Source organism: Rhizobium altiplani (genome assembly GCF_001542405.1).
GTDB lineage: Bacteria > Pseudomonadota > Alphaproteobacteria > Rhizobiales > Rhizobiaceae > Rhizobium > Rhizobium altiplani.
In genome coordinates, this window is record NZ_LNCD01000124.1 from 1 (window position 1) to 115,091 (window position 115,091).

A 115,091-nucleotide genomic window follows, 5' to 3' on the forward strand; every position below is an offset into this window, starting at 1 on the left:
GCGGGGTGGAGCAGCCCGGTAGCTCGTCAGGCTCATAACCTGAAGGCCGCAGGTTCAAATCCTGCCCCCGCAACCAACAAAACCTGAATATTTGCCATTCAAGTCGCCTCACAGAAAGCTCCTCCGCATAGGCGGACGGCCTTCACGTGTAAATTCGGTAGCTCAAGCAGGTGCAGCCGGGAGGGGCGGTCGGGCAGGGCTATGCAAACATGTTGGGGCCGATCTCCCCGCCAACTTCAATGATCACATCCGCGGGGACATTGTTCCTCCTTGCCGCGGCGCGAATGGCTTCAGGATTTGGCGCTTCGTAAAGGCAGTATGTCTTTTTCCTGTCGGCGCTGAGGAACGAAAAAATCCACTTCACCCCTTCCTCGTCGTTGATCAGGTTGATTTCCTCGACTCCCTCTTTCGACAGTTGGAGTTGTTCGGCAAAGTTTCTTTCGATGATATAGCGTGGCATGATGAGACCCTCTTCTCACCCAAAGCGGCGAACCTCTGATCCTAATGAATGGTCTGCTTCAGTCGCTGTTGCAGCCTGACCATTCCCAGTTCGGCCGCAGTTGACCGGGCATGCTCGGATAAGGACATTGCTCTCTTTATCGCGGCTCTGCTACCTATTTTCATTAGCAAATCAGAATATTCGGCCTGCGTGTGCGCGAGCCACGGTCGCGAGCCGATCGCCGAGTTCATCTCGAGCGCATGCTCATAGTGCTTTGACGCCCGCTCGAATTCACCCAGCGCGGCGGATAACATGCCCAGATAGCGGCTTGCGGCACCGAAGCAGACAGTCGCCATGCCTATCGTGACGGTCATCTCCTTGTAGTCGAGCATAAGCTTATAGAGTGTCCTGGCCGCTTCCATGTCCCCCAGGCCGGCGGCGACTTCCGTCAGGAACGAGAGGGATGCGCTTCGTTTTCCGTCAAGCGGCAGGGTGAAGCGTGTGCTGGAAAGCTCTTCCAATCTCCGCTGGGCCGCTTCCCGATAACCGAGGTCAAAGGCGACCAACGCGAAGCCCGGTAGCCAGGTGATTTCGTCCGGGTTTTCCTCGATCAGCAATTTCATGACCGGCGCGACCTCCGAGAGACGGCTTTGCTCCCGGCGGATCGCAAACATTTGCATGCCGTAGACACCTTCGGGTGCCACGCCAAGGGTGTGCTTGCCCAGCTTCAGCGCTTCTTCGGCAAGCTCCTCGGCGGCCGTGAACCTTCCATCGAGGATGGCCATCATCGCTCTTGCGATCCGAGCGTAGAACTGGACGTTGAGATGCTGCCGCTTGGTGCCGAGTTCCTCCAGGGCGTCGACCGCCCGATCGGCCCGTGCGCGATCGCCCAGTTCAGTTGAGACATAGGTGTCAATGGAAAGCGCCCTGGTTAGCACATCGTCATCATCGATCTCGCTTGCGAGGCGTCGTATTTCATCTACGCGGGCGATCCGGTCGTTTTTTTCCGTGACGGATTTGACCGGCGAGGCTGTCAGGAGTGGGAGAACGGAGAGCTCCACAAGGGAGGTCTTGTCGCCAACCTCCCGGGCAAGTTCTATTCCAACGCCATGGCATTGTGCGGCTTTCTCGCTGTCATTCAGGTAGGCGTAAGCCCGCGCAAGGTGGCTGAGAATCTGGCACCGCGACTTCTTGTCCGCTGGTTCAAGCATCGCCATGGCCTCCTCGAGAAGCGGCAGGGTTTCGGCAAGCGAGTTCGAGGAGAGAAATTGGGAACCGTCAAGGCCGACCACTGCGCGAACGAAGCCCTGAGTGTCTGCCGCTTTGCGTGCCAATGGGACGGCCAGCCTGTATTTCGCCAGCGAATCCGTCATGCGGCCGGCAGCGTACAGGGCGTCGGCTAGTTTCAGGACTGCTGCGAGAAGGTCTGTTTGGTGGCCGGGCACGTTGAGCAACTGTTCCGCGATCGACAGTGCGTTCTGGAAATGATCGACTGCCTCGTAGTTGGCGGATCGTGCAAGGGCGCGTTCTCCGGCCTTCATCCAGTAGGGAAGCGCGAGTTCGACCCGTTGCGCTTTCTCGTAGTGTTGGGCGATGAGTTCGGGCTGCGTGGCAGCGACATCGGCATACTGGTCGACGAGAACCTTGGCGATTTCCTCGTGGAAATGTCGCCGCCGCCGGTTGAGGAGGGAGTGGTAGGCGGCATCCTGAATGAGCGCATGACGGAAAACGAGGGTATCATTCAAGACACCGCCTCCGACGACGATCTGGCTGGAAACAAGCTGGTGCAGTGCTTTCTCGAGGATCCGATCATCGAGACCTGCAATCTTCGACAGAAGGCCACGATCGAACTCCCTGCCAATAACGGCAGCAATCTGGGCGACCTCTTTGGCTGTTGCCGCTAGATGATCGAGACGAGCCATCAAAGAACCCTGCAGGCTGTCCGGGATCTCTACGTTGAGCGACGGTGACGTTCCGCTCTCGATGATCGTGCGGGTCAACTCCTCGATGAATAGCGGCACGCCGTCCGCTCGCTCTAAGATCATTTCGGCAAGCTGTTCGGAAATGTCGGAGTCCATCGATCCGATGAGCTCGCGCATCTGTTGCCTAGTCAGACGTCCAATGGAGAGTGTTGTCGACTGCGCCAATCCGCTGGCCCAGTCCGCGCTCCATTCGGGTCTATGGGTGACGACGACGAGGGCGGCCGTGCCGTGAAGCCGGCCGACGAGTTCTTCTAGCAATTCGATGGTGGACGGATCCATCCAGTGTGCGTCTTCTACGACCATGAGCACCGGTGCGATTCTGGTCGCAAGAAGCAATCGGTTCGCGAGAGTGCGGACGAGAAGTTCCTTACGCTGGTGGGCGGAGAGATTTAGCGGCTTGAACTCGTCACCGCCATCGAGCGAAAGCAGCTCCGCATAGATCGCACCAACTTCCGAGGGCCTTTCGCCGTAGCGGCTGACAAGGGTGCGAAACTTCTCGACTCGCGTGTTTCGGTCGTCTGCCGGCGTAAACATCGCGACCCGGCTCAGTCGCTCGACGATCGGGTAAAAGGCCGATGTGGCGTGATAGGGCGAGCACTGCAATCGGATGAGTTCATGCTCTGTCTCGCGCAGGTGTTCTTCGAAGGCTTCGACAAGACGGGATTTTCCGATGCCCGCCTCCCCCGACAAAAAGACCATCTGTCCTTGGCCGGCCTTCGCCAGCTCCCACCGTTCGAGCAGTAGCCCGATCTCGCTGGCACGTCCGACAAAATTCGAGAGCTTTCTGGAATGCGCGGCTTCGAAACGGCTGTCCACCTCTCGCTCGCCGCGGACTTCGAACAGCGCAGTGGGCGAGGTGAAGCCTCTCAGCGTCCGCTCGCCGAGGCTGGCGATTTCGAACGACCGCCCGGCGAGGCGGCGGGTGCTGTTCGAGACCACGATCTGGCCTGGGGCGGCCGCTCCCTGCAGACGTGCCGCCAAGTTTGGGGTGTCGCCGGCGATCGATCCACGCTCCTTCGCGCTGCCGTCGGTGTCGCCAACGACCACGTGCCCGGATGCGATGCCGATCCGAGCCTTCAGTCCCTGCTGGTTGGGCGACTGCAGCGCATCGACGGCTGTTATCGCCTCGAGACCGGCGCGGATCGCGCGCTCGGCGTGGTCCTCATAAGCCATGGGCCACCCAAAATAGGCAAGCACGCCATCTCCGAGATACTTGGCGACATAGCCTCCGAACCGCGTGACTGCGCCCGCGACGCTATCCTGATAACGGCGGATCAGCTCGTGCATGTCTTCCGGGTCGAGTTGCTCCGACAACGCAGTCGATCCTACGAGGTCGCAGAAGAGCACGCTGAGCAGCCGTCGGTCAGCCGCAGCGTCCGTCGCGACGGGAGCGGGCTGCTGTTCGTCCGGAGGTTGCTGCGCAAGTCCGTTTATCGCGGCTAGAATAATCTTCCGGTGACCAAGCGAGACGCCGAGTTCACGGAGGTCGGATTCTGCGACATGAGGGAGCGCTCGCAGATCGACGTCATTCTCGATGAAGGCCGCGGCGTACTTGCCGAGACCGAGTTGGGCTAGCCAATCCTCAATCGTCTGCATCGACTTTCAATCCGCTCAACCGTTCCCGAAAAATACCACGAACGTCGGCATCCTGCCACGCAGTTACCGGGAGCCGCTCGCGTTGAACAGGCCGAGCAATCGATGGCGAATTTGCGAACGCAGCCCTCGCAGATCATGCGGCATTTCAGCGCCAACTAAGGACGATTATAGACTATCCGCATCTTGCAGCGCATTCTTCGAAGTCGCAATCGACCGCTGTGGGGAGCGAATTCAGTCGTCAGCGCATCATCCTTCAAACGCCTCTCGTCAGTATTCGATTCGACGTCATGAGCTCGGAGGCTCGGCTTCAGGAGGGTGTTATGATCAGCGAAAATATCGGGAAGCTCACACAGATTCTTCGCGGTGCTCTTATCGGGCGCGACCATGCCGACTACGAGGACGCCCGCAGGCTCTACAATGCCATGATCGACAAGCGGCCGCTGTTGATCGCAAAGTGCACGGATGCAGCGGACGTGATTGCCGCCGTAAACTTCGGCCGCGACAACGAACTTCCGATCGCCGTCCGGGGCGGCGGCCACAACGGGGCTGGGTTTGCAAGCGTTGACGACGGCATCGTCATCGACCTGTCGCCGATGCGGGGCGTGCGCGTCGATCCCGTCACGCGGACTGTTCGTGTAGGGGCCGGGTGCACGACTGGCGAAGTCGATCATGCCACCCACGCCTTCGGGCTTGCAATCCCCTTCGGTGTCGTCTCGACCACAGGTGTGGCGGGCCTGACGCTGAACGGCGGCCACGGATACCTCACCCGCCAATATGGGCTTGCCATCGACAATCTGATCGAGGCCGACGTCGTGCTCGCGGACGGCACGCTTGTCACCGCCAGCAAGGACGAGCGCCCGGATCTGTTCTGGGGGCTGCGCGGCGGCGGTGGCAACTTTGGCGTCGTCACCAGTTTTCTGTTCGAGGCGCACCCTGCGGACACCGTTTATGCCGGTCCGATCTTCTGGGAGTTGAAGGATGCTGCGACGGTGATGCGCTGGTACCGCGAGTTTTTGGCGACTGCGCCGGACGAGTTCTACGTCTTCCTTGGGCTGCAGACGGTTCCCTCCGCCGATCCGTTCCCGGTGGAGCATCGTGGCAAGAAGATCTGCGTGCTTCTCGTTTCCTACAATGGAGCGGTCGCCGACGGGGAGAAGGCAGTTAACGCCGTCCGCAGGGCGCTTCCGCAGCCGATTGTCGATTTTGCCGGTCCGATCCCGTACCCGACACTTCAAGGCATGTTCGACGGGCTCTATCCGAAGGGCCTTCAATGGTACTGGAAGGGTGATTTTGTGATGACACTTCCCGACGCGGCGATCGAAGCACACATCGAACAGGTGGCCAAGGCACCCAGCGAACCCTCGTGCATGCACCTCTATCCGATCGATGCCGCCGTCCATCGCAAGGCAAGAGATGAAACGGCGTGGAATTGCCGGGATGCCACATGGTCGATGGTTATTGCCGGCGTTGACGCCGATCCGCGCCAGGCGGCGACGCTGAAAAAATGGGCGACCGACTACTGGCAGGCGGTCCACCCGTTCAACCTCGACGGCGCTTACCCGAACTTCATGATGGACGACGAAGGCGATGTGCGCCTGAAGGCCACGTATGGCGACAACTACGAGGGTCTTGTCCACCTGAAAAAGAAGTACGACGGGAGCAACCTGTTCCGGATGAACCACAATATTCGCCCTGCCGCCTGACGCCGAGAGGGGCGTCACTGAAAAGGCGCTTCCTCGATCCTGGCGGCCACTGCGATGGTGGCTGCCAATGTACGCCTTTGGCGTAATGGCGTCACCCGCCAAGGCCGCTTGCAGCCCTTTGCTGCCGTTCGAGATCGATCCGAGGAACGTGCGGTATGTGCTAGAATGCGGCCCGAAGGCGGAATGCGACAGACGCACGGCGAGGGGCGGTGTGATCGAACCGGAATTCGCGCGACCGAGCCGACGTTGTGCTCTTGGAAGGAGAGACGAGGACGATGCCGACACCACAGCAACCCAGTCTAATAGTTCGACAGAAATCCCCACAGAACATCGAGTTTCCGTTTGCGTCGCTCTCCGATTGGCGGATCCCAACGGACCTGTTCTTCGTGCGAAACCATTTTCCGTCACCGGACCTCAATGCGCGAGACTGGAGATTGCGCGTTGACGGGGCGGTGGAGCGGCCGATCGAACTTGACCTCGACAGCATCAAGGCGATGCAGAGCATGACTTTCACCGCCGTCGTCGAGTGCGCAGGGAATGGGCGCGTCTACTATGTGCCGGCGAAGGAGGGGTTGCAGTGGCAGAACGGGGCCGTCGGCAACGCCGCGTGGACGGGTGTTTTTCTGCGCGAGATTTTGGAAATGGCGGGCGTTAGGCGAACCGCACGTGAGGTTCTTCTCGTAGGCGCCGACAGCGGCGTCGTCGACGCGAACAAGAAAACGGCTTCTCCAGGCCCCATCGCTTTTGCCCGCAGTTTACCGCTGGAGAAGGCCGTCGCTGACAGCACGATCCTTGCCTATTCGATGAACGACGAACCGTTGACGCGCGATCACGGCTACCCGCTACGCGCGGTGGTGGGTGGCTGGTTCGGCATGGCTTGGGTCAAGTGGATCACGCATATCACGGTTGTGGAGCAACCGTTCCTTGGCTACTGGCAGGCGCGCGACTATTTCCGTTGGGAGCGCAGCCTTGGGGAACCTAGGCTGGTCCCCCTTACGGAGATGGAGGTCAAAGCGCAGATCGCGCGTCCCGTACAGGGGGCGCATCTCATCCTCGGCCAACCGTGCCGGATTTTCGGAGCCGCCTGGAGCGGAGAGGCTGGTATCCGGCGGGTGCAGGTCTGCACCGGAGATGGCAGGGGCTGGCGCGAGGGAAGGCTTCTCGAAACAGAATGTCCCTTCGCATGGCGCTTGTGGGAGTACATGTGGACCCCTGAAAAAGTGGGGCGATATATACTGCGATGTCGCGCGATCGATGGGGCGGGGTGCGTGCAGCCCGACCTCCCGCGATCCGACTGCGAGAGCTACGCGGCCAATTGGATTATTCCGGTGGATGTTACGGTCGTTCCCGAGCCACAGACGTACGCGGAGGAATTCGTGATCTAATCACCCGCGTGGGCGGAATGGCGGCTTTTGGCAGTGGGTTCAATTGATCGCCGCAACACATTCTGGCTATGCACGGACAGGTCAGTGGCGCGCGGTAGGTATTGGCGCAGCAATCGATTGGTGTTCTCATTTGAACCGCGCTGCCAGGGTGATCTGGGATCGCAGAAGTAAATCTCAACGTCAGCGGCTATTGCCAGTCGTTGATGGTCAGCCAACTCCTTGCCCCGATCCCAGGTCAATGATTTGTAGAGTTCGCCCGGCAGTTTCTGTGACTGCTTTATCAGCGCAGAAACTACGCTTTCGGTATCCTTATTGGCGACCTTGATCAGCATGACGTAGCGCGAGTGACGCTCGACCAGCGTCGCGATGGTAACTGTTCTTCGACCCACCGATAAGATCGCCCTCCCAGTGACCGGGGACTGCACGGTCGTCAGCGGACGCAGGCCTCTCGCTTAGATGAACCTCAATCTCGACGACCGGTTGGCTACCAATGCAGTCGAGTTGTTGGTCGGCACGGCCTGCGCCTCCTCCGCAGTGCTGGTCGGAGGCGAATAGCTGGTATGCTTTGACAACTCACATCTTGAAGAGCCTTTCAAAGCCCCGATTCTGACCGCATCCGAATACGAGCCGGACTGGCCCCCGAAGCCGCGTGATCGCCTTAGACTCGGATCGGGCACCGCGGAACGTGGCCCGGCAACGCTCTGGAATTCCAAGGCAACCGGGAAGTATTATCCGAGCTACTTTGCCGATGGTTCCATCATCAAGTCGATCGGCGATGCGTTGTTCTGGAACATGTTTCCAGCAAAGGAACCTGAGAAGCATTCGCCTGCCGACTTTGATCGCGAAGTATTTCTCGTCACCCTCGGACCAGGCCGAGTTTCGCGCCAATGAAGACGCTGAGCTTTTGAAGCGCTACGGGGTTTCCAACCTGTCGTTTGCTGACCGCATCCTTGGTGGCGAAGTGTCAGACGTGCCGAGCTCAGCCCGCCAGTTGAGGGTTTGACGAGCCGGGGTCTGCGGGAACCCAAAGAGCCCAGACAATAACCGGGCGCGAATCTCCTTGATGACAAGACTTCTGACCTGCCTGGGCTCGAGTGCGGAGCGCAGGGTCTGCTTGTGAAAGTGATCGGCCTTGCCGCTGGTCGCCGCGATTTCAAGTACTCGGGAGTGTGTGGTTGTTCCCGACTTGCTATCGCATCTATGGATTCCATATCATTCCAAAATGAAGCCCCAGAGCATTGGGGGTCTACACGACGTTTACCCCGTCGACAGGCAGCTGAGAGTCTTAGGTTCGTCGCGGCACAGTCTGCGAGACAGAGCGGCCGGTCGGGTCGCAAGCCCTATACGTCGCCTTGAGCGCTTGTGAGAGCGATATGTTTACGGGAGGGAGGCATGAGTTCGCAAGGCGATGATCTGTCACTGGAACCCGAAAGGGTTCGTGATCAGCTTGATCGCATCTTGTCGAGCGCCGAGTTCCAGGTTCCGGGGCGTAGTCGGAGATTTCTTGCATATGTCGTCGATGAAGCACTGGCGGGACGATCAGAGAATCTGAAGGCTTACACCATTGCGCAGGCGGTCTTCGGCCGAGATGCTTCCTTTGATGCCCAAAACGATCCGGTCGTTCGTATCGAAACAGGGCGTATTCGCCGCGCCCTGGAGCGATACTACCTCGTGGTCGGGCAAAGCGATCCCATACACATCACCATACCCAAGGGTGGATACGTACCGAGTTTCACCGCAAGCCAGTCAGAGATTGCGTCAGGACGTCATTCGCCGGGAAAAGATGTCGACGTGCAGGAGGCGCCGGTGGCGCAACATAAACGTCCGCTTGCCTATCGGGATTTTATCCTGCCGGTTGGTGTCCTGCTTGTCATCGCCGCCATGGGCATGTTGGTGCTGATGCGGCCGCTCCAAGAACTGGTTGCTTCACTGAACCCTTCGTCGGGCACACCTTTGCCTGCGGGAGATGAGATGCGGCCGCAGATCGTCGTGGAGCCTTTGGTCGGCATAGGTCGGGACAATGGCGACGCCGGCATCGCCAAGAGTCTGACGGATGGCGTCATTGTGGAACTGACGAAGGTAAAATCAATCGCTGTCAGGACGCCTGGGCCGAAGGCGCATATCGCGGCGCCAAACCAACCGTCACTCTCCATCCAGGGCAGCGTGGGCACCGAGGATAAGCGGTTGCATGTCCAAATCCGGCTGGTTGATCGAGCCGACGGAACCGTTGTCTGGACAGGCGCCTATGACAGAAACCTTGACGAAGGACGCATTCTTGACGTGCAGGATGAAATCGCCCGGCTGATCGCGGATGCGATATCTCGGAGGCAGTAGGGTCAGCCTCCTTCCATAGAGAGTGCAGATGCCACAGATGCTGCAGCGTCGAACTTATTTACCGGTGTCCGCGGCGGGTTCGATTGCGACACCTGCGGCTCGTAGACCTTTGAAAAATGCTTCCTGATCTTCCGGGCGCTGCAGACGCAAGGAAACCTCCTTGCGGATGTTCTTCATCAATCCGGATGCATGGGCATTCAGCCATTCCCGTTCCTGCCTGGCGTCAGCCGTTTTCCCGGCCGTGCCAAGAATAGAAAGGAGCACGAGGTGATGCGTGGGATTGTATTCCAGGTCGGACATGCGAGACCACAGTTCCGCGGCCCGGACGTCATTCCTCATCAGGGCACACAATGCCATGCCCACTTCGTAGTATCCCCTCGGGCCCGCATTCTTGTTGACGGCGCTCGAAATCAGCTCGCAGCCTGACTGCCATTTCCCCGACATGGCCAGCCGCAACCCGTATTCCCCCGCGACCTCGGTATCATTGGGGTTCATGGCATAGGCTGCCGCACCCGCCTGAAGGGCTTTGTCGACATCATTTCTGAAAAAGCTCACCTGCATGAGAGCCTCAAGGACACGCGCATCGTTTGGGGCAAGCGAGGCTGCCCGCTCCGCCGCGCTGGCGGCTAATTCCAGCGTCTCGTCCGTTGAGGATGTGCCGAGCTTATAACGAAACCTCATCTCGTCCAGGTAGGTGAGGGACAGAAGCGCCCAGGAGGCAGCGCTTTTCGGAAACAGCTCTGTCGCTCGTTGCAGACAGTCGCGCGCCGTGTTGTGCGTCTGGGCATTCATCGACCTACGGTAGCTATAGTAAGCCAATCTGCAGGCATAGGCGTCCGCATCTCCGCTCTGCGGATGCCGGGCAAGTGCGTCGGTGTCGGCTTGAAAAACCGCACCATATGGTTCCGCGACAGTGCTGGCGATCTCTTCAGCGGCGCCGGTCAGGATCTCGAGCTTGCTTTGCGCGCGAAGGTCCGCGTCGTAATTGTTCGCCCAAATCACTGCACCGTCGGATTGGCGCACGAGCCGGGCGACAAGCCGCAATCTTGGCCCGTCGAGTTGGACATTGCCTTGCAAACCATAAGCATTCGGGCTCGGTTGTTCGGCCTTCGACGCATCCGCGACAACGACGATGTCATCGAACTTTGCTAGCTTGCCGATAATCTCGTCCCTCAGGCCACGCGCGATTTCGGAAGCAGCATTTGCGGAACCCTCATCCTCAAAGGACTCGACAATGACTCTGGGTTCGGCCGCTTCTGTCGGCGAGGCGCCTGAGGGATTTTGGTGCCACCCCGACAATGCCTGTGGAAGGACGATATAAAGCGAAGCTGCCGCGAGCAAAAGGGCGGTGCCGAGCGTCAGCGTGGTCGATAATTGAGGGCGGCCGAAAGATTGGCCGAGGCTGTGAAGCGGCCCGGTGTCACGGTGACGCTCGATCGCTGGCGTGAGATCAAACTGCGGAGCCGCGAGCGACGGTGTCGGAACGTTGTGAGCATATTCGAAGCACGGCCTGTACCCACCCTTGGGGATCGTAATCGTTACCTCGTCCGCTTGGCCGGCGATGAGGTAGTAGCGTTCAAGTGCTCGGCGGACTCGGCCTGCTTCGATCCTGACGACAGGATCGTTCTGGGCGTCGAAATTGACCTGGCGACCAAAGACCTCATTGGCGATTGTGAAGGCCTTCAGGAATTCCGATCGGCCTGCCAAGGCCTCGCTTATGATGAAATGCAGAAACTTGCGGCCCCGCTCCGGCGAATGGAATTCTTCGCTCGCCAGTATCCGTTCAAGTTGGTCGTAGATTTCCTCGGCCGTCGGCTTCGAGGGCTTGGCTATTGCGCTGCTCATGATGACGCCCTAACGAGATCACGCAAATATTTTAGCTGATTATAGTATTAGCTCAGAACTGCCGGTGGCTGCAACCGCTACATACGATGCACCTTCAAATGGTTACCCGCCGGTTGAGCGCGGTGCAGTCCGATTTGGGTCACTGGTTTTGGCCTAGAACAGTCCATCAAACCGATCAATAGGTGCAGTGTTGGATAAAATTCAATCCGTGCCGGTGTTCTCCGCCAACGCCGGGGCAGCCGTAGCCCCGGGCAATGTCTCTGATGGCCAAGCCCAGGCGCGCAGCAGTTCGTAAAAGACACTGAGCACGATTGGCCCCAGAAACAGGCCGAGCAGGCCATGCGAGAGAGTTCCGCCGATGACGCCGATGAGGATTACCGGCATCGGAGTTGAAAGCCCTCGGGACATCAAGATCGGCTTCAGCACGTTGTCCACGACCGTGATCGGGATCGCCACGACAGTGAAGGCAAAGGCCATCGATGCGGGCCAGGAGAACCATGCCCAGATGATGGCCGGGATAAGAACGAGGCCAGGGCCAAGCTGCATCAGGCAAAGCATGAACACGGCAAAAGTCAGGGCTCCGCGCGCCGGAATATCGAAGAAGGCAAAGCACAGGCCGCATAGGAGCGTCTGAAGCAAGGCTACGCCGATGACGCCGCGCGAGACGTTGCGAACCGTTGATCCCGCCAGCCGCGCAAAGCCAACCCCCCTCTCTCCGCCGATGCGGCCCGCCAATACCTGAATCGTTGCTGCAAGGCGGGGGGACATGGTGAGGAAGATGCCGGAGAGAATGACCGACGCGACGAAGCTCAGCACCCCACCGCCGATTGCTGCAAATTTGGCGATGATGACTCCCATGACCTCGCGGAGAGGCGCCTGGAATTTCATGATTGCTGCCGCGAGATTGCCGGCGACCTGGTTCCAGCCGGCGTAAAGGCGCTCGCCGACCACTGGCCAACCACGAATAGCCTCAGGCGCCGCGGGAAAGGTGAAATTGTCGGACTTCAATTGCGCCACGAGAGCCAGGATTGCATCGGCGAAATTGACCGAGACAAGCGCCAATGGCGCGATTATGAGCACAAGGCACGCTATGACAATAATGGTGGCCGAAAGCTTGGGCCGATCTCCTAGAAGTCTGGACAGACCGGTGAACATCGGAAAGAGCGCTACTGCGAGGATCGCGGACCAGATGACGATCAGCGCGAATGGCGCAATCAGCTGCAGGCTCCAATAGGCGAATAGCCCAATGATACCGATCCGCACCAAGTCGCTGACCCGAGCCTCCACCGAAATCTGCGCGGGACCGGCTTCTGCCGCGGTCCCGCTCTTCTGTTGCTGCATCGCGTAGCCTATTCCACGGTTTTCCACAGTGCATGCCTGAACGGATCAGGCGTCATCGAGTCGTCTCCGGCACAACATGCCTGACGCTCTGATCCTCGACATAGTTCGATGGCCGCTTCTGCCGTTTGCCAAGATCCGGCGCGTCGAACTTTACCCGCTCGTAGGGGATCGACTGCAGGATATGGGAGATGCAGTTTATCCGGGCGCGCTCCTTGTCGTCGGAAGGCACGAGCCACCACGGCGCGTGGTTGCTGTCCGTCATCCGCAGCATCTCGTCATAGGCTCGCGTGTAGTCCCACCAGCGCTGGTAGGACTCGACGTCCATGGGGCTGAGTTTCCACTGCCGAACCGGATCGTCGATGCGGCGCTTGAAGCGGCGTTCCTGTTCTTCCTCGCTGACGGTCAGGAAATACTTCAGCAGAATAACGCCGCTTTCGACGATGGCCGCCTCGAAGCGGGGCGCAAGTTCCAGGAAGCGCTGAGCCTTCTTCTCGCTGGCGAAGCCCATGACGCGGTCAACGCCGGCGCGGTTGTACCAACTGCGGTCGAAGATCACGACCTCGCCGGCTGCCGGCAAATGCGCAATATAGCGCTGCATGTAGATCTGGGTTTTCTCGCGATCGGTGGGAGCGGGTAAGGCGACGACGCGGAATACACGCGGGCTGACCTTTTCCGTTATCCGCTTAATCATCCCACCCTTGCCGGCGGCGTCACGGCCTTCGAAGATGACGACAATCCGGGCGCCCGACTTCTTTACCCATGCCTGCAGATTAGCCAGTTCGATCTGCAGTCGCTTGATTTCCTTGTCGTAGTCCCAGGACTTGGCTTTCTTATGCTTGCCCTTGCGTTCCGCTGGAACCTCTTGCTTCGGATCGTATGCTTCGTCCATCGTTCCCTCCATTGTTTAACGCGCATTCCCTGCGACATTGCCCATGAGCGCGCGCAGGGCCTCTTCCCGACCATTGAAAAGATTGTGGGCGCCGATCTTCTTGATGAACCCGGCACGCTCCAGGATGCCGCGACTCTCCTCGCTGACGTCGGCAATGGCAAAGACGATGTCCCGCTTGGCCAAGTCATCGGCCACAGCGTCGAGTGCGAGCGCACCTGTGCTATCCACGTGCGTGATGGCACCGGCGTCGAGAACGAAGCACTTGGTTCCGGGAGCAAGCTCTCTGGCAACCTCCGTCAGTCGCATGCGGACATAGTCGGCGTTGTAGAACAGGATGTTGCCCTGGATGGCGAAGACGGCAGCGCCTTCGACGGGGCGCGCTTCCGGGAAGCGGGCGAGCTCGAAGAAGCCGTGCCGTCCGGCAATGTGACCAAGGAGGCTGTCACGCGGAAACATCGTCTTGCGCAGGAGGTAGACGAAGGTTGCGGCAACGGCAACGACCACGCCGTTGAGGACGCCGAAGCTGATTGCGCCCCACATGGCGATCAGCGCAAAGACGAATTCCATGCGGCTGATGTGCCAGATCTTCTTGAGTTCCTGAATATCGATGAGGCTGATGGCGGCGCTTGCAAGGATGGCTGCGAGCGCGGGGATCGGCAGGATCCGCAGAGCGCTGTGGAGGAATACAAGAGCGGCGATCAGCGTGGCAGCTGAGACCAGTCCCGCCAGCTGGGAGACGCCGCCCGTGGAGAGGTTTATCGCGGTTCTCGAGTCCGACATGCTGATGGGAAAGGAACCGAACAGGCCGGGCGCGATGTTGGCCGCGCCGAGACCGATCAGTTCCTGGTTCGCATTGACGTTTTCACCAGTGCGCGATCCGAAGCTTCGCGCGGTCACGATGCCGGCGCCGAAGCTCACCAGAAAGATCGCGGCCGAACCAAGCACAAGCTTATCGAGTGGCATCTGATGGATTGCCGGCAGGGAAAAGCTCGGGAAGCCGCTTGGGATATTGCCCACGACAGCCATGCCACGTCCCTGGAAGTCGAAAAGCGCCGAGAGAATGACGGAAATAACAACGACGAGCACAGGACCCGGAACCTTGAGGTGGAACGCCTTGACGATCCAAAGCAGCGCAAACATGGAGAGACCGAAGAGAAGCGACGGCCAGTGGATCAAGGCGGTCTTGCCAAGAATTTCGGCGACCGGCGCAAGGAGACCATCCGACTCAATCTTTACACCAGTGAAGCGGCTGATCTGCCCGACGAGGATGGAAAGCGACACGCCGGCAAAGAAGCCCACCAGGATCGGGCGCGACAGGAAGCTCGCGAGGACGCCGAGGCGCAGCAGTTTTGCGGCGATGCAAAAGACGCCGACGCCAAGGGCGAGCGCCGATGCGATGGCAACCCGGTCAATGTTGGCAGCAGTCGGATCGGCCGCGATGATAACGGTCATCGCAGCCGCAAGCACCGTCATCGTTGCGGCATCGGGACCGACGACCAAGAGCCGGGAAGGGCCGAAAAGTGCGTAGGCGATCGGCCCAACGATGCTGGCGTAGATGCCGGTCTCTGGAGGCAGGCCAGCAATCGCCGGATAGGCAATGGCGCTCGGCAAACCCACCGCGGCGATCGACAACCCGGCAGGGATATCGCTACGAAGCCAGTCTTTCTTGAAACCGGCCAGGCCCCGCAACATTGGTAGGCTGCCTTTCAACTCGGGCTCCCTCTGCTCTCTCGTGGTTGATCTCCAAGCTTGTCCGGCCGCCGCATCCAGGCAACGACCGGAAATTGTTGATGCGTTCAGTGTTCGAGGAAGACGTAGTTCATCCAGCTGCTCATGCGTAGCAGGACCTTTCGGAGGAGAGCGACGTGGTGCCAGTAATGTGTGTAGACCGCGACCTCGGCGACCACACCGCCGGGCAGTTGATACCCGTCGGTGCTCTCCAGTATTTCGATATTCGCCAGTGTCTGCCCCGGCGACAGCCGTTCGGGCGATTGCGGGTCGATCAGCGCGCCGCCTGGCTGCAACTGGCCTTGCGCCATCACATCGATGACTTCCCGGACGCGCGCCTTGAAGATCTTGCCGGGGACGGCCTTGAACGCCACCTCGGCCTCGTCGCCAACCCGCACGCGCTGGAGCGAATTCTGAATGAAGGCGGCAGCGAGGTACCGGTCCTCGCTGTTGATGAAGACCATCACCGGCCGCAAGGGCAGGGGATTCGCCATCATGCCGGGACGTAGGAAAACCTGCGTCACGTATCCGTCGCTCGGTGCGCGCACGGTCGTCTGGTCGAGCTCGTATTGCGCGTTCGCCAACTCTGCCTCCAGCCGCGCGACCGTGGGATTCGTTCCGTTGATCTCGGACTCGTAGGCGAGCCTTGCTTGCGCCGCCTGAGCACGGGCTGTATCGACGGCGGCCTCGGCCGTCAGGTAGATGCCGCGCCGGTTCTCGACTTCGAGTTCGGAGTAGACGGCACCTCTGCCGCTGGATTTTGCGTTTTCATTCGATGCCTGGAATTTTTCGAAGGCCTGCAGCGAGCGGTCCCTAGATGCTTCCGCACCTGTTACGGCCGAATTGGCGGCATCGAGAGCAGCCTTCAACTGCAGGACGGTCTGCTTGGCTTCGGCAAGCGACGCCGTTTTCTGATCGACGGCATATTGATAGGGGCGAGGATCGATCCTGAAGAGAACATCGCCCTTCTTCAACGGAGCGTTTGGCGTGACCGGCACCTCTACGACCTGGCCGCCAACGACCGGGATGACCGGAGCCGAGGTAAAATAAATGCGCCCATCGCTGGAATAGGGATGGTTGTAGCTCATGAGCAGCACCAGCCCGGCAATGATGAATATGCCGCCTAGGACAGCCGTCGCAAGCGACCACTGGTTCACTGGAATTCTGAACAGCTTGAAGATCGCGAAGCAAAAAGCCGCGTAGGTCAGCATCAGGAGTAATTCCATCAGACCTTCTCCCTCTCTGCCATTGGAGCCTCGAGTTCCGCGATCCGTGCGTGGAGACGGGCAATTTCAGCGTTGGCTTCGGCTTCTGGGGATAGCTTGCCATCCGTCCGGATGCCCCAACCGCGATCCTCGCGGTAAAGGGTGGCCCAGATGAAAAGGAAGGGCCAGATGACGTGCAGCGTGAACAGGCTCACCCATCCGGCAACGTGGATGGCGTCCTGGTGCGGATGGTTCCTGGCCTTGGCGATCAGGTGTGGGATGTCGTGGATCGCGATCACTGCATAGAACAGAGTGACTACGACGAAGAGCAACACTCCCAGTGCAAAATAGTCGAGAAACACCGTTCCTCCTTTTCGGTTTGGTCTGGCCGCCCCTTCGGCTTGGTCTGGCCGCCCGTTCGCTTGCTGTCGACCTGCGGATACTAGACCCACTTTGGCGCAAAGACCCGTAGCATCACGTATCCTCTATTGGTCCGACGAAAGGTGCAGCTGCTGAAGATGATCTTGGATGGTCGCCGTAGCAGATCGATGGAGGATGGCAGGAGCGACCGACGCATAAGGGGAAACTCCGCCGAACGTAGGATCGCGTAAGTTACGCCGCCATTCCGGGCTGACGCTATATGATGCAACTCTGCTTAACGCATTTGACAGCGGGGCGGGGATGGTTTCGGGAGATAGCAATTCTACACCTTTGTCGGTTCTCGAAAGGGCCGAGGCGCACTTTCCTGGCCAGGCGCAGCTGGTGCAGCGGCTCTTTTACGGGAGCGACGCGTTTCACAGCATGTGCGAGGATCTGGCAATCGCGGTGGAAACCTTGGCACATATCGAGCGCCTTCCCGAAAGCGTGCGCGAAGCGCGGCGGCAAGAATATGCCGCACTGGTTGAAGCCCTTTTGAAGGAAATGGGTGAGGCGCTCGCACAATCGAAAATCGTGATGCTTAGGCGGCCTTCGGACACCAGACCAAAATCTCCGTGAGGCACTTACACAAAATTTGTTTTGATTCAGAGGAGGTCGTTGCGTGGTGAAAGCAAGATATTTGAGATTGCTTGCGGGGCTTTCTGCGCTGGCAATCATTTCGATGCATCCCGGCCCGCCAGCGTATTCACAGACCGCGACCCCCACACAGAAACCCGCCTCGACAGAGACGACAGCGCCGGAGGTCGCTCTGCTTTCCGAGAATGAGCTTGAAGTGCTTGTGGCACGCATCGCCCTCTATCCGGACGAGCTCGTGGCGGCGATCTCGGCGGCTTCACTGTTTCCGGTGCAGGTCATCGAGGCTCAGCGTTTCCTGGAGGCCAAGAAGAAAGACGCCGATCTCAAGCCGAAGGATGATTGGGATGGAAGTGTCATCTCGCTCCTCAACTATCCGGATATCGTCAAGATGATGAGCGACGATCTCGATTGGACTCAATCGCTGGGTGACGCGCTTACAAACCAGCAAAAGGATGTACTGATCGCCATTCAGCAGCTTCGCGACGAAGCGGTGGCGAAGAACGTCATCAAGACCGACGACAAGATCACGGTCGTGACTGAGAACGAGAACGTCGTCATACGACCGACCAATCCCGAGAAGGTCTATATCCCGCAATATCCACCCGAAATGCTCTATGAGCCAGGCTATACGGCCGCTCCGATCTCCTACTATCCCAATTCTTACGACAGCTACTATTATCCGGGTGCCGGGTTCTTTGCCGCCGCGGTGACGGGCGTCGCCTGGGCTGCCATCGTCAATTGGGACGATTGGGGCGTTTGGGGCGGCAATTGGGGCGGCGATGTCGATATCGACTGCAACAACTGCTTTAACGACCGAAATTTCAACGGCAAGGTCAAATGGAACGACGTCGACTGGACCAAGGTCGATCGCAGCAAGCTGAATATCGACAGGGATCAGCTCGCCAACATCGATCGTTCGGCGATCAAATCCAGCCTGCAGTCCGACAACCGCAACCAGCTCAAGAACAAGGTCAGCGACCGGCAGGCGAACCGCGGACAAGGAGCCAGAAATGTCAGCACACGTGCTGACGATATTCGAAAGAGCACTGCGGAGGGCCTGAGGGCAAATCCGAGGGCAGGCGATGCTGTCGCCAACCGGCCGGGTGGGGCGCGTCCGGATGCCCGCCCGGGCGATCTGGGCAATCGCGTGGATGCCCGTCCAGGAAATGCCGCCAATCGACCGGGCAATGCTGCCAACCGTCCATCAAAGCCGGCAGTCAAGAAGCCAAGCGCACCGAAGATGGCGGCGCGGCCCGACAACCGTTCGCGCCAACCGAGCGCCCTCGGCAACGTGCAGTCCGGCCGGCGTGAAGCGGTGGCTTCCCAGCGAGGCGGACAGAGCATGGGAGGCGGGCAACGGGGTGGTCCACGTCCCTCCGCTCAGCGCTCGCGCCCGATACCACACGGCGGCGGCCGTGGCGGCGGGGGGCGTGGAGGTGGCGGTCGCGGCGGCGGTCGGCGATAGGGTGTCCAGCTATTCAGATTTCCGGAGATAAACCATGAGACCACAGTTTAAGTTGATTCCGCTGTTGCTCGGAACGGCTCTCTCCCTGGCGTGGGCTGCCCCGTCGATGTCGCAGATTCAGACGAATCTTCAGGAATTCGTGGCCGGTACGCCGCCGTCATTCGATGACCCATCGGCGGCGCTTGAGCGGTTCAAGACGGTGTTGAGCGCCAATGATATCGATGGCCTCGCGAGCCTTCTCGGTCTGGACGCGGCCAAACTGCGATCCAGCAAGGAGGCGATGCTAAGCTATGAAATGATCCGCGAGGGCGCTTTGCGCCAACTGCAATTGCAGGACCTCCATGATCGCAAGGTGGTTCTGATTGGCGACGTCATGTGGCCGCTGCCCTTTCCTCTGTCGAAGAACAAGGACGGCAAATGGGCATTCGATACCGAGGTCGGTTTGCAGGAGATCGTCAACCGCCGTGTCGGTCAGAGCGAACTGGCGACAATCCAGACGATGCATGACTATGTGAACGCCCAATACGCGTACGCGCAAATCGACGAGGACGAGGACGGACTTTTCGAATTTGCGCAGAAGCTGATCAGCACCCCGGGACAACGCGACGGCCTCTACTGGGAGCCCGGTGCCTTTGATGAAGAAAGCCCGGCGGGGCCCCTGATCGAAACGGCCGCCTTCAGTAAGGCGAAGCGCGGCGAAGGCTACTATGGCTACCGCTATCGCATCCTGACGGCCCAGGGCCCCAACGTGATCGGTGGAAAGCAGAGCTATATCGTCAATGGCAACATGACGGGCGGTTTTGCGTTGATCGCCTGGCCGGTCAAGTATCACGTGACCGGGGCTCAGACCTTCGTCGTCAACGGTTCCAACATCGTCTACCAGCGAGATCTGGGGCCCGAGACCGAGCAGCGCGCCGCGGCGATCAAGGAGTTCAACCCCGACGACAAGTGGACGGTCGTGCGCGACTGAGGTGTGGTTCCGGCAGAACGCTTCAATTTAGCCCTGAAAGGCTCCAGCGTGGTTTCGCCTCAACGGAGCTCGACTGATGCCAAATATGATTAACGATCACCTTTCGCTTCTGTCGACGTCAGCCGGCAGGGCGAGCGCGACACTGCGGCCGCGCCTTTTCCACTACACGACACTTCAAGGGTTTCTCGGTATTGTCAGTTCGAAAGTGATATGCGCGACAAACATCCACTATCTGAATGATTCAGAGGGAGTTCGTATATGGGCTGGGCTACCTGAAGGCGGAAGCAGAAGCGTGCGAAGGCCGCATCGTCAAGACAGCAGGCCATATTGCTTCGGGTAGCCTCTCTCATCGATTTCTTCCAGCAGGGATATGTCTACACGGCGTCCTTTGCGGAGGACGACGATCTCCTGAGCCAATGGAGGGGCTATGGTGCGGGTGGAGGAGTATGCTTGGGATTTGTCGTCAGCGACCTGCAAAGGGTTGCCGAAAGGGCGGGCTTCCGCCTTGTCAAGTGTATCTATGAGCAAAGCCAGAAAACGCCCTTGGACGATGAACGGGTCGAAGAGTTCGCAAACCAGATTGTCACTCGTTACCAGCAGCTAGCCTGTGCCTTCAAGGATCCGTCCTTTCGTGAGGAGTGCGAATGGCGCATCATTTCGAAGTTCGTACCACGTGACCATCAGTCCGTGAGAGTCCGTGGGACGGCGACGATGCTGGTGCCGTATTTTGAAGTCGACCTTGATCTGGGCAACGATCGTGAGGGCCGCACAAACCTCGGGTTTGAGACGGTGATCGCGGTACCCAGCCTGCAGAAAGAGCGAATACTCCAGGCAGCTTCGATCGCCACGAGGCACCTGAGCGTAGAAGCCTCAAGGCCATCCGATATCCCCTACCGATCGCTATAGCCGCGCTCTCTGGCAGGGGCCAAGAGCCTTCCTGCAATGGACGGATTGTTCGAGCGATACTAGCCCCGAAGCTCGTAAAGCTCGGTCTGCCCCGTTCGGCCCCTGACGCTGACAGTGCCGATAGGCAGGAAACTGAAATTCTCCGCAACTGCGTTGCGGACCGCGCTGCTGACTAGGATCGAGGTTCCATAGTCGCGGTTCAGGCCCTCCAGTCGCGAGGCGATGTTTACAGTGTCTCCGATTGCGGTGTATTGCCGGCGGGTTTCCGCGCCGACGCTGCCGACGACGGCCGGTCCGGTGTGCAGGCCGAAGCGGGTGACGAGTTCGGGGCGACCGGCGGCGCGATTGGAAGCATTCATCTCGTCGATCGCCGCTTTCATCGACAAGGCACAACGGCAGGCGTTTTCGATATGCCGCTCGTCATGAACCGGTGCGTTCCACATCGCCAAAACGGAGTCGCCGATATATTGCACTATGGTACCGCCGTGGCGCTCGACAATCATATTGAGGATTTCGAAATAGGTGGAAAGCAGGGCGACGACCTCTTCGGGCGAGCGCCGTTCGGAGATGGTGGTAAACTCTCTGATGTCGGTGAAGAGGACAGTGATCTCCTGCCTGGAGGCGGAGCCGATCGCTGATTGGCCTGTCATGACAATCCTGCGGACCAGTTCACGCGGCACGTAGAGCGAGAACATCCGGATGGTATCACGGGCGGAACCGAGCGCTTTGCCGAGCGCGTTCACCTCGGATATCCAGGAGCGCGAGACGCGGCTCTGTTTGAATTCCAGATTGCCCAGTTGCCTCGCCTCGTCGGCCAACGCATAGAGCGAGCGGCTGATCAACCGGGAGATGATGATCGCGGCGATCGCGCCCGCCGACAGGAAGGCGGCTGCGGCAGCCAGATTGCGCCTCAGGGTCCGCTCGACAGGACCGACCAGGTCGTCAAGCGGTGCTGCGATGACGACCGTGTAGTTTTTCAGCATGCCGGCAATTTCCGCACGAAAGCTTTGGGCCAGATACTCGCGGCCATTCACCAGAAAGCGGAAGACATCGCCATCCGGCCGGCTGCGGTCCTGTGCCAGATTCGCGACGGCCGGGATGGCTGGGTCTGTCGCTGCCACGTCTGCAACAGACATCAGCCTCCCGCGACGCATCTGATCGCGCAGTTTCGTCATGATCACGGGGTCGGAGTGAACGATCAGGCGGCCGGTGCTGTCGAATACGTAGCCATGCGCCTCTTCCGAGATCGTCCCGGTATCGACAACCTCTCCCAAGGTCACAAGCATCACATCGGCGCCGATAACGACCTGGTCCTTCCCGGCTACGGGCGTAGCGAACGTCAGGGTGAGGTAGTTGGTCGCAGCGGAAATATAGGGGCCGACCGATGTCGTCCGGCCCTCCGAGACCGCGGCCTTGTACCAGGGCCGGGACCGCGGGTCGAAGACATCGTCGCCGTCTGCGCGCCGAGCGAGAGGTCGAATGTCCTGGTCGAAGAACGTCCAGGTCGTCACTGGAATACCGATGACCTTCGTGATCGCACGAACGGCGAATGCGGCGTCGGCCGGAGCATTCAAGGCGTCGCGCCACGCCGGATTTGTCGCAAGGTTGGTGGCCTGAATGTACGTCCCGTCAGCAAAGCCGACATAGACCCCGTCTATGTGGAAGGACGACTTCAGTTCTCGCAGCAGCAGGGCCTGCTTCGCCGGCAGATCCTGGGGTGGCGGCGTGAGCATTTGCGGGACGGCGGCGGCCGTCTCGATCGCGGTGTATCCGCCGTTGAACACATCGCGGTAGTTCTCGATGGTGCGCAAGCCGAGTTGACGCATTTGTGCTTCGCCAGCGGACAGGGCGGTCACCTTGCCTTGGGTATATGCCATCCACACGAGCGGCAGCGCCGTGCAAGCCAGCAGCCCGACAATGATGACGCTGAGGTGCAATCGCAGGGGAAATGCCCAGTCCGATGCACTCCTGGTCCCTGTCGCGGGCGGTGGCGTAGCGCGGTCCACCATCCCTACCCCCCAAGAGCAATCGCAATGCCGACCAGCGCGAGGCCTAGGCACGTCATCGTTATGCCTGCGTTGAGCGGCTTTGCGTCCGAAAAATGCGCCCAGGCACAGCCTGTCAGGAAGAGCAGGGCAATCAGTAGAAAATTGCTGGTTCTCAGCGCAAGGTCCGCACTGCTGATCATGAAGAAGGGGATAACCGCAGGCAGCGATGTCGCCGATACCAGGAGAAAGACGATGAAGGCGGCGAGAAAATCATCTCTCGACAGACGAGTGTTGGCAGGGCTTCCTCGCCGCGCGAGGCCGAGCATGGCCTGGTAGAGTGCCTCTTCATCCGCTGCCGCGGAAACCAGCGGTTCGCCGTCGATCGGAAATTCCTTCCGGAGCGCAGCAATGGCGTCCCGCTCGTTTTGAGCGGCCCTGACCTGCCGAAAGACGCGTCCGCGCCGGCTCTTGTAGAATACCACGCCCAAGACGAACAGCACGGCGTCGATGATGCCCCATGCGACGTTGCAGCCGATGGTCGCGACGATCAGCTCGCGGACGTCAAGGCCCCCTTCGGTGAAGATGAGCCGTGAGCCGACGGTAAATGTCAGCGCCATGATCAGTCCGAAGAGGACTTCGCCGAGGGCATCACCCGGGTCGATTACATCCGCGATCTGTGGCCTGCCGGATGCCATGAAATACCTGCTCCTTCGCGGCTGCTGAATTCCTCATATGGAACGATCCACGACTTCAACGAGGGAGCGCGGACGCAAAACTAATGATGAGGATCCCCGAGATCCGTCGCTGTATTGTCTCCGTGGCAAGCGAGATATTGAGCGCTCTTTTCGAGTCCTACGACCTGGGGGTCGACGCCTTGGAGCGCTCCCTCGGCCAGCTCGACGGATGAGCGGCGCATCCTTGAATCTGAACGGCTTTGCTCGAACCTCGAGGCGGAGGTGGTGGTGTACTGCAATGAGCGATTCGGCCAGGAGATTCGTTCGCAATATGCTTCAATCGCCTTCATCGCCACGGGCTCCGATGCTTTGAGAATACGTCCTGGCGAGTGCTGTGCGCTTCCATGCCGTCTTAGCGCACCGTGGCATCGCGTGCTCCGTTAGCGCGGAGGCCAAGCTCCTCCCCGCATACCCCACAAAGCGCAGGACGTTCGCAAACCCTGTCGGCCGGTATCGCGCGCTTTCCGCTCCGAATTATTCGACGGGCGGCTCCCAGGTCAGGTAGAAGCCGACGTCGCCGGGGATGCCCCCCGGAAAATTGATGATCGCCGCCTTCAGCCCATAGCCCTGGGGCTTGGCCGCCGTCTCGAAGAGATCGTAAAGTTCCCTTGCCTTGCCCTGGAGGGTATTCTGCCAGCCGGGCAGGTTGTTGTTGATGTGTCGACCGCTATCCGAGCAGAGGCTCGACGGGAAGCTGTAGACCATCGCTTCGTATTTTCCGTCCGCGGCGGCTTTCATCACCAGCCGTTTGATGACCGCCCGCTCTGTCTCGCCGATATGCTTCTGGAAAAAATCCTCGACGAATTCTGCATGTTTCGTCGCCTCGCGGGCCTTTATCTTGTCGTCGCGTTCCATCTCCGCAAGCTGAAGTTCGAGGGCACGCTTGCGCAGATCTTCGGCACTGGTCATCGACTGAGGGGTCGTCTCGTTTGCAGTCATCGCCATGTCCTCCGAGTTTTCCAAAGGATAAGATGAGTAAGGGCGTCAAGGCAGTAAAATACACAGGGGATGAGGTAGTATACGGTATATTACGCCGTGGGCCACTGGCTGATCTTGTTCCCAGTGCATGTGCTCGGCAGACAGAGTTGAAACGGCCCCTGGGGGAAGCCACCAAGTGCGGCATGGACGTTTGGTGATCGAAGGGGGCGTCGACCGCATATTAATTAGTAATCTGTAATAAATTCCGCAGTCGCCGTTCAGGAAATGTTGCTGGCGGTCCCTGGAACATTTAGCGCAGTCGCAGGTTGCTTCTGGAAATTAGGAGCGAAGCGATGCTAATTCTTGAAGAAGTTCTCCTCGTTTCTGCCGATCGGGTGGCGTGCTGTCGCGGTCAGCTCGAACTGGATCTCGACCAAATGATCCTGCAACTCGAACGGTCGGGCTTCTCCCGCAAGGAGATCCTGGTCGCCATGAGCGAAATGATCAGCGAAGAATTCTCGGCGCTTCCCGACATGCCGAAATTCCATTGAAACCGGCTATCACCTTGCACGTCCGATATGGTGAGGCTTCGCTCATTGCGCTATGACATCGCGATGAGCGAGACGTTTCTGATCACCGGCCCGGACAATCCCCCAGCCACCATCCTGCTTGCCCACGGTGCCGGCGCACCGATGGACTCGAAGTCCATGACGGCGGCTTCCGAGGCGCTTGTCGGTAAAGGCTTCCGGATCGCGCGCTTCGAGTTCGCCTACATGGCGGCGCGGCGGACGTCGGATGCAAGAAAACCGCCGCCGAAAGCCGAGACCCTCATCCCCGAATACATGGAGGCGGTAAAGGAGGTCGCGAGCAGCGGGCCGCTCATCATCGGCGGCAAATCCATGGGCGGACGAGTGGCCAGCATAATTGCCGACGAGCTATATGACCAAGGCGCGATCTGTGGATTGTTGTGCCTTGGCTATCCTTTTCATCCACCCGGCAAGCCGCAACAGCTGCGCACCGCGCATCTGAGAAACCTGCGTTCACCGACGCTTATCTGCCAGGGGACGCGCGACGAATTCGGTACGCGCGAGGAGGTCGAGACCTATCCGCTTTCCCCCGCAATATCATTGCGTTGGCTCGAGGATGGCGACCACGATCTCGCGCCGCGCAAGAAGATATCCGGCTTCTCCGTCGCCGATCATCTCGCCACGATGGCAGCGAGCGTCAAGGCTTGGGCAGACGAAAACTGCCTTCGCTAGGACCGGGTGCGAACGTCAATTCGACTTGACGCATGCAAATGCTTTATGCATGTTCGCCTGCAAGATGTGACGTGCATTTCTACGATCCTTTCTCGCATGTTTGGGGGCAAGCATGACGAAGTGCGTAGCATGTTCAGGGCTCTTCTCATCCATTCTCGCCGCAGCGCTTGCGATGAGTAGTGCCGCCTTCGCCGCCGATCTCGTGATCGCGATGCCGAACTGGCCTTCCGGGCAGGCGACGGCGAATATTCTCAAGGTCAGCATTGCCAAGGAATTCGGGCTCAATGCCGATGTGCAGGAGCTCGGGACGCTACTTGCGTTCAATGGCATGGAGAAAGGCACGGTGGACATCCAGCCTGAGGTCTGGCAGCCGAACCTCGAAGATGTCATCAAAACCTTTGTCACGGAAAAGGGTGCCGTGGTTCTCGCCAAGCATGGCGTGCCGGCATGGCAGGGCATCTGCGCGACGCCGGCTGCCGCCGAAAAGGGGCTGAAGTCGATCGCGGATCTCAGCGATCCGGAGAAAACAAAGATTCTCGACACTGATGGTGACGGCAAGGGCGAGCTGTGGCTCGGCGCGCCGACCTGGGCTTCGACGGGGATCGAGCGGGTGCGGGCAAACACCTATGGCTACGCCAAGAACCTGACGCTGGTCGAGTCGGAAGAAGAAGTCGCCATGGCGGGGCTGGATATCGCGATCGCAACAAACCAGCCGCTTGTCTTTGCCTGCTACGCGCCGCACTTCATCTTTGACCTGCACAGGATCGTCCGCCTTACCGAGCCGCCGCATGATGCCAGCAAGTGGAAGCTCGTCGGTCCCAGTGATCCGCTCTGGGTCACCAAGTCCTCCGCATCGACGGCCTGGGATACAGCCAACTTCCGCATCGGATACGGCGCCGCTTTCGCCAAGAAACGCCCCGAGATCGCGGCGTTTCTGGAAAAAGTCGATCTGACGCCGGAGGAGGCGACGGCGATGAGCTATGCGCTTGAAGTCGACCGCATACCGCCGCTCGACTACGCGAAAAAATGGGTCGCCGACAACGCAAAGCGCGTGGATGGGTGGGCTAAGCAATGACGGCACGCTGCAAATTTCCGGTGAAGAGGAAAGAGGCAATCCGGCCGCGCAAGCTGACTTTGGCTCTGCTTGCTGCGGCAGCCTGCCTCGGCCCCCTGGCTGCCTGGGCTCAGACACAGATCTATGACTCCAAGACGCACACTTGGGTCGACTACGACAAGAAGAAGGCTCGCCAGTACTACGCGCGCAACAACCAACCGCCTGAAGCATTCCGGATGCAGACCGTGACCTTCAGGACCGCGGAGCCGCCAGGAACGATCATCATCGACGGCAACCAGCATTTCCTCTACCTCACCCAGCCTGGCGGGCAGGCAATCCGCTACGGTATCGGCGTCGGGCGCGAAGGCTTCGGTTGGGCCGGGATCGTGCGTGTGGGCCGGACAGCGGAATGGCCGACCTGGACACCACCGGCCGAAATGGTGGCGCGTGACCCGAACGCGGCCAAGTGGGCAGCCGGGATGCCGGGCGGACCGGAAAATCCATTGGGTGCCCGGGCGCTCTACCTCTACGAAGGCGACCAGGACACCATCTATCGCATCCATGGGACGGCGGAACCTTGGACCATCGGTCTCGACGTTTCCTCCGGCTGCATCCGTATGAACAATAACGACATCGTCGACCTCGCCTCGCGGATCAAGATTGGCGCCAAGGTCATCGTGCTGATGCAGGGGGCGGCGCTCTACAAGGGCGTCTGACAATAGGTCCGGCAAAAGCGCCGGAAATGGAGAAAACAACGCTAGTCGGGGGACAGGATCTTGGGGCAGAGAATCGCGAGGGGAATTTCGATCGGCTGGGCGATAACGGCAATGGCGAGCGCGGCGTTGCTTGGCGCCTGCACGCCGCCGACGCCGCCAGCGCCTGACAGCATGGCCCGCACCACGTTGCAGACCGCACCGGCGGATCTCCAGCTACTCTGCGCCAATTCGGCGGCCGGAATTGCCGGCGCGAACGCCAAGGTACTGCCCACGGCCTCCCGTCAACTGCCCGACGGCACCTTCGGCGTCGATCTCGATGCCGGCGGCAAGAAGTTCTCTTGCATCGTCGACAACAACGGCACAGTCCGGTCAGTGCAGCCGGCGCGGTCCGGCTGACGGCACGCCCCGCGAGGTCGGGCGTACCGCCATTATGCTCAAACGGCGGTCAGTTCGATCTTGACGGCAGGGAGCCGGCTGCAGTTCGCCTGTACGCTGATCGCGCCGGTCAGTCCTGTCGCTTCCAACCAGAAGCCGGCCGTGCCGCCCTGTAGCGGAATCGATGCCGGCCCGACAATCTTCGCCGGTCCGTCGACGTGCAGGGTGACATTGTCATTCATGAAGGGCAGGCGCTGTCCCTGCTGATCGAGCGCGCGGATGATGACGCGGGTCGTGTCGCGCTCCCGGGCCTTTAAGGTCGGGCTGTCGGCAACGACCTGCAGCGTTGTCGGCAGCGGGTCGGCCGCGAGCGTCAACCTGGCAACCGGCTCGCCCGCAATGTAGCCGGTGAATTCGCCATCGATCCATTCAAGCCCCCACGTGCCAAGCTCGTCCGGCGTGAAATGGCGGTGGTCGAGAACGACAGGCGGATGCGGCAGGTGCGGATAGTTCTCGCGGTCCGGGCCGATCCGCTTCGTCACCGCGCCGTATCGCAATTCGACCTCATCGCAGTTGGTCAGGATGATCAACGGCAAAACGCCGCCGATGTTGCGCTCGCCGCGAGCCCAGAAGGTGACGGGCTTCATGACGACCTCTTCGGAAGGATCGCATTGGCTCGCGTAGACATAGGCGGCAAACTTCGGCTCGCGGAACATGTCCATGACGCCGTGGTAGCAGATGCGGTCGCCGGAGCCGAAGTCCTTGTGGGTGTTGTAGTCGAACATGCACCAGCCGATCGCACCCGCGATATCAGGATCGCCATAGGCTGCGTTCAGCACCTCGAGATGTCGGCGGACATGCTCGGCTTGGCGAGCCTCCTGGTCGTAGATCTTGGTGGGATACATGTGGCCACCAAACTCGGTGATCATGTAGGGCACCTTGTACGACAGACCGGTGGATTCCTGCTGTGGACGAAGCGCCGTGCGCGGGCGGTTGTTGCCGGGCAGTTCCTCGTTGCCGAGGATGAAGTCGTTCATCGTGTAGACGTCTTCGAGCAGTTCGCTGTCGGTTATGTAGCGGACGCCGCCGGTCTGCCGCGTACGGTCCAGTTCACGGGCAAGTTGGTTGGTCTCGACATAGAAATCGTGGCTGTCCTGTGATTCGTTGATGCGAACGCCCCAGATGATGATCGAGGGATGGTTCCAGTCGCGCTCAATCATGCGCCGCACGTTGCGGATCGATTCCTGCTGCCATTCGACGTCGCCGATATGCTGCCAGCCTGGGATTTCCTCGAAGACCAGAAGACCAATGCGATCGCACCGATCGAGGAACCACTTCGATTGCGGATAGTGCGACGTGCGGACGATATTGCACTTCAGCACGGATTTCATGATATCGGCGTCGCGTTCCTGGGCCGATCTGCCAGCGGCATAGCCGACATAGGGGAAAGCCTGGTGGCGATTGAGACCGCGTAGCTTCAGCGGCCGGCCATTGAGAAGAAAGCCTTCGATCGTGAACTCGGCGGTGCGGAAGCCGAAGTGCGACGAGACGCGATCGGAACCGTGACTTGTCTTCAGTTCGACGGTGACTTCGTAAAGCGCCGGATTGTCGATATCCCAGAGCGATATACCGGTCAGCTCATTGAAAGAGAGAGTAACATCTTCACCGGTCGTTTCCGCGGAAGCCGTGGCGAGCACGCGCCCATCCTCATCCTTCAGGGATGCGGATACCGAGCCCAGGAAGGTGAGTTGTTGCAGATTGGCAAGATCGACACGCACGCTTGCCGACTTTTCCTCCGCCAACACATTGTGGGTTTCGATCTTCAGGTTGGCGATGGAAACCGGGTCCGTGACCTTCAGCCAGACGTCACGGTAAATGCCGGCATAGGTCAGGTAGTCGATGCGGCCGCCGAAGGGCGGGATTTCAGGGTTTTCGCTGCCGTCGATTTTCACGGTAATCAGATTGTCGCCGACCACCAGGCTGCCGGTGAGGCGCGCCTCGAACGGTGTGTAGCCATCCTTGTGCGCGATGATCTCTTCGCCGTTCAAATAGACGACGGCATCGGCCATGGCGGCGTCGAAGACAAGCGAGACCTCACGGCCCTCGAATTCCGGCATCCAGCGCAGGATCTTTTGGTAGGTGAACGCCCGCTGGTAGCTTGTCTCGTCGAAGTAGTTGAACGGCAGTTCAACGGCCGTGTGTGGCAGGCTGACGGTCGCTGAGCCATCGAAGCTCTCGAGCAGGCGCTGGCCGAAACCCTCGTGGAAACTCCAGCTCTCGTTGAAAGAGACGACGGAACGCATCTCAGGCTCCCATGTAAAAGGCGTTGCGAACAGATTGGCGCTGCTGAAGGGCGCGTGGAAACTCAAGCATCGATGTTCTTTCTGGATTGGAGATGGCTGACTGGTAGTCAGCGCTGACGTCCTAGTGGCGCGCGATGCTATCCTATGGATATTGGGCGCCGTTGGTCGTGGTGTAAATCGAATAGAGCGATTGGGTGGCGGTGATGAACAGTCGGTTCTTCTTTACGCCGCCGAAGGCGATATTCGAGACCGTCTGCGGCACCTTGATCTTGCCGAGGAGCGTGCCGTCGGGCGCGAAGCAGTGAACGCCATCGGCAGCGCTGGTCCAGAGATTGCCGCTGACATCGAAACGGAACCCATCCGGCACGCCGCTGTCTATCGAGCAGAAATACCGGCTGTTCGCGAGCCTTTTGCCGTCCACGATGTCGAAAACGCGGATGTGGCGGGGGACATCATGGTTTCGGGAGCCGGAATCGGCGATGTAGAGCTGCTTCTCATCCGGCGCGAAGGCTAGGCCGTTGGGCTGAATGAAATCCGTGGCAACAGCTTCGATTTCGCCAGTCGATGCGGTAGACGTTGCGGGTTTCCTGTTCGGGCTCGGACTTATGGCCCTCGTAGTCGGACATGATGCCGTAGGTCGGGTCGGTGAACCAGATCGAGCCGTCCGATTTCACGACGACGTCGTTCGGAGAGTTCAGGCGTTTGCCTTTGTAGCTGTCGGCCAGCACCGTGATGCGGCCGTCGAATTCAGTGCGAGTCACGCGGCGGCCGCCGTGCTCGCAGGAAACCAACCGGCCCTGGCGGTCCCGGGTGTTGCCGTTGACGTAATTCGAGGGAGAGCGGAAAACTGAAACGCTACCGTCGGGCACCCAGCGCATCATCCGCTCATTGGGAATATCACTCCAGATCAGGCAATTGAGGTCCGAGAACCAGACGGGACCCTCTGCCCAACGACAGCCGCCATAAAGTTCTTCCAGCCGGGCGCTGCCGGCGATCAAGCCACGGAAACGGTCGTCACGAATGTCATAGAGCGCATCTTCTGACACGGGTCAGCTCCTCCCAAAGCGATGTGACGATCTTCGTAAACGTAAACGGTCATGTGTTCCAGAGCCCGGCGCCGGCAAAAGCGCCGGGCTCTGCATTTTTTAGAGGGCTGTGTCCGGATGCGGCGAGCCGTCATAGGCGCCCCAGATCGACTGGTCGAAGCAGATCACGGACCCAGTCATGAGGCCTGATTCCGGCGCGGAAAGATAGGCGCAGGCACGCGCCACTTCCTCGGGATCGACGAGGCGGCCGAACGGCTGGGCCGCGGCCGCCTTTTCCAGCCAATCAGCCGGTGCGTCGTGATATTCCCGCTGAATGCGGTCCTCGCCCTCGGAGGCCATCCAGCCGATATTGAGGCCGTTGACGCGGATGCGGTTGCGTAGAAGCGCGTAGGCGGTGTTCTTTGTCAGGGTTTCCAGTGCACCTTTCGAGGCGCAATAGGCGGCAATGAAGGGCTGCCCTGCCTTGGCCGACATGGAGCCGATATTGACGATGGTGCCCTCGATTTTTTCGCGCCGCATCACTTTCACTGTCTCCTGCATCAGGAAGAACGGGGCACGGACATTGACGGCGAACATGGCGTCGAAGAGCTCCGGACTGGTGTTCAAAATTGTGCCGCGGTCGGTGATGGCGGCCGCATTCACCAGGGCATCCACGCGACCGAATGTCTCGTCGCAGACTTGAACGACGTTTCTGGCATCCTCGACCTGGCCAAGGTCGGCCTTCACATAAACGACCTTGGCCCCGGTGGCGGCAGCGATCTCATAGGCCTTGGCCTTTCCCTTCTGCTCGTTGCGGCCGCAGATGACAAGGCCCTTGGCGCCGCGCTCGGCAAAGAGGCGGGCGATCGTTGCCCCGAGTCCCTGAGTGCTGCCGGTTACGATGGCGATCTTGCCGTCGAGGCGGCTGTGGTTTGTTGTCATGTACTCCTCCTTTGAATGATGGCCTATATGCCGAAAGCTCCCGGCACCAAGGCGCCGGGAGCTGATTTCGTCAATCCGGATGCGTCAGCTTAGTCGCCGCTCGCTCTGTTGCGCCAGTGCCGAGAGGAACCGCGCGTCATCCCAATCCTCCCGCAGCGCCTCGTGCATCAGCTGCGCTTGCGTCTTCGGCGCGAGGCCACCAAGCGGTGGGTCGCGGTCGAGGTTGGTCGGGAACGAGTAGCCCTCGGCGCAGGCGGCAACGGCATAGCCGATCTCGATTTCGGGCAGCTTGCCCCTCAGGGCCTTCAAAGCCGGGAACAGCTTGGCGCTCATGCGCTCGCGGTTCACGGTCTCCATTGCCCGCCCGAATGCCGAGGAGACCTGCAGCAGATTAGCGACGCGCTTGATGTCGGTCGAGCGGTTCGTACCAGCCGCGTGGAACAGCGCCGGATTGAAGAACACCACGTCGCCCTTTTCGAGCGGCAGCTGGACATGATGCGTCTCGAAATAGTCCTTGAACTCCTGGCGCTTGAGCGCGAGGTAGCCCGGCTCATAGGTCTGGCTGTGCGGCAGGAAGAGGGTTGGACCGCTTTCGAGCGGCATGTCGCAATGAGCGATCGCGCCCTGCAGCGTCAGCACTGGCGAGAGCCGGTGCACATGCGCCGGGAATTGCTCGATCACCTTGGAAGACTGGAAGCCGAGATGGTAGTCGCGGTGCGCGGACTGTGCCGCGCCACCCGGATTGACCCGGTTGACCTGGGCGGTCATTTGATAGGTTGGGCCCAGCCAGGCTTCGCTTGCGATCGCGACGATGGGGTTTGCGTAGTACTCGGCGAAGTTCTCGGGATCGGCGAGGCAGTGCTTTTCCAGCGAGTTCCAGATGCGGTCATTGGCACCCGGCTTTCAAAGTGATCGCCGCCGCCGCTCGCGGTTCGGTGTTGCTCCTCGATGATCTCGCTGAATATTGCGCTGGCGCGGTCGATGACGCCGGGATCCCTGTAGGCGCGCTTGAAAACGACGACGCCCGGGCCGTCGCCAAAGGCTTCGCAGATCTCGGCGAGAACCGCTCTGCGGCCTTCGGGGCTGGCGATCGCTGCAGCGACCTTGGGGCTATCATAAATCAGAATGTTCTTTTCGACGGCGTCGGCCGTCGGATAGTCGGCGAGAGCCGTTGTCTTTTCGGCAAGCTTGCGGAAGTCGCCGAGATCGCAAGCATCCTCGGTCAGCCAGACGCGATCGGCGCGCAATTTCTGAAGGTTGTCGGTTTTCATCAGGTGCTCCTCCCTTTCCGATGAGGGCACTATACGCCGCCGACTGGTGTGTTATAGATCAGGAACCCATCAAAAAACCATCAAGACGGATTGTGTGGCACACCGGTTTCTCGTCAAGGATATCGCCTTCCAGGCCGGGCTGAGCACAGCGACGGTGGATCGCGTTCTCAATGGCAGGAGTGGCGTCAGGCATCAGACGATGATGCGGGTGCAGGCTGCGATCGCAGAGCTGGAAAAGCAGCAGATCGGCGGCGAGGTGAGCGGGCGGAAGCTCGCCATCGATGTCGTGATGGAAACGCCGGACCGCTTCAGCAACGCCGTTCGCGATGCCTTTGAGGCGGAGGTCGCCACCTTTCTGCCGACGGTGTTCCGGTGCCGCTTCCATTTCGCCGAGGTGATGAAGCAGGCAGAGCTGGTGCAGTTGCTCGACCGGATCCGGCTGCGCGGCACGAACGGCATCGTCTTGAAAGCACCGGATGTTCCGGAGGTCACTGCTGCGGTTTCCCGCGCAACGGACGCCGGCATTCCGGTAGTCACTTTGGTGACGGACCTGCCGAATTCCTCCCGCAGTGCTTACGCGGGCGCTGATAATCGAGCGGCCGGTGAGACTGCAGCCTATCTTATTGGCGAGCATTTCGGCGACGCGCCTGGGCGGGTTCTCGTCACGCTCTCCAGCGGTCGATTTCGCGGTGAGGAGGAGCGTGAGATGGGCTTTCGCCGCGTGCTGCGCGAACGCTATCCCCAGATTGGGATGACCGAAATCAGCGAAGGCCACGGAACGGATGCGGCGACGGGCACGCTGGCCGCTCGTGCAATCGCGGCGGATCCGGCGATCAACGCGGTCTATTCCATCGGCGGCGGAAACCAGGCGGTGCTGGCCGCCTTCGAGGCGGCGAAGCGGCCGATCCGCGTGTTCGTCGCGCATGATCTCGATGCGGACAATCGCGCGCTGCTTGCTGACCGCAAGATCGGCTTCGTCTTGCACCACGATCTGCGCACGGATGCCCGCTCGGCCTTTCGCGCCGTCATGGGCCGTTCTGTCAGGGGCGGAATTGCGCCTCCGGCATTGTCGTCGCTGGAGATTGTTACACCTTACAACATGCCTGCTACGGATTGAGGTTTGCCTTTCCCTTAGCGGTAAAATCGCGATAGTGCTTTCGCAGGAGCGAGGGAAACGGCATGGAATACAGCGATATAGGGACAGTTGCGGCGTGGCTGACGGAGCAGGGGCTCAAGGGCGCGTCGGAGGCCGAACTGTTGACCGGCTTCTGCGACGCCTGCCGCGAACGTGGCTTGCCGCTCGATCGCGGCATGGCTCTGATGGACACACTGCATCCCGTACACGAAGGCCGGGCGTTCCGTTGGGACAGCCAAGAGGAGATCGAGACCGAATTCGAGTATGGCTCCACCAGCGAAGGACCGGCATTGGAGAGCTGGCAACGTTCCGCCTTCTACTATCTGTGGGCGGGAGAGGAGAACGAGGTCAGACGGCGCATCGGTTTTGGCGATCCGGCCGACTTCGCCATGCTCGACACGATGCAGGCGCAGGGCCACACCGATTTCGTCGCGATGGTCCACCGGTTTGCCAAGGCCGGCACGATCGGCGAGATGGATTGCTTCTTCTCTCATTTCGCGACCCGCCATCCCGAGGGATTTTCTGATCACGATCTTATCATTCTGCGGAAGCTGGTGCCGGTGTTGGCCCTTGCGATCAAGTGTATCGCGCTGGCGCGTATCGCGAGGACCATCGCGGAGGTTTATCTTGGCGATGACGCCGCGCGGCAGGTATTGGAAGGCAAAATCACCCGAGGCAAGTCGGAGCGGATCTCGGCGGCTCTCTGGTTCTCGGATCTTCTGAACTATACGAAAATATCCGACACCGCGCCGCCGGAAGAAATCCTGCCGATGCTGAACGCCTATAGCGATGTGGTCATTTCCGCGATCCATGAGGCCGGTGGCGATGTGTTGAAGCTGATCGGCGACGGTGTCCTGGCGATCTTCAAGGCGGACGAGCCTGCCGATGCCTGTGCTGCGTCGCTGCAAGCCGAACGATTGCTGCGGCAGAAGCTGAAGGCGTTGAACGATGAGCGCGCGCTGGAAGAACGGCCGACGACCGAGGTCTATATCGGCCTGCACATCGGTGATGTCTTCTATGGCAATATCGGCAGCCGCGAGCGACTGGACTTTACCGTCATCGGCCCCGCCGTCAACGAAGTCAGCCGGATTGCCTCGATGTGCCGATCGGTCGATCTCAACGTGCTGATGTCGTCGGAGTTTGCGGCGACGATCCCGGCGAACGAACGCGGCGCGCTGGCCTGCATCGGCCGTTACGCGCTCCGTGGCGTCAAGCGCGCGCAGGAGCTTTATACGCTCGACACGGCGCGAATCGAGATCTGACGCTTTCTGTCCGTGCGCAGTCAGAAGAAATTTCACGGCGTTGTCGCCTTCTGCCGATAGAGGATTATATCGGTCGAAGAGGCGGGTTGCCTCGTAGATCGGGCGAAGCGGCGACAGCCCGCTTTCTCTCATCCAAACAGGAGGACGGCATGCAGATCAATCGTACAGGTTCAGCGCAGTGGTCCGGTGGACTGAAGGACGGCAAGGGGCAGATCTCCACGCAGAGTGGCGCGCTCAAACACTATCCCTACGGTTTTTCGAGCCGTTTCGAAGGCATCCCAGGGACAAATCCGGAGGAACTGATCGGGGCGGCGCATGCCGGCTGCTTCACGATGGCCTTGTCGCTGATCCTTGAGGAGGCGGGTCTCAAGGCGACCGATATGGAAACGACGGCAAAGGTGACGCTCGAGAGCGTAGAGAGCGGCTTTGCCATCACGGCGATCCATCTCACGCTGACCGGCACGGTTCCGAACGCCGATGAAAGGACATTCATCGAGCTCGCCAACAAGGCCAAGGCCGGATGCCCTGTCTCCAAGGCCCTTTCGGCTGTCCCGATCTCGCTCGACGTCAAGCTCGCCTGAGCCTTGAGGTGAGACCGAGTGCCGCACCGAGGTGTCGGCACTTCGTCACCCGTCCATCTTTCCAAGCTTCGATCGACTGAATCTATTCGCCCTGCGGCCCAAGCCGTCGGGCCGATTTTCCGTGCTCGCCACGCGCGCAGATAAGCGGGAACGGCGAGAGTTGGCAGATGCCCATCCTATTTACACCAGATCGGCCGTGAGTCTCAGATGTGGCCAAACCTTGACAAATTACGAATGATGTCTTACGACTGACGAAATTCAAAAATCGTCAGTCGTAAGTGAGTGCGCAAAATTGATTAACGATGCTGCGGAAAACACGATCGAAATAACCCGCCAGGAGAATGTGACCCGCATTCTCGACGCTGCTGAGCGGCTTTTCCGCCATTACGGGTATTCGAAGACGACGGTGGCAGACATCGCTCGTGATCTCGGCATGTCGCCGGCCAACGTCTATCGCTTCTTCGCCTCGAAGGTGGAGATCCACCAGGCGATCTGTGGCCGTATGCTGGTTCACAGCTACCAGATGGCGTACGACGTCTGCCACCTGCCGATCAGCGCTTCCGACCGGCTGCGACGTTTTGTGCAGGGCCAGTATCAGATTACGGTCGACACCATGCTCGATCAGGAAAAAGTGCATGAGATGGTCATCGTCGCCATCGAGCGCGACTGGCACGTCATCGAAAGGCATATCGACAGTATTCATGAATTGCTCGCCGATGTGATCCGTGAGGGGATCGCTGCCGGCGAGTTTGCCGAGCAGGACGCGGATGTCGCGTCCCGCTGCTTCGGGGCTGCAACAATCAGCCTCTGTCATCCGCAGATGGTGGCGCAATGTCTTGCCAAGACCAACCGCGCCACCGTCGACGAACTGGTCGAGTTCTCGATCAGGGCGCTAAAGAAATAATTCGCGGCAAGGGCCGCAAATCAACCGATAGCCGATATCAGGAGTGCGAAAGATGATTTCGCTGAAGAGAGTTCAGTTGCCGTCCGTAGTCAGTCTCGCGCTCCTCGGCGCCGTTGCACTTGCCGTATCCGGATGCAGCGACGAGAAGAAAGCCGAGAGGAAAGAGGTCGTCCGGCCGGTAAAGGTCGTGGAGATTGCCGAGGCCGGCGATACCCGCGCGCTGGACTATTCCGGTGCAGTGAAGGCTCGTGTCGAGATGAACCTCGGCTTCCGGGTCGCCGGCAAGATCACCGACCGCCGTGTCAACATCGGCGATCGCGTCAAGCCGGGCGATCTGCTCGCCCAAATCGACCCGACGGACTATCAATTGGCGGTCAAGACCGCCGAGGCGAACCTCGCCGCCGCCGAAAAGGGCGTGGCAACCGCTGATCTCGCCAACAAACGCGCGCAGCAACTGTTCGACAAGAGTGTCACGGCGAAATCGCAGATGGAGCAGGCAGCCCTTAGCTATGATCAGGCCGTCTCGACGCGCGATGCCGCGGCGTCGTCGGTCGACCAGGCTAGGAACCAGGTCGCCTATACCGAGTTGAAGGCCGACCGTAGTGGCATCGTTACCTCGATCAGCGCCGACACAGGCGCGGTCGTCGCGGCTGGCACGCCTGTCGCGACCGTCGCGCTTGATGGCGAGAAGGAAGTGCAGATCGCCGTTCCGGAGAACGACATCGCGCAGTTCAAACCCGGCAAGACCGTCAAGGCCAGTTTCTGGTCGGACAACAAGCTCGTGCTCGATGGCAAGGTGCGTGAGGTTTCCGGCAGTGCCGATGCGCAGTCGCGCACCTTCTCGGTCCGCGTCAGCCTTCCGAACGACGATCGCGTTCTGCTCGGCATGACGGCGACGATCGAGGCCGCCGTTGGCAATGCCGAGACCAACGTCGCCATTCCGCTCAGCGCGCTCGCCGAGAAGGATGGCAAGAAGATCGTCTGGATCGTCGATCGCAATGCATCGACCGTCCATGCCCGCGAAATCAAGGTTGCGGACTTCACCGGCGCTGGCGTCCACGTCGCCGACGGCCTGAAAACCGGCGACCTCGTCGTCGCGGCCGGCACGCAGTTCATGGCCGAGAACCTGAAGGTCAAGCTGCCCGAACAGCAGTCGGCGCAGGCCGAAACCGGCGACGTCATCCGTTAAGGCCTGGTCAGGAGAGGATTATGACCATGGACAACTCCAACGCCGAAAAGCGCCCCTTCAACCTGTCACGCTGGGCGATCGGCCATCCGAGCATTGCACGCTTCCTGTTCGGCCTGATCCTGATCACCGGCGTCCTTGGCTTGATGCGCATGGGCCAGAAGGAAGACCCGGACTTCACCTTCCGCGTCATGGTCGTGCAGGCCATCTGGCCGGGCGCCTCCATCCAAGAGATGGAAGACCAGGTCGTCAACAAGATCGAGCGCAAGCTCCAGGAAACGCCGCATATCGATTGGGTGAAATCCTACACGCGGGCCGGCAGCGCCATCATCACCCTGCAGGTGAAGGGCGATACCAACAGCCAGCAGGTCGCTGACGCCTTCTACCAGGTCCGCAAGAAGGTCGGCGACATTTCCAGCGAGTTGCCCGAAGGGCTGCTTGGACCCTATTTCAACGATGAGTTCGGCGATACCTACATCACGCTGCATTCGATCAGCGGCGACGGTTACAGCTATCCGGAGCTGAAGAAATTCGCCATCCAGGCGCGTGACATGCTTCTGACGACGCCGGGCGTTGAGAAGGCTGTCATCATCGGCGATCAGCCAGAGAAGATCTACATCGACGTATCCTCGAAGGCTCTGGCCGAACGCGGACTGACCGTGCTCGACCTGCAGAACGCGATCAAGGGACAGAACAGCGTCGATCCGGCCGGCTCCGTCGACACCGGCACACGTTCGGTGCGGATTTCCGTCGAAGGCGACGTAACGAAGGCCGAGGACATCCGCGAACTGCGGCTAAGGGCCGGCAATCAGGTCACGCGTCTTGGCGATATAGCTACCGTCTATTCGGGCCTCGAGGATCCCTATCAGCGCAAGTATCGCTTCAACGGGCATGAAAGCGTCCAGGTCGGCGTCGTCATGGCCAAGGGCTTCAAGGTCACCGATGTCGGTAAGGATGTCGAATCGACCTACGAGCGGTTCGCGGGATCACTGCCCTACGGTGTCGCCGTCGACCAGATCTCCAACCAGCCCGACGTCGTCACCGATGCGATTAGCGAGTTCATGCATGCGCTTGGCGAGGCCCTGATCATCGTGCTGATCGTCTCCTTCCTGTCGATCGGCTGGCGCTCGGGTCTCGTTATCGCCATCGCCATCCCGCTCGTGCTGGCAGCGACCTTCGCCATTATGTACGAGTTCGGCATCGATCTGCAGCGCATTTCGCTCGGCGCACTCATCATCGCGCTCGGCCTACTCGTGGACGATGCCATGATCGTCGTCGAGCTGATGGAGCGAAAGCTAGAGGAAGGCCTTGTAAAGATCGAAGCAGCCAGTTTTGCCTACTCCTCGACCGCCTTCCCGATGCTGACCGGCACGCTGATTACCACCGCGGGCTTCATCCCGGTCGGCTTTGCGGCGTCGACCGCCGGCGAATATGTGCGTACGCTGTTCTATGTGGTCGGCATTGCGCTGGTTGTCTCATGGTTCGTGGCGGTCTATTTCACGCCATGGCTCGGCTACATGATCCTGAAGCAGCGCCACCATGCGGGCGAGCATCACGATGCCTTCGACACGCGGTTTTATCATCGCCTGAGAGCGACGGTCAGCTGGGCCGTGCGCCATCGCATTATCGTCATTGCCATGACGCTGGTGACCTTTGCGACCAGCCTTTGGGCGTTCCAGTTCATCCCGCAGAACTTCTTCCCGCAATCTTCGCGCCCGGAAATCCTTGTTGATCTCTGGCTGCCAGAGGGCACCAGCATCAAGGAAGTCGAGACGCAGGCAAAAGCGCTCGAAGCCAAGATCATGGATGACAAGGACAAGAAGTTCGTCGCCACCTACATCGGCGAGGGCGCCCCGCGCTTCTTCCTGCCGCTCGACCAGCAGCTCCGCAATCCGAACTTCGCGCAGCTTCTCGTCATGGCAAACGACGAGCCGGCGCGCGAGCGGTTGATCGTCAAGCTGCGGACCATCCTTGCGGAAGACTTCCCTGATATCAGAGGCAAGGTCGATCGTCTGTTCCTTGGCCCGCCGACGGGCTGGCCGGTGCAGATGCGCATCATGGGACCGGATCGTCAGGAAGTCCGCAGAATCGCCGACGAGGTGAAGGCGAAGTTTGAAGCCAATCCGCAACTCGGTGCGATCCACGACGACTGGCTGGAGCCGGTGCCGGCGATGAAGCTGGTGATCGATCAGGACCGTGCCCGTGCGCTTGGCATTACGTCGCAGCGTGTTCGCCAGATGCTGCAAACGGCTGTCTCCGGCGCCCCGCTCGATGATTTCCGTGACGGCGAGGAGACGGTGTCGATCGTCGCCCGTGAGCCGGAAACCAATCGCTCGCTGTTGTCGGCCGTCAACTCGGTCTACGTGCCAACGGACTTCGGCGGCTTCGTCCCAGTCTCCCAGGTTGCCAAGGTGGTGCCCGTTCTGGAGCAGGGGATCGAATGGCGGCGCAACCGTCTGCCGACGATCAGCGTTCGTGCAACATTGCCGGATGGCGTCCAGTCGAACGACGTAGTCATGAAGATGTATGCCGACATGCAGCCGCTACGTGACAGCCTGCCGGCCGGTTACAAGATCGAGATCCAGGGTGGCGCGGAAGATTCCGCCGAAAGCCAGGCCTCGATCGCGGCCAAGGCACCGATCATGCTCGTCGTCATCGTCCTCTTGCTGATGGCGCAGTTGCAGCACTTCGGCAAGGCGATGCTGGTGCTGGCGACCGGTCCGCTCGGGATCATCGGTGCGGCTGCGGCCCTGCTGATATCGGGCGCTCCGTTCGGCTTTGTCGCCATCCTCGGCGTCATCGCGCTGCTCGGCATCATCATCCGCAACTCGATTATCCTCGTCGACCAGATCGACCAGGACATCAAGGCGGGGATGAACAGGCAGGAAGCGATCGTCGGTGCTGCCGTGCGGCGTTTCCGCCCGATCATGCTGACGGCGCTGACGGCTGTCCTGGCGCTGATCCCGATCTCGCGCGGCGTTTTCTGGGGTCCGCTCGCCTATGCGATGATGGGCGGCATCCTTGTCGCGACGGTGCTGACAATCCTGGTGCTGCCCGCCGCTTACGCCCTCTTCTTCGGCAAGGAGCCGAAAGCAGCTGCGGCCAAGGACGGTGTCGCAAACGGCAACGCACCTGAAGAGGCGGAGGAAATGCACCCGCCGGCCCTGGCAGCCGAATGACGGGAAAGACGATGGCGCGGTGAGAACCGCGCCATTTTCGTTAGTCAGACCGTGGTTTCCGCGGCTTCCGCTTTCAAGCCGAGCAGTGCGGCGCCGATCAGGCCCGGCTCGACGCGGCATTCGCTGCGGACCACGAGCGGGCGATCGAATTTGCGCAGGATGCGCTGGCGGACAGCCTTGTCCAGCTCCGCAAGCAGCTCTTCGACATTCGAAAGACCGCCGCCGACGGGCACGATGGTGGCACCCGTGATATTCACCGTCAGGGCGAGTGGCGAGGCGACGAGGTCGACGAAGACATCGATGGTGCGAGCCGCCTTGGCCTCAGCCTTCAGCCAATCATCGATGATCTCCTGGCTGGACAGGTCGATTTCATGCAGCGTTTTGTGCAGCCGCTCGAGGCCGCGGGCGCCGCCGACCGTATCGACGCAGCCCGTCTGGCCGCAGCCGCAGGGAAAGGCCGGAATGGCAACCGGCGGATTGCCGGCATGAGATGCTAGCGCCGGGCCATGACCCCATTCGCCAGCAAAGCCGCCCGCGGCATTGATCAGCCGGCCATCTGCGACGACGCCACCGCCGACGCCGGTTCCGAGAATGGCGCCCAGAACGATGCGGTGGCCGCGCCCGGCGCCGAGATCGGCTTCCGCCATGGCGAAACAATCCGCGTCATTTGCAATCAGGACGGGCAGGCCAAGTTCCGCCTCGAGATCAGCGGCGAGATTGCGGCCGTGGATACAGGGAATATTGGCGCAGGTCAGCCGCTGCGTATCCGGATCGACGACGCCGGCGATCGAGAAGGCCAGGCGTGTCGGTTGCTCGCCGGTTTCCGCGATGATGGCACGCAGCGTGTCAACGAATGCGGCAAAATCGTCCTTGGGGGTGGGACGCCGGCCGAGCGGCGTGATGTCGGCTTCGGAGTGCGCCACTCCGCCCTTGATGGCGGAGCCGCCGATGTCGAAAGAGATGATCATTCGGGTTCTGCTGGTTGGATGGCCTCTGCGTCTGCTCGCACCCTTCCGCGGGTTTTGCAAGCCAAATCCGGGTCAGGCAGGCAGGGTCATCTTGGCTTCGAAGCCGGCTTTCTCGCCAGCTGGTGGGGAGCGCAATTCCAATGTACCGCCCATCTGGGAGACGATACGGTCGGCGATGGCGAGCCCGAGGCCCGAACCGGATGCTGTCGTCTTGCCGCGGCGGAAGCGCTTCTTCAGGCCCGCCATCTCGGCCTCGCGGATCGGTGGCCCGCCGTTGACGACACGGATGATGCCGCCACTTTCGAGACTGACATTGACCGGCAGGTCGGGATCGCCATGGATCAGGGCATTCTCGATCAGGTTTCGCGTGACGATGCCGAAGGCATCCATGTCGGCGTTGCGGACGAGCTTTGCATCGGGCGCAGCAGAATACTTGAGCCTGCCGTTCGTACGGCTGTCGCGCTGGAAGTCGGTGACGACCATGTCGAGGACAGGGCGCAGGTCGATCGGGCTCGAGCTCCCGCCGATACCCGCCTCGGCGCGTGACAGTTGCAGAAGCTTTTCCGCCAACCGGCTGAGATTGACCAATGAGGCTTCGACCTGCTGTACGCGATCCTGCGTTGGGCCGCGTGGCAATTCTTCCGCAAGCCGTTGGGTCTGTGCCAGCGCACCGGCAATCGGCGTTCTCAGCTCATGCGCACTGTTGGCGGTGAATTCACGCTCCGCTTCGAGGGCCGCTCGCAGGCGCCCGAGGAGGAGGTTGACCGATCGAGCGATCGGCCTAAGCTCGACCGGCAGGTTCTGGCCATCGACCTCAACCATGTTGCCGCTGTCCTTCGTCCCGATGTCTCGCCGGAGCGCCTCAATCGGCCGCAGCGCCCGCCCGACGACGAACCAGATCGCAAAGATGCTGGCGGGAATCAGTGCTGCCAGGGGGATAAGCAGCGTCACGGCGCTTTCGCGCGCGGCTTCGTTCCGGTTCTTGAACCGGTCGGCCACCTGCAGGAACAGCGAGCCGTCGGCCGCCATTTCGGTGTAGATCCGGGCCGTTGGTGTATCGTGAAAGCCGGTGCTCAGCGGCGCGTCGAACGGCTCGGCTGGAGCGTCATTCGAATGCAACACGACCTTGCCGCTGGCGTCGCGCACTTGATAGGTCAAATACTCGCGTCTGGCGGCAGCGTCGAACATCGCCATGTTGCGTGGATCACGATCTGTGCCCTCGTTCAGCTCGGCTAGGATAAACGCCAGCAGGCGCTCGGTCGTCTCCTGCTGGGCAGCGTCGAAAATTTCATCGAATTCATGCTGCATCACGCGGAAACTCAGGCCGATCGCTGCAAGCCAGGAGACAACCAATACGGTCGTCAGGGCAAGGATCAACGGGCCGGTGATGCTGCGTTCACGTTTCATTTTCATCCGAGTGTGTAGCCGATGCCGCGTGCCGTGCGGATACGGTCCTTGCCGATTTTCTTGCGCAGGCGGCTCACATACACCTCGACCGTATTGCTTTCGATTTCGGAGCCGAATGCATAGAGCGCTTCCTCGATCCGGTCCTTTGGAACGATCGCGCCCGGGCGCGCCGTCAGGAGGTCGAGCACCGCCCACTCGCGGCTCGTCAGGATGATCGGCTCGCCGGCCACGGAGAGCTGATGCAGTGGCCGGTTGATCTCGATATCGGAAATGCGGATCACCGGATGCGGATTGGCGTCGTAGCGGCGCGCGACGGCCATGATGCGCGCTTCCAGCTCGTCCAGATTGAAGGGCTTCACGAGATAGTCGTCGGCGCCGGCGTTCAGTCCGTCGATACGATCCGAGATCTGATCGCGCGCGGTTAATATGATGACGGGCGTTTTCAGGCCCCTTTCGCGAAGACGGCGCAGAAACTCGACGCCGCTGCCATCCGGGAGCTGAAGGTCGAGAAGGATCAGCCCGTAATCGACAGGTCGAGCGGCGGCGTCGGCATCGGCGAGATTTTGCACCCAGTCAACGGCATGATTGGCAGCGGCGACATGATCCCGCACTGCTCCACCAATCATCCTGTCATCTTCAACCAGCAGAATTCGCACAGTTTTTTCCTCGGTGCCAGTTAGCTCGCAGTTCAACCTTCGGTCAAGCAAGGCTTGATCGACAAAGATGACAAGCAGATGGCACCCGGCTCCCGCTCCAAGCCAAAATAGGCTGTGCAATTTCTCAATACACTCGACATTTGCCCGAATTCTGGTTTGATTTGGCGCGATGTACATCTTCCCGTCGGCGGTGGCCGCCCCTTTCAGCATGGTAGAGACTTGATGGTACGAAAATCCGAGACTTCGGGACGGCTGGATGACGCGGCGCGTGCGGGATGGCTCTACTACGTGGCGGGGCGAACGCAGGATGAGATTGCTTCCTCCATGGGGATTTCCCGGCAGTCGGCCCAACGGCTGGTGTCGCTCGCGGTCGCCGAACGGCTGATCAAGGTGCGGCTTGACCATCCGATCGCTGCCTGCCTCGAACTCGCCAATGCGGTGCGCAAGAAGTTCAACCTGAAGCATGTCGAGGTCGTCCCGAGCGATCCCGGTTCCAGTTCTGCGACGGTCGGCATCGCGGAGGCCGCCGCAGCGGAGATCGAGCGCTGGCTGAAGCGGCCCGATCCGATCGTGCTGGCGGTCGGCACAGGGAGAACGTTGAAGGCGGCGGTCGATCAACTGCCCGCCATCGAATGTCCCAACCATCGCATCGTATCGCTGACCGGCAACATCGCGCCCGATGGTTCGGCGGCCTACTACAACGTCATCTTCAGCATGGCCGACGCGGTGAAGGCGCGGCATTTCCCGATGCCGCTGCCGGTTCTCGTGACGTCGGCGGCGGAACGGGAAACCCTGCATGGCCAGCAGCTCGTTCGCTCGACACTCGAGATCAGTGCGCAGGCGGACGTGACGTTCGTCGGCATCGGCGAGCTCGGCATCGACGGCCCGCTTTGCGTCGACGGATTTCTCGAGAAAGACGAGATGATGGAGCTGATGCGCAACGGTGCCGTCGGCGAGATCTGCGGCTGGGTGTTCGACAGCGAGGGCAAGCTTCTCGACAACCCGATCAACGAGCGGGTGGCCTCGGCCTCGATTCCCTCACGCGAGTCGTCGACGGTCATCGGAATTGGCAAGGGAAAGCGCAAGTTCAAGGCGATCAAGGCTGCTGTAATAGGCCATCAGATCAACGCGCTGATCACCGATGAGGATACCGCCGAGTATTTGCTCAAGGCATGAGCAAATATTTATTTCTTTAGAATCAGTTAGATAACACCATTGTTCGCTAATGCAGCAACGAATGGTGATTGACATTGTTTGCCTACGGGTGAGTAATTGCTCATGAGCAAAGCGAATGCTCGCACTCATCTTCTGGGAGGAAGATATGACATTGAGAACTCTCCTGCTGGGCGCCTGCTCAGCACTGGCGTTTGCCGGCATGGCATCGGCCGAAACGCTGACCATCGCGACCGTGAACAACGGCGACATGATCCGGATGCAGAAGCTGACGGATGACTTCAAAGCAAAGAACCCCGGTATTGACCTCGAGTGGGTAACGCTCGAAGAAAACGTCCTGCGCCAAAAGGTTACGACCGACATCGCAACCAAGGGCGGTCAGTACGACGTTCTGACGATCGGTACCTATGAAGTTCCGATCTGGGCAAAGCAGGGTTGGCTGCTGCCACTCGACAATCTCGGCGCCAACTACGATACCGACGACCTGCTGCCGGCAATCCGCAGCGGCCTGACCACGGACGGCAAGCTCTACGCAGCGCCGTTCTACGGCGAAAGCTCGATGGTCATGTACCGCAAGGACCTGTTCGACGCCGCCGGCCTGAAGATGCCTGACGCGCCGACCTGGGATTTCATCGCGGATGCCGCGAAGAAGATCACCAACAAGGACAAGGAAATCTACGGCATCTGCCTGCGCGGCAAGGCTGGCTGGGGCGAAAACATGGCCTTCCTGACGGCTATGTCGAACTCCTTCGGCGCCCGCTGGTTCGACGAGCAGTGGAAGCCGCAGTTCGATCAGCCGGAGTGGAAGGACACGCTGAACTTCTACGTCAACCTGATGAAGGACGCCGGACCTCCCGGTGCTTCGTCGAACGGCTTCAACGAAAACCTGGCGCTGTTCCAGACCGGCAAGTGCGGCATGTGGATCGACGCGACCGTTGCTGCGTCCTTCGTCAGCAACCCGAAGGAATCGACCGTGGCTGACAAGGTCGGCTTCGCTCTGGCTCCGGACAAGGGCCTTGGCAAGCGCGGCAACTGGCTCTGGGCCTGGAACCTCGCCATCCCTGCAGGCTCGCAGAAGGTCGAAGCGGCCGAAAAGTTCGTCGCCTGGGCAACCAGCAAGGATTACACCAACCTGGTCGCCGAGAAGGAAGGCTGGCTGAATGCACCTCCCGGTACCCGCTCCTCGCTCTATGCGAACGCGGATTACCAGAAGGCGGCGCCTTTCGCGAAGATGACGCTCGACAGCATCAACGCGGCTGACCCGACAAAGCCGACCGTCAAGCCGGTCCCTTATGTCGGCGTCCAGTTTGTCGCCATTCCTGAATTCCAGGGCATCGGCACGGCCGTCGGACAGCAGTTCTCCGCAGCTCTTGCAGGACAGGTTTCTGTCGACCAGGCACTGCAGAGTGCACAGCAGCTGACGACCCGCGAAATGACCAAGGCTGGTTATATCAAATAGGTAAAACCTCCTGAGAAGGCGGGGGAGTTGACACCCCGCCCATCTGGGTTGCCGAATGCCCAAATTGCGTCGGCGCCCCTTTTTTCTTAGCTGCCCTGCAGCCGTCTGCCCTTTTGAAGAGGATCGGTCATCGCCATGGCAACGTTACACACCCGCTCCGCAGCGCGAATGATGATCGCACCGTCCGTTGTGCTTCTCTTCCTGTGGATGATCGTCCCGCTCGTGATGACGATCTATTTCTCATTGCTGAATTACAATCTGCTCAGCCCGGGCATGGAAACCTTCGTCGGCTTCCTGAACTACAAATATTTCCTGACCGACCCGGCCTTTATCGCCGCCTTGATCAACACGTTGCTGCTGGTACTCGGCGTGCTCCTGATCACTGTCGTGGGCGGCATCGCGTTTGCGCTGCTCCTGAACCAGGATATCTACGGGCAGGGGATCGTTCGCATCCTGGTGATCGCACCCTTCTTCGTGATGCCGACAGTTGCGGCGCTGGTGTGGAAGAACATGTTCATGAACCCGGTCAACGGGCTCTTCGCACATCTCGCCAAGGCGCTTGGATTGCAACCCTTTGACTGGCTTGCCAACGCGCCGCTCTTCTCGATCATTCTGATCGTCGCGTGGCAGTGGCTGCCTTTCGCGACGCTGATCATGCTCACCGCCCTTCAGTCGCTGGACGAAGAGCAACAGGAAGCTGCCGAAATGGACGGCGCCGGCGCGATCTCGAAATTCTTCTACATCATCCTGCCGCACATGGCCCGCGCCATCACGGTTGTCATTCTGATCCAGACGATCTTCCTGCTCTCCGTCTTTGCCGAAATCCTGGTGACGACGAACGGCGGGCCTGGCACGCAAAGCACCAACCTTACCTTCCTCGTCTATTCGCAGGCATTGCTGCAATTCGATATCGGCGGCGCCTCGGCGGGTGGTATCGTCGCGGTTATCCTTGCCAATATCGTTGCGATCTTCCTCGTGCGCCTTGTTGGCAAGAATCTGGAGGCTTGAGATGGCTAGAAAGGTCTCAACTCGACGCAAAATGATCATGACGGCGGTCGCCTGGGCGCTCGGCATCCTGATCTTCTTCCCGATCCTCTGGACGTTCCTGACGAGCTTCAAGACGGAAGCGGATGCCATCGCCTCGCCGCCGCAGTTCCTGTTCTTCCACTGGACGACCGAGAGCTACGCGGAAGTGCAGAGCCGCTCGAACTACCTCAGTCACTTCATGAACTCGGTGATCATTTCCTTCGGTTCGACGCTGATCGGACTGATCATCGCGATCCCGGCCGCCTGGGCGATGGCGTTTTCGCCGACCAAGCGGACGAAGGACGTCTTGATGTGGATGCTGTCGACGAAGATGATGCCGCCGGTCGGGGCGCTCATCCCGATCTACCTGATGTTCAGAAATTTTGGCTTGCTCGACAGCCGCAGCGGTCTGGTGATCATTCTCACTTTGATCAACCTGCCGATCATAGTGTGGATGCTCTACACCTACTTCAAGGAAATCCCCGGCGAGATACTTGAGGCGGCCCGCATGGATGGTGCTTCGCTCTTCAAGGAGATCATCTACGTGCTGACGCCGATGGCGGTGCCGGGCATAGCATCGACGCTGCTTCTCAACATCATCCTTGCCTGGAACGAAGCCTTCTGGACTCTGAACCTCACTGCCTCGAAAGCAGCGCCACTGACGGCGTTCATCGCTTCCTATTCCAGCCCCGAAGGCCTGTTTTATGCCAAGCTTTCGGCAGCATCGACCATGGCGATCGCCCCGATCCTGATCCTCGGCTGGTTCTCGCAGAAACAACTCGTCCGCGGCCTGACCTTCGGCGCGGTGAAATAAGACACTACGGAGAGAAACATGGGCAGCATTACCCTTCAAAAAGTCTCGAAGGTCTTCGGCGAAGCCAAGGTCATCCCGTCGATCGACCTCGACATCAAGGACGGCGAGTTCGTCGTCTTCGTCGGGCCTTCGGGCTGTGGCAAGTCCACTCTGCTCAGGCTGATTGCGGGCCTCGAGGACGTGTCGGATGGCAAGATCGTGATCGACGGAAAGGATGCAACCGAGAAAGCCCCATCAGAGCGCGGCCTTGCGATGGTGTTTCAGTCCTATGCGCTCTATCCGCACATGAGCGTGCGCAACAACATCGCCTTTCCGCTGAAGATGGCCAACGTCGACAAGGCCGAGATTGACAGAAAGGTCGCAGACGCCGCACGCGTCCTCAACCTCACCGACTATCTTGAGCGCAAGCCGCGCCAGCTCTCGGGCGGCCAGCGCCAGCGCGTCGCCATCGGCCGCGCGATTGTACGCCAGCCATCGGCGTTTCTGTTCGACGAACCGCTTTCGAACCTGGATGCCGCCCTTCGCGTCAACATGCGCCTGGAGATCAGCGAACTGCATCAGCAGCTGAAGACCACGATGATCTACGTCACCCACGACCAGGTGGAAGCCATGACCATGGCCGACAAGATCGTCGTGCTGAACCGTGGAAATATCGAACAGGTCGGCTCACCGCTTGAACTCTACCACAAGCCGCGAAACCTCTTCGTCGCGGGCTTTATCGGCTCGCCGAAGATGAACTTCGTCAAAAGCCAGTATGCCGCGCAATTCGGAGCGCACACGATCGGCGTGCGGCCGGAACATGTGCTGTTGTCGACCGAAAGCGGCGACTGGAAGGGCAAGGTCATGGTCGCCGAACATCTCGGCGCGGACACCTTCCTGCACGTGGATGTCGAGGGTATTGGTCATGTCACCGCGCGTGGCGGCGGCGATTTCCCGGCAAAGGCCGGCGATGTCGTCTATCTGACTCCCGACAAGACGCGGATCCACAAATTCAACGAGGGTGGTCTCACCATCTGAGAGCATTGCTGCCGGGTTGGGGACGAGAGCGCACGCCGGACAAAGCGCCCGGCGTACCGATGCCGGGATCTTAGCCGATCCCGAAGACCTTCAAGAGGACTGAAACATGACGTGCAAACTATCGCTGGCAACGCTTTCCGAGGTGGCAAAAACGGCCGCCGTACCGACCTACGAGCGGGCGTCGTTGAAGGCGGGCATCGTGCACTTCGGCGTGGGCAATTTCCACCGCGCCCACCAGGCGATCTATCTGGACGACCTGTTCAATCTGGGTCAGGATCATGACTGGGCGATCATCGGCGCGGGTATTCTCCCTTCCGACGCCGCAATGCGCGAGAAGCTCGCCGCCCAGGATTTCTTGACGACGGTCGTCGAGCAGGACAACAACAAGACTGCTGCGCGCGTTACGGCGCCGATGATCGACATCCTGCCGGTCGGTGACGCCAAGGCGATTATCGCCAAGCTTGCGGATCCAGCGATCCGCGTCGTTTCGATGACGATTACCGAGGGCGGCTACTTCATCGACGCCTCGGGCAAATTCAATCCCGGTCATCCGGCGATCGCTGCGGACGGCCAGAATCCTGCCGAGCCGAAGACCGTCTTTGGCCTTGTCGTCGCCGGTCTCAAGGCGCGCAAGGAGAAGGGCATCGTGCCTTTCACCGTCATGTCCTGCGACAACATTCCCCACAACGGCGTCGTCACGTCGAATGCCGTCGTTGGCACGGCGCGTCTCTCCGATCCTGCCTTTGCCGACTGGATCAAGGCGAACGTCGCCTTCCCGAATGCCATGGTGGACCGCATCACGCCGGCAACGGGTCAGCGCGAAATCGACTTGTTGAAGGACGCCTTCGGCATCGAGGACAACTGGCCCGTCTATTGCGAAGAGTTCAAGCAGTGGGTGCTGGAAGACAAGTTTACTGCGGGGCGGCCGGCGCTTGAGAAGGTCGGCGTCACCTTCGTGCCCGATGTAACGCCCTACGAGCACATGAAGATCCGCATTCTGAACGGGGGACATGCGGCGATCGCCTATCCGGCAGCGCTGATGGATATCCATTTCGTGCACGACTCGATGGAGGATCCGTTGGTCCGTGCCTTCCTCGCCAAACTTGAGAAGGATGAGATCATCCCGATCGTTCCGCCGGTCCCGGATACCTCGCTGACGGACTATTTCGCGCTGATCGAGCATCGGCTTCTCAATCCGAAGATTGCCGACACTATCCCGCGCCTGGCACAGGACGGATCGAACCGCCAGCCGAAATTCATCCTGCCCTCAACGCTCGACAATCTGAACCAGGGGCGGGACGTGGTCGGGCTCGCGCTGGTTTCTGCTCTGTGGTGCCGCTATTTCGCCGGCAAGACGGACAGCGGCAAGGACATCGTCTTCAACGACGCCAGCGCCGATCGGCTGCATGCGGCCGCACTGAAGGCCAAGGACGATCCGATGGCGTTCCTCGCCTTCGACGACATCTTTGGCGAGGTGTCAAAATCCGAGCTGTTCCGAAAGCGCTTTGCCCACGCATTGAAAACCCTGTGGGAAAAGGGCACGCGTGAAACCCTGCAGCTCTATCTTGATAACAAGCTTGCTGTGTAAGGATCACTGGCGGCATTCCTGCCGCCGGCCTCCGCCTTATCCGGCGGATGCATCTTCCTGCACCAACTGCGATTGGGTCTGCCATGGCTGAGGCTGAAACACGGCTCGTCATCTTTGACTGCGACGGCGTGCTCGTCGATAGCGAACCGATATCGGTGAGCGTTCTCGTGAAGGCGATGAACGATCTCGATGTCCCGATTACTGAGGAAGAGGTCTATGGCCGTTTCCTTGGGCGAAGTCTCGCGACTGTCATCGAGACGATGAAGACCGTATACAACGTCCACCCGGGTCAGGAATTTCTTGAGCAAATCCGCACCGATCTCTACGCCCGGTTTCGCAGGGAGCTGAAGCCGATGGCCGGGATCGCCGAGACGATCGACACCCTCGGCATTCCCTGTTGCGTCGCCTCTTCCAGCCAAGTCGAGCGTATCCGCCTGTCGCTGACGGTCACCGGCCTGATCGACCGGCTGCCTGATATCTTCAGCGCAACCATGGTCAAGCATGGCAAGCCCGCGCCCGATCTCTTCCTGCATGCGGCGCGAGAAATGAACGTAGAGCCCGCCAATTGCGTGGTCGTGGAGGACAGCCCCGCCGGGATCGAGGCGGCGAAGGCAGCGGGCATGAGGGTGTTTGCCTTCACGGGCGGATCACACGCCAATTTTTCCGGCTATCGCGCTGAACTTGACCGGCTTTCTCCCGAAGCCGTGTTTGACGCCATGCCGGATTTAATACACCTTGTCCGCAAACATAAGCAGGACGGGATGCACCTTTAATGCCTCAGCATGTGGTTGCGGTTGATATCGGCACGGGCAGTGCGCGCGCCGGCGTCTTCGACGCTCGCGGCGCATTGCTGGGCAAGGCCGAACACCCGATCATCATGAACAGGCCGCGTGAAAACCACGCCGAGCATGACTCCGAAGACATCTGGTCGGCGGTCTGCATTGCCGTTCGCAAGGCGATGGAGCAATCAGGCGCGGCGCCAGCATCGGTGGGCGCGATCGGTTTCGATGCTACCTGCTCGCTCGTCGTGCGCGATGTCGACGGCAACCAGATCAGTGTTTCCACCGGCGGAGAGCGCCGTTTCGATACGATCGTCTGGCTCGATCACCGGGCGCTGAAGGAAGCCGATTTCTGCACGGCGACGGAACATCCCGTGCTGGAGCACTCCGGGCACTTCATGTCGCCGGAAATGGAAATGCCGAAGCTGATGTGGCTGAAGAAGAAGCTGCCCGGCACCTGGATGAACACCGGCTATCTGTTCGACCTCGCCGATTTCATGACCTGGAAAGCAACCGGCGCGCTCGCCCGCTCGCGCTGCACGCTGACGGCCAAGTGGAATTATCTCGCACATCTCGACAAAGGGTGGCGGAAGGATTTTCTCGAGCGGATTGGGCTCGATGACCTTCTGGAACGTGGACGGCTGCCGGAGGAAACGGTGCCGGTCGGCAAGAGTGTCGGGACGCTGACGCAAGAGGCCGCCTCGGCGCTCGGGCTGACGACGGCGTGCCATGTTTCCTCAGGCATGATCGACGCCTATGCCGGGGCGCTGGGTGCGCTTGGCGGCGAGGCGCAGGATGCTCGCAGGCTGGAACGCCAATTGGCGCTGATCGCCGGCACCTCGAGCTGCATCGTTTCGTTCTCGCGCGAGCGCAAACCGAGCCACGGCATGTGGGGGCCGTATTACGAAGCCGTCTTTCCTGAATCCTGGCTTGTCGAGGCGGGGCAATCGGCAACGGGCGCGCTGCTCGATCATATCGTGCGGATGCACGCAGCCGGTGGCGAGCCAACGGCTACGCTGCATCAGAAGATCGTCGAGCGTATTGCGCAGCTTCGCGCCGAGGAGGGCGACGAGTTCGGTGCCCGCATCTTTATGCTGCCGGACTTTCACGGCAACCGCTCGCCACTCGCCGATCCGCATGCCGTCGGCAGCATCAGCGGCCTGACGCTCGACACGTCGTTCGACGGACTCTGCGCGCTCTATTGGCGCGCAGCAGTCGCGATCGCGCTCGGGATCCGTCACATCCTCGAGCGGATGAAGGAATATGGCTATGTGCCTGACACCCTGCATGTCGCGGGCGGCCATGTGAAAAATCCGGTGCTGATGGAACTCTATTCGGATGCAACCGGCTGCAGGGTCGTTGTGCCGAAAATGAACGAGGCGGTGCTCCTCGGTACGGCGATGGCCGCTTCCGTGGCGTGCGGTCTCTATCGAGATCTCCCAGAAGCAGGGGCGGCCATGTACTCCGGTGGCGAAGAGCGATTGCCGGATACAGCCAAGCAGGCATTTTATGACCGGGATTATCGCCGGCTGCTTGCCATGTATCGCCACCGCGCGGAACTGGAAGCGATGGAGTAGGCGCCTAATCCTGGAAGACTCTACCGGTTTCCGCCGTCTCCAAGCATGCTGCCGAATTCAGCCATGCGACGGGTGCGGGCGCCTGCTTCTTCGCCGGCCGCAGTGACAACGTCTTCCGACAGACAGTCGAGGAGGACCATCAGCGGCGGCAGGTTGTCTTCGTCATCGGATCGGGCAGGCGGAAGGGCGAGTACGATATTGGCCTGATCCGGAATCCAGTTGGTGCCTTGTGCTGTAATCAAGATAACCTTGTATCCATAGCGCCGTGCCGTCCGGGCCAGCAGCCGGGCTTTGCCAAAGCGCCGGCTGTCGATCACGATCAGCAAGGCGTCATTGCCATCGAGCCGTGCGAAGAGTTCGGCGAAGCGGCTGCCCGTTCCATCAAGCGCGTGGACGCCGTCGCGCGCATGGGTCAATCGCTGAGCAAAGTGGGACGCGAAGCCGGAAAGATGCGCATGCGAGGCGACAAGAACCTCATGAGCGGATGATATCATCGACACGGCTTCATTCCAGAGGGGCTGGCCCGTCAAATGGTAGATATGGTGCAGCGCCTGGATCTGCTCGGAGACCAGTACCGCGAGCGGCTTGCCGGCGGAAGCGTCGGCCTGCAGCTGGGTGAGCGATGCCTGCATCTGCATTGGCGAAATGGTGGTTGTTTCGCGGATATGGACCTTGACGCTGTCGAGCCCCTGATAGCCGAGCGCGCGTAGAAAGCGGCCCACCGTCATGGGGCTCAGATCCAGCCGATCGGCAACCGACGCGGCTGTTTCGAACGGCAGGTCGTTCAGATGCTCGGAGAAATATTTCGCGATTCGTCGTTCGGCCGGCGTGCCGGACTTGGCATACTGGCGGAGCTTCTGAACAAAATCTTCCACGTTGGCCCGTCCCGATCTTCCCGAAAGCATTTCTCGGATACGCATGGCCAACGCTTGTCGTTTGCAACTATTCCGGAAGCTGCGTTTCAGGATCAAGCAATCATAGTTGATAAATTACTATATAGTAACATAGATTTTCCGACAAGTTTTGGGCTAGTCATCCGAGTTTGTTTCAGCCTTGCCGTTCAAAGTTCGGATTCCTACATGGTTGTTGCAACCGGAGACCTCGGAATGATCTTTCAGGCGGCCCGCCTATCTCTCATCAATCTTTTCGCGCCAGAGACGCGGTCAGTGTTCTGGAAGGTCTTGGGATTGACCCTCCTGCTGCTCGTCGGGCTTTGGCTGGCGTTGCGCAGTGCCTTCATATCGTACGTCTTCCCGTGGATTGCCAGTTTCTTTCCCGCCATGCCGGACTGGGCAGGGTGGCTCGGCTTCGTGTTTGCGATCGCAGCCAGCCTCGGCCTTGCACTTGGCCTGGCGCTTTTGCTGTCACCGGTGACGGCATTGGTTGCCGGCCTGTTTCTCGACGATGTGGCCGAGGTGATTGAAAGACGGGATTATCCCTCGGATCAGCCTGGAACGGCGATGCCGCTCGGTCCGGCGCTCACAAGCTCGATCAAGCTTCTTGGCGTGGTTATCCTCGGCAACATCGTGGCGCTTTTTCTGCTGTTCGTGCCGGGCGTCAACATAATCGCGTTCTTCCTCGTCAACGGCTACCTGCTCGGCCGCGAATTCTTCGAGTTCGCCGCAATGCGGTTTCGTTCGCCGCAGGAGGCACGATCGTTTCGGGCCAAACATGCGGCGACGGTGTTCCTTGCGGGGCTTGTTATTGCGGGCTTCCTTGCCATCCCTATCGTCAATCTGCTGACGCCGCTTTTCGCCGCTGGATTGATGGTGCACCTGCACAAGCTGGTTTCGCGCCAGGACGCGGGCTTTCGCGGGTAGGGCAAAATCGGTAGCGCCGCGATCTGCCGCAGACTTACTCGACGGCCTCTCCAATCACTTGGCGCGGTAGCTCGACCAGCGGCGCCGGCACGTCGCAGCTCTTTTCCGGCGACTTGCAGATATCGGCGATGACGCAGCGCTCGCATTCCGGCTTGCGTGCCTTGCAGGTATAGCGGCCATGCAGGATCAGCCAGTGGTGGGCATGATAGAGATAGTGCTTCGGTACCACCTTCATCAGCCGCTCCTCGACCTCGTCGGGCGTCTTTCCCGGCGCCAGCTTGATGCGGTTGGCGATGCGGAAAATGTGTGTGTCCACCGCCATCGTCGCCTGACCGAAAGCCATGGAGAGCACGACATTGGCGGTCTTGCGGCCGACACCGGGGAGCATCACCAGCTCGTCACGCGTTTGCGGCACAGCGCCGTCGAATTTCTCGACCAGCATCTGTGAGAGAGCGATGACGTTCTTCGCCTTGTTGCGGTAGAGGCCGATCGTCTTGATGTAGTCGCGCACCCGCTCCTCGCCGAGTGCCAGCATCTTTTCGGGCGTGTCGGCAACCCTGAAGAGTGCGCGTGTCGCCTTGTTGACGCCGGCATCCGTCGCCTGGGCGGAGAGGGCTACAGCGACGACGAGCGTGAACGGGTTCGTGTGTTCCAGTTCGCCTTTCGGCTCCGGCCGCTGGATGGAGAAGCGACGGAATATCTCCTCGCGCTCGGCTTCGGAATAGGCAGAACGGACCGTTGCCGGCTTCTTCTGGCGAACGATCACTTTTGAGTTCTGCGACGATGTGACGGCGGATTTGAGTTTCGGAGTTGGCATGGAAAACCTATACTTGCCAGCCATGATGGAAAGCAACGCCGATAAAGCCGACGAACAACCTGTTTTTGCCGCCGAGCTTTTTCCTTACCGGTCGCTTGGCCGCAAGGGTTTCAAGGTGTTGCTGCTTTTGACCGGCGCAGTGTGCGGCCTGTATGGCATGTTCTTCGTCGCGACGGGCGCCTGGCCGATCGGCTTCTTCTTCGGGCTTGATTTTCTGCTCCTTTACGGCGCCTTCTGGCTGAACTATCGGTCTGGCCGCGCGCGGGAGGAAGTGACCGTGTCGCGTACGGATATTTCCGTCCGCAAGTTCGCGCCCTCCGGTCGGATGATCGAGCATCACTTCAATCCCTTCTGGACGCGCTTCTTCGTTCGCAGACATCAGGAGATAGGCATTCTTTCCATGTATATTTCCGGCGAAGGAAGGGGCACGGATATCGGCTCCTTCCTCAATCCCGATGATCGCGAGAGCTTCGCTAAGGCCTTCAAGGGGGCGCTTGCCACCGTCAAGCAACGGATTTGACCGGCACGCAAGAATCGGGTGGCTTGCGAGAGGTCACTTGACTATCTCCTTGGTACAAGGAGAAAGATCATGAATATGGTAGCCAAGCTGAACAAAGACATCACGCCTGATGGCTCTGATTACGAGACCGTGCGCCAGGTGATCGAACTCATCACCGAGGACTATCGCGATCAGCCGTCGTTGGAGACGATCGCAGCGCGGCTCAATCAGTCGCCGACGCAGTTGCAGAAGACGTTTACGCGGTGGGCCGGCCTGTCTCCGAAGGCTTTCCTGCAGGCAGTCACGCTCGACCACGCGAAGCGGCTTCTACGCGAGGAAGCGATGCCCCTGCTGGAGACCTCGATCGAGGTCGGGCTGTCCGGTCCCAGCCGCCTGCACGATCTCTTCGTCACGCATGAGGCGATGTCGCCCGGCGAATGGAAGGCCAAAGGCGGTGGGTTGACGATCCGCTACGGCTTCCATCCTTCACCCTTTGGGGTTGCGCTTGTGATGGCGACGGACCGTGGCCTCGCGGGGCTTGCTTTCAGCAATTACGGTGACGAGGCCGCGTGTCTCGATGATATGACATGCCGCTGGCCGAATGCGACCTATGTCGAGGATATCGAAGCGACGGCACCTTACGCAACGCGGATCTTCGAGCCGGGCCGCTGGACATCGGACCAGCCGCTGCGTGTCGTGCTGATCGGCACCGATTTCCAGGTGCAGGTGTGGGAAAGCCTGCTGAAGATCCCCTTCGGCAAGGCTGTCACCTACAGCGACATCGCCCACGATATCGGCCGACCGACAGCGATGCGCGCGGTTGGTGCGGCGGTCGGCGCCAATCCGATTTCCTTCGTGGTTCCCTGCCATCGCGCGCTTGGCAAAAGCGGGGCGTTGACGGGGTACCATTGGGGCCTGACGCGCAAGCGGGCCATGCTCGGCTGGGAGGCGGCGCACGCCTGATCGCGGCGACGCATCGATCCAACCTGTGGATACGCTTCCTCCCTCGGGAGTCCTGCCATCAAAAACTCAGGAATCACCTGCTTGATTCCATGGCTGGGACTCGAGGAGGCGGAAATGAACCCTGGAGAAAAGCCATGCAAGGTCGTCGGCATTGCCGTTGGCCTGCTTGCGATGTCGCTGGTTCCGGCCTGGGCGGGCTGCAAATCGGCGATGAGTAGCCCGGAATGGCCGGAGGTGGCGCGCGCGATATCGACCGCGCAGTTATGCGAACAGCTTCCCGTGGGACCTAATCGAACCAGCAGCTTCAAGGTTGTGTCTGCAGATGTCTGTTCGACGGGGGACAGTCTCGCATCCATCAGGGCGACGGCGCTATTGACCTGCGAAACTGGCGACAATTCGCTCTTCCAGATGGCGCCGGTGGAAGGCAAGGTTGTTGCCACCGTCGCTCTTGATGTGGGTGCATGCAGGATCACGGACACCCATCTAGAAATCGATGGCGAGATCGGAAGTCTTTTATCGGCACTGCCGGATACCCAGGATTTCGGGCGCAACTGGGCGCAATCGCAACTGTCGCATCTGTGCCAGCTGCGATAGCGGATGCTGGCTAAACGCCGCTAAGCCGCCTCTGCCAGGCCCAGCAGAGCCTTGGCGGCACCCTCGTCCGTGATCAGCGTGTTACAGCCGATCCGCTTGATGGTAGCACGGATTGCGACCGCGCGATGCGCGCCGCCGGATGACAGCACGATGTGCTTGGCCCTCTTCAATGTGTCGAGATCCACGGACATGACGCGGCTGTTGATCGAGTGATCGATCGTGTTGCCGTCCTTGTCGAGGAAGTTGAACATCGTGTCGCAGACGCAGCCGGCGTCGATCAGCTGCTGCAGCTCGGCCTTCGAGATCCACCCTTCCGACAGGGAGGTAGAGTGCGGGCCGATGTCGCCACAGCTGACGATCGCGAGATCCAGCGTTTCCGCCAGCCGATAGATCGTGTCCAGGCCACATTTCTCGATGAGGTTCCGCTTCGTTTCCGTCGAATCCACCAGAAGCGGGGCAAGGAACATATAGCATTCGGCGCCGAGCTGGCTCGCGAGGCGCCAGGTGTAGTCGATCGGGTTCGTCTGGTGGACGGCGACGACACCTCCGAGGAGGGAGACGACCTTGCAATTGTCGCGGCGGGGCGGCCGGAAGCTTGAGAGCGAAGCCGTCATGGTTCGGCCCCAGCCGACGCCGATTGTGTAGTCGTCTGGAATGGCCTCGGAGAGGAACTGTCCCAACGCAAGGCCAACGCTTTTTGCCAACGAGTTGGCGTCAGGCTGCGCCGGCGCCGGCACGACGATCGCTTCGTCGAGGCCATAGGCGCGCTCGAGTTTTACCGAAAGTTCGACGCAATCGCCGATCGAGTCGTTGATCCAAATCTGCACTTCGCTGCGCTTCATCGCCTCGTCGAGCAGGCGGATCACGGTCGTGCGGCTGATGCCGAGCTGTTCGGCGACATCCTTCTGCGTCAGTCCCTGATTGTAATAGAGCCAAGCCGCACGCAACCTAAGGGAGGATGCTTCGGAATAAGCCGTATGCGTGCCACGTTTGAGCTTGACCACATCTCCTCCGAAGCGAATTGCGCCCTAGATCTATCATCAAGCCAGGACAGGTTCGTTGTTCCGCCGATAATGACGGGTGTGACACTTATGTCAATTGAAATGCACAAATGTCCTTGACATATCTGGCGGGGAATAGTGATAGTCGCCGCCAAGAAGTCGCATCCGTGCGACCGAGGAGGTAATGTGCAGGTAAGCGGGACGTCCCATCGGCACTTGGCGGCCGAGGCGTGACGCCGTTTCGAGGGGATGACGCGACCGCTGCCTACATAGGCGGCTCGCAGACTGCCCATTCGTAGATTATTTGCCGGGCGAAGTTCGCATCGGCGCGCAGCTCAAGTCAAAAGGACCAGTAACCATGACATCCAAGCTTGACCAACTCCGCGAGATTACCACGGTCGTTGCCGATACCGGTGACATCGAGGCTGTTGCCCGTCTGAAGCCCGTCGATTGCACGACGAACCCAAGCATCGTGCTGAAGGCACTCGGTACGCCGATGTTCGCAGATACCGTCAAGGAAGCTGTTGCCTGGGGCAAGAAGCAGGGCGGCAATCCGGAGGCCGTTTCCGCCGCCGTTGCCGATCGCCTGGCGATCTCCGTCGGTGCTGCGCTCGTGAAGCTCGTTCCGGGCCGCGTGTCAACCGAAGTCGATGCGGACCTTTCCTTCGATACCGAAGCGTCGCTTGCCAAGGCCCGTTCGATCATCGCTGCCTACAAGGAACGCGGCATCGAGCGTGACCGCATCCTCATCAAGCTGGCTTCGACCTGGGAGGGCATTCGCGCCGCCGAAATCCTGCAGAAGGAAGGCATCGACTGCAACCTGACGCTCCTGTTCTCCAAGGCCCAGGCGGTTGCCTGCGCGGACGCCAAGGTGTTCCTGATTTCGCCGTTCGTTGGCCGCATCCTCGACTGGTACAAGAAGTCGACTGGCAAGGAATTCACGCCTGAGGAAGATCCGGGCGTCATCTCCGTCCGCGACATCTACAACTACTACAAGGCCAACGACATCAAGACGATCGTCATGGGTGCCTCGTTCCGCAGCGCCGGCGAAATCGAAGCCTTGGCCGGTTGCGATCGCCTGACGATCGCGCCGAACCTGCTCGACGAACTCTCCAACGATCAGGGCAAGCTCGAGCGCAAGCTGTCGCCTGATGTGACGAAGCCTGCCCCGAAGATCACCGTCGACGAAAAGATCTTCCGCTGGATGATGAACGAAGACGCGATGGCGACCGAAAAGCTCGCCGAAGGCATCCGTGCCTTCGCCAAGGACCTCGGTACGCTTCGCAGCAACGTTCAGAAAGAACTGCAGCTCGCAGCTGCTTAAGGCTTACGAGCGCTCCAACCAAGAAGGGGCGGTGCCATCGGTGCCGCCCTTTTTCGTGTCATATCGACCAGATGCGCTTGGCGTTGGCCTGATAGAGCTTGTCGCGCTCTTCCGGGCTGCAGCCCGAGGTCAGCGCATGGGTGGCAGCGACCCAGGGTGCCAGCCCGCCGCCGAGCGTGCAAACGGGCCAGTCGCTGCCCCAGACGACGCGATCCCAACCGAAGCTGCCGATTGTATGTTCGACATACGGGCGGAGGCTCTCGACCGACCAGTTTTCGAGATCCCCATAGGCGATGACGCCTGAAATCTTTGCCGTCACGTTCGAGCGGCGGGAGAATTCCGTGATGCCCTTGCGCCAGACCTCGCTCATCCCATCCTTGATCGGCGGGTTGGCGCAATGGTCGAGAATGAAGCGAACATCCGGGCAGTGATCGACCAGCGCGAGGATGGTCTCGAATTGATGCGGGAAGACACAGAGATCGAACGTCATGCGGGTGCCGGAGAGGCGCTTGATGTTCTCGCGAAACAGCGGTCGGGCGGCTGTGTCGTCGGGGGCCACGTGGAGGACGCGGCGGAAGCCTTTGACGAAGGGATCGGCAGCCGATCGCTCCAGATAGGCCGCGAAACCATCCTCTTCCGGCCGGCAGGCGGCGATGACGCCACGCACAAGACTGCCCTGGCGGCGGCCGACTTCCCTGACGTAATTCGTCTCGTCGTCGATGCGCGCCGGTGCAACGTCCACTTCCATGTGCAGCACATTGGAGATGCCGCAGCGTAGCGCATCGCGCGCATAGTCTTCATAGAGATTGTCACGATTAAGATCACCCGCGCCGGAGAGCCAGGGATAGTCGAGCGCCTGCCGGTCGACGATGTGCAGGTGTGTGTCGAAGAGCATGCGGTTCCTCCCATTCATGCCATGCTGTTTGCCGCAAGCTGCGGCGGCGGCGCCGACTGGCTTTTCAGCCACCAGATTTTTCATGCCCGGCCACACAAGATCAACTAGGCTTCCGGCGCAAACCTCGCTCCATCAGGTTGACGCCAATCTGAATATATTGTTTGCATATGAATGAATGCGCCGCAAGCGCCGGAATTTGGGAGGATGTATGAGCCACGGTCTGGAAGGCAAGAAAGTCGTCATCACGGCGGCAGGTCAGGGTATCGGTCGAGCAAGCGCTGAGCGCTTCATTTCACTCGGCGCGCATGTCTATGCGACCGATATCAACGAAAACACGCTTTCCACCCTGGAAGGCGCCGAGAAGCATGTCCTCAATGCGCTCGATGGCGACGCAGTCCGTGCCTTCGCAGCCACGATCGGCCCGATCGACGTTCTCTTCAATTGCGCAGGCTTCGTTCATGCAGGCTCGATCCTCGAATGCGAGGAGAAGGACTGGGACTTTTCCTTTAACCTGAATGCCAAGGCGATGTATACGACCTGCCGTACCTTCCTTCCCGGGATGCTGGAGAAGGGGAAGGGGTCGATCGTCAACATGGCTTCGGTCGCCTCCAGTGTGAAGGGCGTTCCCAATCGCTTTGCCTACAGTGCATCGAAGGCAGCCGTGATTGGCCTCACCAAGTCGATTGCCGCCGACTTTGTCGCAAAGGGTATCCGCGCCAATGCGATCTGCCCCGGTACCGTGGACAGCCCGTCGCTGCACGAGCGCTTGCGTGCGACCGGCGACTACGAAAAGGCACTGAAGGATTTCATCGCCCGCCAGCCGATGGGTCGCATCGCCACACCCGAGGAGATCGCCGCTCTGGTGACCTATCTTGCCGGTGACGAGGCAGGCTTCACGACGGGCCAGATCCATGTCGTCGATGGCGGCTGGACCGGCTAAAGCCATATTGCTCCTGCCGCCATCAAACTGATATCAAAGGCAATCTTGCAGCGGTAGGATTGTGACGGCGGCAGATGCTGGGCGCCGGGAAAGTCAGGTCATGGAGCAACTACGCAGACACATGGTGTTCGTCGTCGCCGTGACCGCTGGACTCGTGACTTTCCTGCTGCTCACCAGCCGCGAGGTCAATCCGCAGAACCTGATTTTTGGCTGGAACGCCGGCGCTATCGTCTTTACGGCGCTCACCTGGCGCCGAATGCTGCGCGCGACCGTCGCTAGCATCCGCGAGAGAGCTGAGGATCTCGACCTTTCAGACGTCTTCCTGATGGCGCTGTCTATTTTGGCGGCGCTCGCCAGCATTGCCGGTATCGCGCTGGAACTTCATGCAGCCAAGGGGGCTGACGCAAGCGAGGCGCTCGTACGATCGCTTGGTGCAATCGCCACGATCCTGATCTCCTGGGCATTCCTGCACACCTTGTTCACGGTGCACTACGCACATCGCTTCTATGGCGGAGAGGCCAAGGGGGAAGGGCTGAAGTTTCCGGAAGGCAATGACGAGCCTATTTATTGGGACTTCCTCTACTACTCCTTCACGATCGGCGTTGCCTCACAGACGGCCGACGTTGCGACGACATCGGTCACCATGCGCAAGCTGACGCTCCTGCATTCCATCCTCTCATTCCTGTTCAATACGACGATCCTGGCCCTTGCCATCAATGTCGGAGCAAGTCTGCTCTAACGCCTTTGGCTGCGTGGAGGGACACACGGATTTGATGTATGAAGCAATCTCATTCTCCAGAGGTTGCCGTGATGGAAGCATTGCCGCGTGAGAGATTGTTGGTCCTTGCCGGCTGTGACGATGCCCGCTTGCGTGATCTCGAGCGCCTAGAGATCATTGGTCCTGGATACACAGGCTATGCCGCAAGCGATGTCAGCCGGCTCCGATTGATACTTGCCCTGCAGGAAGCCGGCATCAGCCTCGATGTGCTGGCGGAAGGTCTGAGGCGGCGGATCTTTACTCTGGAGTTCGCCAATCAGCTGATGTTCGAGCCCGTAACGATGACCGAGGCGTTGGTTTCGGCCGAGGTGGCGGCAGGGCAACTGGATCTCGACGAGCTGAATGGCATAAGGGCATGCGCCAGCTTGCCGCCGCTTTCAGCGGATCAATCGCTTCGCGAGGACGATGCGGAATTTATCTGGCTGTTGGCGGAGTGCAGGCAGCTTGGTGCCTCCGTTGTCGGGATGGAGCGGGTGCTGCGCGTTTTCGGTCAGTCGGTTCGCCGCTGTGTCGACACGATGCGCGACCTCTTCCGCGGCGAGGTCGAAGAGCCGATGCTGAATGCGGGCCTTAGCTACCATCATCTTCTCGAGGTTGCCGCCACCAAGCGCTTGGCACTGCAGCGGATCGGCTTCCGGATGCTGTTCCTGCTGCAGCGGCGGATGCTGGAGGAGGCGGTGTTCGACAATATCGTCGGAAGGCTGCAGGATGCCCTGCGCGAACACGGGCTGGAGCCTGGCGACGAGGACAGCCTCCCGGCCGTGGCGTTTGCCGACCTTTCCGGCTTCACGGGCTTGACGCATGAGATTGGCGATGTGTCTGCCGCCGAGAAGGCCGCCCGTTTTGAAGCAATCGCCCAACGACTCTCATGCGCGTTCGACGGGCGTATCGTCAAGCCACTGGGCGACGGCGTCATGATGCTGTTTCCGGATGCAGCCTCGGCGGTGCAAGCATCGCTATCGCTGGTGGAGCAGAGCCGTTTGGATGAGTTGCCGCCTGTGCGGGTCGGTGTAGCGACGGGGCAGGTTGTGCCTCGTGACGGGGATATTTTCGGCCGGACGGTCAATCTCGCGGCGCGCGTTTCGGCCGTTGCCGGGCCGTCCCAAACACTTGTCTGCCTCAATACGCGTGCTGCCGCCGAAGCGGCAGCACGCGGTCTTGCCTTCCAGGGTCTGGGAGCTGTTTCCCTGAAAGGCTTCAAGGACTCGGTGCCTCTCTTTGCCGCCCAACGAGCGGCGGCAGGTTAAAGCACCGCATTGCCTGCCATCAGCGCCAGAATCAGGAAGATCAGGAAGATCACCAGCGCGATGCCGAAGAGAACGCGAGCAATCGTTGCCGTTGCGGCCGAGATGCCGGAGAAGCCGAAGAAACCGGCAATCAGCGAAATAACGAAGAATATCAGAGCCCATCTAAGCATGGATTTTTTCCTTTTTGCTCATCGTTTAGATGACGCAGGGCGAGGAAATTTGTTCCATATTTTACGCAACCGGTGGGCGCAGGCCGCAGCGGTAGCTGAAAGCGTTGGCGACGCCCCTGGGGAGCGCCGCCGGCCGGATTGCCGTTACATCAGGCCCAGTTGCTTGTAGAAGCCAAGGGCGTCGTAGTAGTCCGACTGCTGCTTGATCACGTTGTTCTCAATGACGAAGACCGAGGCACCGTCGAAGGAGAAGGACTTGTCGGTTGCCTTGGTCCCATCGGCCCAAGGACCGCTGTTCTTCCCTGAGAAGGTCCACTCGAAGGAAACCTTGTTTCCGCTGACGATCGGATCACCCCGCATCTCCCATTTCAAATCCGGCGCAGCGGTCATGAAGTTGTCGATCACGGCCGCCTTGGCCTCGGCCTTGCCGACGGTCGGCTTGCCAACCGATGCGTCGTAGTAGCTGATCTTGTCATCGAAATAGGAAGCGGCCTTGCCGGCATCGTGGGCGTTCCATGCGGCCAGGTACTGTTGAACGACCTCAACCGGCGTCTGATCGGCCGCATAGACCGGCATGGCCGAAAGCGTCGAGGCGAGACAGATGCCACCGAAGGCGGCAAGAATGGTACGGCGTTTCATTTCGACTCCCCTTTGTTGCATGTTCTTGTTTGCAGGTTACGGCCGGCCCGTCGGCCCGGCCGCGCGGGATCAACCGTGGTTGATCATTACGTGCCGGACGGCGGTGTAGTCCTCCAGTGCGTAGACCGACATGTCCTTGCCATAGCCTGATTGCTTCAGGCCGCCATGCGGCATTTCGTTGGTGAGCATGAAGTGCGTGTTGATCCAGGTGCAGCCATATTGCAGGCGGGCGGCAGTTTTCATGCCGCGGCTGATGTCCTTGGTCCAAACCGACGAAGCGAGGCCGTAGTCGCTGTCGTTCGCCCAGGTGACGGCATCCTCGACATCGGTGAAGCGGGTGACGGAAACGACCGGACCGAAAACCTCGCGGCGAACGATCTCGTCATCCTGCGTGGCGCCGGCGACGACCGTCGGCGTGTAGAAAAAGCCCTTGTCGCCGGAGATCTTGCCACCGGTGGTGATTTCCATGTGCTTGTGTTCGAACGCGCGGGCGACGAAGCTTTCCACGCGGTCGCGCTGGCGCTTGGAGATCAGTGGGCCGATCTCGTTCTCGGTGTCGTCGGCCTGATTGAACTTGATCGAGGAGACGGCTGAGGAGAGGTCGGCGACGAACCTGTCGTAGACCTTCGCATCGGCGTAGATGCGGCAGGCGGCGGTGCAGTCCTGGCCGGCATTGTAGTAGCCGAAGGTGCGAATGCCCGCGACAACAGCGTCGATGTCGGCGTCGTCGAAGACGATGACCGGCGCCTTGCCGCCGAGTTCCAGGTGGGTGCGCTTCACGGTCTTGGCGGCTGCCTGCAGAACTTTCTTGCCGGTAGCGACGTCGCCTGTGATCGAGACCATCGAAATCTTCGGATGATTGATCAGGGCATTGCCGACGCTCTCGCCGCGGCCGAGGATGACGTTGACGACGCCTTCCGGCAGGATATCGGCAAGCAGCTTCGCCATCTTAAGTGCGGTGAGCGGCGTCTGTTCGGAGGGCTTGAAGACGACGGTGTTGCCGCCGGCGATGGCCGGAGCCAGCTTCCAGGCCATCATCATCAGCGGATAGTTCCACGGCGCGATGGAGCCGACGATACCGACCGGATCGCGGCGGATCATTGATGTATGACCAGGCAGGTATTCGCCGGCGACGGGGCCGTGCAGATTGCGGACGGCGCCTGCAAAGAAGCGGTAGCAATCGACGATCGCCGGGATTTCGTCGTTCAACACGGCATTGATCGGCTTGCCGCAGTTCAGGGCTTCCAGTGCGGCAAACCCCTCGGCATCCTTCTCGATCGCATCGGCGATCTTGAGGAGGTAGCTCGAGCGTTGGCCCGGTGTCGTCTGCGACCAGTCCTGGAATGCGGATTCTGCGGCATCGACGGCAGCGTCGATCTGGGCAAGCGAGGCTTCCGGCAGGTCAAGCACGGTCTCGCCCGTCTTCGGGTTCAGGATGTGCTCTTCCGTTTCCGTGCCCGCTTCGAAACGGGACCCAATCAGCATCGCGGTGTCCATAATGTTCTCCCTTAATTATTTGCCGGCTCCGGCGACCTGGTCGCCGTCGCGAGTGAGGTAGTAGGCTGCCAGGATCGGCAGGAAAGTGACGAGCACGACGACCATCGCGACCACGTTGGTGACCGGGCGTTGGCGTGGGCGGATGAGTTCTTCGAGCATCCAGATCGGCAGCGTCGATTGCTGGCCGCCGGTGAAGGTGGTGACGATGACTTCGTCGAAAGACAGCGCGAAGGCGAGCATGCCGCCGGCCAGAAGCGCGGTCCCGATGTTCGGCAGGATGACGTGGCGGAAGGTCTGGAAACCGTCGGCGCCTAGATCCATCGATGCCTCGATCAGTGAACCCGAGGTGCGGCGGAAGCGGGCGACGGCGTTGTTGTAGACGACAACGACGCAGAAGGTCGCGTGACCGAGCACGATCGTCCAGACCGAAAATGGAATGTCGAACAGGCTGAAGGCCGAGCGCAGTGCAATGCCGGTGATGATGCCGGGCAGCGCGATCGGTAGGATGACGAGGAGCGAGATTACTTCACGGCCGAAGAACTTCGTCTGGCTTACGGCGGCTGCGCAGAGCGTGCCGAGCACTAGCGCGATCGCGGTGGCGATGCAGGCGACCTGCACGGAGAGGCCGAGCGCTGACCAGACATCCGGGCGGTTCCACGCGATGGCGAGCCATTGCGTCGTCAGTCCCGGTGGCGGCCATTGATAGCTCTTCTCTTCCGTCGTGAAGGCATAGACGAAGATCAAGAGGATCGGCAGGTGTAGGAAGAGCAGGCCACCGGCTGCGGCGATCTTTAGAAGCAGCGGTGAACGCTGGGAACGGTCAGAGCGCATCGAAGGCCCCCTGTTTCTTGGCCAGCCAGAGATAAACGGCCATGATGACGATCGGGACGACGGAGAAGGCGGCCGCGAGCGGGACGTTGCCCGCGGTGCCCTGCTGGGCATAGACCGCCTGGCCGATGAAGAGGCGCGACGAACCGATGATCTGCGGGATGATGTAGTCGCCTAATGTCAGCGAGAAGGTGAAGATCGAGCCGGCGACGATACCGGGCAGCGCCAGCGGGAAAAGTACAGTGCGGAAGGTCTGGCTCGGTGTGGCGCCGAGATCGGACGACGCCTCGATCAGGTTGCCTGGGACGCGTTCGAGTGCTGCCTGTGTCGGCAGGATCATGTAGGGCAGCCAGACATAGACGAAGACGACAAACGTACCGAGATAGCTGACCGACAGCGAATTGCCACCGACAACGGGCAGGTTGAGGATGCCGTCGAGCAGCCAGGACAGGTGCAGCTTCTCGAAGATCCAGGTGAGGATGCCTTCCTTCGCGAGGATGAGTTTCCAGGCGTAGATCTTCACGAGATAGCTCGACCACAGCGGCAGCATGACACCGAGGTAGAACAGCGCCTTCCATTTGCCCTGCGCATAGCGAGCAGCGTAGTAGGCGATGGGAAAGGCGACGACGGCAGAAGCCAGTGTCACCAGCGCCGCCATGATGATGGTGCGGATGATGATGTCGAAATTCGTCGGGCTGAGGAGTTGCGCATAGGTCGCAAGCGTGAACTCGTAATTCACCAGGCCCGAGAAATCATCGATCGAGAAGAAGCTCTGCAGGAGCAGCGCGATCAGTGAGCCGATGTAGATGATGCCGAGCCACAGGAGCGGCGGCGTCAGCATCAGGAAGAGCAGCAGTCTAGGATGGCGCCAGAAGGCGTCCGAGAGCTGTCCGAAGAAACCGCCGCGACCGGGAAGGATCGAGGTCTCGCGCAGTTCCGCCGGTTTGGTGAGGGCAAGCGCTGTCATGCTGCGTCATCCATGTAATGCACGTCGACGGGCTGCCAGACGAGGCGGACGCTTGTGCCGACATCCGGCACGTTGGCGCCGGCCGGCAGCATGACGTGCAGGCGGGTGCCGCGGATATCGACCGAGAGGCGGGTTGCCGCGCCGAGGAAGCTTGCATGCTCCACACGCGCCTCAACGCCTTCGCCGGCGACGTGGATCGCTTCCGGACGCAGGCTCGCCCAGCGCTTCTCGCCGCCGAGCGCGGTCATCATATCGGGCGCAATGACATTGGAGGAGCCGACGAAATCCGCGACGAAACGCGTCTTCGGGCGCCGATAGATGTCATGCGGCGTACCTTCCTGGACGATGCCGCCGTTGTTGAAGACGGCGACGCGGTCGGCCATCGACAGGGCCTCGCCCTGGTCGTGGGTGACGAAGATGAAGGTGATGCCGAGCGCGCGCTGCAGGCTCTTCAATTCCTCCTGCATCTGCTCGCGCAGCTTCAGGTCGAGCGCGCCGAGCGGTTCGTCGAGGAGAAGGACTTTCGGCTTGTTGACGAGGGCGCGGGCGAGCGCCACACGCTGCCGCTGGCCGCCGGAGAGCTGTCCGGGTTTGCGCGCGCCGTAGCCGGGAAGCTTCACAAGCTCTAGGGCCTGCTCGGCGGCTTTGGTGCGCTCTGGCTTACCGACACCCTTGACCATCAGCCCGTAGGCGACGTTGTCGAGGATGTTGAGATGCGGGAAGAGCGCGTAGTCCTGGAAGACGGTGTTGACGTTGCGGCGATAGGGCGGGATGCCTTCGGCGGTCTCACCGAAGATTTCGATGTGGCCGCCCGTCGGCTGCTCGAAGCCTGCGATCAGGCGCAGGCAGGTTGTCTTGCCGGAGCCGGAAGGGCCAAGCATGGCGAAGAACTCGCCGGGCGCGATTTCGAGATCGACGCTGTCGACGGCGCGGACCGGCCCGAAATGGCGCGAGACCTGTTGGAAACGGACGGCGGGAATCATTGTAAAACTCCGGGATGTTGCGTCTTTCATCTTCCCAGCGGGAAGGATGCGGCCCAAGGGGCCCCGACGAGGGGACAATTCGGCGTTCCGTCGTTGCCCCCAGCGCTCGGACGTTTCGCTCTTGTCTTCATTGTCCCCTCGCCTTGCCCTCAGCGGGCGCCTTCTCCGCTTGCGGAGAAGGAGAGGGTGTGCGGGCGGATTATCGTCCGCCGATCACACCGATATAGTCGGAGACCCAACGGTGATACGGTACGCACTCGCCCTGCGTTGCGCATTTGGCCGTCGGCGTTCTCCAGAACTTGATCTTGTCGAAGTGATCATAACCGTTCGTTGAGCAACCCTCGTCGGTCAGCAGCTCGTTGCCCTTGCAGGCAGCGGGAACGGAAGGAACGGCGCCGAACCAGGCAGCGGCATCGCCCTGGACCTTGGCCTGCAGCGAATGCTCCATCCACATGTAGGCGCAATTCGGGTGTTCGCTGTCGACATGCAGCATGGTCGTGTCAGCCCAGCCGGTGGCCCCTTCTTCCGGGAAGGTGGAGGCGATCTTCTGTTTGTCGGCTTGCATCAGGTTGACCTGGAACGGCCAGGAACCGGAGGCCACGACGCCTTCGTTCTTGAAGTCGTCGATCTGGATCATCGCGTCGTGCCAGTAGCGGGAGACGAGCTTACGCTGGCCGCGCAGCAGGTCGAGCGCCGCCTTGTACTGGTCTTCGTTCAGTTCATAGGGATCCTTGATGCCGAGTTCCGGCTTGTGCGCCATCAGGTAGAGAGCGGCATCGGCAACGTAGATCGGACCATCATAGGCCTGGACACGGCCCTTGTTGGACTTGCCGTCGGGAAGGGTTTCTTCCTCGAAAACGACCTTCCAGCTGGTCGGTGCCTTATCCTTGAAGGCATCGGTGTTATACATCAGCACGTTCGGCCCCCAGAGATAGGGAACGCCGTAGTGGACGTCTTTGACCGTGTACCATGCGCCTTTCTGCAGGCGCGGATCGACGTTCTTGAAGCTCGGGATGAGATCGGTGTTGATCGGCTGGACACGCTTGCCTGCGATCAGGCGAAGCGACGCGTCGCCGGAGGCCGTGACGAGGTCGAATCCGCCTTCGTTCATCAGCGAGACCATTTCGTCGGAGGTCGCCGCCGTCTTGACCGACACTTTGCAGCCGGTTTCCTTTTCGAAGCCGGTGACCCAGTCGTAGCTCTTGTCGCTTTCACCGCGTTCGATGTAGCCCGCCCAGGCTACGATGCTGACAGCACCTTCGCCCTTGCCAAGCGCCTTCAGCGGTTCGGCTGCGGCAACCTGCGTCACGAAGCTCACGCTCGCGAGGGCAGCAGTGCACGATTTCAGAAGATATTTCATCTGATGTCTCCCGGTTGTTGCCACTTTTCGTGGCGTTATGTTCCCGGTCGAAAGGTGCGCTGAATTTTCCGGTTTCGCAAATTCATTTATCAGAAAGGCGATATCGGAATTTCCGATATCGTGTCCGACGGATCACCGGGGCCGGCCGGATCGCAGGGCTTCTGCGATGCCCACGAAGTCGCGCGCCGCTTGCGGCAAACTCGAGCCCTTTCGCCAGACCATGCCGACCTGGACGACCGGAAGGGAGCCGGACACGTCACGGCTCTCGATTCGGTCGCCTTCCAGCGACCAGGGGCGATAGACCAGGTCGGGCAATAGCGCCACGCCGGCACCGGTCGCAACCAGACTGCGTACCGCTTCCACCGAGCGCGTGCGGAAGGCGACATGCGGCCGTGCGCCAAGCGCCGACAGCAGCTTGCCGGTGTTTTCCTCGATTTCGTCGACAGTCAGCATGATCAGCGGTTCGCGAGCGATGTCCGCCACGGAAATGATGTCGGCGGAAACGAGTGGATGGCCCATGGGCAACCACAACCGGTAAGGTGACGTCTCCAGGATCTCTGCCTGCAGGGCCATGCGGTCGCGCAGGTTGGAAATGACCATGACGGCCACATCCAGTTCGCCGCCGACCAGCAGGTGCTCGAGATAGCCGCCATTGTCTTCGATGGCGCTGACTTCGACGCCCGGGCAGGCGCGGCGATAGCGGGCCAGGAGGTCGGAGAGCACATAGCCGGCGACGAGCGAGGTGACGCCGATGTTGAGTTTGCCGGAGATCTCGTTCTGCTTGCCGGAAAAGCTGGTGCGCGCATCCGTCACGCTTGCCAGGATTTTCGTCGCATGGCGAAGGAACTGATGGCCATTGTGGGTGATCGTCAGGCCGCGTGGATGACGCTCGAAAAGCTCGACGCCGAGGTCGGTTTCAAGCTCCTTGAGGGCCTCCGTGACCGACGATTGCGAGATCGAAAGGTTCTGCGCGGCGCGCGTTACAGAGCCCTGCTCGGCGACGGCAACGAAGTACTGGATCTGGCGAAGCGTGAAGGCCATCAGCCGTTAGAGCATGGCCGCGAGGACATTGGCAAGCATAGGGAAAGCTTGGACCTTTTTTGGTGTTAATCCCATACTGATGCAAACTTAGAGCCCGCGTTTAAGCATTCGGAAACGTCATTTCTCTAGCGTCGAAACCACTCGTATTGCGTTGGAGCTTGTTAATGGCGGAGCAGTTGGCGTGAAGGCCCTACTGCGCATCTTCCGGCCTTCCCGGAAATTGGTGTTTATCATCGCTGGCGTCGCCCTTCTCGGGGGCGTCTCCGGCGGTGCCGCGCTTTTTATCGGCAAGGATAGGCTCCTTGGCCCTTCCGCAGAGACGATGAACGGCCTCTCCTGCACCGACGTCAATCTCGTCACCATCAAGAAGCAGAACCGCGTCTGGATCCGTAAATATATCAAGACCGAGCCGACCGATGGCATGACTCGCGTCAAGACCGCGCTTCGCGTCGCCAAGACGATCTACGATGCGCAGAGGCCCGATCTCGTGCAAGTCGTCGTTCTCGATACCAACGGACCGACGCTGCGCTCGGATATTCGCGGCAGGGCGATCGGCGCTGACGTCGTCTATATTCCGCATCCCGATCCCGTCCTCGAAAGCACGGAAGCCAAGACCTACACCGCCCGTTATTATGACGGGGAGGCGGCGGACAACGGGCTGTTCTTCGGAGAACGCGTCGATCTACCCGAGGACGAGATAACCGCGATGAACGCGTCCTTCACGGACTATTCGGACTGTATCGATCCCATCGCCGTTGCCGCTACCAAGGGCGGCGAAGGAGAGGGCAAGAAAACTGCGAAGACAGCAGAGGCAAAGGAAGTAAAGCCCGCGGAAGGCGGCGAACATGGCTCCGCACCTGCCAAAGAGCCTGCTGCGCCGGAAGCCGCGCCCGAAGCCGGCCACTAACCATTTCCAACAAAAAAGGCGGCGAGCCCAACGGGTCGCCGCCTTTTTCTATTCCAGGTAAGCCGGCTCAGTCGGCCTTGCTGCGTCGAGCCGGGAAGAGGATGACGTCGCGGATCGATGGGGCGTTGGTGAGCAGCATGATCAGGCGGTCGACGCCGATCCCGAGACCGCCGGCGGGCGGCATGCCCTGGTCGATCGCATCGAGGAATTCGTCGTCCAGCTGCTTTTCCTTTTCGCCGCGGGCGTGCGCCTGTTCCAGCTGCTCGACCATGCGGCGGCGCTGCTCTTCCGGATCGTTGAGTTCCGAGAAGGCGTTGCCGAGTTCCCAGGCGTTGCAGTAGGTCTCGAAGCGTTCGACAAGGCGCGGCTCGCCTGGCACTTCCTTGGCGAAGGGCGAGATGTCCTTCGGAAAGTGGGTGACGTGTGATGGCTGAATGAGCGTGGCCTCAACCTTTTCTTCGAAGATGAAGGCAAGGCATTCGCCCCAGGTCCAGTCCTTCTCGACTTCGAAGCCGGCGGCCTTGGCAGCCGCGCGGGCTTCCTCGTCGGTCTTCATGGCGAGGAAGTCGATACCGGTCACTTCCTTGACGGCGTCTGGCATCGGCACGCGCTTGAACGGCCCCTTGAAGGAGATCGTCTTGTCGCCGAAGGGGAATTCCGTCGTGCCGTGGATCGACAGTGCCAGGCTTTCGAACAGCCGCTCCACGAGGTCCATGATGTCCTCGTAGTCGGCATAGGCCCAGTAGCACTCCATCATCGTGAATTCAGGATTGTGCCGGGTCGAGACGCCTTCGTTGCGGAAGTTGCGGTTGATCTCGAATACCTTGTCGGTAAGGCCGGAGACCAACGTCCGCTTCAGGTACAGTTCCGGCGCGATGCGCAGGTACATGTCGAGCTTCAGCGTGTTGTGATGCGTCTTGAACGGCTCGGCGGTGGCGCCGCCATAGACCGAGTGCAACATCGGCGTTTCGACTTCCATGAAGCCGTCGTTTTCCATGAAGCGGCGGATGCCGGACATGATCTTCGAACGCTGCTGGAAGCGGAGCTTCGATTCCTCGTTGGTCATGATGTCGAGGTGGCGCTTGCGATAGCGGATCTCGACGTCGGAAACGCCGTGCCACTTCTCCGGCATCGGGAGCAGCGACTTCGTCAGCATGGTGATTTCGCGAGCGTTGATCGACAGCTCGCCGCGCTTCGTGCGGCGCACCGTGCCGGTCACGCCGATGATATCGCCGATATCGATCATGCCAAGCATGTTGCGGGCTTCTTCCGGCGTCACGTCCTTGTGGCTGAAGATCTGGATCTTGCCCGAGGCGTCATGGATATCCATGAACATGCCGGAGTTGCGCGAGGAATAGACGCGACCGGCAACGGTCACGACATCCTGCGTCTCGACGTCGGATTCGAGATCCTTGTACTTCTCCGCCAGTTCGGCATTGGTCATGGTCCGGTGGAAATGCGCCGGATAGACCTCGCCGATCTGTTCGCGCAGCAGCTTCAGCTTCTGGGCGCGGACCTCGGTCGCGTCGGAGGAAAGGGTCGCTGTTTCGGTCTTTTCAGTCATGATGCAAACGTCCGGTTCAGTTCTTCGGGCCGACGAGGGAGGCAACTGCCTGGGCGGCCAGTTTCAGCCGCTGACGCACGACGGAACGGCCGAGGATCGCCATCGAGTCGAAGAGCGGCAGCGAGCGCGACGAGCCTGATACTGCGACGAAGAGCGGGGCCACGACGACCTTCAGCTTCTTGCCCATGCGGTCGGCAATGGCGCGTAGCTCGGCTTCGATCGTCTCGACGTTCCATTCGAGGATCTTTTCGAGATCCGGCTGGACGGTGTTGAGGATCTCGAGGATCTCTTCCGGCGGTGACTTGATCTTGGCGAAGGCCGACGGGTCAACGCCGAGGTCGGACTTCAGCAGGAAGCCTGCGAGGTCAGGTAGTTCGCCGAGCTTGGAAATGCGCGACTGCGACAGGCGCAGGCCCGCCTTCAGGCGATCGTTCTCCATCGCCCAGTCGAGCACGCGGGCCTGGAACTCCTCTTCGGACAGCTTCTCACGAATCCAGCGGCCGTTCAGCCAGTCGAGCTTCTGGATGTCGAAGATGGCGCCGGCCTTCGAAAGGTTTTCGGGATCGAACTTCTCGGAAAGCTCGTCCATATCAAGCAACTCTTCGCCTTCGGCGATCTGCACGAAGAACAGGCCGAGGAAGTTCATCAGCGCTTCCGGGATATAGCCGAGAGCGGAGTAGTAGGAGATTGACGTCGGGTTCTTGCGCTTCGAGAGCTTCGATTTGTCGGCATTGCGCATCAGCGACAGATGCATGAACACCGGCTGCTCCCAACCGAAGTAGCGGTAAAGCAGGATGTGCTTCGGCACGGATGCCAGCCATTCTTCGCCGCGCGCGACATGGGTGATTCGCATCAGATGGTCGTCGATGACGTTTGCCATGTGATAGGTCGGCATGCCGTCGCCCTTGATCAGGACCTGCATGTCAACGGAATCCCACGGAATGCTGACATCGCCATAGACGCCGTCGGTGAAGTCGCAGGAGCCCTCGGTCGGGATCTTCATGCGGATCACGGAGCCTTCGCCGGCGGCCATCTTCGCGGAGACCTCTTCGGCCGAGTACTTCAGGCAGAGGCCGTCATACTTCGGCGCCTTGCCGGCGGCGCGCTGCTCTTCGCGCATCTTCTCCAGACGCTCAGGCGTGCAGAAACAGCGGAACGCATGCCCCTTGTCCAGCAGTTCCTGGCCGTATGGGGTGTAGATGTCCTTGCGGTCGGACTGACGGTACGGGCCGTAGGGGCCACCGATGTCAGGACCTTCCTTCCATTCGAGGCCGCACCATTTCAGCGCGTCCAACACCTTGGTCTCGAATTCCGGGGTCGAGCGCGTCGCATCGGTGTCTTCGATGCGCAGAATGAACTCGCCGCCGTTCTTCTTGGCGAAAAGGTAGTTGAAGAGAGCGATGTAAGCAGTGCCGACATGCGGCTCGCCGGTCGGCGAGGGAGCAATGCGGACGCGGACGCCGGAAGCTGTCATTTTATGTGCCCGTCAAATGAATGCCGGACGGCTTTCCTGAGAAAGCGACGTTCGGCCGGAAAGAATGCAGATAACTGGATCAGGAAACCGGCCGGAAAAGGGCACTGCCCCCGTTCATCCGCCGATTGCCCATTTGGCTGGCCTTAAGGCCATATTCGACCGCGCGCGTCAAGGAAAATGGGCGATCGCATCAATGGACAGGCCAGACGTAGAGCAGGACAGGTACGCTGACGAGGACGATGACGAATGACAGCGGCAGGCCGAGGCGGGGGTAGTCGCTGAAACGATAGCCGCCGGGACCGAAGACCAGCGTGTTGCATTGGTGGCCGATCGGCGTCAGGAAATCGCAGCCAGCGCCGATGGCGACCCCCATCAGAAAGGCCTCCGGTCTATAGCCGAGCGTGTGGGCAAAGCTCGCCGCAATTGGCGCCATGACCAGAACCGTTGCCGCATTGTTGAGGAACGGCGTTACCGCCATGGCGGTGATGACGATCAGAGTCAGCGCGCCGAAGGGCGGCATCTGGGCGGCGAAGTGCCCCAGCCACCCGGCAATCAGATCGCTTCCGCCGGTCGTTCGCAATGTGTCGGAGACGGGGATCAGCGCGGCAAGCATGATGAGGATCGGGCCGTCCACCGCCTTGTAGACCTCGGCAAGGGGGATGGCCCGAAAAACGACCATCGCCAGCGCGGCGCAGAAGAAGGCGACCGAAACCGGAACCATTCCGGCCGCCGTCACCCCCATCGCTGTCGCAAGGATCAGCAGCGGTGCGTAAGCTCTGCGCGGCGTGCCGAGCATGATTTCGCGCTGCGCCAATGGGAGACAGGAGAATTCCTGCAGGAAGGCCGGCAGGTTTCGACGGCTGCCCTGCAGCACAAGAACATCGCCGGCGCGCAGGGTGACTTCGCTCAACCGTTCGGTCAGCCTGTGCCCGTGCCGGCTGACCGCAAGCAGGTTGATGCGCCGGCGATTCCAGAGCGAGAGCTGGCGCGCGGACCACCCGATCAGCATGGACTCGGAGGAGACCACTGCTTCGATCGAAGTCACGTCGCCCTCCGTCTTTGCTTCGGGGATCGGTTTGCCTGAAAGTTTGAGTTTGGCGTTGGAAACGACGCGATCCAGGGCTTCAGGACGCCCCTCCAGCAGAATCGTGTCGCCCGGCTTCAGGAGAACGTCGGGGAACGGCGCGAGGCGCGAATGCCCGCGAAGGATCGCGGTTGCGACCACTTCTCCATCGCCGAGCTGCAGGAGCTCGTTGAGCTTTTTGCCTTCGAAGCCGGAGCCTTCGACCACCGTTGCTTCGGAGAAATAGTTCTTCAAATCCAACGCTTCCTCAAGCGATGGGTTCTCGTTTTGCCGTTCGGGAACGAGCCAGTGGAAAAGGATCAAGAAGACGATGCCAACCAGAGCAAGCGTCGCGCCGACGGGTGTGAAGTCGAACATCGTGAAAGGCGTCCCGGTGATTTCGCCGCGAAGCCGCGAGACCACGATGTTCGGTGAGGTGCCGATCTGCGTCATCAACCCGCCGAGTAGCGCGGCAAAGCTCATCGGCATCAGGTAAAGCGACGGAGGCCTCCCGCTTTTTCGGGCAAATTGGAAGGCGACTGGAATCATGATCGCAAGCGCGCCGATGTTCTTGATGAAGGCCGACAGAAGCGCGACGACAATGAGCAGCAGCGCGAGCTGCGCATGCAGCTTGGTCAGGTTCGGAAAGAAGCGCTTGATCGTTGTATCGACGATCCCCGAGCGCGCCACGCCGGCGCTGACGATGAGGGCGCTGCCGACGATGATCACGATGTCGTCGCTGAAGCCCGAAAATGCCCGGTTGAAAGGCACGATACCGACGCAGATGGCCAGCACGAGAGCGCAACAGGCAACCAGGTCATAGCGAAACCGATCCCAGATGAAGACTGCCATCATCAGGCCGATGAGCCCGAAGGCGAGGATCTGCTGCGTTGTCATGCGATTCCAGCAACTTGAGGTCGGCACCGGCGAGTGCCCCGCCGTACCGATAACTGTAAGCTCCGCTGGACTAATCAATGCCGCGCCGCGCGCAAAGTTCCTAACGCCGCCCGTCGAGGACACGGATCGTTTCAGTGAGGATTTCGTCCGAGAGGGCAGGGTCATCGACGGCGCGCGCCATGACGAGGGCTCCGACGAGGCTTGAGAGATCTGCTATGGCCTTGCCGCGATCGACCGTTTCCCCCTGCTGCGCCTGGATCTGTTCGACCTGCTCGATGCGTGCGCGAACGTAGTCGGTGATCCCGCCGCGCTGCCCCTTGGGGAGGCGGGCGATTTCCGGGCCAAGAGCCGCAACCGTGCAGCCGCTGTCCGCCGCATCTCGATGAGCCCTCGATAGATAATTCTTCGCCAACGCACCGAGCGTGGCGTAGGCGGGTTCGGAACGTAGGCTTTCCAAAAGGGCGTGGCTGACGGCTTCCGCGGCAAGGTCGCCCTTCGATTTGAAGTGGCCGTAGAAACCACCATGCGTCAATCCGGCGCCCTTCATTACTTCGTCGACGCCGACAGCATGAATTCCTTTCTCTCGAAAGAGCCGACCGGCCGTGTCGATGATCCGTTGGCGGTTCTGGTTCGCCTGTTCCTTTGTTGGGCGCATTTGAGGCTCTCATCATTTGTTCTTGACAAATTATATGACGTCCGTCATTTAAATGCAAATGAATGACGATCGTCATTTAAAATTGACCAAGGAAGCACGGAAGGCAAGGACAATGCGCTATAGGATTTTCGGACGAACCGGACTTCGTGTCTCCAGCCTGGCACTTGGCACAGGCAATTTCGGGACAGGCTGGGGTTACGGTTCCAGTCGCGAGGAGGCCAAGGTGGTCTTCGATGGCTACCGCAACGCCGGCGGCAACTTCATCGACACGGCCGACCAGTATCAATTCGGCCAGTCGGAAACGATGGTCGGCGAGTTCATCGCGAGCGACCGCGATGACATGGTCGTCGCGACGAAGTTCTCGCTCGGTGATCGTCACGCGGCCGGCCTCCAGCGTACCGGCAACAGCCGCAAGGCCATGGTTCAGTCGGTCGAGGCAAGCCTGAAGCGGCTCGGCACCGATCGGATCGATCTTCTTTGGGCGCACATGCCGGATGCCGTAACGCCGATCGACGAGATCATGCGCGGTTTCGATGATCTCGTCCGGTCGGGCAAGATCCTCTATGCCGGACTTTCCGACTTCCCGGCTTGGCGCGTGGCGACTGGTGCCACGCTTGCCGAGCTTCGTGGCTTTGCGCCGCTGTCGGCTCTGCAGCTGGAGTACAGCCTCGTCGAGCGTACGTCCGAGCGCGAGCTGCTGCCGATGGCGGCGGCCTTTGGCCTTGGTACTGTCGGCTGGTCGCCGCTCGGCGGCGGGCTGCTGACCGGTAAGTACCGCAAGGGCGAAACTGGCCGCCAGCAGGGGCTTGGCGTCGTCATTCACTCCGAAAGCGATGCGCGCAAGACGGCAACGGTCGATACAGTTCTGGCAATCGCCGAGGAAACCGGCGTGCCGGCCGGCCAGATCGCCATCGCCTGGGTGCTGCACAAGGGCACGCTGCCGATCATCGGGCCGCGAACGGCTGAGCAGCTTGCCGACAACCTTGCCGCGCTGGACGTGAAGCTTAGTGAGGAGCAGGTTCGGCGCCTCGATGACGCGAGCGCGATATCGCTCGGCTTTCCCCACGATGTGGTCTCCCAGAGCCGCAACACGCTGGCCGGTGCAAAGGCCGACCTCATCGACTGGCCGACGATTGCGGTTCGCTAACTGTGATGCCGTGGCCACACCGCGTCGCTCCTTCCAGGCCGACGCGGTGCTTCGCAGTTGCTATTGTTGAAGCTCGGCAAGCGCCCTGCGAAGAGGTGTGTCGGAGATCTGGATCCAGCCCGAGAATGGAATATCCATATCCAGCACGATGAAGATCGATAGCGATATCAGGAGCGCGGAGATGGTGAACATCAGCACGACAATGATGTTTCTTGGCGCGCGATAGCCGAAGCTCGCAAAGATTAACGTCAGCCACGCCGTCAGCATGCTTATGAGCGGCCTTGGGATGACGCCTTCCGACTGTTCCACGATGACCCAACGCTGCTCGACGATCCGTTGATATTGCTGGCGAGCGTCGTTCCACAACACCACATGGCCCGGGTCGGAAGGCACGATCAGTGCCAGACTGTCTCCGACGGCGTTGAGGGCAATCTCGCTTGTGCGGTCGCTTTTGACCAGCGGATCCGGCGCGGCGCGTGCCGGATTGGTGAGAGCCTTTTCGACGTAGTTCTCCAGACGCTTGCGAGTTTCCGTGGCCTCGAGGCCATAGGTCCGCAAGGTCCGGTCGAGAAGGATGATCTGGGTTGCGAACGCGTGAACGTTCTTGTCGATCTCGCCGAAAGTGTTCTTCGAGGAATTGATCATCAGGCCGAAGACCAGCGATGTCATGACGACGAAGATGTTGGCGACGAGCCGAACGACGGTGTTGGTCTCGTCCTGCCGGTGATGCACAGGCAGCTTTGAATAGGTCAGCATCGTTCCGATCGAGGCTGTCATGAGCAAAGCAAAGACAACGGCCGCCACCAGCGATTCCAGTGCCATCTTCTCGTCGCGCCCTCCCGTGCTCTCGACGGCAAACTAGCTGTTTTAATTGATTTTGTCAGTGGACCGGATCTGCCCGCTGGACAAACGCTCCGTTGGGTATAGCTTCCGCGGCGGAATTCATGGTGGAGATAGCGATGACGGATCTTTTGAATATACCGGTGAAGCTGGCCGATGGTCGCGAGACAACGCTGAACGATCACCGCGGCCAGGTGATTTTGGTCGTCAATGTCGCCTCCAAATGCGGCCTCACCGTTCAATATGAAGGGCTTGAGAAGCTCTATGAGGACAAGCGAGAGCGCGGCTTCGTGATTGCCGCCTTTCCGGCAAACAATTTCAAGGGGCAGGAGCCGGGTACGGATGCCGAGATCGTCGAGTTCTGCACGCTGACCTATGACGTGAAGTTTCCGATCTTCTCGAAGATCTCCGTCAAGGGCGGGGACAAGCATCCGCTCTACCAGAACCTGACGGCGGCTGCCGGGACTGCCGTCGGCGAAGGTCCGATGCGGGAGCGGCTGCGCAGCAATGGCCTGGCGACCGACGATAAGAGTGAAATTCTCTGGAACTTCGAAAAGTTCCTGATCGGTCGCGATGGCAAGATCGTGGCGCGGTTTGCGCCTGACGTGACGGCAGATGACCAGCGACTGGTTTCGGCCATCGACAAGGAACTTTCAAAGACCGAATAAGACCGGGTATTAAGCCGGAGCGACTGCTGCGCCGTTCAGAAACAGGTCGGCGCACATTTTCGCCCGGGCCGCGATCTCCTCAATCCCCGGCGCCGGCTGCTGGCGCAGCATGGCGGCGCGCTGGGGCTCCATGGCCATCATGCCGCGCAGCATGCCGCAGGCCGCATGCGGGTCTTCGAGAGCGATGACGCCGCGATCAACCTGCTTGCGCAGCCACCCCTCCATCAGCGCATTCGTTCGGACGATGGCTTTTTCGTAGAAGGAAGCGGAGATCTCGGGGAAGCGGTCGGACTCGCCGATCACAAGCCGCATCATCGTGATTGTGTCGTCCGAAAGCGTCAGCATGCCGTAAGCCATCAGCATCCGCTCCAGTCCCTGGCGAAGATCGGCCGCGGCAAGCGTAGTCGGGTCGAGAGCCAGCAAAAAGCGTCCAATGCGATCGGTGATCAGGTCCGAAAAGAGGTCGGCTTTCGTCGGAAACAGCCTGTAGAGCGTCTTCGTCGAGACGCCCGCTTCCTGCGCAATATCCGCGATGCACGCCGTTGCATATCCGTTCGCGTGAAACTGCTTGTTGGCAGCCTCGATGATGACGCTCCTGGTGTCCTCGTCGCACCGCGCCTGCGGTCTGCCGCGCGGCCTTCTCTCGATCTTGTGATTTTGGACCATCGGTATTTTCCAAATTCAAGTTGACATCGATTTTATAGAGCATATTTTGGAAAACGTCAATTTTCCATTTTGTGCATCAGAGGCTGCATCGCTTGCGACGGCGGCCATGATCCGGAGAAAACAATGACCGCCCAGAAGCTGCATGCTCTGAACAACAACGCCGATCCAACCGCCGTAGCGGTCGCAGAGGTGACCCCGGAAACGCTTGAAGCGAGCAAGCGGCCGCACGCGGAGGCGCCACGCGCTGCCGCTGACGTGCCGCAAGCCCGCAAGCGACCCGGCCGGTCGCTCCTGCTTGGCGCAGCCGCCCTCGCGATTGTGGCCGCGGGTGCCTACTACGGACACGATTACTGGACGGTCGGTCGCTTCCACGTGTCGACCGACGACGCCTATGTGAAGGCGGACAACAGTGCGATCGCGCCGAAGGTTTCCGGCTACATCGCCCGGGTACTCGTCAACGACAACGAGACCGTCAAGGCGGGTCAGCCGCTTGCGCGTATCGATGATCGCGACTTCCGAGCCGCGCTCGACCAGGCGAAGGCCGACGTTGCCGCCGCGGCGGCGACGCTGAATGCGAAGGAGGCGGCCCTCCAGATCCAGCAATCGACGATCGCCGCCGCCCGCGCCACGGTCGAGGTCGACAAGGCCAACGAGACGTTCGCCGAGCAGAACAACAAGCGCTATTCGAGCCTGGCCACCAACGGTTATGCCCCGGTCCAGACCGCGCAGCAGGCCGCCTCGCAGATCGCGGCAGCACAGGCGACCATCGTGCGCGACAGCGCCGCCCTCGATGCAGCCGTGAAGCAGGTCGATCTTCTGAATGCCGAGCTTGCCCAGGCAAAGGCTGCGCTTACCCGCAGCCAGGCGCTTGAGCGCCAGGCCGAACTCAATCTCTCCTATGCCACGATTGTGGCGCCGGTCGATGGCTCAGTTGGCAACCGTACACTGCGCGTTGGCCAGTACGTCCAGGCAGGCACGCAGCTGATGTCGGTCGTTCCCACCAGCGCGGCTTATATCGTTGCGAACTACAAGGAAACGCAGCTGACCGACGTGCATGCCGGCCAGCCTGTCGAGATCGAAGTCGATACGTTCCCGGGCCGCACTTATCACGGTCACGTCGACAGCATCGCACCGGCCAGCGGCCAGGAATTCGCGCTGCTGCCGCCGGACAACGCCACCGGCAACTTCACGAAGGTCGTCCAGCGTATCCCGGTCAAGATCGTGCTCGACGGCAATGGAGCGGCAGCCGGCGACCTTCGCCCCGGCATGTCGGTGCAGCCAAGCATCAACACCAAGGCAGCCGATGCGGCCGATGGGGCCTGACCGGAGAGGATGAGGGTGGTGCCATGTCTACCACAACTGCAACCGTTGCCCCCGTCTCCCAGCCGGGCGCCAGCGTAAAGGATTGGATTGCCGTACTTGCCGGGATGATCGGCGCGTTCATGGCAATCCTCAACATCCAGATCACCAACGCCTCGCTCCTCGATATCGAGGGCGGCATCGGCACCGGCGTTGACAACGGTGCCTGGATCTCGACGTCGTATCTGATCGGTGAGATCGTCGTCATTCCGCTGACGGCGTATTTCAGCAACGTCTTTTCCTTCCGCCGCTACATTCTCGTCAATTCGGTTCTCTTCCCGATCTTTTCGATCGCCTGTGCCTTCGCCCACGATCTCGGCACGATGATCCTGCTGCGTGGCCTGCAGGGATTTGCCGGCGGTGTCCTCATCCCCATGGCGTTCACCATGGTGCTTACCAAGCTGCCAAAGTTTCAGCAGCCTCGCGGCCTCGCACTCTTTGCCCTGTCCGTCACCTTTGCCCCGGCCATTGGCCCGACGATCGGCGGCTATCTCACGGAGAACTACGGCTGGCAGACGATTTTCTTCATCAACGCGCTCCCGAGCGCCATCATGGCCGCTGCGCTTGCCCTGACGCTCGAGAAGCAGCCGATGCAGCTCCACCTGCTGAAGGAAGGTGACTGGGCCGGCATTGTTACCATGGCGATCGGCCTTTCCGCCCTGCAGACGGTGCTCGAGGAGGGAAACAAGGAGGACTGGTTCTCCTCGCCTTTCATCGTCAAGCTCAGCATCGTGGCGTTCGTCTTCCTCGCTGCCTTCATCTGGATCGAGCTGACGGTTCAAAAGCCCCTGGTGAAGCTCAGTCTCCTGAAGCAGCGCAACTTCGGCATTGGCGTCGCCGTCAATGTGCTCGTCGGCGTCGCGCTGTTCGGGACCGTCTACATCCTGCCGCAGTATCTGGGACAGGTGCAGCGTTACAATGCCGAGCAGATCGGCAATGTCCTGGCCTGGACCGGCCTGCCGCAGCTGCTGCTCATTCCCCTCGTTCCGCTGCTGATGAAGCGCTTCGACGCCCGCTATATCGGTTTCCTCGGCATTTCGATCTTCGCGATCAGCTGCTTCATGAACATCACGCTGTCACCGAACAACGCCGGTGATCAGTTCTGGATTCCGAACATCGTGCGGGCGATCGGCCAGGCCCTGGTCCTGACCCCGATCACCGCAATCACGACCGCTGGTATTGCTGCGTCGGATGCGGCGGCTGCCTCAGGCCTGACGAACATGCTGCGCAACCTCGGCGGCGCGGTCGGCACGGCGTCGCTTGGCACGATCCTGACCGAGCGCGAGCAGTTCCATTCGAATATCATCGGGCAGTCTGTCACGCTGGCTCGCGATGAGGTTCGTGATCGCCTCGCCCAAACCACCAACTACTTCCTGGCACACGGCGTCTCCGATCCGGCAGTCGCCAGCCAGAAAGCCGTCGTCGCCTTGGGTCAGATCGTCAGACGCCAGGCTCTGATCCTTGGCTTTAGCGACACCTTCGCTGTGATCGGCGTCGTGCTGGCCATTGCCGCCTTCGCCCTGTTGCTCACGCGCAAGGCGCAGCCCGGTGGCGGCGCCGGTGCCCACTGAAGAGCGCAATTGAACCGAATCAATGCATGACTGCGGCCGGACTCGATCCGGCCACAGTCATGTTCTGCGGTAGTGACGGCGGAATTCGCTTGGCGAACAGTGTTCGCGATTCTGAAACAGCCGCGAAAAGTAGAAGGCATCGTCAATACCGACAGCATACGCAATCGCCTCGATCGACCGATCCGATGTCGTCAGCAGCTGCTTGGCCCGATCGATACGAAGGCGCAGCTGGAAAGCCTTCGGCGACAGGCCGAGGGCAGCCTGGAAATGTCGCCGCAGTGTTGCCGGCGACATGCCGAATTCTTGTGCCAGCGAATGCATGTCCACCGGCTCGAACGCCCGGCGCTGCAAGGTCTCGATGATCAACTCGATCTCGACGTTCGCCCCGTTGTCGCCGCCGGCGTTCGCATGGCGCGCGGATTGGACGGCGATGCGGTGAAGCGTCGCTGCCGCCGAAGCGAGGCTGAGCGGATCGCCTGCGGCAAAGTCCGAATGAAGCGCGCCAAAGAGGTGCTGCATCTCACGCAGGTTCTGTAGACGCACCACCGGTTCTGTCGGCGAGATCAGGCGCTGGCGGATCAGGTCTGCGATCAGCGTCCCCTCGAAGAGAGCCCATCTCTCCTCCCAGCTCGTTCCGTTCGTCGGGCCATAGGAATGTAATGTGCCGGCCGGCAACCAGAAGAGCGACGGCCCGTTGATCTCTTGAAGGCCCGCCTTCGCTGTCTGCAGCGTGCCATCCCCGGCCTCGACAAGGACGACCGCGTGCATTGGCAGGCGGCGGTTGGTGATACGCGTTCCGATGCGCTGCCGGCCAAACCCCGTGACGGCGAGCGCCATGCCTTCGGAAGAGGGCGAACGATAGAGAGCGATCGGCGCTTCAGTCATGAGCGAAAAGTCCAGTCGCTCTTTCCGTCCATGGCAAGTTTATCTCCAGTGTCTCACATATGCAGCGTCCATTTCGCTTTGGGAGTGATCGAAATGTCAAGTCTTGCCCTGGATCAGCGGCCAGCTCAACCACCGGCGATCGACTTGGTCGCCAACGGGAAAGTCCTTTCGACCGCAGCGAACCGGTTGGGCGAACTCAAGCCGACGGATCCGTCGATCGGTGTGCAGGCGATCCGCAGGCTTTATCACGAAAACGGCTATGTCTGGTTGAAGCGCTTTCTCGATCCCCAAGTGGTCAATGCGTTTCGCGGCTGGGTTTTTTCGCATCTGGCGCGCGGCGGGCTCGTCGCGCCAGGCACCGATCCGATGCTCGGGCTATCCGCCGGCACGGGTTTGGACAAAGGCCAGGTGGATCGCATTTTGATGTCGCTCGTCCGCTCGGTCGCCTTCGAGGGTTTTTGCGCGCAGCCGCGGCTTGCGCAGTTCATGGATGAGTTTCTTTCCGGCATCTCCTACCTGCACAAACGCAAGATCATGCGCTTTACCCAACCCGGTACGACGACAGCGACGCCGGCGCATTACGATCTGGTCTATCTACGTGGCGGCACCAACCGGCTGGTGACGGCTTGGATTCCGATCGGCGACACCCCAGTCGACATGGGTGGTCTCGTGTACCTCGAGGGCTCGCATGCCATCGGTGTGCGCATGGAGGAGGAGTTTTCCAGAAAGAGCCTCGACCTGTCTGCGGAAGAAAAGATCAGTGCCTTCAACCGCAACATGACCGAGGGCGGCTGGGTATCGAAGGACCTGCCCGACATGGCAGAGCGCTTCGATACGCGCTGGCTGGTCGCCGACTACGAGGCCGGCGATGTCGTGTTGCACAGCCCTTACATGATCCACGCCTCGACCACGAACCAAAGCGCCTCGAACAGGATCAGACTGTCGATGGATATCCGCTACCAAAACGTCGATGACGAGATCGATGCCCGATGGGGCAACCACTGGACCCTGGGGGACATGCTCTAGGGCACGGCCTCATTGCCGTGCCCATGGCGGCTCAGTGGCCGCCCTGCTTTTTCCGCTGACGGGCATTGCGGGCGAACATGTTGAGCACCTCCACCAGCGCCGAGAAGGCCATCGCGGCGTAGATGTAGCCCTTCGGCACATGGTAGCCCATGCCCTCTGCGAACAGCGTCATGCCGATCATCATCAGGAAGGCCAGCGCCAGCATGACGATGCTCGGGTTCCTCTCGATGAAGTTCGCGAGCGGCGTTGCCGCGACCAGCATGACGGTTACGGCCACAACGACGGCGACGACCATGATGGGGACGTGTGGGGTCATGCCGACGGCGGTGATGATACTGTCGACCGAGAAGACGATATCCAGCAGCAGGATCTGGCCGATCGCTGCGGTAACGCCTCTTGTTGCTGATGAAACAATGAAATCCTCGTTGTGATCGGCCGGATCGACGTTGTGATGGATTTCCTTCGTCGCCTTCCACAACAGGAACAGACCGCCGACAAGCAGAATGATGTCCTTCCAGGAGAAGCCGTGACCGAACAGTTCGAAGACCGGCGTCGTCAGCGTAACGATCCAGGCAACCATGCCGAGGAGGGCAAGTCGCAGCACGAGGGCAAGGCCGATGCCGACCTTGCGTGCTCTTTCGCGATGCTCAGGTGGCAGCTTGTTGGTGAGAATCGAGATGAAGATGAGGTTGTCGATCCCGAGGACCACTTCCATCACCACCAGAGTGATGAGGGCCACCCAGGCGGCCGGGTCCTGAACGAGCATCATAATGTCTTGCATCGGCGTTTATCCCCTTGCGCCACACAAATTGACGCTCGCAATGTACGGACGCGGCCTGCCTTGGCAAGCGCGCAAGGGGATATACGAAAGCAAGGCGCGTTTTATTCCTTTATGGGAATCCAGATTTCCGTCAGGCCCATGCCGGTATAGGGGTCGAAGCGGTCGTCGTAACGCTCGAACATGTCGGGCATGTTGCCGAACTCCATGCCTGCGTTCGGCATCCAGCTCCCGAAAATCTGGTGCATCGTAGCGGGAATGCCGGAGACGTGGCCGCGATGAGCAAAGACCGCATAGCGCTGACCGGGTATCTTCAACGTGGCAAAGCCGTCCGGCAGGTCGCTGCTGTCGTCGACAGCCACGGCCGCCATGTAGCGGAATTTCTCTGTCTCTCCCTCGATGTGCGTGCAGAGGCCATAGGCGACATTGCCGACCTGGCCGGGAATGCTGCCGAAATGAACATTGAATTTTTGCCAGAGCGAGGGAATCGCGGCATTGCCGCCATAGGGATATGTCTCCTGCAAGCCGGCAAATAGCATCGGCGGCAAGGTTTCAAATCGTGGCGGCTCGAGTTCGGGAAGGCGGGCGGGATCCATTCTGATCGGCTCCAGTAGTGCGAGGTTGCGCGTGTGCCCCTGCTTGCGGACGGCCTCAGGTGTCAGGCCGAACTGGTCGCGAAAGGCGCGAGTGAAAGCCTCGTGCGAGCCATAACCCGCGTCGAGGGCAACCTCGAGAATGCTCTCCGGCTGATCGACGAGCATCCGTGCCGCGCCGCTCAGACGGCGGGCGCGGATATAGCCGCTGATCGAATGCCCGGTGACGAGTCCGAAGACGCGCGAGAGGTGGTAGCGCGAAAGGCCGGCAACGTCCGAAATCTCTTCCAGAGTAATGTCGTTGCCGAAATGACTTTCGATGAACCAGATCGCACGTCCGACGGCGCTCATTTCTTCTCCCTGGCTGCATTCCCTTCATAGCGAAGGGCAGCAGGCCGCGTTTGATCCCTGTTGCGGGATTCTGGCGCGGACGGAGAAAGAAATCAAAGGTGTGGGTTCAGGATCGCTTCTTGGTTCCGTACGCGGCGGTGAAGACGCGGATGGCGCCGTTGACCACGCGATCCATCTCCTCGCGCGGAGGAGGGGCGTCCATGTCGCCGAACAGCCGCAGCTTGAAGAAGCTTCCGCCGCAGAGCTCCAGGAACTGGCGGGCGGCAAGCTCTATGTCGTCGATCTCGAAACGGCCGGCCTCGACCTGGCTCGTCAGGAAGTCCTTCAGCACCGTCCGGATGTTCTCGGGGCCGGTGAAAAAGCGCTGACAGAGATGCGGCATGCGGTCGCGGACGCCGATGACCGTACGCATCGCATTGATGACCTTATCCTCGGTCAGATGGCTGACAAAGGTCATCCCGAAGTCGTGCAGCGCAACGTCGGGATCATTGGATTCCTTGAGAGTATTGCGCACGCTGGCGACGAACGCCGCGCGCTCGCTCTCCATCATCGCGGTGAAGAGCTCTTCCTTGTTGGCGAAGTAGACGTAGAGCGTTCCTTTTGAAACTCCCGCCTCGCGCGTTACATCGTTCATGCTCGCGGCATCGAAGCCAAGTTTCATGAAAACGCGGCGGGCGCCGTCGAGAATTTGTTTGCGCTTGGCAGGGTCTTCGCCCGCGGCCCATCGGCCGCCTGACGAGGGAGACTCATCCACGCGCGTATCGGAAAGCTCTGTCATAGCTCCTTAACCATATCCGCATCAGCGAACTTTTCGTTAATAAAATCGAACCGGGTGGTTCGATACAGCTTGATATGAATGGAAAAAGGTTCTATGTCAACTGAACCGAACCGTTCAGTTCGATTAAATTCACTCAATTTGCCGGTAGTCGCCCATGTCGTCCAGTCCAAAAGCCAATGTTGCCCGCATCGTCAGCGAACCTGCTGAAACCGAGGGCAAGGCTCAGGAAGCAGCAGTCCCCACCGCGGAAGCACCGCGCGCGCCGCAGGCTCCTGCCGACACGCAGGCCGTTCCCGCGGAGAAGAAGAAAAAGCGCAGTCTTGCCCTGCCAATCATCGGCCTTGCGCTGCTCGCAGGTGCCGCATGGTACGGCTACGATTGGTGGACGACGGGCCGTTTCCTGGTCTCGACCGACGACGCTTACATCGAAGGCGATATCGCGACGATCTCGCCGAAGGTTACCGGCTATGTCGCCAAGGTGAACGTCGTTGCCAACCAGAAGGTCAAGGCCGGCGACGTTCTGGCCTCGCTGGACGACGGCGACTACAAGCTCGCCCTCGATCAGGCGGTGGCTTCTCTCGATACCGAAAAGCTCTCGCTGCAGCGTATTGACGCGCAGATTGCCGGTGGTCAGGCAAGCCTCGACCAGGCCAAGGCCCAGAAGACGGCGTTGGAAGCCACCGTTCGCGGTGCGCAGATCACACAGACCCGCGCCGCGGAACTGCAATCCAAGTCTGTCGGTACGACCGCTAACCTCGACGCCGCGAACATTGCTCTCGACCAGGCAAAGGCAAACCTGATTGGCGGTGATGCGGCGATCGCATCCGCGGAAGCAAATGTAACGCTGCTGCAGGCGCAGCGCCGCGAGGCCGAAGGCACGATCCGCCAGCTCGAGCTTGCGCGCGACAAGGCTGTCCGCGACCTCTCCTTCACGGTCCTGAAAGCGCCCTATGATGGCGTCGTCGGCAATCGCTCGGTGCAGGAGGGCGATCTGGTGTCGCCCGGCCAGCGTCTGATGGCGCTCGTCCCGGTTCGTCAGCTCTTTATCGACGCGAACTTCAAGGAAACGCAGATCCAACATCTGGTGCCGGGCTCCAAGGTCAACGTGCACGTCGATGCTTATGGCGACCATCCGATCGTCGGCACGGTTGAATCGATTTCGCCGGCTTCCGGCTCCGTCTTCTCGCTGCTGCCCCCGGAAAACGCCACGGGCAACTTCACGAAGATCATTCAGCGCGTGCCGGTTCGTATCTCGCTGCCGCAGGATGCTCTCGACAGCGGTCGCCTGCGCGCAGGCCTGAGCGTGGTTGTTGATGTCGACACGCGCACGGCGCCGGATGCGACCAAGTAAATCCTGACGAGGTAGGCCGATGGCCGCGAGCGCAACAGTTGGAACCGTTCCGGCCACTCCGGCGGCCACGGATCATATGGATCCACGCAAGCTCATCGCGTTCTTCGCGATGGTGCTCGGCATGTTCATGTCGATCCTCGATATCCAGATCGTGTCGGCATCGCTTGCCGAAATCCAGGCTGGCCTCAGCGCTGGTTCGGACGAGATCGGCTGGGTGCAGACCTCCTATCTGATCGCCGAAGTCATCATGATTCCGCTGTCGGGCACGCTCGCGCGCATCGTCTCGACACGATACCTGTTTGCGGCTTCCGCTGCTGGCTTCACCATGGCGAGCGCGCTCTGTGCGACGGCGACGAACATCGACCAGATGATCGTCTACCGCGCCATCCAGGGTTTCATCGGCGGCGGCATGATTCCGTCGGTCTTTGCGGCAGCCTTCACGATCTTCCCGCCCTCCAAGCGCAGCATCGTCTCGCCGATCATCGGCCTGATCGCCACGCTTGCTCCGACCATCGGCCCGACGGTCGGCGGCTATCTCAGCCACGCCTTCTCGTGGCACTGGCTGTTCCTGGTCAACATTGTCCCGGGCATCATTGTGACGATCGTCACTTGGAATTTCATCGATTTCGATAAGCCGGAATTCGCGCTGATCAAGAAGTTCGATTGGTGGGGCCTGTTGTCGATGGGCGTCTTCCTCGGCGCGCTTGAGTATGTGCTGGAGGAAGGCAATTCCAACGACTGGTTCAACGACAGCTATATCTTCATGGGCGCGATCGCCTCTGCAATCGCTGCCGTTGTCTTCTTCTATCGGGCCTTCACCGTTGATTTCCCGGTCGTCGACCTGAGGGCCTTCACGAACCGAAACTTTGCCTTCGGCTCCGTGTTTTCCTTCGTCATGGGTATCGGCCTCTATGGCTTGACCTATATCTACCCCGTCTATCTCGGGCGCATTCGCGGCTATGACTCGCTGATGATCGGCGAAACGATGTTCGTATCGGGCCTCGCGATGTTCTTCACCGCGCCAATCGCCGGAAAGCTGTCGACGAAGATGGATCTGCGGCTGATGATGGTGATCGGTTTCGCCAGCTTCGCGGCCGGTACCTACATCATGACGCATCTGACCCAGGACTGGGACTTCTACGAGCTCCTCATTCCGCAGATCTTCCGCGGCTTCGGGCTGATGATGTGCATGGTGCCGATCAACAATATCGCGCTCGGCACGATGCCGCCGGCCCGTATGCGCGGCGCGTCGGGCCTCTTCAACCTGACTCGTAACCTCGGCGGCGCCGTGGGGCTGGCGATCATCAACACCGTGCTGACGAACCGGCAGGATGTTCATTACGAGCGGCTGCGCGAGAATATCGATTGGGGAAATCCCGCCGCGATCGACCAGATGAACAACATGGCGGCGAACTTCGACGCCTACGGCATGGATGGCGCGGTTGTTGCCATCAAGCAGATGGTCGGGCTCGTGACGAAGCAGGCAATCGTCCTGTCCTTCAGTGATGTTTTCCTGATGCTGACCGTGCTGTTCCTGGCGATGATCCTGGGCGTTGCGATGCTGGACAAGCCTGCACCCCAAGGCGGAGGTGGCGGCGGCGGAGGCCACTGACCACTCTTGAAATCAGGTTTTAGGGCCGGCCTGGGACACCACGCCGGCCCTCATTTTTTGCATAAAGATTTGACGTGAACGGAAACGTTTGCAGTTTTTGATTTACGTACATCAAATTTGGAGCTAAAGGTCTCGTCAGGAGGAGAGATGAGGCCAACAGTCCACGATATCGCTGCTGCGGCAGGCGTCAGCCTGGCAACCGTTGACCGGGTTTTGAACCAGCGGCCGGGCGTGCGTCACGTGACGCGCGAGAAGGTCGAGAACGCCATTCGCGAGATCGGCTATGTCAGGGACGTTGCCGCTGCCAATCTCGCCAAGGGCCGGACCTATCCGCTCGTGTTCATCCTTCCGACCAGCGACAATTCTTTCATGCATGGGCTGAACGACGAGGTGCAAGCCGCGATTGCGCGGTCGTCCGTGGAGCGAACGCAAATCCGCACCGTCGAGGTGCCGGCGTTCGATCCGGGCGCGCTCGTCAGGGTTCTGGACGAACTTGGAGAAGAGCGGCCTTCGGGGGTCGCGCTTGTCGCCACCGATGCGCCTGAGGTGCGCGACGCTGTCGATCGGCTGGTGAAGGACGGTATTCCCGTCGTGACGCTGGTTTCGGATCTCACCGGTTCGCAGCGGCATCACTATGCCGGTGTCGACAATATTGCCGCCGGACGCACAGCCGCACGGCTGCTGGGGCGTTTCTTGGGCGGCAGCAAGGGGGAGGTCGCGGTGCTCGCCGGCTCGATGCTGGTCCGCGACCATCGCGAACGCCTCGAGGGTTTTGCTGCCGTCATGGCCGCGGAGTTTCCATCGCTCTCCATCCTTCCCGTCATTGAGGGGCGCGACGATCCTGACATGGCGCACATGCTGGTGGCGGATGCGTTGTCGAAGAAAAGCGGCATCATCGGCGTCTACAGCCTCGGCGCCGGTAATCGCGGCCTGATCAAGGCACTGAAGGAAAAGGCTGTCGACCGGTCGCTGACGGTCGTCGCGCACGAATTGACGGCCCATACTCGCGCCGCGCTCCTTGATGGAACGATTGATGCAATTCTGAACCAGAATGCAGGCCATGAGGTGCGCAGCGCTATCCGCGTCCTCAAGGCGAAGGCGGACGGACTTTCCGTCATCGAGGCGCAGGAGCGCATCCGCCTCGACATATTTCTGAAAGATAATCTGCCGTAACGGCAAAGGGAGAAACACATGTATCTGGGTCTCGATCTCGGAACCTCCGGCGTCAAAGCCATGCTGATCGATGGCGATCAGAAGATCATAGGCTCGGCCAATGGTTCGCTCGACGTCTCGCGCCCGCATTCCGGATGGTCGGAGCAGGAGCCCTCGCACTGGATCCGCGCGACGGAAGAGGCTGTATCCGGGTTAAAGGCAAAGCATCCGAAGGAACTCGCTGCCGTGAAGGGCATTGGCCTTTCCGGCCAGATGCACGGCGCAACCCTGCTCGATGCCGAGGATAAGGTGCTGCGCCCCTGCATTCTGTGGAACGATACGCGCTCTTTTGTCGAGGCAGCCGCGCTGGATTCCGATCCGCGTTTCCGCAGGCTGACCGGCAACATCGTTTTCCCCGGCTTTACCGCGCCAAAGCTTGCCTGGGTCGCCAAGCATGAGCCGGAGATCTTCGCCAAGGTCGCCAAGGTGCTGCTGCCGAAGGACTATCTGCGCCTCTGGCTGACCGGCGAGCACATTTCGGAAATGTCGGACTCTGCCGGCACCTCGTGGCTTGACACCGGCAAGCGCAAGTGGTCATCAGAGCTTCTTGCGGTCACCGGCCTCGATGAAAAGCAGATGCCTCATCTGATCGAAGGCACGGAGCAGGGCGGCAAGCTGCGCGGCGAACTGGCCAGCAAGTGGGGAATCTCCGGAAGTGTCGTCGTTGCCGGCGGCGCCGGCGATAATGCCGCTTCCGCCTGCGGCATGGGCACGGTCAGCGATGGCGCGGCCTTCGTGTCGCTTGGTACCTCGGGCGTTCTCTTCGCGGCCAATGCGGCCTATTTGCCGAAGCCGGAAAGCGCCGTGCATGCGTTCTGCCATGCGCTGCCGAATACCTGGCATCAGATGGGCGTCATCCTCTCGGCTACGGACGCGCTGAACTGGCACTCCAGCGTCACGGGAAAGTCGGCGGCTGACCTGACCACTGAACTCGGTGAAACGCTGAAAGCGCCGTCGGGCGTCACCTTCCTTCCCTATCTCTCGGGCGAGCGCACGCCGCACAACGATGCCGTCATCCGCGGTGCGTTCATCGGCCTCGAGCATGAGAGCAGCCGCGTGGTGCTGACCCAGGCTGTTCTCGAAGGCGTGTCCTTCGCGATCCGCGACAATCTCGAAGCGCTGCGTTCTGCGGGCACGGATATTTCCCGTGTCACCGCGATCGGCGGCGGCTCGCGCTCGCGCTATTGGCTGGCCTCGATTGCTACGGTGCTCGGTGTGCCGGTCGACCTGCCGGCTGACGGTGACTTCGGCGCAGCGTTTGGCGCGGCCCGCCTCGGCCTGATCGCCGCGACTGGCGCAGATCCGGTTGGGGTCTGCACACCACCGAAGACGGCGGGCACGATCGAGCCTGTCGCGGCGCTCTCCGGCGCTTACGAAGATTCCTACAAGGGCTATCGCGCTCTCTATCCGGCGATCAAATCGCTGCAGCACTGAACCCAGAACAACAATCCCGAAACCCAAGGAGACATGGACATGAGCACCGGATTTTTCGGCGACATCCAGAAGATCAAATATGAAGGCCCGGACAGCAAGAATCCGCTGGCCTTCCGCCACTACAACAAGGACGAAGTCGTTCTCGGCAAGCGCCTGGAAGATCATCTGCGCTTCGCGGTCGCCTACTGGCACACCTTCGCCTGGCAGGGCGGCGATCCCTTCGGCGGCCAGACTTTCCTACGCCCCTGGTTCGAAGATACGATGAAGGCCGCCAAGCTGAAGGCCGACGTTGCGTTCGAACTTTTCCAGTTGCTCGACGCGCCCTACTACTGCTTCCATGACGCCGACGTGCGCCCGGAAGGCAAGAACTTCGCCGAAAACACCAAGAACCTGAACGAGATCGTCGACTACTTCGCCGAAAAGCAGGCCGCATCAGGCGTCAAGCTGCTCTGGGGTACCGCGAACCTCTTCTCGAACCGCCGCTTCATGTCGGGTGCGGCCACCAACCCGGATCCGGAAGTCTTCGCCTACTCCGCTGCGACGGTTAAGACCTGCATGGACGCCACGGCCAAGCTCGGTGGCGAGAACTACGTTCTCTGGGGCGGCCGCGAAGGCTATGAGACCCTGCTCAACACCGACCTCAAAAAGGAACTCGACCATCTCGGCCGCTTCCTCAACCTCGTCGTCGAGTACAAGCACAAGATCGGCTACAAGGGCACGATCCTCATCGAGCCGAAGCCGCAGGAGCCGACCAAGCACCAGTACGACTACGACGTCGCGACGGTCTACGGCTTCCTCAAGAAGCACGGCCTCGAAAACGAAGTGAAGGTCAACATCGAACAGGGCCACGCGATCCTCGCCGGCCACTCCTTCGAGCACGAACTGGCACTCGCGAACGCGCTCGGCATCTTCGGCTCGATCGACATGAACCGCAACGACTACCAGTCGGGCTGGGATACCGACCAGTTCCCGAACAACGTTCCGGAAATGGCGCTCGCCTACTACTACGTCCTGCAGGGCGGCGGCTTCACCACCGGCGGCACCAACTTCGACGCCAAGCTGCGCCGCCAGTCGCTCGATCCGGAAGATCTGCTGATTGGCCATATCGGCGGCATGGATGCCTGCGCCCGCGGTCTCAAGGCTGCTGCCAAGATGATCGAGGACAAGGCTCTGTCCGGCCCGCTCGATGCCCGCTACGCCGGCTGGGATTCGGCCGAAGGCCAGAAGCTCGCCCGCGGCGAATACTCGCTCGAGCAGATCGCCGAGTGGGTCGAAGCCAAGGACATCAATCCGCAGCCGAAGTCCGGCAAGCAGGAACTGCTCGAAAACATCGTCAACCGTTACGTTTAATCGGCGGTTGATTGTGGAGGAGAGGGCCGGGAGCGAGAGCTTCCCGGCCCTTTTTCGTTGATGGGGACGGCGCGCGGTCGTCGCCTTGACGGTTCAGGCGAGATAGGATGCCAAGGGTACACTGCGGGCGGCCGGATGGCGATCTGAAAAGAAGGGCATGGCTACGATGACCTATCTCAGACAGGGCATGCTTGCCATAGCAGCGATGTTGGCAGCGGCGATATCTGCAGGGGCAGCTTCCCCCCGGCCCTGCGTGCAGGATACCTTCGGAGGGGAGGCCTATATCGTCTGCACCGTCGAGAAAGAAGAAGGCGATCTGCGCTTGTTCTGGAAGAACGCGGATGGAGAGCCTTATCGGGATTTCTCCAGCGTCGCCGAGGCCGTTCGCAACAAGGGACAGACCTTGGCGTTCGCGGTCAATGCCGGCATGTATCTGCCTGATTTTTCGCCGATCGGCCTCTATGTGGAAGACGGCCAGGAATTGCGGCCCGTCAACCGCACCGAGAGAGACGGCGCCGCCTCGGGTCCCGTGCCGAACTTCCATAAAAAGCCGAATGGCGTGTTCTTCATCGATGGCGCCGCCACCGGAATACTTCCGACGCAAGAATTTTTGAAACGCCGGTCGGAGGTCCGGTTCGCCACCCAGTCCGGTCCGATGCTGGTCATCGGCAACAAGCTGAACCCGATCTTTATCGTCGGATCGACGGACCGCACCCGTCGTGGCGGGGTCGGCATCTGCGCCGATGGCGCGGTGCGCTTCGCAGTCAGTGAAGACAGGGTGAATTTCCACGACTTCGCGCGCTTGTTCCGCGATCATTTGTCCTGCCCGAATGCGCTGTTTCTCGACGGTGGCCGCGGTGTCGGGCTCTACAGTCCGGCCCTTGGGCGCAACGACAAGTCCTGGCATGGCGGGTTCGGCCCTATGTTCGGGCTGGTGGAGTGACGCAGGGGCTGCGTCGTGTTCGAAGCGGTCGGATCATCCCGATATGCGGTTGCCAAATTTCGGCGTCATCCTACTTGGCCTCGGGACCATAACACCCGGAGGCGATCCCGTGTCCAAAGCCGACCTTGCTGCCGTCTATCGAGACTACATCGCCTGTCTGAACCGCCAGAATTGGACCGCGCTCGACCAGTTCGTTCATCCCGATGTTCACTACAATGGAGTGCGAATCGGGCTGTCCGGCTATCGCCAGATGCTGGAGGGCGACTTTCTTGCGATTCCGGACCTCCATTTCGACATCGATTTCCTGATTTCCGAGCCGCCCCGCGTGGGAAGCCGCCTGCGGTTTGATTGCACGCCGAAAGGGCTCCTGTTTGGCATGCCGGTGAACGGCAAGAGAGTCTCGTTCACTGAAAACGTGTTCTATGAGTTCCGGGACGGGCGGATCGAGGAGGTCTGGTCTGTCATCGACAAGGCGGCAATCGCATCGCAGCTGCAGCAATGACGCCGCCGCTTCGATCATTCGCGCTTGCGCAGCAAAGGCTCGAGAGCGTAGACCGCCTTGCTGCGAACGGGGGGTCGATAAATGAGCGACAGTGAACGTGATTGGAGCGCCCTCGTGCAGGCCGTCGCCGATAGTCCCAAGCGCGACAACAGCGCCTATCACGCGGCCATGGCCGAGGCACGCCAGGCGTTTGAAGCCGCCGAGGCTGCTCTGGGCGGGCCGGTGCAGGTCAAGACAAAAACCAAGATGAAGCGAAGCGGCGAATACGTCGTGAAATGGGTGTTCAAGCGGGTGAAATGACCTGCCGGCGGTCGGTCGGACGACCGAGGAACGCTTGCCTAGAGATGGTCTGCGGACGTATTCTTGGCTTTCGCGAGCCTGCCCCAGCGCTCAGCCGAGGTTGAAGGCCCGGCGAGAGGGAGGATATCATGAAGATCGCATCGATATTCGCAGTCGGCTTGATTGGATTTTGCGGGGCTGCATCGCTCGCTCTGGCGGAGGATGCGCACACTATATTCGCTCCCGGTGATATCAAGTGGGTCGAGGCCCCCAAGGTGCTTCCGGCCGGAGCACAAGCGGCGGTCTTGTTCGGCAATCCCACCAAGAAAGGCTTGTTTGCGCTTCGGCTAAAGGTGCCGTCGGGATATGCGATCCCGCCGCATACCCATCCTGGCTATGAAGTTGTGACGATCCTATCCGGGACTGCCAAATTTGGCATGGGCAAAACCGCTGATCGGAGTGCCACGAAGGCACTGGCTGCGGGTAGTTTCTTTGCCCTGCCGCCGGGCACGGCGCATTTCGTCTACTTCGACGATGAGACCGTACTCCAAATCAACACGAACGGCCCGTGGGGCATCAAGTACGTCAACCCGGCGGATGATCCCCAGAAGTCGCAATAGCCAGTTGCCGAGTGAATGCCAATTGCTCCCGCCGCCAAGCGCGGCGGGACGTCCCGGCCGGTGTCGGATGGCGGCGTCACGTTGCCTCTTGGCGCGGACGGTGGGAGAACCGGCGCGCCTTCCAATGCAGTCGTTACGCCTTGGGCAAGGCCGCAATCACTTCGTCGGTCGTCAGGATCGCATGTGCGAAGGTCGGCGCGCTGAGCTCGTGTGCGGCGTGCATCAATTCATGCGAGAAGGCGGCCGTCGCATCGCGCACGAGAGTCACGTGATAGCCAAGCTCCATGGCGTAGCGGGCGGTCGTATCGATGCAGGTATTGGCCAGCAGTCCGACCACGATCACGTGGGTGATGCCCTTCTGCTTCAGTCGGAAATCCAGGTCGGTGTTGGCGAAGCCGCTTTGCCCCCAATGTTCCTTGGCAACGATGTCGCCAGGTTTCGGCGCAAAATCCGGGTGCCATTCGCCACCCCATTCGCCGCGCGCGAACTGGTGTTGGTGCATGATCCGTTGTTGGGTGGGGTTGGGATGATCCCAATCCTCATAATCACCCGGCTCCCACCGCCGGTGCGGGGCGATGGCTACTTGAATGCCCGCCGCGCGTATGGCGCCATCCAGCCGGCGGAGGTTATCGAGAAGCGCGACCTCATCGGCGATCGGCTTGAGGCGCGGATAAACCTTCCCGCCCTCGGACAGGAAGTCGTTGAAGGGATCGACGAGGAGCAAGGCGGTCGTTTGCTTGCTGTAATTCGGCTTTGACATGACTGTCTCCAATAAGCTGAGGTGTTTCGGGATTTAGTTGCGAAGTGCGGCACGCTCGATGCTGGCCGCAAAGAGCGGCGTTTCGCCCTTGTTGTGCGCAATCGACATCGGTTGACGCTGTGCGCGAAAGACGTCGAAAGGAATGCCCTGCCTATCGAGAAAGGCCTTGAATTCTTCCGTTGCTCTGGACCGAACGTGGTTCGTGAATTCGCAGGTCTGATCGTCGATTCGTTTGACGCTGAGTTCCCAAAGCACATGGATCGTCGTGCGGCCTGTCGGCGTGACTATATCCGAAACGGATTCCAGGATCAGGTGATCCTTTTCACCCAGGGTCTCGACATAGTGCTGAACCATCAGGCTGCCGCCGATCGTCTCGACATTGATCGACATGCGCCTACCGTCGGGGGCCGTCGTAAAGCCGGCGGCGATGTGTGCCGGAGAGCAGCGTTGGTACTCGTCTTCGGGGAGCGTGAAGCACCATTTCGGAATGTCGACCTTCTCGATCGGTGCGTTGATGACGGCGGTAAAGCTTGAATCGACGATTTCATGATCACTCATGACGGGTTCCTTTCGCTGCTGGATGAGCTTGATTTCGGCGCGACGTCGCCACGCAACTCGAGGCGGGCAGTGCTATGCGCCTGCATTGCCGATGCTCCTGCTTGGGCCATGTCGCTCCTTTCAGCGCGGGCCAGATGGCCGGTTGCGCTTGCCTTAATGACGCCTTATATTAACTATGAAAATCATATCTACAAATAACTATGAAAAAGAAAGTTACGCTATGGAGAAAGATTCTGCACCAGACACGCTGTGCCCGGTTGCTCGCTCGGAGGCGGTTGTCGGGGATCGTTGGACCGTGCTTGTTCTGCGCGAGCTGTTCATGCGCAGTCACCGGTTCGAAGAAATTCAGGCGCAAACTGGCGGGACCCCGCAGATGATCGCAACGCGCCTGAAGTCATTGGAAGCCGAGGGCATTGTGGAGCGCCGTCGCTACAGCGAGCGGCCGCCGCGCTACGAGTATCACCTGACGGAAAAGGGCGAAGCATTCTACCCGGTGATAATGGCGCTGCGCGCCTGGGGCGAGACCTGGCTGAAGTCGGGTGACGAAGGCCGCGCCGTGCAATACACGCACCTTTACTGCGGCAAGCCGGCGGGGCTGGGGCCGACATGCGAATCGTGCGGCCAGCCGATAAGACGGGAAGATTTGAGTACTGAGCTCAATCCGGCCTATCAGCGCGAACGGGAAGCGCGATGGGAGACATTCAAGGGCAGTCGATAATCAATGTTTGATTGTATCGACGGTGCGGACGCTACGCCGTCCGCTTTAGCGATTCGTCCAGCGACGCGATGGTGCGCCAACGGAGTTGCGTACCACAAGGTCCGGGCGCAGCAGGATTTCGGTTTCCGCCGGTTGGCCGTCGGACAGGAATTCCAGGAGAAGCGCCATGGCCTGCTTTCCGATCAAGGTTCGCGGCTGGCGGATGGTGGTCAGCGGCGGCGACATGAACACGGCCTGCGGCACGTCATCGAAGCCGGTCACGGAGAAGTCCTTCGGAATGTCGTAACCGCGGGCATTCAGTCCGATCATCACGCCGATCGCCGTCTGGTCGTTGACGCACATGAAGGCGGTCGGCAGCGTGTCGCGCATGAAGAGCTGCTCGACGGCATGGCGGCCGCTCTCTAGCGTTCCATCGCCTTCGAGCACGATGCGCATATCTGGTGCAACGCCCGCCCCATCGAGCCCCGCGTCGTAGCCCTGACGCCGGCGGCTATAGGCAAGGCGTGTGCGCGAATCGCCGATGAAGGCGATCTTGCGATGGCCCTCTGCCAGCAGCAGATCGACGGCCTTTCTGGCGCCTTCCACATCATCCACGCCGACATAAGGAATGCCGCCGTTGAAAACCGGCTCGAAGACCCCGACGCTGGGCGGCAGGCGGGCGGTCATCGTCTGGTGGCCGAAGGGCAGGATGCCGGTGAAGAGGATCAGCCCGGCGGCCTGGTTGGAATTCAGGAACTTCAGATATTCGAGGCCGCGCTGCGCATCGTTCTGCGTGTGACCGATCAGGATGCCGTAGCCGTGGGCGCGCGCCTCGTTCTCGAGGCCGACCAGAATGTTGGAGAAGTTTGGGTCGCCGATGTCAGGAGCAACCACGAGAATCATATTCGACCGACCGAGCCGCAGGCTGCGCGCCATGGCATTGGTCGTGTAACCGGTGATGGCGATTGCCTGGTTGACCTTCAGGCGCGTGGAGTTGGCGACCTTCTCCGGCGTGTGGATCGCCCGCGATACCGTCGCGATCGAAACCTCGGCGATCCGAGCGACGTCTTCTATGGTTGCGGGCGTGGAATTCGACACTGCGTCCTGCCTTGGGATGCCTTCGCCGCGACACTACACAGACTTGCCGGGAGGTCAAACGCGCCGACCTGCAGATCTGTGTGTAACAATGATGTAAACCTTTACATAAGTCGTGTAAAGGTTTACATATGGCTTCAAGCGGATGGGAGCCGCAGGGAGGAAATCAGTCAATGAGTGTGGATTCTGCCGACACCGCGCCCGTGGTGTTGTCCGCGCGGCGCATCTGCAAGTCGTTCAGCGGCGTGCAAGTCCTCTTCAGTGTCAATTTCGATCTGCGTGCCGGTGAGATCCATGCTCTCATGGGTGAAAACGGCGCGGGCAAATCGACCTTGGTCAAGGTCATGTCCGGTTTCGAGCAGCCGAGTTCGGGCGAGATCCTGCTCGACGGCCAGCCGGTTGTCTTGCCGGCCAACGGCGCGGCCGAAGCGCTCGGCATCGTTCTCATCCACCAGGAATTCAATCTTGCCGAACATCTGACGGTGACCGAGAGCCTTTTCCTTGGCCGCGAAGTCACGCGGTTCGGCGTGCTTGACCGCAAATACATGCGCGCCGAGACCCGCAAGGCACTCGATCTGCTCGGTTCGCATGTCGACGAGAATGCCATCATCGGCACATTGTCGATCGCCGACAAGCAGATGGTGGAAATCGCCAAGGCAATCAGTCGCGATGCCCGCGTCGTCATCATGGATGAACCGACAGCCGTACTTTCGCGCGAAGAGACGAACTTCCTGTTCCGGCAGGTGCGCAAGCTGCGTGACAAGGGAACAAGCTTTATCTTCGTATCGCATAAGCTCGACGAGGTGATGGAAATCACCGACCGGGTGACCGTGCTGCGCGATGGCCAGTGGGTCAAGACTGCGCCGACGGCGATGCTCGACGGCGAATCCATCGCGCAGCTGATGGTCGGGCGCGAGCTTTCCAGTCTCTATCCGACCAAGGTCGAGCCCAATGTCGACGAAGAAATCGTCCTTCGGGTCGAAGGTGTCTCGACGGGTTATGTTCAGGATGCCAGCTTCGAGGTCCGCAAGGGTGAGATCATCGGCTTCTCAGGCATGATTGGCTCCGGTCGCACGGAGCTGATGGAGGCGGTCGCCGGGCTTCGGAACCGTGCCGCGGGCGAGGTCCACATTCGCGGTGAATCGATTCCGTCAGGCGATGTACATGCCGCCAATCGCGCCGGCCTTGCCTACATGACGAAGGATCGGAAGTCGAAGGGCCTGCTTCTGCGCTCCGGCATGATGACCAATCTGACGCTGCAATCGCTCGGCCAGCATTCGCGACACGGCTATCTCAGCCCGAGCAGCGAGGCGCAGGCGCTCGCCAAGGCAAGGCGGCGCTTTGATATCCGGGTTCGCGACACCAACATCGTTGCCGGGCGTATGTCGGGCGGCAACCAGCAGAAGCTGCTGCTTGCTAAGGTCATGGAGACCGAGCCCGAGATCATCATCATCGACGAGCCGACGCGGGGCATCGACGTCGGCACCAAGCAGCAGATCTATCATTTCATCTCCGCGCTGGCGCGCGACGGTCGATCCATCATTGTCGTCTCCTCGGAGATGCCGGAGGTGATCGGCCTTTGCACGCGCGTCGCCGTGATGCGCGAGGGACGGATCGTCGGCTTGCTCGAGGGCGACGAGATCTCCGAGCAGGAGATCATGCGCTACGCCGCCGGATTGAAGAAGAAAGCCGCCTGACGGTGGCGGGGAGGCGCTGCGCTCGGCGCGCCGTAAAGGTATGATGCCCATCGAATTGAGGGCGGGAGGTTGGTTTGGAGATGAGTGTGAACGAGGAGACCAGGGAAATCAGCCGTCGCCCCTGGCGGGATATCGATCTCAGGGCGGTCGCGCCCTTTGCAGCCCTGATACTGCTCTTGATCGTCGGCGCGCTGGTCAATCCGAACTTTATCGGCATCACCAACCTCGCCAACGTCGCGACGCGCTGCGCCTTTATCGCCATTATCGCTGTCGGCGCCACATTCGTGATTTCCGCAGGCGATCTTGATCTGTCCGTCGGCTCGATGGTGGCCTTTGTCGCCAGCCTGATGATCCTTTTGATGAATTCCGGCGTGATTGCCGACCCGACGCTGATGCTGGCGGCCGCGGTCGTGTTTACGCTCGTCGCCGGTGCGCTCTGCGGACTGGCCAATGGTCTGATCACCACGGTCGGCAGGATCGAGCCGTTCATCGCCACGCTCGGCACCATGGGCATCTATCGCGGCCTGACGACATGGCTTAGCCAAGGCGGCGCGATCACGCTGCGCTCGGCCGACATCCAGACGCTTTACCGTCCGGCTTATTTCGGCAACATTTTCGGCGTGCCGGTTCCGATCGTCGTGATCCTGGCAGTTACCGCCGTTGCGGCCTTCATTCTCTACCGCACGCGCTATGGTCGCCATGTCGTTGCTGTCGGTTCCAATAGTGATGTCGCGCGCTACTCCGGCATTGCGGTCAATCGCGTGCGCACGATCGCCTTTGTCATCCAGGGGCTCTGCGTTGCCATCGCGGTGCTGCTTTATGTGCCGCGCCTCGGCTCGACCTCGGCAACAACCGGCATTCTCTGGGAACTGCAGGCGATCACCGCCGTAGTCGTCGGCGGCACGGCGCTCAAGGGCGGCGCTGGCCGCGTCTGGGGGACCATCTGCGGTGCCTTCATTCTCGAACTCGTCGGTAACATCATGCTGCTGTCGAACTTCATCAGCGAATATCTCATCGGTGCGATCCAGGGTGCGATCATCATCATCGCCATGCTGGTGCAGCGCTCGCTGGTCCGCAAATCGTAAGCGGACTGGTTCCAGGAATTGGCCGGGATCACAGGGCGTCCGGTTGACGGGTAGGAAAAGTCCCTGACGTTTATTGGGAGGAAATAGAATGCGCAAACTCATGTTGGGTCTTGCGGTTGCGGCCGTCACGCTGGCGGGTACCGCATACGCACAGGACAAGAAGTTCACCATCGGCGTCTCGATTCCGGCAGCCGACCATGGTTGGACCTCGGGCGTCGTGTTCCACGCCGAACGCATCGCCAAGAAACTGATGGAACAGCATCCGGGCCTGAACGTCATCGTCAAGACTTCGCCGGATGCCGCCAGCCAGGCGAACGCTGTGCAGGACCTTGATACACAGGGCATCGACGCCCTCGTCATCCTGCCGTCGGATCCGGATCCGCTCGTCAACGCCATCAAGGAAGTCAAAGGTAAGGGCAAGTACGTCGCGCTCGTCGACCGTGCGCCCTCGACCAACGATGACACCGTCCGTGACCTTTATGTCGCTGGCAACAACCCGGCGCTCGGTGAAGTCGCTGGCAAGTACATCGCTGCGCAGACGCCGGACGCCGAAGTCGTCGTCATTCGCGGCCTGCCGATCCCGATCGATCAGCAGCGCCAGGACGGCTTCGACAAGGGCATTGCCGGCTCCAAGGTCAAGGTTCTCGACCGCCAGTACGGTAACTGGAACCGCGACGATGCCTTCAAGGTCATGCAGGACTATCTGACAAAGTACCCGAAGATCGACGTGGTCTGGTGCCAGGACGACGACATGGCTGTCGGCGTGCTGCAGGCGATCGAGCAGGCCAAGCGTACCGACATCAAGTATGTTGTCGCCGGCGCCGGCTCCAAGGACATGGTCAAGAAGGTCATGGACGGCGACAAGCTGATCCCGGTCGACGTTCTTTATCCGCCGGCAATGGTTGGCACGGCGATGGAGCTGACGGCTGCTGGTCTCTACGGCCAGGTTCCGGTTCGCGGCACCTTCGTCCTCGACGCGACGCTTGTCACGAAGGACAATGCGAAGGACTTCTACTTCCCGGATTCTCCGTTCTGATCCGAAGAATCTAATGCGGCGCCCGTTCGACAGGACGGGCGCCTTTCTTTGACAGTGTCGCTTGCTAGTCCGGCAGGCCGGCCTTGGCGAGGTCCGTGATGCAGTGGTCGATGAAGGCTTCGGTCATGACGGGATTATCGCCGAAATAGAACTCTCGGCGGGCGTCAGTGCAGGTCATCCCCGGCCGGAAGCGATGAAGCCTCGCAACTGCTTCTCGCGCCTCGTCGGTTTCGCCACCCACCCTTCCGAGGGCGGCAGCCAGAAAGATCGCTGGCCAGAAGGTGGCGTTCGGCGAGCGGAGCGATGCGCGCGCTGCCTTGGCCGCTTCCGCCATGTTGCCCAATTGATAGTTTGCGATGGCGAGAACGTTATGGAAGGTCCACAGATGCGGGTCGCGAGGACTGAGCCGAAACGCTTCCTTGATCTCCTCTATGCCTTCCGCGGGGCGTTCGACGTAGCAGAGGACCTGACCGAGCGCGAAGTGAGCCTGCGCGAAGCTCTGGTCCAGCTGCAAGGCGTTGCGCAGATGCACAAGCCCGGCCTCGGTCGCGCCATCAAGCGCCAGCGCCCTTCCCAGGGCGAGGTGCGCCGCGGGTTCTCTCTGGTCGGATATGATCGCGCGTTCGGCAAGCTCGATCGCATCGCAGATCCGCTCCGCGCGTTCATTGAGGGGGCCATACCAGCCGAGCTGAATGTGAACATAAGCCAGTCGCGCCTGCGCCTGCGCGAACGTCGGGTCAATACTGATTGCCTGCTCGAAGAGCGCCTTGGCGGTCTTTAATTCATCAAGCGTGAACCGATAGAGATGCCAGAGGCCCTTCAGGTAGATTTCCCAGGCATCCATGTCGAACACCGTGCGGCCACGAAGGGCGGCGAATTCGATGGAGCCCAGTTCCGGCTCGATCGTGCCGGTGATTTCCGAGGCAAGCTGGTCTTGAACCTCGAAGATGTCGGCCAGCGTCCGGTCGTAGCGTTCTGCCCAGAGCAGCGTGCCATCCGTGCCGTTCAGCAATTGCGCGGTGACGCGAACGCGATCTGCCGCGCGGCGCACGCTGCCTTCCAGCACGTACTTGACGCCAAGGTCCTCCGCGACCTGTTGCGCATTGGCCTGCCGGCCCTTGTAGCTGAAAGACGAGTTACGGGCTGCGACCAGCAGCCAGCGACAGCGCGCCAACGTGGCGATCAGCTCGTCCGTGAAGCCATCCGAGAAATGTTCCTGGCCCTCGATGCTCGACATGTTGCTGAAGGGCAGCACCGCGATGGAGGGCCGATTGCGGACGGGGCCTGTGACCGGATCCTTCGGCGCGGCAGGCGAGGGAAGCGGTTCGCTTTCCGCCGTCCACCGCCAGACACGGATCGGTCGCTCGATGTTCTTGAGCTTGCGGTTGCCGAAATCAATCGCCCTGAAGTCAAGCTTCGACCGGATCTGGTCATTGACCTGCTGGGAGACGCAGATGCCGCCCGGAGGCGCCAGCGCCTGCAGGCTTGCGGCGACATTCACGCCGTCGCCGAAGATGTCCTCGTCTTCGACCAGCACATCATCAACGTGGATGCCGATGCGCCACAACATGCGCCGATCCGGCTCGACGGCCTCATTCAGCGCAAGCAATGCTCTCTGGATGTCCATGGCACAGCCGACGGCATCGACGACGCTCGCAAATTCAGCCAACGTGCCGTCGCCGACGAATTTGACCACCCGCCCATGATGTCTGCCGATGCTGGGGACAATGACTTCGCTGTTGTGCGCTTTCAGCATTGCGAAAGTGCCGCTTTCGTCAAGGCCCATCAGCCGGGAAAAGCCGACCACATCCGCATCCAAGATTGCTGCCAGACGCCGCGTCATGCGCCACCCTCCTGGTTTCAAGACAGTAACACGGCACTGCGCGATGTCCACCGCAGTAAGTAGCGATGGGTTCGCCGGCCGGCGTCCCCATCGTGACAGTGTGGCGACGAGAAATGCGGTACGTACATCTTGCGGCCCGAGACCGACCGTGGTTAAGTCGGCCGCCTTCGATCTCCGCCCGGTGGGGAAGATTTGTAGTTTCGCCGAAATCGGCTTGCAGACTTCAAATCGCGTGCTAGAACACTATCAGAAACGTTTACGGTCATCTTTTAGGGAGGAATTGACATGAAAACGATCAAGGGTCCAGGCCTGTTCCTTGGCCAGTTCGCGGGCGATGCCGCGCCTTTCAATTCGTGGGATTCGATCACCAAATGGGCAGCCGACATCGGCTACAAGGGCGTGCAGGTTCCGACCTGGGCGGGCCAGCTGATCGATCTCAAGAAAGCAGCGTCCTCGAAGGATTATTGTGACGAATTCGCCGGCGTCGCACGCCAGAACGGCGTCGAAGTCACCGAGCTTTCCACCCATCTTCAGGGCCAGCTCGTCGCCGTGCATCCGGCCTATGACGAAGCCTTCGACGGCTTTGCAGCACCTGAGGTGCGGGGCAATCCGAAGGCGCGTCAGGAATGGGCTGTCGAACAGGTCAAGATGGCGCTGACGGCGTCCAAGCACCTCGGCATCAAGGCACATGCGACCTTCTCCGGCGCGCTCGCCTGGCCCTTCATCTATCCGTGGCCGCAGCGCCCGGCCGGTCTTGTCGAAACCGCCTTCGACGAGCTTGCCAAGCGCTGGACGCCGATCCTCGACCATGCCGACGAAAACGGCGTCGACGTCTGCTACGAAATCCATCCGGGCGAAGACCTGCACGACGGTATCACGTTCGAGATGTTCCTCGAGCGCGTGAAGAACCATCCGCGCGCCAACATGCTCTATGATCCGTCGCACTATGTGCTGCAGTGCCTGGATTACCTCGACAACATCGACATCTACAAGGACCGGATCAAGATGTTCCACGTTAAGGATGCCGAGTTCAACCCGACCGGTCGCCAGGGCGTCTATGGCGGTTACCAGGGCTGGGTCGAGCGTGCCGGCCGCTTCCGTTCGCTCGGCGACGGCCAGGTCGATTTCGGCGCGGTCTTCTCGAAGATGACGGCCAACAACTTCGACGGCTGGGCCGTGGTCGAATGGGAATGCGCGCTGAAGCATCCGGAGGATGGCGCCCGCGAAGGTGCCGAGTTCGTCAAGGCGCACATCATTCGCGTCACCGAGAAGGCGTTTGACGACTTCGCAGCGGGCGGTACGGACCAGGCGGCCAACCGCCGCATGCTCGGTCTCTGAGGCCGCGGCCCTCTCGACAGGAGGGCTGATTGGAACGCAGCGGGAAGGGCTCTCCCTTCCCCAGTCGACCGAGGGAAGGGCTGTTTCTTCCCTACGCAAATTCAGGAGGAACCAATGGCAATTGAAGCATCTACAGAACAGGCGCGCGAACCGCGCATCCGTCTCGGCATGGTCGGCGGCGGTGCCGGCGCGTTCATCGGCGCCGTTCACCGCATCGCGGCCCGCATCGACGACCAATACGATCTGATATCAGGCGCGCTGTCGTCAACGCCGGAAAAGGCGATTGCATCGGGTCGCGACCTCGGCCTCGATCCGTCGCGCACCTATTCCAGCTATCGCGAGATGGCGATCCGCGAAGCCAAGCTGAAGAACGGCATCGAGGCGGTTTCGATCGTCACGCCGAACCATGTGCACTATGACGCCGCGAAGGAATTCCTGCGTCGCGGCATTCACGTCATCTGCGACAAGCCGCTGACCTCGAACCTTGCCGACGCCAAGAAGTTGAAGAAGGTCGCCGACGAGAGCGGCGCTCTCTTCATCCTCACACACAACTACACCGGCTATCCGATGGTTCGCCAGGCACGCGAGATGATCGCCAATGGCGAACTCGGCGACATCCGGATCGTTCAGGCCGAATATCCGCAGGATTGGCTGACCGAGGCCGTCGAGCAGACGGGCGCCAAGCAGGCCGTGTGGCGCACCGACCCGGCGCAGTCGGGTGCGGGCGGCTCGACCGGCGATATTGGCACGCATGCCTATAACCTCGCGTCCTTCGTATCAGGCCTCGAACTCGACAGCCTGGCTGCTGATCTCGACAGCTTTGTGCCCGGCCGGCGGCTGGACGACAACGCTCACGTTATGCTTCGCTTCAAGGCGAAGGGGTCGGAGAAGGCGGCCAAGGGCATGCTCTGGTGCAGCCAGGTGGCCCCCGGCCATGAGAACGGTCTGAAGGTCCGCGTCTATGGCACCAAGGGCGGTCTCGAATGGGTTCAGGCCGATCCGAACTATCTGTGGTTTACGCCGTTCGGCGAGCCGAAGCGCCTGATCACCCGCAACGGCGCCGGTTCCGGCCCGGCGGCGGCCCGCGTTTCGCGCATCCCGTCCGGTCACCCGGAGGGCTATCTCGAAGCCTTCGCAACGATCTACACGGAAGCTGCGCACGCCATCAACGCGCACAAGAAGGGGAAGGCGGTCGACAAGGCCGTCGTTTACCCGACCGTTGATGACGGCGTGAAGGGCGTTGCATTCGTCGAAGCCTGTGTGGCTTCTTCGAAGAAGAACGGTGCCTGGGTCAAGGTCTGATCCTCACTCGACTACTCTGACGGATACAACTAATGAGCGCGTTTCCTAGAATATTAGGATGCGCGCTCATTGTCGTTTAACAATACTATGGCAGAAAATGCGCGCAACCACATGGAGAGATGGTCGATGAAAGTTTCTGCCAAAGTTCTGACATGCGCGTTTGCGCTCGCTGCGTTTCCGGCATTGTCGCAGGAAGTCCCCAACCGCGCACCGAACTTCTATGCCGGCGAGCGTGCTCTCGGCACGGTCAAGGTGCAGACGACGATGTCCCTCTCGGTGCCTGTTGAGGCCGGGCAGGAAATCGGTGAACAGATCAAGGCAGCCCAGAAAGGGCTCTACACGATGGCTAGCGAGCAATGTGATCTCATCCTGCAGGCACTGGCCGAAAGCTGCCAGATCACCAACCTCACCAGCAGCGTGGATCTCAATCGCGGTGGGCGCAACGAAATCCTCGTGAATGCCGCAGTGACAATGGCCGTGAAGGTCAAGGACGCAGCGAAGGGGCCCTAACCAACACGGCGTCATTGAGACGCCGAAGTGCAAGCCCGCTTCGATTTATCCGGCAAAGGGTGGCCAGGTCAGGCACGGACCGTCACCGGTTTGCGGTTCCACCCGATATCACCTTGATTTCAGCCCTCTGCCCGCCTAGATTGCGGCCATCGCCAATACCAACAGGATGTGTGCAGCAATGGATTCCACGCCGATCGCAACGCCAATTCGCCTTGCCATTCGGGAGTCCTTTATCCATGCCTGCATCCATTACCCTATCCAATCTTTTGTGGTCCACGCCTGACGGGCGACCCCTTCTTTCCCATCTCGATCTGAGCTTCGGCGCCGAGCGAACCGGTCTTGTCGGCCGCAATGGTGTCGGCAAGACGACGCTGCTCAAGCTCGTCTCTGGCGAACTGCAGCCGCAATCCGGCAGCATTGCCTTTGGCGGACGGCTCGGCATCCTGCGCCAGTCGGTCCAGGTGGAGGAGAGGGCAACGGTCGCCGATCTCTTCGATGCCAGTGACGCGCTCGCAATCCTTCGCCGCGCCGAAGCTGGCGACGCCACTGCCGACGAACTCGCCATTGCTGATTGGACGATCGAGGCGCGTATCGCCGCGGCGATCGAACGCGTCGGGCTGGATGCAGAACCGGAGACGTTGCTTATCTCGCTTTCCGGCGGCCAGCGGACGCGTGTGGGTCTTGCGGCCCTCGTCTTCTCCGATCCCGATTTCCTGATCCTCGACGAGCCGACCAACAATCTCGACCGGGATGGGCGGGAGGCTATCATCACGTTGCTTTCCGGCTGGCGCGCCGGCGCCATCGTCGTCAGCCATGATCGGGAGTTGCTCGATACCATGGATGCGATCGTCGAGATCACCAGCCTCGGTGCCCGGCGATATGGTGGAAACTGGAGCGCCTTTCAGGTGCGCAAGGCGCTTGAGCTCGCCGCCGCCGAGCACGACCTCGCGGACGCGGAGCGGCGTGTTGCCGATGTGGTCCGCAGCGCCCAGGTCGCGGCGGAACGACAGGCCCGCAGCGATCGCAACGGCCGCAAGAAGGCGGCAAGAAGCGATATGCCGCGTATCGTCGCCGGTGGCCTCAAGCGGGCGGCGGAAAACACCAGCGGCACCAAGGTTCGCCTTGGCGAAAAACGCCGCGAGGAGGCGATGGAGGAGGCGGCCGCGGCGCGGCGGCGGATCGAGATCCTGCAGCCCTTTTCAGCGCAGCTCGCGTCATCCGGGTTGCCGCCCGGCAGGCATGTCTTGCGGTTGGAGCGCGTCACCGCGGGCTATCGGCCCGAGGCGCCGATCATCAGAAACCTCTCTTTTGCCATGACCGGCCCCGATCGCGTCGCGATCGCCGGGCCGAACGGCTCCGGCAAGACGACACTGCTGGCGCTGATCACAGGCGTGCTGCAGCCGTGGTCCGGGACCGTTTCCGTCATGACCGGTTTTTCACTGTTCGATCAGAGTGTCAGTCTGCTCGATCGATCGTTGTCGATCCGCGAGAATTTTAGCAATCTCAATCCCCAGGCCAATGAGAATGCCTGCCGTGCGGCGCTGGCGCGTTTCATGTTCCGGGCGGATGCCGCCCTGCAGCAGGTGTCGACGCTCTCGGGCGGGCAGTTGCTGCGCGCCGGTCTTGCCTGTGTTCTCGGTGGCGCAAAGCCGCCGCCGCTGCTCATCCTCGACGAACCGACCAACCATCTGGATATCGATTCCATTGCAGCCGTAGAAGCGGGGCTGCAGGCCTATGACGGAGCGCTGCTTGTCGTCAGCCACGACGAGGTGTTTCTGGAGAATATCGGCATATCGCGTCTGCTTCAGCTTCCGCTTGGCGAAGAGCTTCTTCTCTAGGCGGGCCGGGTGCGGGGTCAGATGTAAAGGCCGGCCATCTTGCGCCAGGCGCCTGCCCGGTGAGCGCGGCCTTCCCAGACATGCAGCTGGTGGCCGACCTGCTTCTCCGCCAGCAGCCGGCTGAGGTGATAGTTGTTGTCGAGGAAGGGGTCGGCGTCACCGATGGTCAGGACGATCTCGACCTCGCGCAGCTTATCCAGCTGCCAGCCGCCGTTTAGCCCCGGCAGGGAGTGCGTCGGCGTGTGGAAATAGACCGTGTCGTCGTAATAGCCGTCGAACAGATCGCCGAAGGAGTCGACCCTGATCGTCAGGTCGTAGCGGCCGGAGAAGGCAACCAGCTTGCGGAACAGATGCGGATGCCGGAAGACCAGGCTGGCGGCCTGGAAGGCGCCGAGGCTGCAGCCATGCACGATGGTACACTCATGTCCGTTCTTCGATGCCATCAGCGGCAGGACTTCGTTCAGGATATAGTCTTCGAAGGCCGTGTGGCGGCGGATACGGTCAGCCGGATGCCGGTCGAAGCCGTAGAAGGTCTCTGTGGCCAGCCCCTCGATGCAATAGAGCTGCAGATGGCCGGCTTGCAGCTTGTCGGAAAGGCTGTCGACAACGCCGAGCCTTTCGTATTCCCAGAAACGTCCCTCGCGGGTCGGAAACATCAGGACCTTGGCGCCGGCATGGCCGAACACCAGCAGTTCCATCTCGCGATGCAGGCGTGGACTATGCCAACGCAGATATTCCCGGTTCATAACACCTTGAAGAAATCTCGGACTATCTCGCGCAGAATCGCGTTCTGCTCAGTGCTACCGGGATAATCGAAGTGCCCCGCATCCAATATGAAGGTTTCATTATATTTTGATGTCGGAAGGGCGTTGGCCACCGCGAACTGGCAGGGCGGCGCGACGGCGGGGTCGAAGAGGGCGACGGCTGCGAGCATCGGCACCTCGATCCGGCTTGCGGCACTGGCCGCGTCGAACATCCGCAGGGTCTCGAGAACGCTTCCATGTGTCGTCTGGTATGTCTGCACGGAATCTGCGCTGCCGACGGTCGGAAGCGTCAGCCATAGCTCCCGGTCGCCGAAGGTCGGGACGACGAGGTGGCCGCGATCGATGCGCGGATCGAACGGGATCGCCAGCGCGCCGATGCCGCCGCCGAAGCTGACGCCGCTGTAGCCAATGTGGCCTGAGAGCCATGGATAAAGTGTGAGAAGCGACGAGACGGCAAGCCAGAGATCATCGACGCAGCCGCCGATGATGTAGGTGTTCGGGTTGTCGATACCCTGCAGAACATGCCCCGACGCATCGGCCGGAATGGGCGGGCGGGCGCTGAGCGACAGGCCACGGGCGCAGGGGAAGAAAATGGCAGCTTCCTCGACAGGCAGGTCGAAATCGGGCACATCGCGGCCGCCATAGCCGTGGCCCACCACCAATCCGCGGCGCACCGGCAGCCGCCGTGGCAGGAGCAGCCAGCCGCCGATCTCGAATCCACCGGTCGAGGTGTAGGTGATGTCGAGGACCTGCCAGTCGGGATGCGTCAGGCTGCTCTTTCGAAGCACCGGCTGCGGGTCGGTGGCGATCGCTCGTTCGTATCGGGCCTGCCAGAACGCATCGAACCCCGGCGGCGCTTCGGGCGGAACGATCGCTCGGAGGTCGGCAAGGGTCATGCCGTAGGTGGGGTTAAAGGCGAAGGGGTGTGTGGTGGGAATGCTCATGGGAGGGTTGTTTCGCGAAAGGGCGCGCAATGCAAGGCGGGAGCGCCTGATGCGCAAGGCGCCCCCCGGAATGGCTAACCTGAAACGTTACAGCATTGTCATTTCCACGCTGTACAACATCGGTCCGCTTGGCTAAACCGCCTCTCGAAACCATGAAGAACGGGATTTCCATGATCGATCCGAAGACCCTTGCTGCCCGCTTCCCGGGCGATTTCACGTTCGGCGTTGCGACGGCGGCGTTTCAGATTGAAGGCGCTTCCAAGGCAGACGGCCGCAAGCCCTCCATCTGGGATGCCTTCTGCAACATGCCGGGTCGCGTATTCAACCGCGACAATGGCGATGTCGCCTGCGATCACTATAACAGGCTCGATCAGGACCTCGATCTCATCAAGTCCATGGGCGTCGAAGCCTACCGCTTCTCGATCGCCTGGCCACGCATCATTCCTGATGGTACCGGCCCGGTAAACGAGGCGGGCCTCGATTTCTACGATCGTCTCGTCGATGGCTGCAAGGCGCGTGGCATCAAGACTTTCGCAACACTTTACCATTGGGATCTGCCGCTGCTTCTCGCCGGCGACGGCGGCTGGACGGCGCGCTCGACGGCCTATGCATTCCAGCGCTACGCCAAGACAGTGATG

General features: G+C 60.7%; 102 protein-coding genes and 3 pseudogenes (1 of these 105 running past the window's edge). 58 read left to right on the forward strand and 47 right to left on the reverse strand.

Going from position 1 to position 115,091, the window contains the following annotated elements:
* Nucleotides 1-199: 199 nt before the first annotated feature.
* Both AS026_RS30335 and AS026_RS30340 read right to left on the reverse strand, forming a co-directional pair.
* Nucleotides 200-460, reverse strand: a complete 261-nt coding sequence (locus AS026_RS30335; RefSeq protein ID WP_018856437.1) for a DUF4242 domain-containing protein — start codon at nt 458-460, stop codon at nt 200-202.
* Between the two features lie 41 nt (nt 461-501).
* On the reverse strand, nt 502-4,017 hold the full coding sequence (locus AS026_RS30340) for an AAA family ATPase (protein ID WP_062374271.1): 3,516 nt from the start codon (nt 4,015-4,017) through the stop codon (nt 502-504).
* A 320-nt stretch (nt 4,018-4,337) separates the two neighbouring features.
* Here AS026_RS30340 and AS026_RS30345 point away from each other — a divergent pair, with 320 nt between their 5' ends.
* A complete protein-coding gene (locus tag AS026_RS30345; RefSeq protein WP_062374273.1) occupies nt 4,338-5,720 on the forward strand; it encodes an FAD-binding oxidoreductase in 1,383 nt (460 codons plus the stop codon).
* A 275-nt stretch (nt 5,721-5,995) separates the two neighbouring features.
* A complete protein-coding gene (locus AS026_RS30350; RefSeq protein ID WP_062374275.1) occupies nt 5,996-7,105 on the forward strand; it encodes a sulfite oxidase in 1,110 nt (369 codons plus the stop codon).
* A 53-nt stretch (nt 7,106-7,158) separates the two neighbouring features.
* On the opposite strand, the pseudogene AS026_RS30355 reads toward AS026_RS30350, so the two are convergent.
* Nucleotides 7,159-7,530, reverse strand: a pseudogene (locus AS026_RS30355) (IS30 family transposase); the annotation flags it as partial.
* 967 nt (nt 7,531-8,497) lie between these two features.
* On the opposite strand from AS026_RS30355, the gene AS026_RS30360 reads away from it, so the two are divergent.
* Nucleotides 8,498-9,439: a hypothetical protein gene (locus tag AS026_RS30360; RefSeq protein WP_062374277.1), complete on the forward strand. Its 942-nt coding sequence runs from the start codon at nt 8,498-8,500 to the stop codon at nt 9,437-9,439.
* Nucleotides 9,440-9,493: 54 nt separating this feature from the next.
* Here AS026_RS30360 and AS026_RS30365 read toward each other — a convergent pair whose 3' ends face one another.
* The 6 genes from AS026_RS30365 to AS026_RS30390 all read right to left on the reverse strand — a co-directional run bounded on the left by AS026_RS30365 (nt 9,494) and on the right by AS026_RS30390 (nt 16,809).
* Nucleotides 9,494-11,284, reverse strand: coding sequence for a hypothetical protein (locus AS026_RS30365; RefSeq protein WP_062374279.1), 1,791 nt, complete (start codon nt 11,282-11,284; stop codon nt 9,494-9,496).
* Nucleotides 11,285-11,485: 201 nt separating this feature from the next.
* Nucleotides 11,486-12,625 (reverse strand): AI-2E family transporter, encoded by a 1,140-nt coding sequence (locus AS026_RS30370; RefSeq protein WP_062374281.1) that lies wholly within the window; start codon nt 12,623-12,625, stop codon nt 11,486-11,488.
* Between the two features lie 52 nt (nt 12,626-12,677).
* Nucleotides 12,678-13,514: a polyphosphate kinase 2 gene (gene ppk2, locus AS026_RS30375; RefSeq protein WP_062374283.1), complete on the reverse strand. Its 837-nt coding sequence runs from the start codon at nt 13,512-13,514 to the stop codon at nt 12,678-12,680.
* Between the two features lie 15 nt (nt 13,515-13,529).
* On the reverse strand, nt 13,530-15,206 hold the full coding sequence (locus AS026_RS30380) for a SulP family inorganic anion transporter (protein WP_245307691.1): 1,677 nt from the start codon (nt 15,204-15,206) through the stop codon (nt 13,530-13,532).
* Between the two features lie 104 nt (nt 15,207-15,310).
* Nucleotides 15,311-16,468 (reverse strand): HlyD family secretion protein, encoded by a 1,158-nt coding sequence (locus AS026_RS30385; RefSeq protein ID WP_062374287.1) that lies wholly within the window; start codon nt 16,466-16,468, stop codon nt 15,311-15,313.
* On the reverse strand, nt 16,468-16,809 hold the full coding sequence (locus tag AS026_RS30390) for a DUF3302 domain-containing protein (RefSeq protein ID WP_018856449.1): 342 nt from the start codon (nt 16,807-16,809) through the stop codon (nt 16,468-16,470). Before AS026_RS30390 ends, AS026_RS30385 begins: the two co-directional genes overlap by 1 nt.
* A 319-nt stretch (nt 16,810-17,128) precedes the next feature.
* Between AS026_RS30390 and AS026_RS30395 the strand changes: the two genes are divergently transcribed.
* The 4 genes from AS026_RS30395 to AS026_RS30410 all read left to right on the forward strand — a co-directional run bounded on the left by AS026_RS30395 (nt 17,129) and on the right by AS026_RS30410 (nt 20,802).
* Nucleotides 17,129-17,443 carry a hypothetical protein gene (locus AS026_RS30395; RefSeq protein ID WP_025658824.1) on the forward strand — a complete coding sequence of 105 codons (315 nt, stop codon included), beginning with the start codon at nt 17,129-17,131 and terminating at the stop codon, nt 17,441-17,443.
* 46 nt (nt 17,444-17,489) lie between these two features.
* A complete protein-coding gene (locus AS026_RS30400) occupies nt 17,490-18,926 on the forward strand; it encodes a DUF3300 domain-containing protein (protein ID WP_062374490.1) in 1,437 nt (478 codons plus the stop codon).
* 34 nt (nt 18,927-18,960) lie between these two features.
* Nucleotides 18,961-19,896 (forward strand): DUF2950 family protein, encoded by a 936-nt coding sequence (locus tag AS026_RS30405; protein ID WP_062374290.1) that lies wholly within the window; start codon nt 18,961-18,963, stop codon nt 19,894-19,896.
* A 327-nt stretch (nt 19,897-20,223) separates the two neighbouring features.
* Nucleotides 20,224-20,802: a DUF2971 domain-containing protein gene (locus tag AS026_RS30410; protein WP_062374294.1), complete on the forward strand. Its 579-nt coding sequence runs from the start codon at nt 20,224-20,226 to the stop codon at nt 20,800-20,802.
* A 59-nt stretch (nt 20,803-20,861) separates the two neighbouring features.
* Here the strand turns inward: AS026_RS30410 and AS026_RS30415 are convergent, their stop codons facing one another.
* The 3 genes from AS026_RS30415 to AS026_RS30430 all read right to left on the reverse strand — a co-directional run bounded on the left by AS026_RS30415 (nt 20,862) and on the right by AS026_RS30430 (nt 24,463).
* Entirely contained in the window at nt 20,862-22,811 is a 1,950-nt protein-coding gene (locus AS026_RS30415) for an adenylate/guanylate cyclase domain-containing protein (protein WP_062374297.1), read from the reverse strand.
* A 2-nt stretch (nt 22,812-22,813) separates the two neighbouring features.
* Nucleotides 22,814-23,485 carry a VIT1/CCC1 transporter family protein gene (locus tag AS026_RS30420; protein WP_062374300.1) on the reverse strand — a complete coding sequence of 224 codons (672 nt, stop codon included), beginning with the start codon at nt 23,483-23,485 and terminating at the stop codon, nt 22,814-22,816.
* A 513-nt stretch (nt 23,486-23,998) separates the two neighbouring features.
* Nucleotides 23,999-24,463: a hypothetical protein gene (locus tag AS026_RS30430; protein WP_025658830.1), complete on the reverse strand. Its 465-nt coding sequence runs from the start codon at nt 24,461-24,463 to the stop codon at nt 23,999-24,001.
* A 332-nt stretch (nt 24,464-24,795) separates the two neighbouring features.
* On the opposite strand from AS026_RS30430, the gene AS026_RS30435 reads away from it, so the two are divergent.
* The 5 genes from AS026_RS30435 (at nt 24,796) to AS026_RS30455 (ending at nt 27,867) form a co-directional block, all read left to right on the forward strand.
* Entirely contained in the window at nt 24,796-24,993 is a 198-nt protein-coding gene (locus AS026_RS30435; RefSeq protein ID WP_018856458.1) for a hypothetical protein, read from the forward strand.
* A 63-nt stretch (nt 24,994-25,056) separates the two neighbouring features.
* Entirely contained in the window at nt 25,057-25,701 is a 645-nt protein-coding gene (locus AS026_RS30440; RefSeq protein ID WP_025658831.1) for an alpha/beta hydrolase family protein, read from the forward strand.
* A 112-nt stretch (nt 25,702-25,813) separates the two neighbouring features.
* A complete protein-coding gene (locus AS026_RS30445; RefSeq protein WP_025658832.1) occupies nt 25,814-26,776 on the forward strand; it encodes an ABC transporter substrate-binding protein in 963 nt (320 codons plus the stop codon).
* The gene (locus tag AS026_RS30450; protein ID WP_025658833.1) at nt 26,773-27,471 is read left to right on the forward strand and encodes a L,D-transpeptidase; all 699 of its coding nucleotides are present in this window, start codon (nt 26,773-26,775) and stop codon (nt 27,469-27,471) included. The genes AS026_RS30445 and AS026_RS30450 overlap by 4 nt, the downstream gene beginning before the upstream one ends.
* Before the next feature lie 111 nt (nt 27,472-27,582).
* The gene (locus AS026_RS30455; protein ID WP_082728634.1) at nt 27,583-27,867 is read left to right on the forward strand and encodes a hypothetical protein; all 285 of its coding nucleotides are present in this window, start codon (nt 27,583-27,585) and stop codon (nt 27,865-27,867) included.
* Between the two features lie 38 nt (nt 27,868-27,905).
* On the opposite strand, the gene AS026_RS30460 is transcribed toward AS026_RS30455, so the two are convergent.
* From AS026_RS30460 to AS026_RS30475, 4 genes and pseudogenes are all read right to left on the reverse strand, one after another.
* Nucleotides 27,906-30,149, reverse strand: a complete 2,244-nt coding sequence (locus tag AS026_RS30460) for a glycoside hydrolase family 2 protein (protein WP_025658834.1) — start codon at nt 30,147-30,149, stop codon at nt 27,906-27,908.
* 142 nt (nt 30,150-30,291) lie between these two features.
* Nucleotides 30,292-31,195: pseudogene (locus AS026_RS30465) on the reverse strand (SMP-30/gluconolactonase/LRE family protein).
* A 99-nt stretch (nt 31,196-31,294) separates the two neighbouring features.
* On the reverse strand, nt 31,295-32,116 hold the full coding sequence (locus AS026_RS30470) for an SDR family oxidoreductase (protein ID WP_062374302.1): 822 nt from the start codon (nt 32,114-32,116) through the stop codon (nt 31,295-31,297).
* Between the two features lie 84 nt (nt 32,117-32,200).
* A pseudogene (locus AS026_RS30475) lies at nt 32,201-33,387 on the reverse strand (phytanoyl-CoA dioxygenase family protein).
* Between the two features lie 94 nt (nt 33,388-33,481).
* Between AS026_RS30475 and AS026_RS30480 the strand changes: the two are divergent.
* The 6 genes from AS026_RS30480 to AS026_RS30505 all read left to right on the forward strand — a co-directional run bounded on the left by AS026_RS30480 (nt 33,482) and on the right by AS026_RS30505 (nt 41,634).
* Entirely contained in the window at nt 33,482-34,504 is a 1,023-nt protein-coding gene (locus AS026_RS30480) for a LacI family DNA-binding transcriptional regulator (RefSeq protein WP_062374304.1), read from the forward strand.
* 62 nt (nt 34,505-34,566) lie between these two features.
* Nucleotides 34,567-35,784: an adenylate/guanylate cyclase domain-containing protein gene (locus AS026_RS30485; RefSeq protein WP_025658839.1), complete on the forward strand. Its 1,218-nt coding sequence runs from the start codon at nt 34,567-34,569 to the stop codon at nt 35,782-35,784.
* A 149-nt stretch (nt 35,785-35,933) separates the two neighbouring features.
* Nucleotides 35,934-36,365: an OsmC family protein gene (locus tag AS026_RS30490; protein WP_018856470.1), complete on the forward strand. Its 432-nt coding sequence runs from the start codon at nt 35,934-35,936 to the stop codon at nt 36,363-36,365.
* Nucleotides 36,366-36,660: 295 nt separating this feature from the next.
* Nucleotides 36,661-37,269 carry a TetR/AcrR family transcriptional regulator gene (locus AS026_RS30495; RefSeq protein ID WP_025658840.1) on the forward strand — a complete coding sequence of 203 codons (609 nt, stop codon included), beginning with the start codon at nt 36,661-36,663 and terminating at the stop codon, nt 37,267-37,269.
* Nucleotides 37,270-37,321: 52 nt separating this feature from the next.
* Nucleotides 37,322-38,458 carry an efflux RND transporter periplasmic adaptor subunit gene (locus AS026_RS30500; protein WP_062374306.1) on the forward strand — a complete coding sequence of 379 codons (1,137 nt, stop codon included), beginning with the start codon at nt 37,322-37,324 and terminating at the stop codon, nt 38,456-38,458.
* A gap of 26 nt (nt 38,459-38,484) precedes the next feature.
* Nucleotides 38,485-41,634: an efflux RND transporter permease subunit gene (locus tag AS026_RS30505; protein ID WP_062374491.1), complete on the forward strand. Its 3,150-nt coding sequence runs from the start codon at nt 38,485-38,487 to the stop codon at nt 41,632-41,634.
* A gap of 44 nt (nt 41,635-41,678) precedes the next feature.
* On the opposite strand, the gene AS026_RS30510 is transcribed toward AS026_RS30505, so the two are convergent.
* The 3 genes from AS026_RS30510 to AS026_RS30520 form a co-directional block, all read right to left on the reverse strand.
* The gene (locus AS026_RS30510) at nt 41,679-42,602 is read right to left on the reverse strand and encodes an ROK family protein (RefSeq protein ID WP_018856474.1); all 924 of its coding nucleotides are present in this window, start codon (nt 42,600-42,602) and stop codon (nt 41,679-41,681) included.
* A gap of 72 nt (nt 42,603-42,674) precedes the next feature.
* Nucleotides 42,675-44,009 (reverse strand): sensor histidine kinase, encoded by a 1,335-nt coding sequence (locus AS026_RS30515; protein WP_062374308.1) that lies wholly within the window; start codon nt 44,007-44,009, stop codon nt 42,675-42,677.
* A 2-nt stretch (nt 44,010-44,011) separates the two neighbouring features.
* The gene (locus tag AS026_RS30520; RefSeq protein WP_025658844.1) at nt 44,012-44,665 is read right to left on the reverse strand and encodes a response regulator; all 654 of its coding nucleotides are present in this window, start codon (nt 44,663-44,665) and stop codon (nt 44,012-44,014) included.
* A 222-nt stretch (nt 44,666-44,887) separates the two neighbouring features.
* Between AS026_RS30520 and AS026_RS30525 the strand changes: the two genes are divergently transcribed.
* The 8 genes from AS026_RS30525 to AS026_RS30560 all read left to right on the forward strand — a co-directional run bounded on the left by AS026_RS30525 (nt 44,888) and on the right by AS026_RS30560 (nt 54,098).
* Nucleotides 44,888-45,841, forward strand: coding sequence for a sugar-binding transcriptional regulator (locus AS026_RS30525; protein ID WP_025658845.1), 954 nt, complete (start codon nt 44,888-44,890; stop codon nt 45,839-45,841).
* Between the two features lie 145 nt (nt 45,842-45,986).
* A complete protein-coding gene (locus AS026_RS30530; protein ID WP_025658846.1) occupies nt 45,987-47,297 on the forward strand; it encodes an ABC transporter substrate-binding protein in 1,311 nt (436 codons plus the stop codon).
* A 135-nt stretch (nt 47,298-47,432) separates the two neighbouring features.
* Nucleotides 47,433-48,305 carry a carbohydrate ABC transporter permease gene (locus AS026_RS30535; protein ID WP_025658847.1) on the forward strand — a complete coding sequence of 291 codons (873 nt, stop codon included), beginning with the start codon at nt 47,433-47,435 and terminating at the stop codon, nt 48,303-48,305.
* A gap of 1 nt (nt 48,306) precedes the next feature.
* The gene (locus AS026_RS30540) at nt 48,307-49,137 is read left to right on the forward strand and encodes a carbohydrate ABC transporter permease (protein ID WP_062374310.1); all 831 of its coding nucleotides are present in this window, start codon (nt 48,307-48,309) and stop codon (nt 49,135-49,137) included.
* An 18-nt stretch (nt 49,138-49,155) separates the two neighbouring features.
* The gene (locus AS026_RS30545) at nt 49,156-50,154 is read left to right on the forward strand and encodes an ABC transporter ATP-binding protein (RefSeq protein WP_018856481.1); all 999 of its coding nucleotides are present in this window, start codon (nt 49,156-49,158) and stop codon (nt 50,152-50,154) included.
* Nucleotides 50,155-50,260: 106 nt separating this feature from the next.
* Entirely contained in the window at nt 50,261-51,742 is a 1,482-nt protein-coding gene (locus tag AS026_RS30550) for a mannitol dehydrogenase family protein (protein ID WP_062374312.1), read from the forward strand.
* An 83-nt stretch (nt 51,743-51,825) separates the two neighbouring features.
* On the forward strand, nt 51,826-52,515 hold the full coding sequence (locus AS026_RS30555; RefSeq protein WP_062374314.1) for an HAD family hydrolase: 690 nt from the start codon (nt 51,826-51,828) through the stop codon (nt 52,513-52,515).
* Nucleotides 52,515-54,098, forward strand: a complete 1,584-nt coding sequence (locus tag AS026_RS30560; RefSeq protein WP_062374316.1) for an FGGY-family carbohydrate kinase — start codon at nt 52,515-52,517, stop codon at nt 54,096-54,098. The genes AS026_RS30555 and AS026_RS30560 overlap by 1 nt, the downstream gene beginning before the upstream one ends.
* A 20-nt stretch (nt 54,099-54,118) precedes the next feature.
* Here AS026_RS30560 and AS026_RS30565 read toward each other — a convergent pair whose 3' ends face one another.
* Nucleotides 54,119-54,973, reverse strand: coding sequence for a MurR/RpiR family transcriptional regulator (locus AS026_RS30565; RefSeq protein WP_025658852.1), 855 nt, complete (start codon nt 54,971-54,973; stop codon nt 54,119-54,121).
* Nucleotides 54,974-55,204: 231 nt separating this feature from the next.
* Here AS026_RS30565 and AS026_RS30570 point away from each other — a divergent pair, with 231 nt between their 5' ends.
* The gene (locus tag AS026_RS30570; protein WP_062374318.1) at nt 55,205-55,918 is read left to right on the forward strand and encodes a sulfate transporter family protein; all 714 of its coding nucleotides are present in this window, start codon (nt 55,205-55,207) and stop codon (nt 55,916-55,918) included.
* A 34-nt stretch (nt 55,919-55,952) separates the two neighbouring features.
* On the opposite strand, the gene nth is transcribed toward AS026_RS30570, so the two are convergent.
* On the reverse strand, nt 55,953-56,735 hold the full coding sequence (gene nth, locus AS026_RS30575) for an endonuclease III (protein WP_062374320.1): 783 nt from the start codon (nt 56,733-56,735) through the stop codon (nt 55,953-55,955).
* A gap of 22 nt (nt 56,736-56,757) precedes the next feature.
* Here nth and AS026_RS30580 point away from each other — a divergent pair, with 22 nt between their 5' ends.
* The 3 genes from AS026_RS30580 (at nt 56,758) to AS026_RS30590 (ending at nt 58,791) form a co-directional block, all read left to right on the forward strand.
* Nucleotides 56,758-57,255, forward strand: a complete 498-nt coding sequence (locus tag AS026_RS30580) for a DUF2244 domain-containing protein (protein ID WP_025658855.1) — start codon at nt 56,758-56,760, stop codon at nt 57,253-57,255.
* Between the two features lie 69 nt (nt 57,256-57,324).
* A complete protein-coding gene (locus AS026_RS30585) occupies nt 57,325-58,197 on the forward strand; it encodes a methylated-DNA--[protein]-cysteine S-methyltransferase (RefSeq protein ID WP_062374322.1) in 873 nt (290 codons plus the stop codon).
* A gap of 114 nt (nt 58,198-58,311) precedes the next feature.
* Entirely contained in the window at nt 58,312-58,791 is a 480-nt protein-coding gene (locus AS026_RS30590; protein ID WP_062374324.1) for a hypothetical protein, read from the forward strand.
* Nucleotides 58,792-58,811: 20 nt separating this feature from the next.
* On the opposite strand, the gene AS026_RS30595 is transcribed toward AS026_RS30590, so the two are convergent.
* Entirely contained in the window at nt 58,812-59,795 is a 984-nt protein-coding gene (locus AS026_RS30595; RefSeq protein WP_025658858.1) for a sugar-binding transcriptional regulator, read from the reverse strand.
* A 355-nt stretch (nt 59,796-60,150) separates the two neighbouring features.
* On the opposite strand from AS026_RS30595, the gene tal reads away from it, so the two are divergent.
* Entirely contained in the window at nt 60,151-61,116 is a 966-nt protein-coding gene (gene tal / locus AS026_RS30600) for a transaldolase (protein WP_062374494.1), read from the forward strand.
* A gap of 58 nt (nt 61,117-61,174) precedes the next feature.
* Here tal and AS026_RS30605 read toward each other — a convergent pair whose 3' ends face one another.
* Nucleotides 61,175-62,011, reverse strand: a complete 837-nt coding sequence (locus AS026_RS30605) for an amidohydrolase family protein (RefSeq protein ID WP_062374326.1) — start codon at nt 62,009-62,011, stop codon at nt 61,175-61,177.
* Nucleotides 62,012-62,219: 208 nt separating this feature from the next.
* On the opposite strand from AS026_RS30605, the gene AS026_RS30610 reads away from it, so the two are divergent.
* The 3 genes from AS026_RS30610 to AS026_RS30620 all read left to right on the forward strand — a co-directional run bounded on the left by AS026_RS30610 (nt 62,220) and on the right by AS026_RS30620 (nt 64,976).
* Entirely contained in the window at nt 62,220-62,951 is a 732-nt protein-coding gene (locus tag AS026_RS30610; RefSeq protein WP_025658861.1) for an SDR family oxidoreductase, read from the forward strand.
* 100 nt (nt 62,952-63,051) lie between these two features.
* Complete coding sequence (locus AS026_RS30615; protein ID WP_026371708.1) at nt 63,052-63,690, forward strand: DUF1345 domain-containing protein; 639 nt, start codon at nt 63,052-63,054, stop codon at nt 63,688-63,690.
* Between the two features lie 38 nt (nt 63,691-63,728).
* Nucleotides 63,729-64,976 carry an adenylate/guanylate cyclase domain-containing protein gene (locus tag AS026_RS30620; protein WP_245307692.1) on the forward strand — a complete coding sequence of 416 codons (1,248 nt, stop codon included), beginning with the start codon at nt 63,729-63,731 and terminating at the stop codon, nt 64,974-64,976.
* On the opposite strand, the gene AS026_RS40665 is transcribed toward AS026_RS30620, so the two are convergent.
* The 8 genes from AS026_RS40665 to AS026_RS30655 all read right to left on the reverse strand — a co-directional run bounded on the left by AS026_RS40665 (nt 64,973) and on the right by AS026_RS30655 (nt 72,461).
* Nucleotides 64,973-65,146: a DUF1328 domain-containing protein gene (locus AS026_RS40665; RefSeq protein ID WP_018856498.1), complete on the reverse strand. Its 174-nt coding sequence runs from the start codon at nt 65,144-65,146 to the stop codon at nt 64,973-64,975. The genes AS026_RS30620 and AS026_RS40665 overlap by 4 nt on opposite strands.
* Before the next feature lie 144 nt (nt 65,147-65,290).
* Complete coding sequence (locus tag AS026_RS30625) at nt 65,291-65,785, reverse strand: ester cyclase (RefSeq protein WP_018856499.1); 495 nt, start codon at nt 65,783-65,785, stop codon at nt 65,291-65,293.
* Nucleotides 65,786-65,854: 69 nt separating this feature from the next.
* Nucleotides 65,855-67,282 (reverse strand): gamma-aminobutyraldehyde dehydrogenase, encoded by a 1,428-nt coding sequence (locus tag AS026_RS30630; protein ID WP_062374328.1) that lies wholly within the window; start codon nt 67,280-67,282, stop codon nt 65,855-65,857.
* A gap of 15 nt (nt 67,283-67,297) precedes the next feature.
* Nucleotides 67,298-68,113: an ABC transporter permease gene (locus tag AS026_RS30635; RefSeq protein WP_062374330.1), complete on the reverse strand. Its 816-nt coding sequence runs from the start codon at nt 68,111-68,113 to the stop codon at nt 67,298-67,300.
* Entirely contained in the window at nt 68,103-69,077 is a 975-nt protein-coding gene (locus AS026_RS30640) for an ABC transporter permease (protein ID WP_018856502.1), read from the reverse strand. Before AS026_RS30640 ends, AS026_RS30635 begins: the two co-directional genes overlap by 11 nt.
* Nucleotides 69,074-70,060, reverse strand: a complete 987-nt coding sequence (locus tag AS026_RS30645) for an ABC transporter ATP-binding protein (RefSeq protein WP_025658863.1) — start codon at nt 70,058-70,060, stop codon at nt 69,074-69,076. The genes AS026_RS30640 and AS026_RS30645 overlap by 4 nt, the downstream gene beginning before the upstream one ends.
* A gap of 199 nt (nt 70,061-70,259) precedes the next feature.
* Nucleotides 70,260-71,420, reverse strand: a complete 1,161-nt coding sequence (locus AS026_RS30650) for an ABC transporter substrate-binding protein (protein WP_018856504.1) — start codon at nt 71,418-71,420, stop codon at nt 70,260-70,262.
* Between the two features lie 132 nt (nt 71,421-71,552).
* Complete coding sequence (locus AS026_RS30655) at nt 71,553-72,461, reverse strand: LysR family transcriptional regulator (RefSeq protein WP_018856505.1); 909 nt, start codon at nt 72,459-72,461, stop codon at nt 71,553-71,555.
* Between the two features lie 181 nt (nt 72,462-72,642).
* Here AS026_RS30655 and AS026_RS30660 point away from each other — a divergent pair, with 181 nt between their 5' ends.
* On the forward strand, nt 72,643-73,368 hold the full coding sequence (locus AS026_RS30660) for a hypothetical protein (RefSeq protein ID WP_062374332.1): 726 nt from the start codon (nt 72,643-72,645) through the stop codon (nt 73,366-73,368).
* Nucleotides 73,369-73,435: 67 nt separating this feature from the next.
* Here the strand turns inward: AS026_RS30660 and lysS are convergent, their stop codons facing one another.
* The 4 genes from lysS to AS026_RS30680 all read right to left on the reverse strand — a co-directional run bounded on the left by lysS (nt 73,436) and on the right by AS026_RS30680 (nt 79,021).
* A complete protein-coding gene (gene lysS, locus AS026_RS30665) occupies nt 73,436-74,932 on the reverse strand; it encodes a lysine--tRNA ligase (RefSeq protein WP_062374334.1) in 1,497 nt (498 codons plus the stop codon).
* Nucleotides 74,933-74,948: 16 nt separating this feature from the next.
* Entirely contained in the window at nt 74,949-76,406 is a 1,458-nt protein-coding gene (gene gltX, locus AS026_RS30670; RefSeq protein WP_025658866.1) for a glutamate--tRNA ligase, read from the reverse strand.
* 190 nt (nt 76,407-76,596) lie between these two features.
* Entirely contained in the window at nt 76,597-78,366 is a 1,770-nt protein-coding gene (locus tag AS026_RS30675) for an SLC13 family permease (protein WP_062374336.1), read from the reverse strand.
* Between the two features lie 100 nt (nt 78,367-78,466).
* On the reverse strand, nt 78,467-79,021 hold the full coding sequence (locus AS026_RS30680; protein ID WP_062374338.1) for a TetR/AcrR family transcriptional regulator: 555 nt from the start codon (nt 79,019-79,021) through the stop codon (nt 78,467-78,469).
* A gap of 112 nt (nt 79,022-79,133) precedes the next feature.
* Between AS026_RS30680 and AS026_RS30685 the strand changes: the two genes are divergently transcribed.
* Nucleotides 79,134-80,168 (forward strand): aldo/keto reductase, encoded by a 1,035-nt coding sequence (locus AS026_RS30685; RefSeq protein WP_062374346.1) that lies wholly within the window; start codon nt 79,134-79,136, stop codon nt 80,166-80,168.
* 60 nt (nt 80,169-80,228) lie between these two features.
* Here AS026_RS30685 and AS026_RS30690 read toward each other — a convergent pair whose 3' ends face one another.
* Nucleotides 80,229-80,990 (reverse strand): bestrophin-like domain, encoded by a 762-nt coding sequence (locus AS026_RS30690; protein ID WP_018856512.1) that lies wholly within the window; start codon nt 80,988-80,990, stop codon nt 80,229-80,231.
* 137 nt (nt 80,991-81,127) lie between these two features.
* Between AS026_RS30690 and AS026_RS30695 the strand changes: the two genes are divergently transcribed.
* Complete coding sequence (locus AS026_RS30695) at nt 81,128-81,676, forward strand: glutathione peroxidase (RefSeq protein ID WP_025658870.1); 549 nt, start codon at nt 81,128-81,130, stop codon at nt 81,674-81,676.
* Between the two features lie 9 nt (nt 81,677-81,685).
* Here AS026_RS30695 and AS026_RS30700 read toward each other — a convergent pair whose 3' ends face one another.
* Nucleotides 81,686-82,342, reverse strand: a complete 657-nt coding sequence (locus AS026_RS30700; protein ID WP_018856514.1) for a TetR/AcrR family transcriptional regulator — start codon at nt 82,340-82,342, stop codon at nt 81,686-81,688.
* Nucleotides 82,343-82,465: 123 nt separating this feature from the next.
* On the opposite strand from AS026_RS30700, the gene AS026_RS30705 reads away from it, so the two are divergent.
* Together AS026_RS30705 and AS026_RS30710 are read left to right on the forward strand one after the other, a co-directional pair.
* A complete protein-coding gene (locus AS026_RS30705; protein WP_062374348.1) occupies nt 82,466-83,665 on the forward strand; it encodes an HlyD family secretion protein in 1,200 nt (399 codons plus the stop codon).
* Between the two features lie 23 nt (nt 83,666-83,688).
* On the forward strand, nt 83,689-85,272 hold the full coding sequence (locus tag AS026_RS30710; protein WP_062374350.1) for a DHA2 family efflux MFS transporter permease subunit: 1,584 nt from the start codon (nt 83,689-83,691) through the stop codon (nt 85,270-85,272).
* 57 nt (nt 85,273-85,329) lie between these two features.
* On the opposite strand, the gene AS026_RS30715 is transcribed toward AS026_RS30710, so the two are convergent.
* On the reverse strand, nt 85,330-86,157 hold the full coding sequence (locus AS026_RS30715) for a helix-turn-helix transcriptional regulator (protein ID WP_062374352.1): 828 nt from the start codon (nt 86,155-86,157) through the stop codon (nt 85,330-85,332).
* A 93-nt stretch (nt 86,158-86,250) separates the two neighbouring features.
* On the opposite strand from AS026_RS30715, the gene AS026_RS30720 reads away from it, so the two are divergent.
* Entirely contained in the window at nt 86,251-87,183 is a 933-nt protein-coding gene (locus tag AS026_RS30720) for a phytanoyl-CoA dioxygenase family protein (RefSeq protein WP_062374355.1), read from the forward strand.
* 31 nt (nt 87,184-87,214) lie between these two features.
* Here the strand turns inward: AS026_RS30720 and AS026_RS30725 are convergent, their stop codons facing one another.
* The 3 genes from AS026_RS30725 to AS026_RS30735 form a co-directional block, all read right to left on the reverse strand.
* Nucleotides 87,215-87,964 carry a TerC family protein gene (locus AS026_RS30725; protein WP_025658875.1) on the reverse strand — a complete coding sequence of 250 codons (750 nt, stop codon included), beginning with the start codon at nt 87,962-87,964 and terminating at the stop codon, nt 87,215-87,217.
* A gap of 101 nt (nt 87,965-88,065) precedes the next feature.
* Complete coding sequence (locus AS026_RS30730; RefSeq protein WP_062374357.1) at nt 88,066-88,905, reverse strand: AraC family transcriptional regulator; 840 nt, start codon at nt 88,903-88,905, stop codon at nt 88,066-88,068.
* A gap of 106 nt (nt 88,906-89,011) precedes the next feature.
* Nucleotides 89,012-89,683 carry a TetR/AcrR family transcriptional regulator gene (locus AS026_RS30735; RefSeq protein ID WP_062374359.1) on the reverse strand — a complete coding sequence of 224 codons (672 nt, stop codon included), beginning with the start codon at nt 89,681-89,683 and terminating at the stop codon, nt 89,012-89,014.
* Nucleotides 89,684-89,837: 154 nt separating this feature from the next.
* Between AS026_RS30735 and AS026_RS30740 the strand changes: the two genes are divergently transcribed.
* The 9 genes from AS026_RS30740 to AS026_RS30780 all read left to right on the forward strand — a co-directional run bounded on the left by AS026_RS30740 (nt 89,838) and on the right by AS026_RS30780 (nt 98,986).
* Complete coding sequence (locus AS026_RS30740; RefSeq protein ID WP_062374362.1) at nt 89,838-91,034, forward strand: HlyD family secretion protein; 1,197 nt, start codon at nt 89,838-89,840, stop codon at nt 91,032-91,034.
* A gap of 19 nt (nt 91,035-91,053) precedes the next feature.
* Nucleotides 91,054-92,646, forward strand: coding sequence for a DHA2 family efflux MFS transporter permease subunit (locus tag AS026_RS30745; protein ID WP_018856523.1), 1,593 nt, complete (start codon nt 91,054-91,056; stop codon nt 92,644-92,646).
* Nucleotides 92,647-92,793: 147 nt separating this feature from the next.
* Nucleotides 92,794-93,819, forward strand: coding sequence for a LacI family DNA-binding transcriptional regulator (locus tag AS026_RS30750; protein ID WP_062374364.1), 1,026 nt, complete (start codon nt 92,794-92,796; stop codon nt 93,817-93,819).
* 18 nt (nt 93,820-93,837) lie between these two features.
* Nucleotides 93,838-95,292: a xylulokinase gene (gene xylB, locus AS026_RS30755; RefSeq protein ID WP_025658880.1), complete on the forward strand. Its 1,455-nt coding sequence runs from the start codon at nt 93,838-93,840 to the stop codon at nt 95,290-95,292.
* Nucleotides 95,293-95,331: 39 nt separating this feature from the next.
* Nucleotides 95,332-96,642 (forward strand): xylose isomerase, encoded by a 1,311-nt coding sequence (xylA, locus tag AS026_RS30760; RefSeq protein WP_025658881.1) that lies wholly within the window; start codon nt 95,332-95,334, stop codon nt 96,640-96,642.
* 166 nt (nt 96,643-96,808) lie between these two features.
* Nucleotides 96,809-97,585, forward strand: coding sequence for a phosphodiester glycosidase family protein (locus AS026_RS30765; RefSeq protein ID WP_025658882.1), 777 nt, complete (start codon nt 96,809-96,811; stop codon nt 97,583-97,585).
* 109 nt (nt 97,586-97,694) lie between these two features.
* A complete protein-coding gene (locus AS026_RS30770) occupies nt 97,695-98,087 on the forward strand; it encodes an ester cyclase (protein ID WP_025658883.1) in 393 nt (130 codons plus the stop codon).
* 81 nt (nt 98,088-98,168) lie between these two features.
* Nucleotides 98,169-98,387, forward strand: coding sequence for a hypothetical protein (locus AS026_RS30775; protein ID WP_025658884.1), 219 nt, complete (start codon nt 98,169-98,171; stop codon nt 98,385-98,387).
* A gap of 128 nt (nt 98,388-98,515) precedes the next feature.
* A complete protein-coding gene (locus tag AS026_RS30780) occupies nt 98,516-98,986 on the forward strand; it encodes a cupin domain-containing protein (protein WP_018856530.1) in 471 nt (156 codons plus the stop codon).
* A gap of 133 nt (nt 98,987-99,119) precedes the next feature.
* Here the strand turns inward: AS026_RS30780 and AS026_RS30785 are convergent, their stop codons facing one another.
* Nucleotides 99,120-99,746: a cysteine hydrolase family protein gene (locus AS026_RS30785; protein ID WP_062374366.1), complete on the reverse strand. Its 627-nt coding sequence runs from the start codon at nt 99,744-99,746 to the stop codon at nt 99,120-99,122.
* A gap of 33 nt (nt 99,747-99,779) precedes the next feature.
* A complete protein-coding gene (locus tag AS026_RS30790; RefSeq protein WP_018856532.1) occupies nt 99,780-100,304 on the reverse strand; it encodes a hypothetical protein in 525 nt (174 codons plus the stop codon).
* A 220-nt stretch (nt 100,305-100,524) separates the two neighbouring features.
* Between AS026_RS30790 and AS026_RS30795 the strand changes: the two genes are divergently transcribed.
* Complete coding sequence (locus tag AS026_RS30795; protein WP_062374368.1) at nt 100,525-101,022, forward strand: winged helix-turn-helix transcriptional regulator; 498 nt, start codon at nt 100,525-100,527, stop codon at nt 101,020-101,022.
* A 45-nt stretch (nt 101,023-101,067) separates the two neighbouring features.
* On the opposite strand, the gene AS026_RS30800 is transcribed toward AS026_RS30795, so the two are convergent.
* Nucleotides 101,068-102,099 carry a LacI family DNA-binding transcriptional regulator gene (locus AS026_RS30800; RefSeq protein WP_025658887.1) on the reverse strand — a complete coding sequence of 344 codons (1,032 nt, stop codon included), beginning with the start codon at nt 102,097-102,099 and terminating at the stop codon, nt 101,068-101,070.
* A gap of 170 nt (nt 102,100-102,269) precedes the next feature.
* Here AS026_RS30800 and AS026_RS30805 point away from each other — a divergent pair, with 170 nt between their 5' ends.
* The 3 genes from AS026_RS30805 (at nt 102,270) to AS026_RS30815 (ending at nt 105,914) form a co-directional block, all read left to right on the forward strand.
* The gene (locus tag AS026_RS30805) at nt 102,270-103,793 is read left to right on the forward strand and encodes a sugar ABC transporter ATP-binding protein (RefSeq protein WP_025658888.1); all 1,524 of its coding nucleotides are present in this window, start codon (nt 102,270-102,272) and stop codon (nt 103,791-103,793) included.
* Nucleotides 103,794-103,873: 80 nt separating this feature from the next.
* Nucleotides 103,874-104,878: an ABC transporter permease gene (locus AS026_RS30810; RefSeq protein ID WP_025658889.1), complete on the forward strand. Its 1,005-nt coding sequence runs from the start codon at nt 103,874-103,876 to the stop codon at nt 104,876-104,878.
* Nucleotides 104,879-104,966: 88 nt separating this feature from the next.
* Nucleotides 104,967-105,914 carry a substrate-binding domain-containing protein gene (locus AS026_RS30815; protein WP_016556996.1) on the forward strand — a complete coding sequence of 316 codons (948 nt, stop codon included), beginning with the start codon at nt 104,967-104,969 and terminating at the stop codon, nt 105,912-105,914.
* A gap of 64 nt (nt 105,915-105,978) precedes the next feature.
* Here AS026_RS30815 and AS026_RS30820 read toward each other — a convergent pair whose 3' ends face one another.
* On the reverse strand, nt 105,979-107,757 hold the full coding sequence (locus tag AS026_RS30820; protein ID WP_062374369.1) for an adenylate/guanylate cyclase domain-containing protein: 1,779 nt from the start codon (nt 107,755-107,757) through the stop codon (nt 105,979-105,981).
* Between the two features lie 285 nt (nt 107,758-108,042).
* Between AS026_RS30820 and AS026_RS30825 the strand changes: the two genes are divergently transcribed.
* The 4 genes from AS026_RS30825 (at nt 108,043) to AS026_RS30840 (ending at nt 112,745) form a co-directional block, all read left to right on the forward strand.
* Nucleotides 108,043-109,095, forward strand: a complete 1,053-nt coding sequence (locus tag AS026_RS30825) for a sugar phosphate isomerase/epimerase family protein (protein WP_025658891.1) — start codon at nt 108,043-108,045, stop codon at nt 109,093-109,095.
* Nucleotides 109,096-109,209: 114 nt separating this feature from the next.
* A complete protein-coding gene (locus AS026_RS30830; protein WP_018856539.1) occupies nt 109,210-110,397 on the forward strand; it encodes a Gfo/Idh/MocA family protein in 1,188 nt (395 codons plus the stop codon).
* Nucleotides 110,398-110,523: 126 nt separating this feature from the next.
* Nucleotides 110,524-110,907: a hypothetical protein gene (locus AS026_RS30835; protein ID WP_025658892.1), complete on the forward strand. Its 384-nt coding sequence runs from the start codon at nt 110,524-110,526 to the stop codon at nt 110,905-110,907.
* Between the two features lie 236 nt (nt 110,908-111,143).
* The gene (locus AS026_RS30840) at nt 111,144-112,745 is read left to right on the forward strand and encodes an ABC-F family ATP-binding cassette domain-containing protein (protein ID WP_062374370.1); all 1,602 of its coding nucleotides are present in this window, start codon (nt 111,144-111,146) and stop codon (nt 112,743-112,745) included.
* 17 nt (nt 112,746-112,762) lie between these two features.
* Here the strand turns inward: AS026_RS30840 and AS026_RS30845 are convergent, their stop codons facing one another.
* Complete coding sequence (locus tag AS026_RS30845; protein ID WP_062374371.1) at nt 112,763-113,491, reverse strand: esterase family protein; 729 nt, start codon at nt 113,489-113,491, stop codon at nt 112,763-112,765.
* Complete coding sequence (locus AS026_RS30850; protein WP_062374373.1) at nt 113,488-114,453, reverse strand: acetylxylan esterase; 966 nt, start codon at nt 114,451-114,453, stop codon at nt 113,488-113,490. Before AS026_RS30850 ends, AS026_RS30845 begins: the two co-directional genes overlap by 4 nt.
* A gap of 170 nt (nt 114,454-114,623) precedes the next feature.
* Here AS026_RS30850 and AS026_RS30855 point away from each other — a divergent pair, with 170 nt between their 5' ends.
* A protein-coding gene (locus tag AS026_RS30855; RefSeq protein WP_062374499.1) for a GH1 family beta-glucosidase crosses the window boundary here: on the forward strand, nt 114,624-115,091 show its start. The gene runs 906 nt beyond the window's last position; only the first 468 of its 1,374 coding nucleotides appear in the window; its start codon is at nt 114,624-114,626; its stop codon lies beyond the right edge, outside the window.

Bases quoted from the DNA above. Each gene is read 5' to 3' on its own strand.
- AS026_RS30335 (WP_018856437.1), bottom strand. From the start codon at position 460: ATGCCACGCTATATCATCGAAAGAAACTTTGCCGAACAACTCCAACTG.
- AS026_RS30340 (WP_062374271.1), bottom strand. From the start codon at position 4,017: ATGCAGACGATTGAGGATTGGCTAGCCCAACTCGGTCTCGGCAAGTAC.
- AS026_RS30345 (WP_062374273.1), top strand. From the start codon at position 4,338: ATGATCAGCGAAAATATCGGGAAGCTCACACAGATTCTTCGCGGTGCT.
- AS026_RS30350 (WP_062374275.1), top strand. From the start codon at position 5,996: ATGCCGACACCACAGCAACCCAGTCTAATAGTTCGACAGAAATCCCCA.
- AS026_RS30360 (WP_062374277.1), top strand. From the start codon at position 8,498: ATGAGTTCGCAAGGCGATGATCTGTCACTGGAACCCGAAAGGGTTCGT.
- AS026_RS30365 (WP_062374279.1), bottom strand. From the start codon at position 11,284: ATGAGCAGCGCAATAGCCAAGCCCTCGAAGCCGACGGCCGAGGAAATC.
- AS026_RS30370 (WP_062374281.1), bottom strand. From the start codon at position 12,625: ATGCAGCAACAGAAGAGCGGGACCGCGGCAGAAGCCGGTCCCGCGCAG.
- ppk2 (WP_062374283.1), bottom strand. From the start codon at position 13,514: ATGGACGAAGCATACGATCCGAAGCAAGAGGTTCCAGCGGAACGCAAG.
- AS026_RS30380 (WP_245307691.1), bottom strand. From the start codon at position 15,206: ATGTTGCGGGGCCTGGCCGGTTTCAAGAAAGACTGGCTTCGTAGCGAT.
- AS026_RS30385 (WP_062374287.1), bottom strand. From the start codon at position 16,468: ATGGAATTACTCCTGATGCTGACCTACGCGGCTTTTTGCTTCGCGATC.
- AS026_RS30395 (WP_025658824.1), top strand. From the start codon at position 17,129: ATGGTTTCGGGAGATAGCAATTCTACACCTTTGTCGGTTCTCGAAAGG.
- AS026_RS30405 (WP_062374290.1), top strand. From the start codon at position 18,961: ATGAGACCACAGTTTAAGTTGATTCCGCTGTTGCTCGGAACGGCTCTC.
- AS026_RS30415 (WP_062374297.1), bottom strand. From the start codon at position 22,811: ATGGTGGACCGCGCTACGCCACCGCCCGCGACAGGGACCAGGAGTGCA.
- AS026_RS30420 (WP_062374300.1), bottom strand. From the start codon at position 23,485: ATGGCATCCGGCAGGCCACAGATCGCGGATGTAATCGACCCGGGTGAT.
- AS026_RS30430 (WP_025658830.1), bottom strand. From the start codon at position 24,463: ATGACTGCAAACGAGACGACCCCTCAGTCGATGACCAGTGCCGAAGAT.
- AS026_RS30435 (WP_018856458.1), top strand. From the start codon at position 24,796: ATGCTAATTCTTGAAGAAGTTCTCCTCGTTTCTGCCGATCGGGTGGCG.
- AS026_RS30440 (WP_025658831.1), top strand. From the start codon at position 25,057: ATGAGCGAGACGTTTCTGATCACCGGCCCGGACAATCCCCCAGCCACC.
- AS026_RS30445 (WP_025658832.1), top strand. From the start codon at position 25,814: ATGACGAAGTGCGTAGCATGTTCAGGGCTCTTCTCATCCATTCTCGCC.
- AS026_RS30450 (WP_025658833.1), top strand. From the start codon at position 26,773: ATGACGGCACGCTGCAAATTTCCGGTGAAGAGGAAAGAGGCAATCCGG.
- AS026_RS30455 (WP_082728634.1), top strand. From the start codon at position 27,583: ATGGCGAGCGCGGCGTTGCTTGGCGCCTGCACGCCGCCGACGCCGCCA.
- AS026_RS30460 (WP_025658834.1), bottom strand. From the start codon at position 30,149: ATGCGTTCCGTCGTCTCTTTCAACGAGAGCTGGAGTTTCCACGAGGGT.
- AS026_RS30470 (WP_062374302.1), bottom strand. From the start codon at position 32,116: ATGACAACAAACCACAGCCGCCTCGACGGCAAGATCGCCATCGTAACC.
- AS026_RS30485 (WP_025658839.1), top strand. From the start codon at position 34,567: ATGGAATACAGCGATATAGGGACAGTTGCGGCGTGGCTGACGGAGCAG.
- AS026_RS30490 (WP_018856470.1), top strand. From the start codon at position 35,934: ATGCAGATCAATCGTACAGGTTCAGCGCAGTGGTCCGGTGGACTGAAG.
- AS026_RS30500 (WP_062374306.1), top strand. From the start codon at position 37,322: ATGATTTCGCTGAAGAGAGTTCAGTTGCCGTCCGTAGTCAGTCTCGCG.
- AS026_RS30505 (WP_062374491.1), top strand. From the start codon at position 38,485: ATGGACAACTCCAACGCCGAAAAGCGCCCCTTCAACCTGTCACGCTGG.
- AS026_RS30510 (WP_018856474.1), bottom strand. From the start codon at position 42,602: ATGATCATCTCTTTCGACATCGGCGGCTCCGCCATCAAGGGCGGAGTG.
- AS026_RS30515 (WP_062374308.1), bottom strand. From the start codon at position 44,009: ATGAAACGTGAACGCAGCATCACCGGCCCGTTGATCCTTGCCCTGACG.
- AS026_RS30525 (WP_025658845.1), top strand. From the start codon at position 44,888: ATGGTACGAAAATCCGAGACTTCGGGACGGCTGGATGACGCGGCGCGT.
- AS026_RS30530 (WP_025658846.1), top strand. From the start codon at position 45,987: ATGACATTGAGAACTCTCCTGCTGGGCGCCTGCTCAGCACTGGCGTTT.
- AS026_RS30535 (WP_025658847.1), top strand. From the start codon at position 47,433: ATGGCAACGTTACACACCCGCTCCGCAGCGCGAATGATGATCGCACCG.
- AS026_RS30540 (WP_062374310.1), top strand. From the start codon at position 48,307: ATGGCTAGAAAGGTCTCAACTCGACGCAAAATGATCATGACGGCGGTC.
- AS026_RS30545 (WP_018856481.1), top strand. From the start codon at position 49,156: ATGGGCAGCATTACCCTTCAAAAAGTCTCGAAGGTCTTCGGCGAAGCC.
- AS026_RS30550 (WP_062374312.1), top strand. From the start codon at position 50,261: ATGACGTGCAAACTATCGCTGGCAACGCTTTCCGAGGTGGCAAAAACG.
- AS026_RS30555 (WP_062374314.1), top strand. From the start codon at position 51,826: ATGGCTGAGGCTGAAACACGGCTCGTCATCTTTGACTGCGACGGCGTG.
- AS026_RS30560 (WP_062374316.1), top strand. From the start codon at position 52,515: ATGCCTCAGCATGTGGTTGCGGTTGATATCGGCACGGGCAGTGCGCGC.
- AS026_RS30570 (WP_062374318.1), top strand. From the start codon at position 55,205: ATGATCTTTCAGGCGGCCCGCCTATCTCTCATCAATCTTTTCGCGCCA.
- nth (WP_062374320.1), bottom strand. From the start codon at position 56,735: ATGCCAACTCCGAAACTCAAATCCGCCGTCACATCGTCGCAGAACTCA.
- AS026_RS30580 (WP_025658855.1), top strand. From the start codon at position 56,758: ATGATGGAAAGCAACGCCGATAAAGCCGACGAACAACCTGTTTTTGCC.
- AS026_RS30585 (WP_062374322.1), top strand. From the start codon at position 57,325: ATGAATATGGTAGCCAAGCTGAACAAAGACATCACGCCTGATGGCTCT.
- AS026_RS30590 (WP_062374324.1), top strand. From the start codon at position 58,312: ATGAACCCTGGAGAAAAGCCATGCAAGGTCGTCGGCATTGCCGTTGGC.
- tal (WP_062374494.1), top strand. From the start codon at position 60,151: ATGACATCCAAGCTTGACCAACTCCGCGAGATTACCACGGTCGTTGCC.
- AS026_RS30605 (WP_062374326.1), bottom strand. From the start codon at position 62,011: ATGCTCTTCGACACACACCTGCACATCGTCGACCGGCAGGCGCTCGAC.
- AS026_RS30610 (WP_025658861.1), top strand. From the start codon at position 62,220: ATGAGCCACGGTCTGGAAGGCAAGAAAGTCGTCATCACGGCGGCAGGT.
- AS026_RS30615 (WP_026371708.1), top strand. From the start codon at position 63,052: ATGGAGCAACTACGCAGACACATGGTGTTCGTCGTCGCCGTGACCGCT.
- AS026_RS30620 (WP_245307692.1), top strand. From the start codon at position 63,729: ATGAAGCAATCTCATTCTCCAGAGGTTGCCGTGATGGAAGCATTGCCG.
- AS026_RS40665 (WP_018856498.1), bottom strand. From the start codon at position 65,146: ATGCTTAGATGGGCTCTGATATTCTTCGTTATTTCGCTGATTGCCGGT.
- AS026_RS30625 (WP_018856499.1), bottom strand. From the start codon at position 65,785: ATGAAACGCCGTACCATTCTTGCCGCCTTCGGTGGCATCTGTCTCGCC.
- AS026_RS30630 (WP_062374328.1), bottom strand. From the start codon at position 67,282: ATGGACACCGCGATGCTGATTGGGTCCCGTTTCGAAGCGGGCACGGAA.
- AS026_RS30635 (WP_062374330.1), bottom strand. From the start codon at position 68,113: ATGCGCTCTGACCGTTCCCAGCGTTCACCGCTGCTTCTAAAGATCGCC.
- AS026_RS30640 (WP_018856502.1), bottom strand. From the start codon at position 69,077: ATGACAGCGCTTGCCCTCACCAAACCGGCGGAACTGCGCGAGACCTCG.
- AS026_RS30645 (WP_025658863.1), bottom strand. From the start codon at position 70,060: ATGATTCCCGCCGTCCGTTTCCAACAGGTCTCGCGCCATTTCGGGCCG.
- AS026_RS30650 (WP_018856504.1), bottom strand. From the start codon at position 71,420: ATGAAATATCTTCTGAAATCGTGCACTGCTGCCCTCGCGAGCGTGAGC.
- AS026_RS30655 (WP_018856505.1), bottom strand. From the start codon at position 72,461: ATGGCCTTCACGCTTCGCCAGATCCAGTACTTCGTTGCCGTCGCCGAG.
- lysS (WP_062374334.1), bottom strand. From the start codon at position 74,932: ATGACTGAAAAGACCGAAACAGCGACCCTTTCCTCCGACGCGACCGAG.
- gltX (WP_025658866.1), bottom strand. From the start codon at position 76,406: ATGACAGCTTCCGGCGTCCGCGTCCGCATTGCTCCCTCGCCGACCGGC.
- AS026_RS30675 (WP_062374336.1), bottom strand. From the start codon at position 78,366: ATGACAACGCAGCAGATCCTCGCCTTCGGGCTCATCGGCCTGATGATG.
- AS026_RS30680 (WP_062374338.1), bottom strand. From the start codon at position 79,021: ATGCGCCCAACAAAGGAACAGGCGAACCAGAACCGCCAACGGATCATC.
- AS026_RS30685 (WP_062374346.1), top strand. From the start codon at position 79,134: ATGCGCTATAGGATTTTCGGACGAACCGGACTTCGTGTCTCCAGCCTG.
- AS026_RS30690 (WP_018856512.1), bottom strand. From the start codon at position 80,990: ATGGCACTGGAATCGCTGGTGGCGGCCGTTGTCTTTGCTTTGCTCATG.
- AS026_RS30695 (WP_025658870.1), top strand. From the start codon at position 81,128: ATGACGGATCTTTTGAATATACCGGTGAAGCTGGCCGATGGTCGCGAG.
- AS026_RS30700 (WP_018856514.1), bottom strand. From the start codon at position 82,342: ATGGTCCAAAATCACAAGATCGAGAGAAGGCCGCGCGGCAGACCGCAG.
- AS026_RS30705 (WP_062374348.1), top strand. From the start codon at position 82,466: ATGACCGCCCAGAAGCTGCATGCTCTGAACAACAACGCCGATCCAACC.
- AS026_RS30710 (WP_062374350.1), top strand. From the start codon at position 83,689: ATGTCTACCACAACTGCAACCGTTGCCCCCGTCTCCCAGCCGGGCGCC.
- AS026_RS30715 (WP_062374352.1), bottom strand. From the start codon at position 86,157: ATGACTGAAGCGCCGATCGCTCTCTATCGTTCGCCCTCTTCCGAAGGC.
- AS026_RS30720 (WP_062374355.1), top strand. From the start codon at position 86,251: ATGTCAAGTCTTGCCCTGGATCAGCGGCCAGCTCAACCACCGGCGATC.
- AS026_RS30725 (WP_025658875.1), bottom strand. From the start codon at position 87,964: ATGCAAGACATTATGATGCTCGTTCAGGACCCGGCCGCCTGGGTGGCC.
- AS026_RS30730 (WP_062374357.1), bottom strand. From the start codon at position 88,905: ATGAGCGCCGTCGGACGTGCGATCTGGTTCATCGAAAGTCATTTCGGC.
- AS026_RS30735 (WP_062374359.1), bottom strand. From the start codon at position 89,683: ATGACAGAGCTTTCCGATACGCGCGTGGATGAGTCTCCCTCGTCAGGC.
- AS026_RS30740 (WP_062374362.1), top strand. From the start codon at position 89,838: ATGTCGTCCAGTCCAAAAGCCAATGTTGCCCGCATCGTCAGCGAACCT.
- AS026_RS30745 (WP_018856523.1), top strand. From the start codon at position 91,054: ATGGCCGCGAGCGCAACAGTTGGAACCGTTCCGGCCACTCCGGCGGCC.
- AS026_RS30750 (WP_062374364.1), top strand. From the start codon at position 92,794: ATGAGGCCAACAGTCCACGATATCGCTGCTGCGGCAGGCGTCAGCCTG.
- xylB (WP_025658880.1), top strand. From the start codon at position 93,838: ATGTATCTGGGTCTCGATCTCGGAACCTCCGGCGTCAAAGCCATGCTG.
- xylA (WP_025658881.1), top strand. From the start codon at position 95,332: ATGAGCACCGGATTTTTCGGCGACATCCAGAAGATCAAATATGAAGGC.
- AS026_RS30765 (WP_025658882.1), top strand. From the start codon at position 96,809: ATGACCTATCTCAGACAGGGCATGCTTGCCATAGCAGCGATGTTGGCA.
- AS026_RS30775 (WP_025658884.1), top strand. From the start codon at position 98,169: ATGAGCGACAGTGAACGTGATTGGAGCGCCCTCGTGCAGGCCGTCGCC.
- AS026_RS30780 (WP_018856530.1), top strand. From the start codon at position 98,516: ATGAAGATCGCATCGATATTCGCAGTCGGCTTGATTGGATTTTGCGGG.
- AS026_RS30785 (WP_062374366.1), bottom strand. From the start codon at position 99,746: ATGTCAAAGCCGAATTACAGCAAGCAAACGACCGCCTTGCTCCTCGTC.
- AS026_RS30790 (WP_018856532.1), bottom strand. From the start codon at position 100,304: ATGAGTGATCATGAAATCGTCGATTCAAGCTTTACCGCCGTCATCAAC.
- AS026_RS30795 (WP_062374368.1), top strand. From the start codon at position 100,525: ATGGAGAAAGATTCTGCACCAGACACGCTGTGCCCGGTTGCTCGCTCG.
- AS026_RS30805 (WP_025658888.1), top strand. From the start codon at position 102,270: ATGAGTGTGGATTCTGCCGACACCGCGCCCGTGGTGTTGTCCGCGCGG.
- AS026_RS30810 (WP_025658889.1), top strand. From the start codon at position 103,874: ATGAGTGTGAACGAGGAGACCAGGGAAATCAGCCGTCGCCCCTGGCGG.
- AS026_RS30815 (WP_016556996.1), top strand. From the start codon at position 104,967: ATGCGCAAACTCATGTTGGGTCTTGCGGTTGCGGCCGTCACGCTGGCG.
- AS026_RS30820 (WP_062374369.1), bottom strand. From the start codon at position 107,757: ATGACGCGGCGTCTGGCAGCAATCTTGGATGCGGATGTGGTCGGCTTT.
- AS026_RS30825 (WP_025658891.1), top strand. From the start codon at position 108,043: ATGAAAACGATCAAGGGTCCAGGCCTGTTCCTTGGCCAGTTCGCGGGC.
- AS026_RS30830 (WP_018856539.1), top strand. From the start codon at position 109,210: ATGGCAATTGAAGCATCTACAGAACAGGCGCGCGAACCGCGCATCCGT.
- AS026_RS30835 (WP_025658892.1), top strand. From the start codon at position 110,524: ATGAAAGTTTCTGCCAAAGTTCTGACATGCGCGTTTGCGCTCGCTGCG.
- AS026_RS30840 (WP_062374370.1), top strand. From the start codon at position 111,144: ATGCCTGCATCCATTACCCTATCCAATCTTTTGTGGTCCACGCCTGAC.
- AS026_RS30845 (WP_062374371.1), bottom strand. From the start codon at position 113,491: ATGAACCGGGAATATCTGCGTTGGCATAGTCCACGCCTGCATCGCGAG.
- AS026_RS30850 (WP_062374373.1), bottom strand. From the start codon at position 114,453: ATGAGCATTCCCACCACACACCCCTTCGCCTTTAACCCCACCTACGGC.